Origin of the sequence: Bacteroides cellulosilyticus (assembly GCF_020091405.1) — a bacterium.
Lineage (GTDB): Bacteria > Bacteroidota > Bacteroidia > Bacteroidales > Bacteroidaceae > Bacteroides.
The window spans coordinates 3,692,953-3,808,295 of record NZ_CP081903.1; the positions used below are offsets into that span (position 1 = coordinate 3,692,953).

The 115,343-nt window shown below is 42.8% G+C and carries 97 protein-coding genes, 1 tRNA gene, 1 other RNA gene and 3 pseudogenes (1 of these 102 running past the window's edge); 72 read left to right on the top strand and 30 right to left on the bottom strand.

Annotated features, from left to right (window positions below; all coding sequences use genetic code 11):
* From K6V21_RS13380 to K6V21_RS13505, 26 genes and pseudogenes are all read left to right on the top strand, one after another.
* Window positions 1-261, top strand: the 3' end of a protein-coding gene (locus K6V21_RS13380) for a hypothetical protein (protein WP_224318918.1). It extends 1,644 nt beyond the left edge of the window; 261 of the gene's 1,905 nt are visible here — the last part of the coding sequence; its start codon lies off the left edge, out of view; it ends in the stop codon at window positions 259-261.
* Between the two features lie 248 nt (window positions 262-509).
* Complete coding sequence (locus tag K6V21_RS13385; RefSeq protein ID WP_217715971.1) at window positions 510-1,232, top strand: DUF6266 family protein; 723 nt, start codon at window positions 510-512, stop codon at window positions 1,230-1,232.
* Between the two features lie 83 nt (window positions 1,233-1,315).
* Window positions 1,316-1,759 (top strand): N-acetylmuramoyl-L-alanine amidase, encoded by a 444-nt coding sequence (locus K6V21_RS13390; protein ID WP_224318919.1) that lies wholly within the window; start codon window positions 1,316-1,318, stop codon window positions 1,757-1,759.
* A 54-nt stretch (window positions 1,760-1,813) separates the two neighbouring features.
* Window positions 1,814-1,915, top strand: a complete 102-nt coding sequence (locus K6V21_RS13395; protein ID WP_408912605.1) for a smalltalk protein — start codon at window positions 1,814-1,816, stop codon at window positions 1,913-1,915.
* An 86-nt stretch (window positions 1,916-2,001) separates the two neighbouring features.
* On the top strand, window positions 2,002-5,103 hold the full coding sequence (locus tag K6V21_RS13400) for a hypothetical protein (protein ID WP_224318920.1): 3,102 nt from the start codon (window positions 2,002-2,004) through the stop codon (window positions 5,101-5,103).
* A gap of 25 nt (window positions 5,104-5,128) precedes the next feature.
* On the top strand, window positions 5,129-9,025 hold the full coding sequence (locus K6V21_RS13405; RefSeq protein ID WP_224318921.1) for an RHS repeat-associated core domain-containing protein: 3,897 nt from the start codon (window positions 5,129-5,131) through the stop codon (window positions 9,023-9,025).
* A 3-nt stretch (window positions 9,026-9,028) separates the two neighbouring features.
* Entirely contained in the window at window positions 9,029-9,640 is a 612-nt protein-coding gene (locus K6V21_RS13410; protein WP_224318922.1) for a hypothetical protein, read from the top strand.
* 134 nt (window positions 9,641-9,774) lie between these two features.
* Window positions 9,775-10,503 (top strand): annotated as a pseudogene (locus K6V21_RS13415) (RHS repeat-associated core domain-containing protein); the annotation flags it as partial.
* Between the two features lie 611 nt (window positions 10,504-11,114).
* On the top strand, window positions 11,115-11,615 hold the full coding sequence (locus K6V21_RS13420; protein ID WP_224318923.1) for a hypothetical protein: 501 nt from the start codon (window positions 11,115-11,117) through the stop codon (window positions 11,613-11,615).
* A 339-nt stretch (window positions 11,616-11,954) separates the two neighbouring features.
* A complete protein-coding gene (locus K6V21_RS13425; protein WP_224318924.1) occupies window positions 11,955-13,070 on the top strand; it encodes a hypothetical protein in 1,116 nt (371 codons plus the stop codon).
* Window positions 13,071-13,167: 97 nt separating this feature from the next.
* Window positions 13,168-13,632 carry a nucleoside-diphosphate kinase gene (gene ndk / locus K6V21_RS13430; RefSeq protein WP_217714977.1) on the top strand — a complete coding sequence of 155 codons (465 nt, stop codon included), beginning with the start codon at window positions 13,168-13,170 and terminating at the stop codon, window positions 13,630-13,632.
* A gap of 121 nt (window positions 13,633-13,753) precedes the next feature.
* Window positions 13,754-14,485, top strand: coding sequence for a type III pantothenate kinase (locus K6V21_RS13435; RefSeq protein WP_224318925.1), 732 nt, complete (start codon window positions 13,754-13,756; stop codon window positions 14,483-14,485).
* A complete protein-coding gene (locus tag K6V21_RS13440) occupies window positions 14,472-15,734 on the top strand; it encodes a hypothetical protein (protein WP_224318926.1) in 1,263 nt (420 codons plus the stop codon). The genes K6V21_RS13435 and K6V21_RS13440 overlap by 14 nt, the downstream gene beginning before the upstream one ends.
* Window positions 15,735-15,772: 38 nt before the next feature.
* Window positions 15,773-17,089: a tetratricopeptide repeat protein gene (locus tag K6V21_RS13445; protein WP_217714983.1), complete on the top strand. Its 1,317-nt coding sequence runs from the start codon at window positions 15,773-15,775 to the stop codon at window positions 17,087-17,089.
* An 11-nt stretch (window positions 17,090-17,100) separates the two neighbouring features.
* Window positions 17,101-17,748 carry an LPS export ABC transporter periplasmic protein LptC gene (gene lptC, locus K6V21_RS13450; protein WP_217714985.1) on the top strand — a complete coding sequence of 216 codons (648 nt, stop codon included), beginning with the start codon at window positions 17,101-17,103 and terminating at the stop codon, window positions 17,746-17,748.
* Window positions 17,749-17,751: 3 nt separating this feature from the next.
* Entirely contained in the window at window positions 17,752-19,008 is a 1,257-nt protein-coding gene (locus tag K6V21_RS13455) for a hemolysin family protein (protein ID WP_217714986.1), read from the top strand.
* A 120-nt stretch (window positions 19,009-19,128) separates the two neighbouring features.
* Window positions 19,129-21,267 (top strand): SurA N-terminal domain-containing protein, encoded by a 2,139-nt coding sequence (locus tag K6V21_RS13460; RefSeq protein WP_224318927.1) that lies wholly within the window; start codon window positions 19,129-19,131, stop codon window positions 21,265-21,267.
* A gap of 154 nt (window positions 21,268-21,421) precedes the next feature.
* Window positions 21,422-22,462 carry a 23S rRNA (adenine(2503)-C(2))-methyltransferase RlmN gene (gene rlmN / locus K6V21_RS13465; protein WP_224318928.1) on the top strand — a complete coding sequence of 347 codons (1,041 nt, stop codon included), beginning with the start codon at window positions 21,422-21,424 and terminating at the stop codon, window positions 22,460-22,462.
* Between the two features lie 69 nt (window positions 22,463-22,531).
* Entirely contained in the window at window positions 22,532-23,593 is a 1,062-nt protein-coding gene (locus K6V21_RS13470; RefSeq protein ID WP_224318929.1) for a DUF4837 family protein, read from the top strand.
* 166 nt (window positions 23,594-23,759) lie between these two features.
* Window positions 23,760-24,857 (top strand): 4-hydroxythreonine-4-phosphate dehydrogenase PdxA, encoded by a 1,098-nt coding sequence (pdxA, locus tag K6V21_RS13475; protein WP_044264756.1) that lies wholly within the window; start codon window positions 23,760-23,762, stop codon window positions 24,855-24,857.
* Window position 24,858: 1 nt separating this feature from the next.
* The gene (locus K6V21_RS13480) at window positions 24,859-26,103 is read left to right on the top strand and encodes a sigma-54 interaction domain-containing protein (protein ID WP_224318930.1); all 1,245 of its coding nucleotides are present in this window, start codon (window positions 24,859-24,861) and stop codon (window positions 26,101-26,103) included.
* Complete coding sequence (locus K6V21_RS13485; protein ID WP_007212964.1) at window positions 26,090-26,617, top strand: LptE family protein; 528 nt, start codon at window positions 26,090-26,092, stop codon at window positions 26,615-26,617. Before K6V21_RS13480 ends, K6V21_RS13485 begins: the two co-directional genes overlap by 14 nt.
* Before the next feature lie 8 nt (window positions 26,618-26,625).
* Window positions 26,626-27,459, top strand: a complete 834-nt coding sequence (locus K6V21_RS13490) for a tetratricopeptide repeat protein (protein ID WP_217714994.1) — start codon at window positions 26,626-26,628, stop codon at window positions 27,457-27,459.
* Window positions 27,460-27,463: 4 nt separating this feature from the next.
* Window positions 27,464-27,841: a preprotein translocase subunit SecG gene (secG, locus tag K6V21_RS13495; RefSeq protein ID WP_044264763.1), complete on the top strand. Its 378-nt coding sequence runs from the start codon at window positions 27,464-27,466 to the stop codon at window positions 27,839-27,841.
* Between the two features lie 142 nt (window positions 27,842-27,983).
* Complete coding sequence (locus K6V21_RS13500; RefSeq protein ID WP_217714996.1) at window positions 27,984-29,375, top strand: MFS transporter; 1,392 nt, start codon at window positions 27,984-27,986, stop codon at window positions 29,373-29,375.
* 19 nt (window positions 29,376-29,394) lie between these two features.
* Window positions 29,395-29,778 carry a PqqD family protein gene (locus tag K6V21_RS13505; RefSeq protein WP_217714998.1) on the top strand — a complete coding sequence of 128 codons (384 nt, stop codon included), beginning with the start codon at window positions 29,395-29,397 and terminating at the stop codon, window positions 29,776-29,778.
* Here K6V21_RS13505 and K6V21_RS13510 read toward each other — a convergent pair.
* From K6V21_RS13510 to K6V21_RS13520, 3 genes are all read right to left on the bottom strand, one after another.
* Window positions 29,728-30,792, bottom strand: coding sequence for a DUF4831 family protein (locus K6V21_RS13510; RefSeq protein ID WP_217715000.1), 1,065 nt, complete (start codon window positions 30,790-30,792; stop codon window positions 29,728-29,730). The genes K6V21_RS13505 and K6V21_RS13510 overlap by 51 nt on opposite strands.
* Before the next feature lie 390 nt (window positions 30,793-31,182).
* Window positions 31,183-32,298, bottom strand: coding sequence for a lactonase family protein (locus K6V21_RS13515; protein ID WP_224318931.1), 1,116 nt, complete (start codon window positions 32,296-32,298; stop codon window positions 31,183-31,185).
* Between the two features lie 94 nt (window positions 32,299-32,392).
* Window positions 32,393-35,224, bottom strand: a complete 2,832-nt coding sequence (locus K6V21_RS13520) for a beta-glucosidase (protein WP_224318932.1) — start codon at window positions 35,222-35,224, stop codon at window positions 32,393-32,395.
* A 189-nt stretch (window positions 35,225-35,413) separates the two neighbouring features.
* Between K6V21_RS13520 and K6V21_RS13525 the strand changes: the two genes are divergently transcribed.
* From K6V21_RS13525 to ssrA, 3 genes are all read left to right on the top strand, one after another.
* Window positions 35,414-35,758 carry a type II toxin-antitoxin system RelE/ParE family toxin gene (locus K6V21_RS13525; RefSeq protein ID WP_217715108.1) on the top strand — a complete coding sequence of 115 codons (345 nt, stop codon included), beginning with the start codon at window positions 35,414-35,416 and terminating at the stop codon, window positions 35,756-35,758.
* An 8-nt stretch (window positions 35,759-35,766) separates the two neighbouring features.
* Complete coding sequence (locus K6V21_RS13530) at window positions 35,767-36,081, top strand: helix-turn-helix domain-containing protein (RefSeq protein WP_118462012.1); 315 nt, start codon at window positions 35,767-35,769, stop codon at window positions 36,079-36,081.
* 86 nt (window positions 36,082-36,167) lie between these two features.
* Window positions 36,168-36,565, top strand: a transfer-messenger RNA (tmRNA) gene (ssrA, locus tag K6V21_RS13535).
* Window positions 36,566-36,635: 70 nt separating this feature from the next.
* Here ssrA and K6V21_RS13540 read toward each other — a convergent pair.
* The 3 genes from K6V21_RS13540 to K6V21_RS13550 form a co-directional block, all read right to left on the bottom strand.
* Entirely contained in the window at window positions 36,636-39,659 is a 3,024-nt protein-coding gene (locus K6V21_RS13540) for a glycoside hydrolase family 2 protein (protein WP_224318933.1), read from the bottom strand.
* 70 nt (window positions 39,660-39,729) lie between these two features.
* The gene (locus tag K6V21_RS13545; RefSeq protein ID WP_309493905.1) at window positions 39,730-41,241 is read right to left on the bottom strand and encodes a pectinesterase family protein; all 1,512 of its coding nucleotides are present in this window, start codon (window positions 41,239-41,241) and stop codon (window positions 39,730-39,732) included.
* Window positions 41,242-41,357: 116 nt separating this feature from the next.
* Window positions 41,358-45,662: a hybrid sensor histidine kinase/response regulator transcription factor gene (locus K6V21_RS13550; protein ID WP_224318935.1), complete on the bottom strand. Its 4,305-nt coding sequence runs from the start codon at window positions 45,660-45,662 to the stop codon at window positions 41,358-41,360.
* A gap of 286 nt (window positions 45,663-45,948) precedes the next feature.
* On the opposite strand from K6V21_RS13550, the gene pelA reads away from it, so the two are divergent.
* The 7 genes from pelA to K6V21_RS13585 all read left to right on the top strand — a co-directional run bounded on the left by pelA (window position 45,949) and on the right by K6V21_RS13585 (window position 56,171).
* A complete protein-coding gene (gene pelA, locus K6V21_RS13555; RefSeq protein WP_224322043.1) occupies window positions 45,949-47,994 on the top strand; it encodes a pectate lyase in 2,046 nt (681 codons plus the stop codon).
* A 544-nt stretch (window positions 47,995-48,538) separates the two neighbouring features.
* Entirely contained in the window at window positions 48,539-49,540 is a 1,002-nt protein-coding gene (locus tag K6V21_RS13560) for an IS110 family transposase (RefSeq protein WP_224318936.1), read from the top strand.
* A gap of 306 nt (window positions 49,541-49,846) precedes the next feature.
* Window positions 49,847-51,508, top strand: coding sequence for a glycoside hydrolase family protein (locus K6V21_RS13565; protein ID WP_224318937.1), 1,662 nt, complete (start codon window positions 49,847-49,849; stop codon window positions 51,506-51,508).
* A gap of 290 nt (window positions 51,509-51,798) precedes the next feature.
* Window positions 51,799-52,836, top strand: coding sequence for a serine hydrolase domain-containing protein (locus K6V21_RS13570; RefSeq protein ID WP_224318938.1), 1,038 nt, complete (start codon window positions 51,799-51,801; stop codon window positions 52,834-52,836).
* 60 nt (window positions 52,837-52,896) lie between these two features.
* Complete coding sequence (locus K6V21_RS13575; RefSeq protein WP_224318939.1) at window positions 52,897-53,925, top strand: L,D-transpeptidase; 1,029 nt, start codon at window positions 52,897-52,899, stop codon at window positions 53,923-53,925.
* An 87-nt stretch (window positions 53,926-54,012) separates the two neighbouring features.
* A complete protein-coding gene (locus K6V21_RS13580; protein ID WP_224318940.1) occupies window positions 54,013-54,723 on the top strand; it encodes a murein L,D-transpeptidase catalytic domain family protein in 711 nt (236 codons plus the stop codon).
* 98 nt (window positions 54,724-54,821) lie between these two features.
* The gene (locus tag K6V21_RS13585) at window positions 54,822-56,171 is read left to right on the top strand and encodes an MATE family efflux transporter (protein ID WP_224318941.1); all 1,350 of its coding nucleotides are present in this window, start codon (window positions 54,822-54,824) and stop codon (window positions 56,169-56,171) included.
* Here the strand turns inward: K6V21_RS13585 and K6V21_RS13590 are convergent.
* The 7 genes from K6V21_RS13590 to K6V21_RS13620 all read right to left on the bottom strand — a co-directional run bounded on the left by K6V21_RS13590 (window position 56,125) and on the right by K6V21_RS13620 (window position 68,100).
* On the bottom strand, window positions 56,125-58,152 hold the full coding sequence (locus K6V21_RS13590; protein ID WP_224318942.1) for a glycoside hydrolase family 97 protein: 2,028 nt from the start codon (window positions 58,150-58,152) through the stop codon (window positions 56,125-56,127). The two genes, K6V21_RS13585 and K6V21_RS13590, sit on opposite strands and share 47 nt — an antisense overlap.
* The gene (locus tag K6V21_RS13595) at window positions 58,149-58,571 is read right to left on the bottom strand and encodes a CBM35 domain-containing protein (RefSeq protein ID WP_224318943.1); all 423 of its coding nucleotides are present in this window, start codon (window positions 58,569-58,571) and stop codon (window positions 58,149-58,151) included. Before K6V21_RS13595 ends, K6V21_RS13590 begins: the two co-directional genes overlap by 4 nt.
* Window positions 58,572-59,963, bottom strand: coding sequence for an alpha-galactosidase (locus tag K6V21_RS13600; protein WP_224318944.1), 1,392 nt, complete (start codon window positions 59,961-59,963; stop codon window positions 58,572-58,574).
* An 18-nt stretch (window positions 59,964-59,981) separates the two neighbouring features.
* The gene (locus K6V21_RS13605; RefSeq protein WP_224318945.1) at window positions 59,982-61,223 is read right to left on the bottom strand and encodes a DUF5116 domain-containing protein; all 1,242 of its coding nucleotides are present in this window, start codon (window positions 61,221-61,223) and stop codon (window positions 59,982-59,984) included.
* A 304-nt stretch (window positions 61,224-61,527) separates the two neighbouring features.
* Complete coding sequence (locus K6V21_RS13610) at window positions 61,528-63,258, bottom strand: RagB/SusD family nutrient uptake outer membrane protein (RefSeq protein ID WP_224318946.1); 1,731 nt, start codon at window positions 63,256-63,258, stop codon at window positions 61,528-61,530.
* 28 nt (window positions 63,259-63,286) lie between these two features.
* Window positions 63,287-66,301, bottom strand: coding sequence for a SusC/RagA family TonB-linked outer membrane protein (locus tag K6V21_RS13615; protein WP_224318947.1), 3,015 nt, complete (start codon window positions 66,299-66,301; stop codon window positions 63,287-63,289).
* 203 nt (window positions 66,302-66,504) lie between these two features.
* On the bottom strand, window positions 66,505-68,100 hold the full coding sequence (locus K6V21_RS13620; RefSeq protein ID WP_224318948.1) for a DUF6377 domain-containing protein: 1,596 nt from the start codon (window positions 68,098-68,100) through the stop codon (window positions 66,505-66,507).
* Window positions 68,101-68,368: 268 nt separating this feature from the next.
* Here K6V21_RS13620 and K6V21_RS13625 point away from each other — a divergent pair, with 268 nt between their 5' ends.
* From K6V21_RS13625 to K6V21_RS13640, 4 genes are all read left to right on the top strand, one after another.
* Window positions 68,369-68,698 (top strand): PAS domain-containing protein, encoded by a 330-nt coding sequence (locus K6V21_RS13625; RefSeq protein ID WP_224322044.1) that lies wholly within the window; start codon window positions 68,369-68,371, stop codon window positions 68,696-68,698.
* 26 nt (window positions 68,699-68,724) lie between these two features.
* Complete coding sequence (gene dinB / locus K6V21_RS13630) at window positions 68,725-69,828, top strand: DNA polymerase IV (RefSeq protein WP_217715838.1); 1,104 nt, start codon at window positions 68,725-68,727, stop codon at window positions 69,826-69,828.
* Window positions 69,829-69,958: 130 nt separating this feature from the next.
* Window positions 69,959-71,887: a heparinase II/III-family protein gene (locus K6V21_RS13635; RefSeq protein WP_224318949.1), complete on the top strand. Its 1,929-nt coding sequence runs from the start codon at window positions 69,959-69,961 to the stop codon at window positions 71,885-71,887.
* Between the two features lie 42 nt (window positions 71,888-71,929).
* Entirely contained in the window at window positions 71,930-72,304 is a 375-nt protein-coding gene (locus tag K6V21_RS13640) for a YccF domain-containing protein (RefSeq protein ID WP_118295162.1), read from the top strand.
* 64 nt (window positions 72,305-72,368) lie between these two features.
* Here the strand turns inward: K6V21_RS13640 and K6V21_RS26675 are convergent, their stop codons facing one another.
* Entirely contained in the window at window positions 72,369-72,503 is a 135-nt protein-coding gene (locus tag K6V21_RS26675; protein ID WP_007215668.1) for a hypothetical protein, read from the bottom strand.
* Between the two features lie 287 nt (window positions 72,504-72,790).
* Between K6V21_RS26675 and K6V21_RS13645 the strand changes: the two genes are divergently transcribed.
* The 4 genes from K6V21_RS13645 to K6V21_RS13660 all read left to right on the top strand — a co-directional run bounded on the left by K6V21_RS13645 (window position 72,791) and on the right by K6V21_RS13660 (window position 79,039).
* Window positions 72,791-73,735, top strand: a complete 945-nt coding sequence (locus K6V21_RS13645) for a LytTR family DNA-binding domain-containing protein (RefSeq protein WP_224318950.1) — start codon at window positions 72,791-72,793, stop codon at window positions 73,733-73,735.
* 149 nt (window positions 73,736-73,884) lie between these two features.
* On the top strand, window positions 73,885-75,825 hold the full coding sequence (locus tag K6V21_RS13650; protein WP_224318951.1) for a TonB-dependent receptor plug domain-containing protein: 1,941 nt from the start codon (window positions 73,885-73,887) through the stop codon (window positions 75,823-75,825).
* 83 nt (window positions 75,826-75,908) lie between these two features.
* Window positions 75,909-76,322, top strand: a complete 414-nt coding sequence (locus K6V21_RS13655; protein ID WP_044533012.1) for a DUF2141 domain-containing protein — start codon at window positions 75,909-75,911, stop codon at window positions 76,320-76,322.
* Between the two features lie 53 nt (window positions 76,323-76,375).
* Window positions 76,376-79,039 (top strand): transglutaminase-like domain-containing protein, encoded by a 2,664-nt coding sequence (locus K6V21_RS13660; RefSeq protein WP_224318952.1) that lies wholly within the window; start codon window positions 76,376-76,378, stop codon window positions 79,037-79,039.
* A gap of 27 nt (window positions 79,040-79,066) precedes the next feature.
* Here the strand turns inward: K6V21_RS13660 and K6V21_RS13665 are convergent, their stop codons facing one another.
* From K6V21_RS13665 to K6V21_RS13685, 5 genes are all read right to left on the bottom strand, one after another.
* Window positions 79,067-80,038, bottom strand: a complete 972-nt coding sequence (locus K6V21_RS13665) for a hypothetical protein (protein ID WP_224318953.1) — start codon at window positions 80,036-80,038, stop codon at window positions 79,067-79,069.
* A gap of 15 nt (window positions 80,039-80,053) precedes the next feature.
* Complete coding sequence (locus K6V21_RS13670; RefSeq protein ID WP_217715844.1) at window positions 80,054-80,815, bottom strand: copper homeostasis protein CutC; 762 nt, start codon at window positions 80,813-80,815, stop codon at window positions 80,054-80,056.
* 132 nt (window positions 80,816-80,947) lie between these two features.
* A complete protein-coding gene (rny, locus tag K6V21_RS13675; protein WP_217715845.1) occupies window positions 80,948-82,483 on the bottom strand; it encodes a ribonuclease Y in 1,536 nt (511 codons plus the stop codon).
* 138 nt (window positions 82,484-82,621) lie between these two features.
* Window positions 82,622-82,912, bottom strand: a complete 291-nt coding sequence (locus tag K6V21_RS13680; RefSeq protein WP_217715846.1) for a cell division protein ZapA — start codon at window positions 82,910-82,912, stop codon at window positions 82,622-82,624.
* Window positions 82,913-82,920: 8 nt separating this feature from the next.
* Window positions 82,921-83,214 carry a hypothetical protein gene (locus tag K6V21_RS13685; RefSeq protein WP_115502689.1) on the bottom strand — a complete coding sequence of 98 codons (294 nt, stop codon included), beginning with the start codon at window positions 83,212-83,214 and terminating at the stop codon, window positions 82,921-82,923.
* A gap of 805 nt (window positions 83,215-84,019) precedes the next feature.
* Here K6V21_RS13685 and K6V21_RS13690 point away from each other — a divergent pair.
* From K6V21_RS13690 to K6V21_RS13735, 10 genes are all read left to right on the top strand, one after another.
* Window positions 84,020-84,394, top strand: a complete 375-nt coding sequence (locus tag K6V21_RS13690) for a DUF2141 domain-containing protein (protein ID WP_224318954.1) — start codon at window positions 84,020-84,022, stop codon at window positions 84,392-84,394.
* 4 nt (window positions 84,395-84,398) lie between these two features.
* Window positions 84,399-85,025: a hypothetical protein gene (locus K6V21_RS13695; protein WP_224318955.1), complete on the top strand. Its 627-nt coding sequence runs from the start codon at window positions 84,399-84,401 to the stop codon at window positions 85,023-85,025.
* A complete protein-coding gene (locus K6V21_RS13700; protein WP_115502435.1) occupies window positions 85,022-85,579 on the top strand; it encodes a hypothetical protein in 558 nt (185 codons plus the stop codon). The genes K6V21_RS13695 and K6V21_RS13700 overlap by 4 nt, the downstream gene beginning before the upstream one ends.
* A 185-nt stretch (window positions 85,580-85,764) precedes the next feature.
* A complete protein-coding gene (locus tag K6V21_RS13705; RefSeq protein WP_115502688.1) occupies window positions 85,765-86,346 on the top strand; it encodes a hypothetical protein in 582 nt (193 codons plus the stop codon).
* Between the two features lie 38 nt (window positions 86,347-86,384).
* The gene (locus K6V21_RS13710) at window positions 86,385-86,669 is read left to right on the top strand and encodes a winged helix-turn-helix domain-containing protein (RefSeq protein ID WP_007213050.1); all 285 of its coding nucleotides are present in this window, start codon (window positions 86,385-86,387) and stop codon (window positions 86,667-86,669) included.
* Window positions 86,669-87,163, top strand: a complete 495-nt coding sequence (locus tag K6V21_RS13715) for a GNAT family N-acetyltransferase (RefSeq protein WP_117691581.1) — start codon at window positions 86,669-86,671, stop codon at window positions 87,161-87,163. Before K6V21_RS13710 ends, K6V21_RS13715 begins: the two co-directional genes overlap by 1 nt.
* Before the next feature lie 96 nt (window positions 87,164-87,259).
* On the top strand, window positions 87,260-88,102 hold the full coding sequence (locus K6V21_RS13720) for an alpha/beta fold hydrolase (protein WP_118295057.1): 843 nt from the start codon (window positions 87,260-87,262) through the stop codon (window positions 88,100-88,102).
* Complete coding sequence (locus tag K6V21_RS13725) at window positions 88,103-88,579, top strand: RNA polymerase sigma factor (RefSeq protein ID WP_217715850.1); 477 nt, start codon at window positions 88,103-88,105, stop codon at window positions 88,577-88,579. It begins immediately after the preceding gene.
* Window positions 88,563-89,156 (top strand): hypothetical protein, encoded by a 594-nt coding sequence (locus tag K6V21_RS13730; RefSeq protein WP_224318956.1) that lies wholly within the window; start codon window positions 88,563-88,565, stop codon window positions 89,154-89,156. The genes K6V21_RS13725 and K6V21_RS13730 overlap by 17 nt, the downstream gene beginning before the upstream one ends.
* Window positions 89,157-89,206: 50 nt before the next feature.
* Window positions 89,207-89,791: a nucleosidase gene (locus K6V21_RS13735; RefSeq protein WP_115502430.1), complete on the top strand. Its 585-nt coding sequence runs from the start codon at window positions 89,207-89,209 to the stop codon at window positions 89,789-89,791.
* Window positions 89,792-89,795: 4 nt separating this feature from the next.
* On the opposite strand, the gene K6V21_RS13740 is transcribed toward K6V21_RS13735, so the two are convergent.
* The gene (locus K6V21_RS13740) at window positions 89,796-90,155 is read right to left on the bottom strand and encodes a YbaN family protein (RefSeq protein ID WP_007666073.1); all 360 of its coding nucleotides are present in this window, start codon (window positions 90,153-90,155) and stop codon (window positions 89,796-89,798) included.
* Window positions 90,156-90,264: 109 nt separating this feature from the next.
* Between K6V21_RS13740 and K6V21_RS13745 the strand changes: the two genes are divergently transcribed.
* The 4 genes from K6V21_RS13745 to K6V21_RS13760 all read left to right on the top strand — a co-directional run bounded on the left by K6V21_RS13745 (window position 90,265) and on the right by K6V21_RS13760 (window position 93,697).
* Window positions 90,265-91,122: a phosphodiester glycosidase family protein gene (locus tag K6V21_RS13745; protein WP_224318957.1), complete on the top strand. Its 858-nt coding sequence runs from the start codon at window positions 90,265-90,267 to the stop codon at window positions 91,120-91,122.
* A gap of 115 nt (window positions 91,123-91,237) precedes the next feature.
* Window positions 91,238-91,570 carry a 6-carboxytetrahydropterin synthase QueD gene (gene queD, locus K6V21_RS13750; protein ID WP_224318958.1) on the top strand — a complete coding sequence of 111 codons (333 nt, stop codon included), beginning with the start codon at window positions 91,238-91,240 and terminating at the stop codon, window positions 91,568-91,570.
* A 30-nt stretch (window positions 91,571-91,600) separates the two neighbouring features.
* Window positions 91,601-92,146, top strand: coding sequence for a 7-carboxy-7-deazaguanine synthase QueE (locus K6V21_RS13755; protein ID WP_224318959.1), 546 nt, complete (start codon window positions 91,601-91,603; stop codon window positions 92,144-92,146).
* Between the two features lie 102 nt (window positions 92,147-92,248).
* Window positions 92,249-93,697: a calcineurin-like phosphoesterase C-terminal domain-containing protein gene (locus tag K6V21_RS13760; protein ID WP_224318960.1), complete on the top strand. Its 1,449-nt coding sequence runs from the start codon at window positions 92,249-92,251 to the stop codon at window positions 93,695-93,697.
* Window positions 93,698-93,776: 79 nt separating this feature from the next.
* Here K6V21_RS13760 and K6V21_RS13765 read toward each other — a convergent pair.
* The 6 genes from K6V21_RS13765 to K6V21_RS13790 all read right to left on the bottom strand — a co-directional run bounded on the left by K6V21_RS13765 (window position 93,777) and on the right by K6V21_RS13790 (window position 100,105).
* Window positions 93,777-93,849: transfer RNA gene (locus K6V21_RS13765), tRNA-Trp, on the bottom strand.
* Between the two features lie 75 nt (window positions 93,850-93,924).
* Window positions 93,925-94,500, bottom strand: coding sequence for a uracil-DNA glycosylase family protein (locus tag K6V21_RS13770; protein WP_224318961.1), 576 nt, complete (start codon window positions 94,498-94,500; stop codon window positions 93,925-93,927).
* The gene (locus K6V21_RS13775) at window positions 94,476-96,590 is read right to left on the bottom strand and encodes a KamA family radical SAM protein (protein WP_224318962.1); all 2,115 of its coding nucleotides are present in this window, start codon (window positions 96,588-96,590) and stop codon (window positions 94,476-94,478) included. Before K6V21_RS13775 ends, K6V21_RS13770 begins: the two co-directional genes overlap by 25 nt.
* 448 nt (window positions 96,591-97,038) lie before the next feature.
* Complete coding sequence (locus K6V21_RS13780; protein ID WP_217715858.1) at window positions 97,039-97,665, bottom strand: hypothetical protein; 627 nt, start codon at window positions 97,663-97,665, stop codon at window positions 97,039-97,041.
* Window positions 97,666-97,786: 121 nt separating this feature from the next.
* Window positions 97,787-99,178 carry an alanine/glycine:cation symporter family protein gene (locus tag K6V21_RS13785; protein ID WP_224318963.1) on the bottom strand — a complete coding sequence of 464 codons (1,392 nt, stop codon included), beginning with the start codon at window positions 99,176-99,178 and terminating at the stop codon, window positions 97,787-97,789.
* A 285-nt stretch (window positions 99,179-99,463) separates the two neighbouring features.
* Window positions 99,464-100,105, bottom strand: coding sequence for a helix-turn-helix domain-containing protein (locus tag K6V21_RS13790; RefSeq protein WP_044264935.1), 642 nt, complete (start codon window positions 100,103-100,105; stop codon window positions 99,464-99,466).
* A 155-nt stretch (window positions 100,106-100,260) separates the two neighbouring features.
* Between K6V21_RS13790 and K6V21_RS13795 the strand changes: the two genes are divergently transcribed.
* The 4 genes and pseudogenes from K6V21_RS13795 to K6V21_RS13810 all read left to right on the top strand — a co-directional run.
* The gene (locus K6V21_RS13795) at window positions 100,261-100,434 is read left to right on the top strand and encodes a histone H1 (RefSeq protein WP_007213067.1); all 174 of its coding nucleotides are present in this window, start codon (window positions 100,261-100,263) and stop codon (window positions 100,432-100,434) included.
* Window positions 100,435-100,663: 229 nt separating this feature from the next.
* Window positions 100,664-100,981 (top strand): hypothetical protein, encoded by a 318-nt coding sequence (locus K6V21_RS13800; protein ID WP_044532473.1) that lies wholly within the window; start codon window positions 100,664-100,666, stop codon window positions 100,979-100,981.
* A 1-nt stretch (window position 100,982) separates the two neighbouring features.
* Window positions 100,983-101,261, top strand: coding sequence for a Txe/YoeB family addiction module toxin (locus tag K6V21_RS13805; RefSeq protein WP_007215741.1), 279 nt, complete (start codon window positions 100,983-100,985; stop codon window positions 101,259-101,261).
* 17 nt (window positions 101,262-101,278) lie between these two features.
* Window positions 101,279-101,482 (top strand): annotated as a pseudogene (locus K6V21_RS13810) (radical SAM protein); the annotation flags it as partial.
* Between the two features lie 104 nt (window positions 101,483-101,586).
* Here the strand turns inward: K6V21_RS13810 and K6V21_RS13815 are convergent.
* Both K6V21_RS13815 and K6V21_RS13820 read right to left on the bottom strand, forming a co-directional pair.
* Window positions 101,587-102,168, bottom strand: a complete 582-nt coding sequence (locus K6V21_RS13815) for a hypothetical protein (protein WP_224318964.1) — start codon at window positions 102,166-102,168, stop codon at window positions 101,587-101,589.
* A gap of 49 nt (window positions 102,169-102,217) precedes the next feature.
* A complete protein-coding gene (locus K6V21_RS13820; protein ID WP_224318965.1) occupies window positions 102,218-102,523 on the bottom strand; it encodes a hypothetical protein in 306 nt (101 codons plus the stop codon).
* Window positions 102,524-103,259: 736 nt separating this feature from the next.
* On the opposite strand from K6V21_RS13820, the gene K6V21_RS13825 reads away from it, so the two are divergent.
* The 8 genes from K6V21_RS13825 (at window position 103,260) to K6V21_RS13860 (ending at window position 110,484) form a co-directional block, all read left to right on the top strand.
* Window positions 103,260-103,442 (top strand): hypothetical protein, encoded by a 183-nt coding sequence (locus K6V21_RS13825; protein ID WP_005837375.1) that lies wholly within the window; start codon window positions 103,260-103,262, stop codon window positions 103,440-103,442.
* A gap of 541 nt (window positions 103,443-103,983) precedes the next feature.
* On the top strand, window positions 103,984-104,790 hold the full coding sequence (locus K6V21_RS13830; protein ID WP_309493906.1) for a MarR family transcriptional regulator: 807 nt from the start codon (window positions 103,984-103,986) through the stop codon (window positions 104,788-104,790).
* A 201-nt stretch (window positions 104,791-104,991) separates the two neighbouring features.
* A complete protein-coding gene (locus K6V21_RS13835) occupies window positions 104,992-106,005 on the top strand; it encodes a DUF3871 family protein (RefSeq protein ID WP_224318967.1) in 1,014 nt (337 codons plus the stop codon).
* Window positions 106,006-106,313: 308 nt separating this feature from the next.
* Window positions 106,314-106,901: a tyrosine-type recombinase/integrase gene (locus K6V21_RS13840; RefSeq protein ID WP_224318968.1), complete on the top strand. Its 588-nt coding sequence runs from the start codon at window positions 106,314-106,316 to the stop codon at window positions 106,899-106,901.
* A 605-nt stretch (window positions 106,902-107,506) separates the two neighbouring features.
* Window positions 107,507-107,767 (top strand): hypothetical protein, encoded by a 261-nt coding sequence (locus K6V21_RS13845; RefSeq protein ID WP_224318969.1) that lies wholly within the window; start codon window positions 107,507-107,509, stop codon window positions 107,765-107,767.
* Window positions 107,768-107,876: 109 nt separating this feature from the next.
* Complete coding sequence (locus K6V21_RS13850; RefSeq protein ID WP_224318970.1) at window positions 107,877-108,776, top strand: hypothetical protein; 900 nt, start codon at window positions 107,877-107,879, stop codon at window positions 108,774-108,776.
* 35 nt (window positions 108,777-108,811) lie between these two features.
* Complete coding sequence (locus tag K6V21_RS13855; protein WP_224318971.1) at window positions 108,812-109,456, top strand: hypothetical protein; 645 nt, start codon at window positions 108,812-108,814, stop codon at window positions 109,454-109,456.
* A gap of 77 nt (window positions 109,457-109,533) precedes the next feature.
* The gene (locus tag K6V21_RS13860; protein ID WP_224318972.1) at window positions 109,534-110,484 is read left to right on the top strand and encodes a leucine-rich repeat domain-containing protein; all 951 of its coding nucleotides are present in this window, start codon (window positions 109,534-109,536) and stop codon (window positions 110,482-110,484) included.
* Window positions 110,485-110,904: 420 nt separating this feature from the next.
* Here the strand turns inward: K6V21_RS13860 and K6V21_RS13865 are convergent, their stop codons facing one another.
* Window positions 110,905-112,638 carry a recombinase family protein gene (locus K6V21_RS13865; RefSeq protein ID WP_224318973.1) on the bottom strand — a complete coding sequence of 578 codons (1,734 nt, stop codon included), beginning with the start codon at window positions 112,636-112,638 and terminating at the stop codon, window positions 110,905-110,907.
* A gap of 61 nt (window positions 112,639-112,699) precedes the next feature.
* Between K6V21_RS13865 and K6V21_RS13870 the strand changes: the two are divergent.
* A pseudogene (locus K6V21_RS13870) lies at window positions 112,700-113,770 on the top strand (putative DNA modification/repair radical SAM protein); the annotation flags it as partial.
* 60 nt (window positions 113,771-113,830) lie between these two features.
* On the top strand, window positions 113,831-114,601 hold the full coding sequence (locus tag K6V21_RS13875; protein ID WP_224318974.1) for a TIGR03915 family putative DNA repair protein: 771 nt from the start codon (window positions 113,831-113,833) through the stop codon (window positions 114,599-114,601).
* Window positions 114,602-114,626: 25 nt separating this feature from the next.
* On the opposite strand, the gene K6V21_RS13880 is transcribed toward K6V21_RS13875, so the two are convergent.
* Window positions 114,627-115,295, bottom strand: coding sequence for an MgtC/SapB family protein (locus K6V21_RS13880; RefSeq protein ID WP_025832905.1), 669 nt, complete (start codon window positions 115,293-115,295; stop codon window positions 114,627-114,629).
* Window positions 115,296-115,343: the final 48 nt, after the last annotated feature.

Sequence of the window (115,343 nt, forward strand, 5' to 3'; positions counted from 1 at the left end):
GCATCCGGTTCTTTACGTGCTTTTTATCCTTATCCGTTGGAGATCAGGCTCAACCACCTTTGTGCCGATGGCAGTCTTCAACCGTTGTCATCTGCCGAGGCGGACGGTGTGCTGGTGCAAGCCTTCCAGCTTGTCCGGGCCAATCCGGCGTGTGTGGACGGCAATCCTTTGCCCCTCGTACTGTCGCACACCGACCGCTTGTTGCGCTATCGTTGCCAGGAGTGGCAGCTTGAAATGGCGGACCGCATTGCCATGGACTAAAGTTCGTGGCAACGTGGCAACGTGGCAATTTGGCAACCAACTGTGCAAAACGACGCAAAACGACGCAAAAATCACACACTTTTAAAATCCCCTTTCTTTACAGCTTACCTTTGCTTCTGGCTGAACGGTAAAAGCTCCTGCATCGCCGTGCTGCTGCAGAGGCATCGTGCCTGTTTGCTGCTGCCTGCCTTCTTCAGCCCCTGAGACTTGGTCGCATTGACCGGTCCTGATCCCTAAAATATACGATAATGGGAGAAATTAAAAGAGGAATCCTCGGCGGATTCAGTGGAAAAGTGGGTACCGTAGTGGGTAGTACCTGGAAAGATGTGAGCTATATGCGTGCGCTGGCCATCAGTGTCAGTAACCCCCGCACTCCGAAACAACAGACGCAACGCGGCAAGTTTGCCATGAGCATGACTTTCCTGCGCGCCATCATTCCCTATGTTCGCATAGGCTATCATCCTTATGCCAAAGGGCGCACGGCTTTCAACGCGGCGATGTCCTACATCCTGCGCCATGCCATCACCGGTTCGGCGCCCCAGCTTGCTGTAGATTATGAACGTGTGCTGGTGGCCCGTGGCACCCTGATGCCCGTCTTCAATGCTTCGGCTGCCTTGACCGGCGGCAAACTTACCCTGACGTGGAAGGATAACAGCAAGATGGGAGATGCTCTCTCTACTGACCAGGCGATGCCGCTGGTTTACAACAAGGAACGCGGCGAGGCCTATTACGACCTGGAAGCTGCCACCCGTGCCGACGGCACTGTGCAGTTGACGTTGCCCGACGGCTGGGAGGACGAGGCGCTGGCCGTTTATCTTGCTTTTCGTAGCGAAGACGGCAGCCGTGTCACCAACAGCAGTTGCCTGAAAGATGACGCTTACGAAGGCAACGGTTCGGGCGGCAATGCCGGAGGCGATGACAAACCGGGTGGCGGCTCGGGCGGCGGTCTGGATGAGAATCCGTTGGGATAATCCCAAAAAGGGTAGGGTGCTGAATCCCGTCACTCTACCCCCTCATCATCCTATTACTTTATTACCCTATTATTTTTTTTATTATGCGAAAGATAAACTACATCGTGGTGCATTGCAGCGCCACCCGGGAGGACTGTCCTTTTTCGGTAGAAGCCCTTCGTGCGGAACACCTGCGCCGCGGTTTCCGCGATATCGGTTACCACTATTATATCCGCCGTGACGGTACAGTGGCAAATACCCGTCCCATCACCCTTGTAGGGACGCATGTCAAGGGAATGAACGCTCACAGCATCGGCATCTGCTATGAAGGCGGACTGGACGCGCAAGGCAATCCGAAGGATACCCGTACGCCGGAACAGCGCAGTGTACTGCGTCTGCTGGTGCATCAGTTGCTGCGCCGCTTTCGGGGCGATGTGCGCGTTTGCGGGCATCGTGACCTCAGTCCGGACCTGAACGGTGACGGGGTGGTGGAGCCTGCGGAGTGGATGAAGGAGTGTCCGTGCTTTGAAGTGAGCCGTGAACTGTGATTTTTCATTTTTCAACTATTAATTTAAAAATTACCGGAAAGGAGGTGTTTGATAATGGCAATCAAGAAATCTGTTTGGAGTATGATCCTGAAGGTGGCTGTGGCGGTGGTTACGGCGATAGCGGGTGTGCTGGGAGTTCATGCGATGACGATGTAATGCCATCCACGGGGTGCGTCAAGATTCACTTTTTTGGCGCACCTTTTTATTATTTGATTTTAGAAATCTAAAAAAACTAACACGATATGAATAAGAAAATTATAACTATGCTGGCTTTGCTGCTGGTTCCTTTCATCGGGACTTTCGGCCAGCACATGCCTTTGCTCAATGTTCCCAGTCCTGAAATTGCGGGGTTGGGGGAGTACGGCACGGTTCCTGTAGGGTTGTATACCGGAGTTCCCGACATATCCGTTCCGCTGCACGAAATGCAGGCGGGCGGACAGTCGTTTCCCATTACGGCCAATTATCATCTGTCATCGGTGAAGCCTCAGTTGCAGGAAGGCTGTCTGGCTTTGGGCTGGAGCCTGCAGACTGGCGGATATATCAGCCGTTCCGTCAACGGGATGTATGACGAGAAGATGCATGCCGATGGGTATGCTCCCGGCTATTATGCCAATGCGTATCGCCTGAAGGGAATGACGAATGAGCAGTTCACTGCCGCTACCAAGCGTATCCGGTCCGATGTCGGTAAGGAGGATTATTATGAACTGGCGGCGGATGAATTCTCTTTCAGCTTCTTCGGATACACGGGCACCTTTTATTATAATGAGGATGGCGGCTGGACGGTGATTTCCGACCAGGACATCCGGGTGGAGTTCAATCCGGCGGACGGAGAGGAATTTGTAAAACTGGATGGTTTGCGTCCCGAGATCGAACATGGTTCTTGGGGAGTGCAAGACTATAATGACCGCTTCTTCAACAAATTTACCTTGGTCACTCCCGACGGATGCTGTTACGAATTTGGTGGAATCAATGCCACGGAATACAGCATCTCGTACTACAACCGCAATAACAGCGACCTGATAGCCACTACTTGGCAGTTGTCGAAGATCGTAACCCCTGACAACCGCACCGTCACTTACCACTATGAGGCTACCGATCTGCTTTGCGACCTGAAATATGTGCCCCAGGCCAAGACTCTTTATAATGCGCCGTGCACTCCGCATAACCCGAGTAGAGGCAGGGATGCCATGACAGGTTTTCTTATCATGCCTGTCCGTCTGGCAGGGATCTCGACGCCCGACGAGGAGATCTCATTTGATTACTTTGAAGATCTGGCTTACAGCAGCCACTTCTGGGCCGCTGCCCTTGGCTGGAATGTGGACGAGTATTATCCGGAGGATATTTACCATCCCGCTCAGGAATTTGAAAGGAGGCAATTCTCCTTGTTCATGCACACCACCCTTGATTATACAACTTCCCCGCTATTGCAGCAAAGTATTCAGAAAAACCTGAAACACAGTACTCTGCATCGTATTGGCATCCGGAGCAAGAACAGTGCCGTCTGTGCCCGGAGCGTCTATTTCGACTACACTTTTAAGAATCGCAGGAAACTCGCGCTGGTTGCCTTGCGCGAGGGCGTTCCGGCATTGATTCCCGACTATGTGTCGGCACCCGGCAAGCTTGTCTTGCGCGGTTACAAGGTTCCGGTTTCACCTGCGCCCGGTAAAGATCCGGAGTATAAGTTTGCCTATAATACGGAAAGACCGATGCCGACCAGCTATACCAACCCTGAAACCGATTACTGGGGGTATTATGTGGGCAGCAATGTTTCTTTTTCCGCGATACCTCAATTTAAGAAACCGACTCCGAGCCTGATATTCAGTCAGTCGGATGTGCTGACGGAAATTACTTACCCCACAGGCGCGAAGAGCCGTTTTGAGTATGTACTGAACAACTACTCCAAGATAGTGGACATCACGCACACACGATTGGACAATCAGTTGGGCAATGCGGGTGGTCTGAGGGTGGCTGCCGTGAGTCGGCACGACCGCAACGGTGTTTTGCTGGATAAAAAGAAATACTATTATGCGGAGGATAGAAAAGCCGGAAGCGCAAGCAGCGGTATATTGAGGGAGGCTCCTGTCTATGAAATAATCTATACTGCTTCCGAAGACGTCATATTGAAACAACAATCGGAGGGAGGCTATTTTGCTTCGGTCACTAATCAGAATTCTCCGGTTGTGGGTTATTCGTGCGTCATCGAAGAAACGTTGGATTCCGTCGGGCACTCGAAAGGCTACATCAAACGTCGCTATAGCAATTATGGTACCGACCTCTATGGTATGACTCATTTTGACGAACCTGCTCTGTATTCCAATGCGGGAGGCGAATCGGTCGTGAAACCCTTCACCAGCCGCTCTGCAGAACGGGGGAAATTACTGTCGGAAGAATTTTACAATAATAGTGATAAGTTGCTGAAAAAGAAGGTACAGCATTATAAAACGGTGAACTCCGGCGAGTTCAGGAGTGCCCACCAGACTGTTGCTTTTTTTTGTACAGACCTTGACTACGAGAGTTTCTCTTATGCTTGCATAGGCACATTGACTCGCGTCTATACCCATAGTTATCTGCCGGACTCCATTGCCGAGACGGTGTACCCTTCGGAAGGAAACGTCCCGGGCTACAACGTTGAACGTACCTTCTCTTATAACAATCACAAATTGCTGAAACAAGAAAAAACTCTGACCAGCAAAGGAGGTAGCCACACGGTGGGTTACACGTATCCTGCCGACCATAGCAATTATCAGTGGATGGTGGATGCTCACCTGTTGTCTCCGGTGGTGGAAAAGACTACAGTGGAGGGTGGAAAGTCGCTGAAAGAAACCTATACATACGGTTACCGGAATCAGGGTTCCCGGTATATGCCTTATGTGAAAAGTACCGGTCACCGATTTGACGCTTTGAGCAGCCGCACCGACTATCTGGTAGATAAAACAGATGCGTATGCCAATCCGGTGGTTACCGTAAGCCGGGGAGTCAGCAGCGTCTTGCTCTGGAGCTATGAGGGCAGGCAACTCATTGCCCGGATAGAGAATGCCACCTACGGCAAGGTGATGTCGCTGCTGGGTAAATCTCCCGAAAGTTTCTCCACAGCAAGCAAGCCGGATAACACCGCTTACAGACTGATAGAAGATATCCGGCACCGGCTGCCTAAAGCCCTGGTGATAATTTATAAATATACCCCCGGAATGCAACTGGAATCAGTCACTTCACCTGCCGGGCAGACGGTATTTTATAAATATGATTATCTGGACCGGCTGCGCGAAGAGTATTTCTATGATCAGCCTTCCGGTTTGCTCCGGAGGAAACTCCTCAATGTATATGACTACCATTATCAGCACTGATTTACTAAAACATAGAATGAGAATTATGAAAACAAGATATTATTATTTGATTCTCCTGTTGCTATTGTGCCTGCCGCAGATGCTGCATGCGCAGAATACGCCGGTCAAGCCGGTAGAACCCAATGAAGAGTTGCATGCGGGCGCTTCCGTAACCAAACGGCTGGCGTATCATGATGCCGGGGAGAATACGACCAACTATTACCGTTTCCTGACCACGGAACCTCTGTTGTTTCAATTTGATTTTTCCAACTTTGCTTATAATCAGGGATGGGGCGATCCTTTGCCCCAGACTACGATAGCCCTTAGTTGCAATCTGGCGGGGGAGAGTTCGGATGTTCTTCCACATCTTTTCCTTTTGAATGTGGACGGAAAAACCGGGCAGTTCCTGACGTCTTCGGGAAGTAAGCCTATGGAGTTGCCGGCCGGCAGCTATCAGTTTACGTTTACCGGGCATAAGATAGGTGGCATACACCCTTTGCAATCCCAGACTGCCTCCCCTTTTACTTCTGAAATTCCTCCGGCCACTTATTTCTTCGATTTGCACATCACCACGGAAGTTCCGCCTGCCCCCGTTGTTCCGGAACCTGATCCTGATGATGCGGCTTTGCCGGCTATTCCATCCCCCAACTCTGAGGCGCTTGTCGCCTTGCCGGCATCTGCCGGAGTGAACAGCGTATGCTTGTTCGCCAGCAGGGATGGAAGTGGAACAAAGGGAGATCTCACCGTAAACTATGCTGATGACCTGGGGCGCAACATTGAGACTGCCCGGAGAGGCTGTATTGCGCAAGGCAGGAATCTGGTTAGTTTGCAGGAATACGACTCCTGGGGAAGAAAGGGCAACATCTGGCTTGAAGCGGCGAAGGATACCACGGCGGGAGCCTACCTATCGCCCGCACAGTGCAAGACGTTGGCTGCATGCACCAACGGCGGTGATTCGCGCCCCTATACGGAAACCGTCTACGAGGAGTCTCCGCTGGACCGTCCTATCCGCCAATATGGTCCCGGTCAGGACTGGAAATCCAAGGGGAAAGCGGTAAGCAGCGTATATACCTCGAACAGTGAATTTGCCGGTGAGCTGCATTGCATGAAGTTTGCCGCGGGTGAAAAAACAGATGCCGGAATGATGGTAACCGCTACCGGATATTATGACGGGGGTAGTCTGCAAGTAGTAAAGACCAGCGATGAGGACGGGAAAGCTCAAATTGAATTTACCGACCGGAGCGGGAACAGGGTTCTGTTGAGGCAGATGGAACTTAAAGCGGGCAAGCAGGTGTATTATGATACCTATTATATATATGACGCTACCGGGAACCTTCGCGCGGTGTTGCCTCCCGAACTTTCGGCAAAGGCTCCGGTGACGGGTGGCCTGGCGAAGGTGGAACTCGACAGGTATGCTTACCTCTACGCTTATGACAACTTCCGCCGGCTCTCGGACCGTAAGCTGCCCGGTGCGGACTGGGAACGTTTCATGTACGATGACGGTGACCGTCTGGTTGCTTCGCAGGACGGCAATCTCCGCAAGGCGGGGAAGTGGAAGTTTATGATTTCCGACAAGTTCGACAGGGTGTGTTTGGAAGGTGTGTGTACGAGTTGCCTGTTTGTGATAGACATGCAGCACCGGGATGTGCACGCTTCTTGTGAGTATATCGGGAAGAAGGGGGAATATCACGGCTATGACCTTATCGGTGTTGGCTTAGGTTCCCCTGTCTTTTGTAAAGTAAGCTATTATGATAATTACCGCTTCCTTGACGATGGTCTGCTGCCGGCGGGTGGAACGAAAGATCCTTTGGCTTATGCACCGGGAACGGGATATGGTGAGAAGTATGTCAGTGCCAAGGGGAGCCTGACGGGGACGCTTACGGCACGGATAGGGGCTTCGGACGTGCTTTCGGGTACGACTTCGGCTTTAGGCACGATTTCGGATATGCTTTCGGCCAGTGCTTTTTATTATGATGCCCGTGGCCGTTTGATTCAATCCCATTGCGGGAATCATCTGAGCGGCTTTGAATCGGACTACACGTCTTATAACTTCAGCGGCCAGCCTGTAAAACAGTTGCATGTGCATTCCGCACCTGGCAAGGCTTCTTTGAGCGAACAGTATGCTTATACGTATGATGAATCGGGCTTGCCTCTGTTGGTTAAACATCGGCTGGGGAATGGGGCGGAAATAACTCTGTCTAATAAGGGTTATGACTCGTTGGGGCGTTTGTATCAGGAGAAGCGCAACGGTCATTCTTCTTTGCAGTCTGAGTATGTCTATAATGTTCGTTCCTGGCTTACCGACATTGTGGGGCAGCGTTTCTCCCAAAACCTGTACTATAATACGGACGGGCTGAATGGCACGAAATGTTATAACGGGAATATCAGTAGCATGAGATGGAAATCCGGTACTGAAAGCAACCTCCGTGCCTATACTTTCACTTACGATCCTCTGAACCGTCTGCAGGCTGCGTTCTATGGTGAAGGCAATTCCGGTTTCGGTAATCTGAACGGTTTCACCGAAGAGGTGACGGGCTATGACAAGAACGGCAATATCCTGGGACTGAAGCGTTACGGGCAGACGGGTACGGACACTTACGGCTTGATTGACAACCTTACAATGACGCTGAGCGGCAACCAGCTGCTGTCTGTTAATGATGCCGCTACCGCTTCGGCCTACAATAACGTTTTTGAGTTCAAGGACGGTGCCAAAGTATCATCCGAGTATGCTTATGACCTGAATGGAAATTTAACGAAAGATTTAAATAAGAAAATCACTGGTATTCAATATAATTACTTAAATTTGCCCAGTCAGGTTACATTCACCGATGGCAACACGACAACCTATACTTATGATGCGGACGGAACGAAACTCCGCACTGTGCATAAGATAGGCGGCACTACCACCACGACTGATTACTGTGGCAATGTGATCTATGAAAACGGTACGGCTAAGTGTCTGTTGACCGAAGGCGGTTCTCTCTCCCTTAACGATAAAAAGTATCATTATTATTTGCAGGATCATCAGGGAAACAACCGTGTGGTTGCTTCTTCGGATGGGAGTGTGGAGGAAACGAATCATTACTATCCGTTCGGTGGGGTTTTTGCAGGTACGGGCAATGTGCAGGCTTATAAGTATAACGGCAAGGAACTGGATGCGAAGAAGGGACTGAACTGGTATGATTATGGGGCTAGGATGTATGATGCGGGGCTTGGAAGGTGGCATGTGGTGGATCCGATGGCTGAGAAGTATCGCGGCATGAGCCCTTATGCATATTGCAATAACAGCCCGACGATAAATGTGGATTTGGACGGTAAGGACTGGTATATGCATAGTGAAACGGGTGAGTTGTATTTCAGTAAAAATAGGAACCAATGGCATTTTAAACTGAATGATAGGATTTATTATCGAATCGGTGATAATGACATGCTGGGAGATATGAAAGATGTAACGGAACGTGCGTATAATTATGATGAATCTTTATCTTTAGCTCAGGATAATGGTTACTCAATTAATCCGATTCAAGAGATTTTATCTGAGGTCTCCAGAGAACAGCCTTACTCTACGGGAAAGAAATCTATTACTGTTACTACTGGTGAAATAGAAATTATAAATGAAAAGTATGGAATATTTCCTGCAGAGAAAAGTGAGAAGAAGAATTTTAAAACGAAAACATTGTATAATCCGGAATATACTATGCTCGATTATTTAGATGCTCTTGCAACAGGATCTAAAAAGACAGATGTGATTGAGAGGAATTACTTTACATACAATAAACCTACTTTACGAGATAAAACAGGAAGTGCTCTTGGAGCTGTTTACAATGTAATGGAGGTCATGACGGGTAAACATGATTATCGTAATGTGAGCGTTTATAAGAGCTGGAATGTTTATTTGAAAGCTACAGGAGGGAAAGGTCGAATTTTACCATATAGAAAGTAAAATATGAAAATTATATTTTTATTATTAAGTGGTCTGTTTTTATTTCAGATCAATGTTTTGTCTCAGAATGATTTTCCTGATGAGCGTACTAAAAGAGATTATAAAGAAATAATAAGTTTATATCCTGATTTTTTGGTTTCTCATTTACCAAAAAACTTGGATGATGTCAAGTTTGCTAATCCAGGATTATTATTTCCACGGGGTAAATATTTGAATTATATCCATTTGATGGTGCCTTATGAAGATGAAAAGATTGAAGAGCTGAAGATAGAGGCTGCTTCAAAGGCTAAAGGTATATATCATTTTGGAGATTCTCTTTTAATGCTTCCATATAATTATGAGAAGTTTGAGATAATCAAATCAGATTCAATCCAAAATATACCTTTTGTTAGTATGTTACCTTTGCCTAACTTTTATTCTTGGTTATACGATTTTCCACCAGCTTTTTATAAAGAAGCAGTTATTTATCTTTTTGATGCAGAAAAGGGTAATTTTTTGACGGATAATTCTCTCTCTAAGAATGGTGTCGGTTTACCAGAAGCATGGAAGCATGGTTATACAAAAGGAGCCGTTTTTTATAAAAACTTTATATTCTATTGGCTCGAAGTATGGTAAGAAAATGAAATAATGATTTCCCGTTCAGTCGGATATACCATCCGACTGCCTCTGGCATAAAGCTTTTTAATCTATGACCTTGAATTTTCCCTGTCTCCTGAATATGAACTATTCTTAGAGACGGGGATTTTTTATTCGCTCTGTTTGGCAATCTTATAATGACGCTGAACGGCAACCAGCTGCTGTCTGTCAATGATGCCGCTACCGCTTCGGCCTACAATAACGTTTTCGAGTTCAAGGACGTTGCCAAAGTATCATCCGAGTATGCTTACGACCTGAATGGAAATTTAACGAAAGATTTAAATAAGAAAATCACTGGTATTCAATATAATTACTTAAATTTGCCCAGTCAGGTTACATTCGCCGATGGCAACACGACAACCTATATTTATGATGCGGACGGAACGAAACTTCGCGCAGTACATAAGATAGGCGGCACTACCACCACGACTGATTACTGTGGCAATGTGATCTATGAAAACGGTACGGCTAAGTGTCTGTTGACCGAAGGCGGTTATCTCTCCCTTAACGATAAAAAGTATCATTATTATTTGCAGGATCATCAGGGGAACAACCGTGTGGTTGCTTCTTCGGATGGGAGTGTGGAGGAAACGAATCATTACTATCCGTTCGGTGGGGTTTTTGCAGGTACGGGCAATGTGCAGGCTTATAAGTATAACGGCAAGGAACTGGATGCGAAGAAGGGACTGAACTGGTATGATTATGGGGCGAGGATGTATGATGCGGGGCTGGGAAGGTTTACAACGGTGGATCCGTTTGCTGAAAATTATTACGCTACGAGTTCTTATGCGTACTGTGGGAATAATCCTGTTAATCGTATAGATCCTGATGGGAAAGACTGGCGCATACAAACTCAATATAACCGTGAAATAGATAAAATTGAATATATTATAACTGTGAATGCAGTTCTTTATAATAATTCAAGTAATCGAGATATTAATATAGAGCAATTAGCCACTACTATTATTAACCAAGTGACTAATGTATATAATATTTCTGAAAAAAGTTTTGTAGCAAAGATGAATTTCAATCTTAAAGTAGTCAAATCGGTAAGTGAAATAGGGGAGCGAGATCATGTTATTCAGATTGTTGACCAGAATCTTTTTAGAAAATCGGATTCAAAGAGTGAAGTCTCAGCCGAAGCGTCTTTATTTGGACTAAGTATTAGGATTGGAACTAATCTTGTTGAAAGTACTTTAAAGGGAGATAACATGAGGACCATCGCTCACGAATTGGGGCATACAGGTGGATTGAGGCATTTGAATGATAAAGAAAGTGTGAACAATTTAATGATGCAGTCTTATTATGTTGACTTGTATAAGGGGAATTATAACACTGCAACCCTTCTTTATCACAATCAAATAAAAGCGATAAGGGATAATTATATAAATAATAAGTTACATCAATATTCTTCTTTAAGTAGGAATTGGTTTGGCAAAAAAAGATTAGGAAAATGAAAAAAAACATATTGTTTGTAATAGGGGTATTCTTGTTACTTTCATGTAGTACAGGAAGTCAAAGACAACATGCTAATTTTTCTATTTTTGTTACTTGTACCAGTAAGAATTGGAATGGTCGAAATAATCAAGATTATATCAAACTTTGGATAAATGACAGTTTATTGTTTAGTGGTACTTATTACACACAATACAATGATACTATTCCTGATGAAATTGAGGATTTGGAAACTCCTTTTGGACCAGAAATAATAGTTGACCCTTTCGGTATGAGAGTTGCTGATTTAGATAAAAGTAATTATCAAGATAGTATCAAGATAAGAATTCGTTTAATTGCCTTAGATGATGTTTTGTTTAACAATAAGCAAGTAATGGACAGTACTTTTTTTTATAGAATAGATAATATTTCAGCTATTGGTATTACTGATGCAGGAAGAACAGGTTTTTTCTTGGTTATTGATTCTATTAAAAATCCGGAGTGTTGGCTTTACATATAGTTTGTTTTCCATTTATAAGGATATTTATCCGACTGTTTCGAACATAAGGATTTTAATTCGTAAATCAGAATCTTCCCTGTCTCCTGAATATGAACTATTCTTAGAGGCAGGGATTTTTTGTCCCTGTTGTTCTAGAATCTTATCTATTCTATAGAATGCTAGGGGATAGTGCATTATCAATTTCCCTTGTTTCTAAACTTTTTTGATATTTTCCTTCATTTACTTAATTTTTCTGTTTTATTATGTATACCTTTGGACTGTATCTATTTTTATATAAAAAACAACAACATGAAAAGACACTTATTTCAATTGCTATGTCTATGCTCTTTTTGTTCCTTTATGACAACAATACAAGCACAAAGAAATTATCGTCCGGGCTTTATCATTACCCTTCAAAAGGATACGATCTACGGACAAATAGACTTTCGTACGGAAGTAATGAATGAATTGCGTTGCGTGTTCCGGACAGACAGCACTCTTCAGGAAAAAACATATAACCCTTTTGATATATGGGGATATCGTTTTACGGATGATGGCAAGATGTATGTTTCAAAATCTGTAACCTTGAAGAGAGAGGAAGCTCCTTTGGATATCTTTCTTGAATATTTAGTGAAAGGGATAAAAAGTCTATATTACATGGAAACTGCTACCGGGATTCCCGTTTATTTTATAGAAGATGGCGATAGATTAATTAAAGTAGATGCTCCGAAATTGGCTGAAAAGGTCACCACTTTCCAGTTTAAAGGAGAAATTGACCGTTATATTCCAATCTTGCACTATGCCTTTAGTGATTGTCCTACTTTGAAATCTCAAATAGACCGTACGCAGTTTAATCATAAGAGCCTAATTAAGCTTACTAAAAAATATCATTATGCGATGTGTACCAGTAACGAAGATTGTGTTGAGTTTGTTGCTATAAAAGATAAAAACAGAGTGCAAATACGACTTATGCCTTATGGCGGAATCATGCAGTATACATTGCCTCAAGAAACTTTTTCCGGTAGTCTCAAGCGTCCTAAACTGTCTTATTTATTAGGAATAAATGTGGCGGTGAGCTCAAAACGCTGGATGAGCTCAATCAGTGGCATTGTGGATTTGTCTTTTTCAAGGTTGGCAACTACCGACGGGACTTTCAACTACTCGGGCACGTTGTTTTCACCCCAGTTCGGATTACGGTATACCCATCCTAAAGGGAATGTACACCCGTTTGTGGGATTTGGGGCGGATATGAGTGTCATGATAACGTCTGATTCGAATAATGAATATCAGAAATTACGAAGAGTCGGTTATCCCGGGTATTATGCTGAACTCGGTTTAGATATCCCGCTATCTAAGAAAAAGAAACAAGCTCTGAATATTCGCTTCCAATTTAAAAATATTAGAGATCTTGAGGAAAAGACTAATTTTGCTTATGGTTGGTCAGGGACAGTAGGGTATACACTTCAAGTCCATTAAATAAAAATAGTCTAAGAGGGGCTTTCTTTAAAGAAAAATCGTATTTTTGGAAAAATTATTGAAAGGAGTATTTCTATAACTAAAAGAACCGACTATTATGATGGAAAAAACACTGGTTATTTTGAAACCATGTACCCTCCAAAGAGGCTTGGTAGGTGAGATTACGAACAGATTCGAGCGTAAAGGCTTGCGTCTGGCCGGAATGAAAATGGTTCAGCTGACGGATGAAGTGCTCAGTGAGCATTACGCCCATTTAAGTGCGAAACCCTTCTTTCAGCGCGTAAAGGATTCGATGATGGCATGTCCGGTTATTGTGTGCTGCTTTGAAGGAGTAGATGCCATTGAAGCGGTGAGAGCTTTGACCGGCCCTACCAATGGCAGGAAGGCAGCTCCCGGAACCATCCGCGGAGATTACAGTATGAGTTTCCAGGAAAATATCGTTCATGCATCCGACTCACCTGAAGCGGCTGAAGTGGAATTGAAAAGATTTTTTAAACCGGAAGAAATATTTGACTATAAGCAGGCTACATTCGACTTCCTGTACGCTAATGACGAGTATTAGCGAGGAAAAAGAAAAATAAGTTTGCAATAAACTACGCTGATGTAGTAAGGAAAATGTCGACTACAGCTTTCTAATTCAATTAAAGTAGTATCTTTGTGCCCGGAAAATTAATCTTCATTCAGTGAATCTGGTTATTGATATAGGAAATACGGTGGCAAAAGTAGCTGTCTTTGATGGCGTTTCACTATTGGAAGTGGCGTATGACTCTAATCGAAATTTGGAGCATTTGTCGGACATCTATAGTAAATATCACTTTGAAAAAGCAATTGTTGCTACTGTTATCGACTTGAGTGAGCAGGTGCTGGCACAATTGGCATTACTTCCCATACCTGTGCTTTGGCTGAATGAAATGACTCCACTCCCGGTAGTGAATCTATATGAAACACCCCGAACGCTGGGGTATGATCGTATGGCTGCCGTGGTGGGTGCCAATGAGCAATTTCCCGGAAAAGACATACTGGTGATAGATGCCGGCACGTGCATTACGTACGAATTTGTGGATGCCGAAGGACGCTATCACGGTGGGAATATTTCTCCGGGTATGCAGATGCGTTTTCGGGCGCTTCACCAGTTTACCGGACGCTTGCCGCTGGTGCAACGCGAGGGACGTGAACTCCCGATGGGAAAAGATACTGAAACTGCCATCCGTGCGGGAGTTTTGAAAGGTATGGAATATGAGATTTCTGGTTACATAGTGGCTATGAAACATAAATATCCTGAACTTTTGGTTTTTTTAACGGGCGGGGATGATTTTTCTTTTGATACAAACTTAAAAAGTATCATCTTTGCAGACAGATTTTTAGTGTTGAAAGGATTAAATCGAATTTTAAACTATAATAATGACAAGATTTAGACAAACACTTTTGGTGCTTTTGCTCACGATATTATCTGGAGCGACGGTCGCTCAAAATAATACAAATTCTCCCTATACACGATACGGATACGGACAACTGGCAGATCATGGGTCAGGTAACAGTAAGGCAATGGGTGGCATTGCTTATGGTTTACGTGACAGATATCAGACCAATTTTGCGAATCCGGCATCTTATACGGCGGTCGACTCGTTAACTTTCATGTTCGACGGAGGTATTTCTATGCAAAACACCAACTTCAGTGATGGAGTAGTGAAGATGAATGCCAAGAACTCAAGTTTTGACTACATTACGATGCAGTTCCGTCTGTCAAAAAAAGGAGCCATGAGTATAGGATTGTTACCTTATTCTAATGTGGGATATAAAATGGGTAACTATCAGGAAAACACTGAAATACCGACTTCCTCAGCCAGTACGACTTATTCCGGTGAAGGAGGTTTACATCAACTTTATATAGGTGCAGGTTTTAAAATTATTAAAAATCTTTCCGTTGGTGCGAATATTTCGTATCTTTGGGGAGATATAACGCATACGCGGCAACAGTCATTTACATCTAACTCAAACATCATGCCCTTGACAACGCTTACCGGGATGGAGGTTACGAGTTATAAACTTGACTTTGGAGCGCAGTATACACAGCAATTCGGTAAGAAACATGCGGCTACTTTGGGAGTCGTTTTCTCACCGGGACATAATTTGGGAAATGATGCGTATGTACAAACCCAGCTGGGCAATAGCACAACGGGATATACTACAACGCAGAAGGATACTATATTGACAATGGGTATTCCTATGACGCTGGGCGCAGGTGTGACGTATGTGTACGATGATCGTCTGACAGTGGGTGCGGATGTGATGTTCCAGAAATGGAACAGCGTGACATTCATGAATGAGCCGGATGCGTTCTGTAATAAAGTGAAGGTTGCTTTAGGTGCGGAATATATTCCTAACATGATGGGTAGAAGTTATCTTTCACACATCAAATATCGTTTGGGAGCTTATTATTCTAAACCTTATTATAAGATAGATGGCGTACGTGCCGCAAATGAATATGGAGTAACTGCCGGTTTCGGTTTGCCTCTTCCACGTAGCCGTTCCGTATTGAGTGTCTCGGCACAGTATGTGAGAACGCAAGGCACGGAAAGCCAATTCTTGAACGAGAATACATTGCGTCTTTGCATTGGCGTGACATTCAATGAACGTTGGTTCTGGAAGCGTAAAGTTGAATAGTGAAGAATAGACAATATAACAACTAAAATTTAAATACAATGAAGATTAAAACGCTTGTAGCTGTCTTGCTCCTTTCGGGTGGAGTAACCAGTGTCCTGGCACAGGAAGATTGTAACAAGAACAGTAGTATTTCTCATGAAGCGGTAAGAGCTAATAACTTTAAAGATGCTTATTTGCCGTGGAAAGAAGTTCTGAAGGATTGCCCTACGTTGCGGTATTATACATACACGGATGGTATTAAAATATTATCATCCTTCTTGAATGATATAAAGGACCGTAATTCGGCTGATTACAAAAAGTATTTTGATGAGTTGATGGAGGTTTTTGACTTGAGAATGAAATATACTCCGGATTTTATGCATTTGAAAGGTACTCCTTCTGTGGGTGAGGTTTTGGGTAATAAAGCCATCAATTACATTGCTTATGCTCCTAATATAGATGTAAATCAAGCTTATGCTTGGTTGAAAGAATCTCTGGACACTGAAAAGGGGGGCTCTAAAGGTCCTATCCTCCACTATTTCCTGGATATGTCTTTGAATAAATTGAAAGGTGATCCTAATCATAAAGAACAATTTATTCAGGATTATCTGACTGATTCCGAATATGCCGATGCTGCTATTGCCGCAGAAGATGACGCAAAAAAGAAAGCTGCTTTACAACAAGTGAAAGAAAACCTTGTAGCCATGTTTATCAATAGTGGTACCGCTGATTGTGAATCTTTGCAGGGTATTTATGGTCCTAAAATTGAAGCGAACCAATCTGACTCTACTTACCTGAAGAAAGCTATCTCTATCTTGAAGATGATGAAGTGTACGGAAAGCGAAGCATACTTCCAGGCTTCTTATTATATGTATAAGATTGACCCGACTGCTGATGCCGCTACCGGATGCGGATATATGGCATACAAGAAGGGTGACTATGATACGGCTATCAAATACTTTGATGAAGCACTGAATTTGGAGAGTGATAATGAAAAGAAAGCTCAGATTGCTTATGCTGTTGCTGCCACATTATTCAATGTGAAGAAACTTTCACAAGCCAGAGGTTATTTGCAAAAAGCTATCAGTTTCAAAGAGAATTATGGTGATGCTTATATCTTGCTTGCACAACTTTATGCTTCCAGCCCGAACTGGAATGATGAGGCTGCCTTGAATAAATGTACATATTTTGTTGTTATTGATAAACTGCAACGCGCTAAAGCTGTAGATCCCACAGTAGCGGATAAAGCAAACGAATTGATTTCAACGTATGCACGTTATACACCGAAGGCTGAAGACCTCTTTATGTTGGGCATTAAAGCCGGTGACCGCGTTACAGTAGGCGGTTGGATCGGTGAAAGCACAACGGTTCGATAAGAAATATAAATATGTTACCACAACGAAGTAACGTTCTATTTTGTAGAAGTTTGAGCATAACCATTGCCTTTGGGGCAGTGGTTATGCTTCTTTTATTTTCCGCCTGTTCCGGACGGCATAAGGATCTGGGAAATGCCATAACCGAGCGTGATTCATTGCCTGTGATGGATACGAAAGGGGTAATGACTTTGATCTCTGACTCCGGTGTCACCCGCTATCGAATCAATACGGAAGAGTGGTTGGTTTTTGACCGGAAAAATCCACCTTATTGGGCATTCGAGAAAGGTATATATCTGGAGAAGTTCGATTCTATATTTAATGTAGATGCAAGTATCCAGGCAGATACGGCATATTATTATGAGAAGCAAAAGTTGTGGAAGCTGATGAGTAATGTGCATATTCAAAATCTCAAAGGTGAGAAGTTTGATACAGACTTGTTATATTGGGACCAGAATAAGCATAGGGTTTATTCTGATCAGCGGATTCGTATAGAACAACCTGATCAAATTATTTATGCCATTGGTTTTGAATCTGATGAACAATTGAATAAGTACACGTTTTTTAAGCCAGAAGGTGAATTTTATGTGGATGATGATGCCACAGCTCCTGCAGACAGCGTGCAAACTGGTAGTCTGCCAAAAGATAGTATCAAACCATAAATTATGGATACCTATATTTATTTATTGATTACTATGGCTTTCTCCGCTTTCTTTTCGGGTATGGAGATTGCTTTTGTTTCCGTAGACAAACTGCGTTTTGAAATGGAACGTAAGGAAGGGTTGACTTCACGCATTCTTTCTTATTTCTTCCGTAATTCCAATAGCTTCATATCTACCATGTTGGTAGGTAATAATATTGCGCTGGTTATTTATGGTATTCTCATGGCGCAAGTTATCAAAGTCCATCTCCTGGGCGATTTGATCTCCAATGATTTCGTGGAAGTGTTGTTACAGACAATCATTTCTACGCTTATTATCTTGGTAACAGGTGAATTCCTTCCTAAAACCTTATTCAAGATTAACCCCAATCTTGTATTAAAAGTATGCGCTTTTCCGCTACTGATCTGTTATATCGTTTTGTATCCGGTGTCTCAGCTGGCTTCCGGATTATCTTACCTATTCTTGCGTCTGTTCGGGATGAAGATCAATAAAGAAGCTTCGGACAAGGCTTTTGGAAAAGTAGACCTGGATTATTTTGTCCAGTCCAGTATCGATAATGCCGAAGATGAAGAAGAACTGGATGCCGAGGTGAAGATATTTCAGAATGCGCTCGACTTCTCCAGTATTAAAATACGCGATTGCATCGTACCCCGCACGGAAATTGTAGCTGTTGACCTGACTGCCACTCTGGAAGATTTGAAAAGTCTTTTTGTTGAATCCGGCATCTCCAAGATTATAGTGTATGATGGCAATATAGATAATGTGGTAGGGTATATCCATTCGTCCGAAATGTTCCGCAATCCTGCCGACTGGCGGAATAATGTAAAAGAAGTACCCATTGTGCCCGAAACTATGGCAGCGCATAAACTGATGAAACTCTTCATGCAGCAAAAGAAAACGATTGCTGTAGTGGTGGATGAGTTTGGCGGTACGTCCGGCATTGTTTCACTGGAGGACTTGGTAGAAGAAATATTCGGTGATATTGAGGATGAACATGATAATACTTCGTATGTATGCAAACAGATTGGCGAAGACGAATATGTGCTTTCCGGTCGTTTGGAAATAGAAAAAGTTAATGAGACATTTGATCTGGATCTGCCGGAAGAAGATGATTATATGACGGTGGGTGGATTGATCCTGAACCGTTATCAGAGTTTCCCGAAATTGCATGAAGTAGTGACGATTGATAAATTCCAGTTCAAAATTATTAAGGTTACAGCCACTAAAATAGAGTTGGTACGTCTTAAAGTGGTGGAATAATAACAGAATGGCGTAATTTTTTAAAGAATAAATAGATGCGTATTAGCATTTTTTGTATCTTCGTGCGCTAAAATGAAGTTTGGAGAAAATATAATAAACAAATAAATCATATTAACTAAAATGGCAACATTACAAAACATTCGGTCTAAAGGACCCTTATTGGTGATTGTTATTGGTTTGGCGCTGTTCGCTTTCATTGCGGGAGACGCATGGAAGGTATTGCAGCCACACCAGTCACATGATGTAGGAGAGGTTAACGGAGAGTCACTTTCCGCTCAGGATTATCAGAGCTTGGTAGAAGAATATACTGAAGTTGTGAAATTTTCCAGAGGAACAAGTGCACTCACAGATGAAGAAAACAATCAGATTAAAGATGAAGTTTGGAGAAACTACGTTAACAATAAGTTGATTGAAAACGAAGCAAAAAAACTTGGTTTGTCAGTTTCTAAAGCAGAACTCCAGTCAATCATTGATGCAGGTGTACACCCGATGTTGCAGCAGACCCCGTTCCGTAATCCGCAAACTGGTGCTTTCGACAAAGATATGTTGAAGAAGTTCCTCGTAGATTACTCTAAGATGAACACAGCGCAGATGCCGGCACAGTATGCAGAATATTATCAGTCTATGTACAAGTTCTGGTCTTTCCTTGAAAAACAATTGGTTCAGACTCGTCTGGCTGAGAAATATCAGGCTTTGGTTTCAAAGTCTCTTTTCTCTAATCCGGTAGAAGCTCAGGATGCTTTCAATGCAAGAGTGGATCAGTCTGATATGTTGCTGGCTGCCATTCCTTATTCTTCAATCGTAGATTCTACAGTGACCATCACAGATGCAGACCTGAAAGCAGCTTATGACAAGAAGAAAGAGCAATTCAAACAATATGTGGAAACTCGTAACATCAAGTTTATTGATGTACAAGTAACTGCAAGCCCTGAAGACAGAAATGCTATCCAACAGGAAGTAGTGGAATATACTGAACAACTTGCAGGTACTCCGGGTGATTATTCTACACTCGTTCGTGCTGCCGGTTCTGAAGTTCCTTACATTGATCTATATTATACTTCTAAGGCGTTGCCTACCGATGTAGCTGCTCGTCTGGACTCTGTTTCAGTAGGTGGTGTATATGGTCCTTACTACAATGCGACTGACAATACGATCAACTCGTTCAAGAAGTTGGCTATTGCTTCAATGGCAGACTCTATTCAGTATCGTCAGATACAGGTGGTTGCTGAAGATGCTGCGAAGACAAAAACTTTGGCTGACAGTATCTATACTGCCATCAAAGGTGGTGCAGACTTTGCTGAAATCGCTAAGAAGTATGGTCAGACCGGTGAGGCCACCTGGATTTCTTCTGCTAACTACGAAGGCGCACAGTTGGATGGTGACAACCTGAAGTATGTGAATACAATCACTACTCTTGGCAAGAACGAAATGACCAACCTGAACCTGGCACAGGCAAATATCATTGTACAGGTGATGGATAAGAAGGCTGTTAAAGATAAATATAAAGTAGCCGTTATCAAACGTCCGGTAGAGTTCAGCAAAGAAACTTACAGCAAGGCGTACAATGAATTCAGCCAGTTTATCGCTTCTAACCCGACACTGGAGAAGATGGTAGCTAATGCTGAAGATGCTGGTTATAAGCTTTTGGATAGAAACGATTTGTATAGTTCTGAACATGGTATCGGTGGTATCAGAGGTACTAAAGAAGCTTTGAGATGGGCATTCTCTGCAAAAACCGGTGAAGTATCCGGTTTGTATGAGTGTGGCGAAAGTGACCGTATGTTGGTAGTGGGCGTTTCTGCTATTGTTCCGGCTGGTTACCGTCCGTTGGCTTTGGTGAAAGACCAACTGAGACTTGAATTGCTTCGCGACAAGAAGGCTGAGAAGATTATGGCTGACATGAAGGCTGCCGGCGCTACTTCATTCGATCAATTTAAAGCTATGCCTGAAGCAGTAAGCGATTCTGTGAAACACGTAACTTTTGCAGCTCCCGCTTATGTTCCGGTATTGCGTGCAAGTGAACCGTTGGTAGGCGCTTATGCATCGATTGCCGAACTGAACCAACTGAGTGCTCCGATAAAGGGTAATGGTGGTGTATTTGTTCTTCAACCGTATGCAAAAGATAAACTGAACGAAACTTTCAACCAGGAAACAGAAGAAACTACGTTGCAGAATATGCATGCCCGTATGGCAAGCCAGTTCCTCAACGACTTGTATCTGAAAGCTGATGTGAAAGATAGCCGTTATCTGTTCTTCTAAGAAATAACGATAATTGAGATATGAAAAGCCGTCTGATAGAATATCAGGCGGCTTTTTCTTTATCCCTGTGTCTCATTTTCTGCGCCTGCAATTGCCTTTGTGCAACTTTATTCCTACCTTTGCAAAGATAAAATGGAAAGATTGATAGATAATTATGCCGAAACAAACTCTTTTAGGACTGACACTCACTGAATTGCAGGAGGCGGTGAAAAGACTGGGAATGCCCGGGTTTTCCGCCAAACAGATTGCTTCATGGATGTATGACAAGAAAGTGAACTCCATAGACGATATGACCAACTTGTCGCTGAAACATCGGGATCTCCTGAAAGATGTCTACGAAGTAGGAGCGGAGGCACCTGTGGAAGCTATGCGTTCCACAGACGGTACAGTGAAATACTTGTATCGGGCAGGTGATAAGAACTTTGTAGAGGCGGTTTATATTCCCGATGAAGATCGTGCCACACTTTGTGTATCTTCTCAGGTGGGATGTAAGATGAACTGTAAGTTTTGTATGACGGGTAAGCAAGGCTTCAGTGCCAACCTGACTGCCAACCAGATAATCAATCAGATAAATTCTCTTCCCGAGCGGGATAAATTGACCAATGTGGTGATGATGGGCATGGGCGAGCCTTTGGATAATCTGGACGAGGTGCTGAAAGCTCTGGAAATTATGACTGCTTCTTATGGATATGGATGGAGCCCCAAGCGGATCACACTCTCTACCGTTGGTTTACGCAAAGGATTTCAGCGCTTTATAGAAGAGTCGGAATGTCATCTGGCTGTCAGCTTACACTCTCCGGTAGCCTTGCAACGTCGCGAACTGATGCCTGCTGAGAAATCTTTCTCTATCACTGAAATGGTAGACATGTTAAAAAACTATGATTTTAGTAAACAGCGTAGACTATCTTTTGAATATATTGTTTTTAAGGGTGTGAATGATTCGTTGCTCTATGCTAAGGAATTGTTGAAACTCTTGCGTGGACTGGACTGCCGTATCAACCTCATTCGCTTTCATGCCATTCCCGGTGTAGACCTGGAGGGAGCGGATATGGAAACAATGACTAAACTCCGTGATTACCTGACTTCCCGCGGTTTGTTTACTACGATACGTGCTTCCCGCGGTGAAGATATATTTGCCGCTTGCGGCATGCTTTCCACTGCCAAACAGGAAGAGAATAAACAAGAATTAATATAAATTATTAACTTTGGCTCGGATGATATACGTATTCTTCGTAGTTTTGTAAAAACATTAACTGGTAAGTATATGAGAAAGCAGCTGTTTTATTTAAGTCTGACTATTGTAGCAATTGCCCTTTCCGCATGTAGTGGCGGTAAGAAAGGCGTGTTTGGTGCGACTTCAAGTGGTCGTGCGTATGAAATTCTGGTAGTGGTTGATCCCGCTATGTGGGAACGTCCTGCCGGTAGGGCGCTTTATGATGTACTTGATACGGATGTACCGGGGCTCCCCCAGTCCGAACGTTCTTTCCGTATGATGTACACTTCTCCTGCCAATTATGATGCTACGTTAAAGTTGATTCGTAACATTATTATCGCTGATGTACAGGATATTTATACCCAGCCTAAGTTTAAATATGCGAAGGATGTATATGCTGCTCCGCAAACTATCCTGACTATACAGGCTCCTGATGAAGCTTCTTTCGAGCAGTTTGTGACGGAAAACAAACAGACTATCATTGATTTCTTTACCCGTGCGGAAATGAACCGACAGATTACGTTCTTGGAAAAGAAGCATAATGATTATGTGACGACAAAAGTAAAGAGTATGTTTGATTGTGATATCTGGGTGCCTGCTGAACTTTCTTCTACCAAGCAAGGAGAGAACTTCTTCTGGGCTGGTACGAATGCAGCTACCGGTGATCAGAACTTTGTCATTTACTCTTTCCCGTACAAAGATAAGAATACATTTACCAAGGAATATTTTGTGCAGATGCGTGACTCTGTCATGAAGGCTAACATTCCGGGAGCGAAGGAAGGCATGTATATGGCAACTGACTCCTTAATGACCGATGTTCGTCCTCTTAATGTACAAGGAGAGTATGCGCTGGAAGCTCGTGGTCTGTGGCGTATGAAGGGAGATTTTATGGGTGGTCCGTTTGTTTCGCACATGCGCTTGGATCCGGTGAACCAACGTATTATTGTTGTGGAAGCCTTTATCTATTCACCTGATAAGTTGAAACGTAATCTGATGCGCCAGATGGAAGCCTCTCTTTACACTTTGAGAGTGCCGGGTGATAAACAGACAGGAGCTGAGATTCCATTGGGCGTGACGAAAGAGCAGAGTAAAGCTACTGATCAAGGAAAATAATATTGAGAATGTATACGAATTAAAGAGATAACTTTCATCCTCAGATTACGCGGATTGCACAGATTTGTTTAAATCCCAATCTGCGTTATCCGCGTAATCTGCGGATGAAGATTTATCGTTGGAACTTCTGGCACATTCTTATCTAAAATGATATATATATTGAAAAATGGAAGATAATAAAATAAAAGTCGGCATTACACAAGGAGACATAAACGGTGTGGGTTATGAAGTTATTCTGAAAGCATTCTCCGACCCCGTTATGCTGGAACTGTGTACACCTGTTATTTATGGCTCCCCTAAGGTGGCAGCTTATCATCGCAAGTCACTTGATTTGCCGACAAACTTCAGTATCGTGAACTCTGCTGCGGAAGCGGCTTACAACCGTTTGAGTGTAGTGAACTGTACGGATGATGAAGTGAAAGTAGAATTCTCAAAGGCAGATCCTGAAGCCGGAAAGGCTGCACTCGGTGCATTGGAAAGAGCTATCGAGGAATATAAAGAGGGATTGATTGACGTGATTGTCACAGCTCCCATCAACAAGCATACCATTCAGTCGGAAACTTTTGCATTTCCCGGTCATACGGAATATATAGAAGAGAGACTGGGCAATGGTGCCAAGTCATTGATGATTCTGATGAAAGATGATTTCCGGGTGGCATTGGTTACCGGACATATCCCTGTCAGCCAGATTGCTTCGACTATAACGAAGGAACTGATAGAGGAGAAACTGGCTATCTTCAACCAGTCGTTGAAGCAGGACTTCGCTATCGATGCACCGCGTATTGCCGTACTTTCTCTGAATCCGCATGCGGGAGATGAAGGTCTGCTGGGAAAAGAAGAAGAAGAAATTATCATTCCGGCATTGAAAGAGATGTCTGCCAGAGGTATCTTGTGCTATGGACCGTATCCGGCTGACGGCTTTATGGGTTCAGGCAATTTCACTCATTTTGACGGTGTGCTTGCCATGTATCACGATCAGGGACTGGCACCGTTCAAAGCACTGGCGATGGACGAAGGTGTGAATTATACTGCCGGATTGCCTGTGATACGTACTTCACCGGCTCATGGCACTGCATACGATATTGCAGGAAAAGGTTTGGCGAGTGAAGACTCTTTCCGTCAGGCTATTTATGTGGCTATCGACGTGTTCCGTAATCGCCTGCGTGATAAAGCAGCACATGCCAACCCTTTGCGAAAACAATATTACGAAAAGCGTGATGACAGCGATAAGCTGAAACTCGATAGTGTGGAAGAAGATTTGTAGAATGACGAAAGCGGAAATACAACAAGTAAAGTTACGATTCGGCATCATTGGCAACAATGAAGCATTGATGCGTGCGATAGACGTTGCTATACAGGTGGCGCCTACCGATCTGTCTGTACTGATAACCGGAGAAAGTGGTGTGGGTAAGGAAAGTTTTCCCCAGATCATTCACCAGTACAGTCGGCGTAAGCATGGTCAGTATATTGCGGTGAACTGTGGTGCCATTCCCGAAGGAACTATTGACTCGGAATTGTTCGGTCATGAGAAAGGGGCTTTCACCGGTGCCATCGGTGAACGGAAAGGATATTTTGGTGAGGCGGATGGTGGAACGATTTTTCTGGATGAAGTGGGAGAGTTGCCTTTGCCTACGCAAGCACGCCTGCTCCGTGTGCTGGAAAGCGGAGAGTTCATAAAAGTCGGTTCATCCAAAGTGCAGAAGACCGATGTACGCATTGTGGCAGCTACCAATGTAAACTTGACACAGGCTATTTCCGAAGGACGTTTACGTGAAGACTTGTATTACCGCCTGAACACTGTGCCTATCCAGATACCCCCTTTGCGTGAGCGTGGAGAGGATGCATTTCTATTATTCCGTAAGTTTGCTTCGGATTTCGCCGAGAAATATCGTATGCCTGCCATCCAGTTGACGGAAGATGCCAAGCAGCTATTGATTTCCTACTCGTGGCCCGGCAATGTGCGGCAATTGAAGAATATAACGGAACAGATTTCCATCATTGAAACCAACCGTGAAATCAATGCTTCTATATTGAAAGGATATTTGCCGGAACAGAATACGATGCAGCGGCTGCCCGCTTTGTTCGGCGTCAAAGAAACCAAGAGCTTTGAGAGTGAACGGGAAATCTTATATCAGGTTCTTTTCGATATGCGTCAGGATGTGACGGAGCTGAAAAAACTGGTACATGAGATTATGACCGAACGTGGAAAAACTGCCGCTCCGGCTGTGCCTGCTACTTATTATGCCCAACCGCCTGCCGTAGTGACTCCTGTTTCTCCGAGCGTGCCTACCATTATTCATCCTTCCATAAAGCCGTCCCACAACATTGATGAAGATATACAGGACACGGAGGAGTATGTAGAAGAGTCTCTCTCGCTGGATGAGGTGGAGAAAGAAATGATACGGAAAGCCTTGGAAAAACATCATGGTAAACGCAAGAGTGCGGCAAAGGATCTGAATATTTCCGAGCGTACCTTATACAGAAAGATTAAAGAATATGGATTGGATTAAAAAAATAGCCTCGACAGCTTTGTTGTTGAGCATCTTACTGGTAGTAAATTCGTGTAGCATTAAGATAGGACTTGCCCCGATCAGTTCGATTGACTACTCTAAAGTAAAAACTATTTCGATAGCGGATTTTCAAAATCGTGCAGAGTATGTATATGCGCCGTTGGCTACTGAATTTAACCAGAGCCTGAAAGACTTGTTCATGCGTCAGACACGCTTGTCACTGGTCAATAGTAACGCCGATCTTGAAATTGATGGTGAGATTACCGGTTATAATCAATATAACGAAGCGGTGGATGCCAGTGGATATTCTTCAAAGGTAAAAGTTACTTTGACTGTGAAAGTTACTTTTGTGAATAATACGGATCATAAGGATGATTTCACGGATCAGCAATTCTCTGCTTTCCAAACTTATGATTCTTCTAAGCTGCTGACCGAAGTGCAAGATGAATTGATAAGCCTGATGGTGAAAGACATAACAGAACAAATCTTTAACGCAACCGTAGCTAACTGGTAATAAAAGGAATGACGCCTGTACATTTGCAACAATGGATACAGCATCCCGAGGCGTTGAATCGGGATACCTTGTACGAACTTCGTACGCTGGTAGCCCGTTATCCTTATTTTCAGTCCCTGCGATTGCTCTATCTCAAGAATCTCTATGTGCTGCACGATATCAACTTCGGTGCAGAATTGCGTAAAGCGGTATTGTATGTATCAGACCGCCGTGTATTGTTTTATCTGATTGAAGGTGACCGCTATGCACTCCATCCTCATACTTCCGCACATGCTGTGGGAAAGGAGTTGGAAAAGGAGCCGAGTATTGACCGTACCCTTTCGTTAATAGACGCTTTCCTTGCCACTGTTCCGGAAGAACATTCACAGACAACGGGATTGGATTATGCAATGGACTATACCGCTTACCTGATACGGGATGATGAAGAAACGAACGAAACAGATACCTCATCAACTACCCCGACGGAAGTACCGAAATTGCGTGGGCAGGATCTGATAGATGGTTTCATTCGTCAAAGCGAAACGGAGGAAGGTATCAGCCTGAAGTTACCCAAAGAAGACAACCCGCTTTTATTGCCGTTGATTGAAGAAGAAACGGATGAGGCAGAAGAGGAAACGGTGGCTGTTGCCGACGAAACTTCCCGGTCGGCAGTAGAGGAAACAGAGCAGGATGATAGCTGTTTTACCGAAACTTTGGCTAAAATCTATATCAAACAGCGCCGATATGACAAGGCTCTTGAAATTATTAAAAAATTAAGTTTGAATTATCCAAAAAAAAATGCTTACTTTGCAGACCAAATCAGATTTTTGGAGAAATTGATTATTAACGCTAAATCAAAATAACAAAATGTACTTATTCTTAGTTATCTTAATGGTGGTTGCATCCTTGTTGATGTGCTTCATTGTATTGATTCAAAATTCCAAAGGAGGCGGTTTAGCATCCGGCTTTTCTTCTTCCAATCAGATTATGGGCGTACGCAAGACTACTGACTTTTTGGAAAAAGGAACATGGTTCCTGGCAGGATTTATGGTCGTAATGAGTATTGCTACTGCCTATGTTGTTCCCTCTTCTTCCGGTAAAGGCGGTGATGTGATTCTGGAACAGGCACAGAAAGAAGAGAAAACCAATCCGTACAACATGCCTACTGGTACAGCTGCTCCGCAGACAGAAGCTCCAGCAGCTCCTGCAACTACTGCTCCGGCCGCTGAAGATTCAGCTAACTAAAGTTATGTGCGGATGAACCGCAAAAAGAAATAAGAGAGAGGTTGACGCCGAAAAGGTGTCAGCCTCTTTTCTTTTTATGCCAGATTTAATTACCTTTGTCGGGATTATGCAATCTGATTAATAATTAATCTAATATAGTACAATGACAGAACAATTAAAACTTAAAATGAATGACTCTAAGGCTACCCGCTGGGGAGCATTGGTGATTGTTGCCTTTACGATGATGGCAGCTTACTATGTAAACGACGTGGTAGCACCGCTGAAAACGATGTTGGAGTCGGATCTTGCCTGGACAAGTAGTGATTTTGGATTCTTCACGGGTGGATACAGTTTCCTGAATGTATTCTTCTTGATGTTGATCTGGGGAGGATTAATTCTCGACCGTTTTGGAATCCGTTTTACCGGTAAATTGTCAACCATCCTGATGGTGGGAGGTACGGCACTTGAGTATTATGCCATGACAGGACTTGCCGGTCCGGATGCACAGATCTTCGGTCTGAATGAGATTTTCGGTTATAAAGCAGGGGTATTTGTCGCGTTTGCCGGTTATTCTATTTTCGGTGTAGGTGCGGAAGTTGCAGGTATCACAGTCTCTAAAATTATAGCCAAATGGTTTAGAGGTAAAGAGTTGGCTACGGCTATGGGCGTGCAGGTAGCATTGGCACGTATCGGTTCGCAAGCAGGTTATGCAGTGGCTATTCCTTTGGCACGTGCTTTCGGCATTACGACTCCGGTATTGGTAGGTTTGATTTTGCTGTTGGGAGGTTTGGTTGCTTTCTTTATCTTCTCAGTGATGGATAAGAAGCTGGACAAGCAGATGGAAGCGGCAGCCATAGCGGCAGGTACCGAGGGGGAGGAAGAGAAATTCTCCTTTAAGGATGTGAAGAATATCCTCGTTAATCCGGGCTTTTGGTTGATAGCTTTGCTGTGCGTATTGTTCTACTCTTGTGTATTCCCTTTCCAGAAGTTTGCTTCCGAACTGATGATTATCAAATATGGCATCAATGAAAACGTAGCAGGAACTTTTGCCGGACTACCGGCGTTGGGAGCACTGATCCTGACTCCTATATTCGGCGGATTTATAGATAAGCGTGGTAAGTCGGCTTCTATTATGATATTGGGAGCTGCCATGCTGATAGGTGTGCACTTTATTTATGCTATTCCTGCCATTAACTATTGGTTGGTAGCTATTGGTTTGATGATTATTCTGGGTATTGCTTTCTCTTTGGTGCCGTCTGCTATGTGGCCTGCAGTTGCCAAGATATTCCCGGTGAGCCAGTTGGGTACAGCTTATGCATTGATCTTCTTCATCCAGAATATTGGTTTGTGGGGGATTCCTACGCTGATTGGTAAAGTACTTGATGTCTATTGTATCGTAGGCAAGAAGGCAGATGGAACAAATCTGTACGATTATACGATACCGATGTGCATCTTTACCGGTATTGCCTGCTTATCTCTTGTGGTAGCCTTTATGTTGAAGAGAGCAGATAAGAAGTATGGCTATCAACTGGAGGAACCTAATATTCAAGGATAAGTAAAAACAACTCATGGATATGGAAACACCTGAAGGAAAAGTCAGTCTGCTGGATGCTATTCCGGTTCGTTGCGACCACATCCTGACCGAATGGGAAGGAGATTACGCTGTAATCTCCTATCCTCGGTTCAAGTATGAGTGGATGCGCAGGCTTTTGTTGCCGAAGAGTATGTCTCCTGATATTCATGTCCGCCTTGAAGAACACGGCAGCGCTGTGTGGCGGCTGATAGACGGACGGCGTACGGTGCAGGAGATTGTCTCACTGCTTGCCGATCACTTCCATCCTGATGAGAATTACGCTTCACGGGTCACGACCTATGTGATGCAACTACGGAAAGATGGATTTATAAAATTACTCTCCTCTGTCTACTTTAACCAAACCTCCCGTATTGGTATCGAATAATACTTTTATCACAGAATTCTTGTTGAACAGGACAGGGGCGAGGTATTCTACTACACCGAATTGCGTAACAGGAATTTCTGCATTATACAGTTCCTCATTGTGATAGTCTAATGTAACACGTGCTCTGCCCGGTACGTTGTAGGCAATGCCGTCCACTTGTTTCTTGGGATCGGCTTCGGGTATATTAATGCTTTTAAGATCGGCTATTGTAATGTAGACCGGTTCACCTGCCAAGTCGTTGTTGGCCACGATACCCAGTTTCTTAGAGAAGCGGAAGGCAACTTCATGCTTCATCTCTTTGGGGACGATGCGAATGGTGTATATCTTCTCTTCTGTGGTCACTTTACCTGCAAACATTTCCGTCATGGCACGTTCCTGTAAAGTCAGGTTGTCCAGCATGAGCTTCAGCTGCGCACCGTCTTTGGGCATATTGTCTGCTTCACCGCGCAACAGGGCATTCTTACTTTCGCGGATACTGTAGATTTCTTTGGCTACCAGTTCCGCCATTTTAGCCGTTGAGTTTGCCATCAGGATTTCTTCTGTGAGGAAGTCTCGGGGATTGACGTTCGGAGTGTTACCTGTAACTTTGGGTTGAATGGTCGGAGTTGTCTTACGTTGTCCGCTACCCAGCGGCATGTTGATGGAGTAGACAATACCATCCTTACCCAACTCGATAAGCGGGGCTACGGTTTTGTCTTTCATCTTCACGAAATATACGTTTTCTTTATCGGGTACACCGATTACTTCTGTCTGCATCTTGTCCAGTGTCCAATAAGTTTCCGGTTCGGAAGAGACGTTGTTCAGCCGCAGATAGCGTTCGGCATACTTGGAGAATTCTCCGGGAGTGTAGGTATGTTTGGTGGCTTGTACGGTAAGTTCGATTTCCGTTTTCGGAAGTACGTAAGTTACGCCGTAATCCTTGCCACGCGTGACACCTGCCGTCACTTCTGTTTGCGCTATGGCAGAAACGGAGAACAACAGGGCTGAGAGTAATACTATATTCTTTTTCTTCATAAGTCGCGTTATTTAAACGATTTCGGTTGAGGGACAAAGTTAATGAAGTTATTTTTGTCAAGAGTAGAATTACGGAATATTAACAGAATCGACCATCTAAGGGAGGTATCGGTGCTTTTCGCTTCATAAGATGGTATGTTTTATCTCATTAGATAGTATGTTTTACCTCGTTAGATAGTATGTTTTGTATCATTAGATAGTTTGTTTTGCCTCAATAGATGATGTAATTTGCCTTAAAGAAGTATGTTTTTGCTCTGAAAAGGTATCGGATATAAAAAAACAGGGAGAAGCAAATGCTTTTCCCTGTTACTATCTGTGACCCTAAATCTAAATCAGGATTACGATGACAAATATACGAAATTAAAAACCGGAAGTCAAGCTTTTACCCGGTTATTTTACGAATTGGATGCAAACAGGTTTATCAATACTGATGTCTTGATGCGTATCTGATAACAGACCTGTTACGGGATCTCGTTGGAATACCTGAATGACATGACTGTCGCGGCAGGCGGCCAACAGATATTTCCCGTTCGGGGTGATAATAAAGTTACGCGGATGAATCCCCGTCAACTGATAGCCGACCTTTGCCAACATACCGGTTTCCGGATTTACTTCGAAGATGGCAAGACCGTCACCTTTCAGGCGATTGCTGGCATACAGGTATTTCCCGTCGGGACTGAGATGTATATCGGCACTGCCACGTGCACGAAGTGTGTCGGCTGCAATGGTCTGTATCTTTTCCAGTTTGCCATCCAAGTAGCTGAAAGCGGTGATATTACCGGATAATTCGCTGATAAGATACGCGTACTTGCCGTTCGGGCTGAAAGTGAGATGACGCGGACCGGAATTAGGATCTACGTCAATGGCTTCGGCAGAAGGGTGGGGGATAATACTCTTCGGATGTATGACAAAGCGCAGGATACGGTCGGCACTGAAGTCAGTGGCAAAGATATATTTTCCATCCGGAGAGAAGACAGTGCAATGCACGTGGGGTGTTGCCTGTCTTTCAGTGTCCGGTCCGCCGGTACTACCTTCAAAAAGCGTATCGACAGGCTCTAATGAACCGTTCTTTTTCAGCGGGAAGACAGACATGCTACCTCCGCTATAGTTGGCTGTGAGTACTTCTTTTCCATTGGTGGCAACGTAGCAGGGATCGGCTCCCATAGTGGGCTGGCGGTTCAACAAACTGAGTTTCCCTGTTTCCTTATCGAAGGAGAAAGCATTGAGAGCAGCTGTTGTGTCATTCATTTCGCTGACGGCATAGACAAACTTTCCATCTTCCGAAGGGATGAGATAAGACGGGTTGAGCACTTCGATAGAACTGAGTGAGGTGGCAAGTCCCGTTTCCTGGTTGAAGCGGAAGGTGTAAATACCTTTGCTGTTTCCATCGGTGTACGTACCTACCAGCATGGCGAGTTCGTCACTTCCGTTGTTTACGTTTCCCGCTTTGCGGGGTGCGCAGGCTGTCATTGCTAATCCAAGCATACAGAAAAGAAGTTTTCTCATGATACTATAATTTTTATTTGATGAAGAATGAGGAATGAAGAATGACCTTGCGGCATATTCAAATAACTCAGCAAAATTCTTCATTCCTTATTCCTCATTCTTCATTAAAATCCACTTCCGCCACTCCTACACGATCGTCATTCAGTACAATGCGCAAGTCGCTGGCAGTAGTTCCTTTGAACGTATATGAAATCAACTTTCCGTATTCGCTGACTGTACCCGAATAAACTGTCAGGAATTGTCCGCCGCCACTTGAAAGCTGGATTTCAAACTCCGCCGGCAGACCGTTGCCTCTGCTGAATGCAATGGAAACGCCATCTACCTTGGAGCCGTTCTCCAAGGCAAAGGTAATATAATCTCCTTTATTTCCTTCCCAAACAGTATTCATTTTTTTATCGAGCACGTTCATTACACTTTCCGGATTGGTGCTGGCAGTTACGGGAGCATCCGTTTTTGCCTGTGCTTGCATGGGGGCGTTTGGATCTTCTACTGTTAATTTTCCACTCAGGCGGATGTCTTCGGAAGAAGCACCTACCATAATGCTGAAGTCTCCCGGTTCCACCACCCATTCCATGTGCTTATCCAGTAATTCCAGCTGTTTGCGGTCGAGGGTGAAAACTACCTCTTTCGTTTCTCCCGGTTGCAGGTGGATACGCTCAAAGCCTGCCAGATTCTTTTCGTAAGTGGTAACGCTGCTCAGGATATCGCGAACATACAGCTGAACCACTTCATCGCCTGCACGTTTTCCGGTATTTGTTACTTTGCAGCGTACGGTTGCCTTTTGGTTCGGTGTAATTACTTTCGGACTAATTTCGATGTCGGAATACTCAAAGGTGGTGTAACTCAGACCGTATCCGAATGAATAGAGTGCACCGTTGACGCGTGACATGTTTCCATCCGGCCCCGGATTCTTTCCACCGTCAATCTGTGAAGAAGGTTTGCAGGGGAAGTTGAAAGGAATTTGTCCGACACTTTTCGGGAAAGTGACTGTCAGTTTTCCGCCCGGATTATAATCTCCGAAGAGCACATCGGCTACTGCTGTTCCACCTTTGGAACCCGGATACCATGCTTCTAAAATAGCGGGAACGAACTTGTCTGCCCAATTGATGGATAGCGGGCGACCGTTAATCAGCACCAGTACGACGGGCTTTCCGGTTGCTTGTACAGCTTGAAGTAGTTTCAGTTGTCGTCCCGGAAGATCGAGGCTGCTGCGAGATTTGTTTTCACCGCAGGTACGCTGTCCGCCTCCTAATACGACTACGGCTACATCTGCCTGACGTGCATTTTCTACTGCTTTATCGATTTCAGCTTGTTCGCTATCTGTCATCGGATAGTCGATAAGTTCACTTTCCGGCCAGTTGGCGTCTACAAGGTCACAGCCTTTGGTATAGAGCACTTCTGCTTTGCCTTCAGTTTTTTGGCGAATGCCTTCCAGCACTGTGTTTACTTCTACTGCCAAAGGACCGTAGTGTGTCAGTGCGTATCCCTCTTCGTCCGCATTGGGGCCGCAAACTGCTATCTTCTTCACGTTGTTGATATCCAATGGCAACACGTTGTTTTCATTCTTCAATAAGACGAGGCTTTCGCGTGAGGCTTGCAGTGCAAGAGATTCATTTTCAGCTTTCTCTACTTCTCTATCGGCTCCTGCAAGGTCAGTCTGATAGGGAGCATCGAACAGCCCTACGAGGAATTTTACACGCAGAATGTCACGTACACGGTCGTTAATCACTTCTTCGCTTAGTCCGCCCTCTTTTACCAATTCGCGCAAAGGCAATACATATGAATCCGGTGACCGGAAGGTGCAACGTACATTCAGACCGGCTTCTACACTTTGACGCACGGCTTCTTTCATATCTTTGGCGGTGCTGTGTTTGGTATAAAGATATTCAACGGCATCACTGTCCGAAACCACATACCCCCGGAATCCCATCTCGCCACGCAGGCGTGTAGTCAGCCAATAATAACTGCCTTGTATGGGGACACCATCGTAATCATTGTACGAACTCATCACTCCCAATAGTCCCGCTTCCTTTATCACCCGTTTGAAGGGGTAGACATGTATCATTTCCACTTCGCGTGGTGACATTTGCGGGTCTACACGTGCCATACCTTCGCGGGCGCCCTTGTTGTTACTGTAAGCAACGAAATGTTTTCCGGTTGCTGCTACCTGATGGTTATGTTGCATGCCGCGTACCATTTCAATACCCAGTTCGGCAACGAGGTAAGGAGATTCCCCATATACCTCCTCATAGCGTCCCCAACGCTGGTCACGACCGACATCGAGAATGGGAGCATACACATTGGTATATCCCAGCATACGGGCTTCCCGTCCGGTGATTAATCCTACCTGGCGTATCAGTTCGCGGTTCCAGGTATGTCCCAATCCTAGTTGTGTGGGGAAATTGGTTGCACGGTAACTTTCTACTCCGCGGATACCTTCGTTCGTAAAATCTACGGGGATGCCGAGACGCGTTTCTTCTATGAAGAAGCGTTGTACTTCATTCAGTGCCCAGGCATGGCGGGATGCCGGCCATACATAGGGATTATCCGATGGGGGAAGTCCCCATTGTTGGAAACCGTTCAAGTGTTCGTCGATGGCACCGATACCGTCTTTCCAAAGCATTTGTTTCCATTCAGGGGTGGGGAGGTCGTCCTTTAGTACACGTTTGTAACCGTAGAGGGTTACCATCTGGCATGTCTTTTCTTCCAGTGTCATCTGGCTGAGTAGATCTTCGATACGTGCATCCAGTGAGGCATTTGGATCTTCGTATACATCCTTCACTCCGTTTTTGTTGAAATCAATCCAGCCTTTTTTGTACATTTCGCTTTTGACGGGTTTGTACACAGCCGGTATCTTCACGGCCTTTTGTGCGCAGAGCAGAGTACTGCCTCCGAGCAGTAGTGTCATTGCAATTAGTTTCTTCATGATATTTATATTTTCGTGTATATTATCTTCTGTTGCCAAAGGTACAGGTTTTAGTCTAAGGAGTGAGGATAATATCGTTCATTACAATAGTCCTTATTGTCCGGACGACTTGTTTTATTCTAAAAAAGACTTGTGAAGTTTCTATTTATGGAAACATTTGCTACCTTTGCAGTGTTCAATCATAAACACATGGAGGCAAAAGAAAGATTTAAAGTTGTTTACTCGGCTGGTGCCAAAGAATTTCTGCAAAGGATAACTTCAAAAGCAAGGGAAAAGATTATTAGTAATGCACGTAAAGCAAGTTATACAATTGATCCCAAACTGTTCAAAAAGTTAACAGGCACTGATCTTTGGGAGTTTAGAACATTATATGATGGTAAGCAATATCGTCTATTGGCTTTCTGGGATAAAACGAAAGAGGTGGATACATTAGTAATTGCTTCTCATGGGTTTATTAAGAAAACAGATAAAACGCCTATCAAGGAAATAGAGCGAGCAAGTAAGATAATGAAAGAATATTTTGAACTCAAATAAGTGTAGTTATGAAAGAAATGAAATTTTATACGCAAGAGGAGATTGAGGATGAGTTGATAGGTAAAAGAGGTACTCCGGAGCGTGACAGGTATGAGGAACAGTTAGATCTATTTCTCATAGGAGAAGCTATTAAGCAAGCGAGGCAAGCCAAAAACTTAACTCAAGAAGACTTAGGTAAACTTGTTGGCGTACAGAAAGCTCAAATATCAAGGATTGAAAACGGTAAGAACTTAACCTTTGCTACAGTGATAAAGCTTTTCAAGGCAATGGGATTGAGTGCCAGGTTAGAAGTAGATAGCTTGGGAAAGATAGCCTTGTGTTAAGGTTTTAATATTTGCAAAGAAAAAGCATTCGATAAAAAAAGAATTCTTATCTTTGCCCCACGATTTCTAAAAACCGTATGTATTCTGGGCTTGACTGGATTTGACAGCGGGTAGAAATAGTAAGTAAGCATGCAGTGCGTCGTTGATTTGCACTTTAATCTCAGTCTTCAAAATTTTATCTGGCGAAAGACAATACGCTCTTGCTGCTTAATCGAATCATAGTAGATCGAGCTTAATCCCGGTACCAGGTGCTGGGACGAGACATCACTCGGAAGCTGTTGCTCCGAAGCATTCCGATCCAGTGGTGCAGTTACATCGGGGATAGTTCTTGTCGGCCTTGAGGCGAGAATGAAACTTTAAAGGATAAGGCAATGGTTGATGGCTTTGGTTCTGCCGTTGCTCGAAAATCTAAGCAAAGATAAGCATGTAGAAAGCTTATGATTTCCTCGTTTGGACGAGGGTTCGATTCCCTCCAGGTCCACCAAAAGAATGAAAGCTCTGAAATAATCAGAGCTTTCATTCTTTTTATCCAGTTTTTTGTCTTCTGAATACTCTTATCTATAAACTTCCTTCAATAGATTCAGTAGCAACTGTTGTCCTACCACATTAGCCCGGTTTTCACTTTTCGTATTGAATGTATTCATAGATTCATTCATACCATCCAAATCGACAGGTGCGGTATACTCCTTGATTCCTTTGATACAGGCAGGGATATCCAGCGTAGTGATAATTACTTTTCCACTTCCTGCCGGTATCACCTGTAAGGCTGAATATACCTCTTTCTTATGGTCGGAAACACAGCCTACAAGTGTCTCACCATTGAAACACCGCAAACCGATACGACGCCGGTTGTACGTGGCAAAGCATTGATATTCCCAGTTGAAAGCACTATTTGCCGGCAGGTTCATAAAGATAGGATGCTCCCGGTTGAAGAAATTACCTCCATACCATGATTTACCCAGAATCTTCGAACCACGATAGTCCAGTACCTCTTTATCTGCCAGGAATTCTGCCCAACGTTCCGGATTGTCTACAATAATCAGAGTATGTCCTTTATATACCCATTCCATGATGTCGCTCATGCCACTGCCCCATTGCGTAGGTTCATAAGCGCCGACCAGCAGATAATCTCCTTCAGGGGTGCCACCTTTGTAAACCGGAACCTCCATGCCGACACCACGTAAGAAGTTTACCAGAGCTCCCGTCGTATCGGCTACACTGCCCCGTGTTGTGATGCCTTTCGTATTCAGTTCAACCGCAAACAACAGATCATCTCCCTTTACCAATTCTGTTTTACCTTTCAGTAAGGAAGCTTCTATACGGGTATAACCTTTACTCTTCGGTATAAATGCCCAACCGCTTTGCAGGCATTGACCGTAGTTATTTCCACCTTTCACTGTCACCCGTTCCTTATGACTGGCCACTACGTTTCCACTTTCATCTTTGGCTACCAGATTCAGTATATAAGAACCTTTCAGATTCTTTTCGTTCACAATGTAAGTGTCTACCAACGTTGTATCTCCTGTACTCACTACCTTGCGGTTCATTTTGACAGCCAGATAAAGAGGAGCATTGTAGCGGGCCATGACTTCCGGATCTCCTTTCGGGAAACGATAATTGTCGACGATGCCCGAATGATTCTCAAGTTTCATACTTTCCCAACCATTTACGGCATACGCATCTACTGTATTACTGATCCGTATATTCTCTATGATCCTTCCCTGATAATAGAAAGAAACATTTCCCATGGAACGCGTCAGGTCATCCACTGTGGGGAAAGCTTTGTCGAACCCTTTCTCTTTCAGAAAACGGTCGTAGGCGTCATACCATTGCAGATAATCGTCCGCTTCCCAACTATTCATCTTGCCGCTTTTCAGGATATCTTCGCGGATGAGTTGCAGGCGTGGAGGAGTACCGATTGCCCCGTCTTCACCCCAGTATACAATTTCTTTCTTATGATCGGAGAAACGGTGATAGTTATCTTTACTCAGATATAAGTTGTCATGATAACATCCGGGACCGCCTGCGTGATGCCGGTCATACCATCCATAGTCGTAGAAGGTAGTGTCATAAGGCATCAGATGCAGTTTGAAACGCGTGTTGTGTTCCTCTGCCGGATTTTCTCCGTTGCTTGAATTATAAGTCAGGATGCGGGTAGGGTCCAAAGCATGTGCCATGCGCATCTGGTCATAATCTTGAGTCTGGGGATAAGCGCCACGTTCATTATGCAGATTGTAGATGATGAGTGACGGATGGTTACGGTCCCGCTTTATCATGCGTGCCAGTTTCTCGTTGCGGTAGGCAAAATAGAAATTACTCTGCTTGTCGTTGTCATTGAAGTTTTTGATGGGGTACTGATTACCTCCGGGTTCTTCAAAATAGAGTAATCCCAATTCATCAGCATAGTCCAGAATGTTGGTTTGCCCGATATTCCGGTGAAAGTTCAGCATGTTTAATCCCAGTTCTTTGGCAATCGTAATTTGCCGTTTGGCCAGTTCATCGGAAGGAGTGATACCATTATAAGGCCAGAATCCCCACGAGATAGCTGTCCGTAATACGATTCGTTTGCCGTTCAGGAAGAATTGCCGGTCTCCTTTTATATCTTTTATTTCGAACCAACGGAAACCGAAACGCTCAGTTACGGCATCGTCGTTCAGAGAAATTCTCAGGTCATAGAGACGGGGCGAGTCTACACTCCATAAGTGCGCATTGGGCACTTTGATTTGATAAGTTTGCAGGTTCTCACCTTCTTTCAGCGATTCCAGGCGGATATTCTTGCGGTATACGGTCTGTCCGTTGGGATGTTCTTTGATTTCCAGACATAGTTCCTTGTTTGTGACAGAAGCTCCGGTTTCATTGGCTGCCCTGACTTCTACTTCAATGGTATGCGGTTCCGGTTGGTTTTTGATAAATACATCTTTCACATAAAGCTTTCCGGTAGCTTCCAGTTCCACTTTTCCCGTAATACCACCGAAGCCGTGTGAGGGATTGGTGCGATATACTCCCCAGGTATAAACCTGTGAGTCTTTCCAATTGAAGTTCCCGTTAGGATCTGTAATCCGGAAAGTGATTACATTCTTCTTGCCCGGTTCTATAAAAGGAGTGATGTCGATGGAGAAAGGAGTACTGTTCACTAAATCATATCCTGCCAGTTGATGGTTGACAAATATTTCAGCGCGGAACCTCACGGAGCCGATCTTCATTGCAATCCGCCTGTCTTTCCATTCGGCAGGAATGTCTACTTCAGTTTCAAACCAGGAAACTCCCGTATAGTTTCCTGTCACTCCGAATGTCTGTCCGTTCCATCCCCACAGGTGCTCTTCTACTGTGGCAGGCAGATTGATACCTGTTTTATCGGGATGTTTCAATAATTGCCAGCCCCCTGTCGGAGTGTTTGCAGGCAATGCTTTGATATCTACCGGTGGAAGATATAACTCATCATTCTGCCAGGCAGCTGCACGGTCTAAGGTGATGTTCCACGGGTGGGAGGACAAGTCGAGGTTTACTCTTTCCTGAGAGGAGCCGATGAAAATGTTCAGGGCTGCTCCCGCAATGAATAACAGGGATTTTCGGTTCATATTATATAATAGGTGTAAGTGATTCGTCTTTTTGAGAAGGCTTCTGCCTTACTATCGCGCGATGCGCTCGCTATTTCAAATAACTGAAAGGTTTCCATCCTTTCAATACGAACGTCGGATTCATATAATCCGCAATGAGGGCTGCGTCTTTTTGCGCATCCAGTTGGCGTGAATAGGCATGGCGTTGTGATACATCCACCGGTTTGCCTGTTTCCATATCGCAAGTGTTGAACTCATACATCTGGGAACTTTTCTCACCAATAGCACTCCACCCTTGTGGGATAATATTTTTCACCTTACAGTTGATTACCACAAACTCTGCGTCCGGGTAAGCGGTTCCGTGATTACTCTTGGTGCGTCCGTAGTCGGCCTTCTTTCCGTCGGGGGCGGCAAAAGTACATTCTACAAAGATATTACCATGATTTCCCGCTGTGTTTCTTACCCAGGAGAATGCTCCTCCGTTGTTGCGGAAGTTACTGCGGTAGGCAAACAGACTGCCACGTCCCAGGATGGTGTCACCACCTCCGTCCAGCTCACACGACTCCATATAGATTGTTCCGTTTGCCTGTAGTGCATCTCCGGAACCGATGATGTGTACACTGTAGAGGGCAATACGTTCACCGTTCAGTAGCAGACCTTCAGCTTGTCCATGCAGATCGGTAGCTATGGTCAGGTCTTCCAGCTGGATGTCGCTGCAATTATCCAGCATGAAAGCGGCTCTTCTGGACGGGAATGTGCCCGGCCATTCGTTGGTTTTCACTGTCAGGGGATGAGGATTGAAAACTTCGTTATTGGCATAGTGTACCCGGGTCCGCTCCATTCCTGCACCTTTAATCTTTACATTTGTTTTGTTCCGGGCATATACCAGTTCTTCGTAGTCACCGGCTTGTATCAGAATTACGGTTTGTTTCTGACTGAAATCGGGAATAAAGTCGAGTGCTCCTTGTACGGTGTTGAAATCACCTTGTCCGGTTGCATCTACAATCAGTGTGTCTGTAGAAGCGGGAGCGGAGTCTTTAGTTTTGAAACTCCAGTTATGCTCTTTACTGATACCGTGGAAACTGTGGTCGGGTAAAGTCAGAACACCTTCGTCTATGGTGACATAATAACTATGGTTATAGTCGAGCATATTGTTGTGCAGATAGATGGTTGCCGTCGAATCGCGCACGATGATGGGATGGAAATGAAACGCATCTGTAAATCCACCGATGATGTTCAGCTGGTAATCGGGTGGGGTAGGCTCTGCCGTACCTGAAGGGGTACCGGGGCGGGTATCTCTGTTGGTAGGCATGTGGGTGCGTGTATAGTCGTAAGGTATCTTGGTGTAATCACATTCCGGTCCATACGTACGGCTTTCGGTAGGTCCGGGAGGAATACTCAGATCCAGGCTGTCTACTATCTGGTGTGACATCGCATCATAAATGCGTATCATTCCGGAGTCACCTACTATGGGGGTGTCCGCGAAAGCCAGTACCAGATGGGTATCCGGATTTACATTTTTTGCACCGGCAGCCGGAAACAGTTCGGCGTTTGGTGATACAGGTTGGTTGCAGGCCGACAGAAAAGGCAGTACAGCCAGCATAACAAACAAAGGTTTCATCATTGTTATCTCTTAATTTAGTAGTTCTTTGGGAAATTATATAGAGTGCAAATATAGGCCATCCTCCCAATTTCGTTTTATAATATCTGTGCGATTCATTACAATTTCAGTTCATCAGGATGTTTTTTCAGTTTATATTCTTTGGGAGTACAATTCATGGTCTCTTTAAACACTTTGCTGAAATACTGGGGAGTTGCAAATCCACTCATATATCCCACTTCGGAAACTGTATATTGATCTTGTTCCAATAACTGAACGGCCCGTTTTATGCGCATACTTTTCATGAAGTCTACAGGTGAAACTCCCATCAGGGATTTCATTTTCCGATAGAATACTGTACGGCTCATTCCCATAGCTTCAGCCAGGTCGTCTATCTTGAAGTCCGGATTATGAATGTTTTCTTCTATACTCTGAAGTATATTCCGGATAAAGTCATCATCAAAATGAGTTACCTGAGGAGTGGCAGATTCTATCTGGTCTGTTATATTCGTTATTTTTTCTCTCTTTATTTTAGAGGTGTAATAATCATATAGCATTTGCCGCTGCTTGAGCAGGGAGTCTACTTTCGCTTTCAGATAGGTGGAACTGAAAGGTTTGGTAATATATTCGTCCGCACCATACTCCAATCCCTGAATCTGATCGCTTAATGAAGACTTGGCTGATAATAGAATAACGGGGATATGACAGATGTTGCTGTTTGCTTTTACTCTTTTCAAGAACTCTATTCCATCCATTTCGGGCATCATAATATCACTGATCACGATATCCGGCATTTCAGCCAGGGCTTTATCTAATCCTTGCTTTCCATTTTCCGCTTCAAAAACCACATAATCTTTGCTTAGCACATTGCATATAAAATGACGTAGTTCTTCATTATCTTCAATAATCAGAATCCGGGTTTCTTTATCTTCATCTTCCATGAGGTTTCCGTCATTCTCTCTCTGCAATTCAGAATTCTCACTGTCATTCAGGATAAATTCTACATTGCTGTCTGCACTGAAGGTCTCATAGTTTCCTGGCAACCTGACGGAAAAGGTACTGCCTTCGCCTAATTTACTGTCTACTTTTATGGTGCCATGCAGCAGGTTCAGCAATTCTTTCACCAGAGACAGTCCAATGCCTGTCGAGAGGTTCGGATCAGCCTCGTCTAAAGTTTCAAAACGAGTGAACAGTTGATTGATCTTTTGGGCATTAATACCACGTCCTTCATCTTTTACCTGTAAGTACAGGTGATCTTGTTCGCCGGTTACGGATAAGATTATCCTTTTCTCATTGGATGTATATTTGAATGCATTGGATAACAGATTAAAGAGAATCTTCTCCAGTTTATCCACATCTGTGTACATCACGAAAGAATTGAGATTGCAGTGTAACTGGAATTCTATATGTCGTTTGTGGGCCATGGAAGTGAAATTCTCATAGATTTTCATTATCAAAGGAATCACATCCAACTGTTCTACCATCACTTTCATCTTATCATTCTGTATCTTACGAAAATCCAGTATCTGATTGATTAGCCGTAGCATTCTGTCTGTATTTCTTTTGGCAACCTGCATGTTCTCCAGGCCTGCGTCAGATAGTTTCTCATTACTGATGACTTCATCTATCGGACTGGCTATCAGTGTAAGTGGAGTGCGAAGCTCGTGAGAAATATCAGTGAAAAAGCGTAGCTTCAGATTGGAAAGCTGTTGTTCGAAATCTACTCTGCGCTGCAAATTAGTGATGCGGATTACGATATATATTACGATGAGCAGTACAGCAATACCTATGGCAATATAGAGCAATATCGCCCAGATTGTTTCGAAAAAGGTGGGTTCGATATGTATGGGTAAAGAAGTTACGTTATCTACCCATACTCCATCCCCGTTAGTCGATTTTACCTGAAACAGATAATCGCCTGCCGGTATATTTACCAGACTGGCTGAATGACTGTTTCCCAATTCAATCCACTGGTCATTCAATCCCTGAATGCGGTATGCATATTTTATGGCCGGAGAGTTTACGTAATCCAGAGCGGCGAATGTAATGGTGAAGTTCCGTTCGTCTGCCTTTAAGGATTGTATTTCTGTACTATTGAATACTTCTTGCCGGCGGGATGTATTATTTAGATAAATATCCAAATGCGAGAATACGATGGGAGGTACAAAATCGCTCTTATACAAGTCTTTGGGAGTAACACATAATGCACCGAATTCCGAACCGAATATTAACTTCCCGGAAGAACATAAAACGGGCTTTGTCTCAGCCATTTGTATCTGATCGTTGTACTCTTCCAGCAGATTCATATCGGCATCCAATTTTGATAATTTATTCTCTGAAGCAATCCATAGATTGCCTTCGGAGTCTTCGATTGCTGAAAGGGATAAATCGGGTACTTGCCCATTCGTCGCGTTATAATGTTTGAAAGCCAGCTTTTCGGATAGTCTGCTACTGTCATCCAACAGATTAATTCCTCCGCTCAGTGTTATGACCAATAATTTGCCATTATGGGTTTGGGTAATATTCAGTACGTCATTGTTGCTCAAACTGGAATAGCGTTCCTCACAAACGTTATGGTAAAAGCGAATGGCTTCCGGTCTTGCAAAATCAGAGGAGCAAGAGAGCAGCCCTCCTGTGGTCCCAATCAGGATAACTCCATTATCTGCCTCGTACAGGCAACGTACTTTCTCACATACATGAATCGGGTAGTTATTGAGAATATTTCCGGAGTGAATGAAACGCAGACCGGCACTTTCCGGTAAATGCTCTATCAGGTTGAGGCCTCCTCCAAAAGTTCCTATCCATATACGTCCTGCTGAGTCTTGCAAAATGGAGTAGATGGAATTGGAAGATATACTATACGGATTGTTTTTATCCGATAGGTGATGGGTAATCCGGTAACTGTTGTCTCTTTCGGGACGCAATAGATAAAGCCCGTTGTCTTTGGTTCCCAACCAGATGTTATGTTCTTTATCTTCGTAGATGCAATATACATCTATATTGAAGGTAACGGTAGGATCAGGTACTATTTTGCCTTCCCTTGAAAGATTTCCAATCCATTGTCCCGACGGATCGTAGAGACATACGTTGCTCGATTGCTTTTTGTGATTGCGTTTCCACCCCACCCACAAGCGCTTCTGATGATCTTCCATCAAAGCACGTGCTTCTTTATGGCTGTCGAATCTATATTCGAATTTCTTCCGGTGGAATGATAGGTATCCAAACCCATCTCCTTTGGTATACCACAGATTCTGATGACGGTCGATAACATAACTGAAGGCCTGGAATGAAACAGGCTTCCGCATTCCCATTTCATAAGTAGATGCCTGCTCTAAGCAACGGTTTACCGGATTGTAAAAGCATAACTCACCTCCTGCGGGTTTGAGCCAGATACAACCATATTCGTCTTCATGCACAAAAGTACAAGGTTTATAGAAAGGGACTTCCGAGTATCTGGGATAATTCAATAAAGTGGCGGTTTCATTCTTCTTATCTAATAGGATTACTCCATCGTTGGCACCCAGTAGCCATAGATTCCCCTTTTTGTCCTCAAATACGTCTGAATCTATTTCTATGGGCATTTCATGGACTGTGAATTTTTCATTTGCCGGATCGTAAAGTATAATGCTCCTATTCTGCAGAATTACAATTTTATTATCCGCTAAACTTTTTAATCCTGTGATCTCTGATATCGGTTGTTCGGGAACACATGGCAATACATCCTGGCTTTGAGTATCATACCGGGTGAAGAAGCCTTTGGAAGTGGCCAGATAAATTCCACCGGGAACTTCCACCATAAATTCGAAAGGCATTAGATTAGATATGCTTTTCTGACCTACAATAAGAGCGCCTTTGTTAGTCAGAATCCATTCATCCCCCTCCTTATCTTGGGTAATGCCATAGATCGTGTCTCTTTCATTTCTTCCGGAATATAACTCGACGGACTCTGTCGCCGGAAACTTATTTTCATCTATGCGATACAGTTCATTCTGCATACCGACGGCCCAGGTAATCCCATTTCCCAATGCATACAATTTGTTAACTGAATTGGTGAGACTTTTGTTGAAAAGGAAAGGGTCCTGGTATTCGTATGTCCGGGTATTGAATAAGTAACAGCGTTTATCATAAGTCAGGCACCAGATGTTATTCAACGAACTCTTTTTAATTTTGGTAAAGCGATGATTGCTTATGCGGATAGGACTTTCCGGGTAAGTTTTATAATTATAGAATGAGTATCCGTCGAAACGTTCCAATCCGTTCCAGGTAGACATCCATATATAGCCATTATCATCCTGGATAAAATTATGGACGCTTTTTTGAGACAATCCGTCTTGCACTGAATAGTGCTTCATATTGATCAGACTTTGTCCGAACAACATAGGGGCGAATAAATAGAGTAGTATGGTGATGACCTGCTTTAACATAGTATCTGTATTTTTCTGTCATACAAATATCGGGAAAAGATATCAGATACCAATAAACTGATGATTTATTGCAATGATTAAACCTGAAATTATAAAAAGAATACCCTATGTTCAGAATTTATAAAGGAAAAGCTGAATATTATAATTCGATGTTTTATGAAATGCCTTCTTTTGCAAAGAATTATCTAACAAAATAAAAACAGGAATCATGAAACGGATTTTTATTTTCAGAAAGGCGCATGCCGCCGTTATTCTGCTGTGTTGTCTGATGGCATTCTCTTCGGCAATGGCACAGCAAATGCCGAGACGCAATGTTTTACGCGAAACAAACAATGAATTTTTCAAGACTGAAGAAGCACGTCGCATAGGCAATCAGGTGCTGGCGTTTCAGCGTTGTACCGGTGGTTGGCCGAAGAATATCGATATGACTCAGAAGATGAGCAATGAGGAATTAGCGCAAATCTTAAAGGAGAAGTCACGCCGTGACGATTCGACAATTGATAATAATGCGACCACTATGCAGATGATTTATCTGGCTCGTTTATACAGGCAAACAAAGGATGTGCGCTACCGTGACGCCTTCCGTCTGGCGGTGGAGTATCTTCTGAGCGGTCAGTATGAAAATGGCGGATGGTCACAATTCTGGCCGGAAATGCGCGGATACCAGGTACATATTACTTTTAATGATGATGCGATAGTGAATACACTGGAAATACTGCATGACATTATGACTGCTGAATTTCCTTATGATGGTGACCTCACCGACAAGGCAATGCGTCAACGGCTGTCGAAAGCTTTTGATAAGGGAATTGAATGTATTCTGGCAACACAGATCGTAACTGATGGACAGCTTACGGTATGGTGTCAGCAGCACGACCGGGAAACCTTGAAACCGGCATCGGCACGTGCCTACGAGTTGCCCTCGTATTGCTCGTCAGAGAGTGCTGCCATCGTGCGCTTGCTTATGACGTTGCCTAAACCCGATGCACGTGTTAAGCGGGCTGTCCACGGAGCTATGAAATGGTTTGATACGTATAAACTCACCGGTTTGCGATGTGAACGGTCGGCAGGAGAGCATGGTGTACGGGATACCCGTCTTGTGGAAGATTCGCAAGCCGGACCGATATGGGCACGTTATTATGATTTGAAGTATTGCGAACCTTATGTTTGCGACCGTGATGGTTTGCCACGACGTCGATTGGAGGAAATCGGAGTGGAACGCCGCAATGGTTACAGCTGGTATAACAGTCGTCCGGCCGAGCTTTTCAATCTGTATGATACCTGGGCTGCCAAATATGATCCGAAGCACAAAGTAAATGTTAGTCTGAATTCCAAAGGAGCTAATGAAAAGGGAATTATCGAAATGTATCGTCGTCCGGTGATGGATCGTACAGCTTTCGATGTGGTGGTGAATCCGGGACAAAGTATTCAGGATGCCATTGAGAAAGCACCTGAGACACCGGTAAGTCCTTTCAAGATTCTTATATTAAAAGGTAACTATAATCAAAAGGTCATCATAGACCGTCCGAACATTGTATTGGTAGGTGAGAACCGTGACAGTACAGTGATTGTTTTAGCCGAGACAGCTAAGACAAGGACCATCACTCAATATCATGGAAAACCTGTAGGCAATGGTGTGATTGTGCTGCAAGAGGGGGCCGATGACTGTGTAATTAGCGGTCTGACGGTATATAACAATTATGGAACTACTGTTGAGAACACTACCACCCACCAGATGTCTATCTTTGGACGTGCTACACGTACCATTGTTATTAATTGCAATGTATGGGCTGATGGTAATGATGCACTTTCACTTTGGGCGCCGAAAGGCAATGGAATGTATTATCATGCCGATCTTTATCTGCGTTGTCCCGGAGTGGATTTTCTTTGTCCGCGCGGATGGTGTTATGCCACTCGCTGCCGGTTTTACGGCGATGGCCGTGCACTGATCTGGCATGACGGTCGGGGTGATAAGAGTAAGAAACTGGTAATCACTAATTCGTCCTTTGATGCTGAATCGCCCACTATTCTCGGACGTTGGCATCATGATTCGCAGTTCTTTATTATCAATTGTCAGATGTCGGAACAGATTCTGGACTGCAATATTGGTTATGCTTATTCGGACAAAGTGCTCGATCCTTGTCCGTGGGGACAGCGTGTTTATTACTATGGTTGTCATCGTCAGGGAGGTCATAGCGGTTGGTTGGACAATAATCTGCAACAGGCGGAGAGTGCACCGGCATTTTACGGCATCACTGCCCGATGGACGTTCGACGGTAAGTGGGATCCCGAGCAGCGAATACGCGATTTGTGGTCTGTGCTGGCCTATTGACAAATAGAATAAACCTCTTGGCAAGAGAAAAGGGAGATACTGATGCTTTGTCGTGCCTCTGTTAGTTTCATTTAGTTTCTTCATTTTGAAACAAAAGTGCCTTGCCTGTGGAACAGAGGTTTCTCAAGCAAGAAATAAAAGTGTCTTACCTAAGAAACAAATGTCTCACAATAAGGAAACAAATGTTCCTATGAAGTGGAACGAAAGCTTTCTCGTAACTGTGCAGAAATGAGTTTTCACCACAGAGTAACACAGAGTCTCACGGAGTTCTATTTTTTTGATTTCAAATTGATTAAACTCTGTGAGACTCCTTTAGATTTGCATTACTAAAACTTAGGGTTGAAATATTACCTTTGTAGTTAATAAGAGTTAACCAAGGGAAGCGGGTGACCTATTGTGAGATCTAGGCAGAAGCCCTATACACAGAACTAGTCCTGCCTCCCTTTTCAGTTGAATCGTCCCAATTAGAATTTTAGGTCGTTGGCCTATTAAAGGATTTAGTGAGTTCAACCTATGGTTAACTTCAAATAAGTAATGCGAAGTTATGAAAAAGAAATGGTTTATTGGCATTGACATCAGTAAAAAAACACTTGATGTTGTTATTTACGATCCCGCAAAGAAACATGCGGATGAGACAAACTACAAGCAAGTCTCGAATAATAAAACGGGTTATCAAGCATTGTTTGCCTGGATGAAGCAGAAGCGTATTTCTCCTAAACAGACTGTCATCTGCTTGGAGAATACAGGCATTTACAGCTATGATTTATGTCTGTTTTTAGAGTCATGTAAACAAGATTACAGTTCTTTCACTCCTCTGGATTTAAAGCGTTCTCTGGGGCTTGTCCGTGGAAAGAATGACCGTGTGGATGCCGAGCGGATAGCTTACTACGGTTACTTGCATCGGGATGAATTGACCTATTCCAAACTTTCCGGCAGTGCTGTCCTTATCTTGCGTGACTTGTCGTCCGAAAGGAAACGCCTGGTTAAGCATCTGACTGAAAACAAGGGATTTATCACGGACAGAAAAGACCGGGAGTCCACCTCTACGAGCAGGCGGGCAGAAGAAATGGTTAAGATTCTGGAAAAACAAATTCAAAGCGTAGAAGATGAGATGCACGGGATTGTCAGCTCTGATCCGACTATGAACTTAAACTATCAGCTTCTTAACAGCATTAAAGGGATTGGTAGTGTTAATGCCATCAATACAATCATACATACTAATAATTTCAAGGCATTTGAAACCGCACGGCAATATGCCTGTTATCTGGGTATTGCCCCTTTTGAACATTCTTCAGGAACCAGTGTGAAAGGGAAAACAAGGGTATGTGCTACGGGAGCCAGACTATTGAAAGCGGATCTATCGCAGGCTGCAAGATCGGCCGTTGTATGGGATAAGGAACTCAAAGAGTATTATGAAAGGAAAAGAAAAGAGGGAAAAGAACATGGAGTAGTGCTGAATGCGGTAAAGTTTAAACTTGTGTGCAGAATGTTTGCAGTAGTCAGAAGAGGGACACCCTTTGTTGATTTAATCACGTATAAAGAATAAACGAGCAGGGAAGCATTACGCTCCACTACTCGTTTGGTTTTATTAACAGTGTTTTTAGACCGAATTATTTGCTCAGGTCTTAGAATTCTGTGTTACTCTGTGGTGAATTAATTCATTCATAACCTTACAGAAAGGAATTATGCCTATATGTTTTGCTACAGGACAATCAATAGAATTGAAACTTTGTAATCTCTGTTTACGTAAAGGTTTACGTGCCTTTTTACTTTCTTTCCTTTTCCTTTTACATGCAATTCTCCTACTTTTGACCACGTAAATCTGTTTAAAACCAATTCTAATATTATATTTATGGAAAGAAGCCTCTTTAAATTTGCTCTACTGGGAGTCATGCTCTTGATCAGTCATTCCTCTTTTTCACAAATAACGGAACGGGAACGTCCTGCGGAATGGAAACAATTAGTGAAAGGCGCCCGCTTTATGGATCGCTTCCTGCCGATGAAGGGAAATGTACTTTCATCCGATACATGGGGTGCTGACTGTGTGCTTCCACGTTATGTAGATAATGGCATTGAAGACGGTATCTGGTCCTATTGGGGTGGAAATATTCGAAAAGGCGAAGACGGTAAATATCATCTATTTGCCTGCGGCTGGCTGGAATGTTCACCTAAAGGACACATGGAATGGCCTAACTCATACGTATTTCATACCGTAAGCGATAATCTGACAGGGCCTTTCAAGCCTGTTCGTATCATAGGTAAAGGGCATAATCCTGAAATATTCCGTGCTAAAGATGGCCGGTATGTTGTCTATGTAATTGATGGACGTTATGTATCCGATGATCTGAATGGAAAATGGGAATATGGAAAGTTTGATTTCAATGCACGCGACCGCCGTATTATCGAAGGCCTGTCTAATCTTTCATTTGCCCAGCGTGAAGACAGCTCTTATGTGATGGTTTGTCGTGGTGGTGGTATCTGGGTCAGCAGAGATGGACTATCGGAATACAATCAACTGACCGACAAACGGGTTTATCCGGATGTAGACGGTCGGTTTGAAGATCCCGTAATCTGGCGCGATCATATTCAGTATCACCTGATTGTTAATGATTGGCTGGGACGTATTGCTTTCTATCTTCGTTCGAAGAATGGAGTGAACTGGGTGGTCGATCCGGGTGAAGCTTATATGCCGGGAATTGCTGTACATGCAGACGGACAGGTGGAAGACTGGTTCAAATATGAACGCCTTAAAGTGTATCAGGATAAATACGGACGTGCTGTTCAGGCTAATTTCGCGGTAATCGATACGCTTAAAAACGAAGATAAACCTTTTGATCACCATAGTTCAAAGAATATCAGTATTCCCTTGAATCCTGGACTGTTGCTTACCATACTGGACGAGAAACCTATCACCTCGGGTACAAAAACAATTCGTGTGAAGGTACAGGCGGAAGAAGGCTTCAATCCCCAGACGGATATAGATGTGAATTCCTTGCGTTTCGGTGCTTCTGAAGAAGTGAATTATGGCAGAGGCTGTCAAGTATTGACCACAGAAAGTGCGGGCAAGGATTTGATTGTAACTTTCAATGGCAAAGGAAATGGCATCACTAAAGATGAGTTTGCCCCGAAATTAATTGGAAAATACAAAGATGGAAGAATGCTTTATGGGTATGCGCGTTTGCCATACATTGATTATATAGAACCGATCCTTTCAGCTCGTGCCCCAGTCTTTACCAAATCCGGGAAGGGACTGGAATGTACAGTGGAAGTACAGAATTTCGGTCAGGTCGGCTCGAAGAAAGCGATGGTGGAAGTAGGGTATAAAAGGGAAGGAAAAACAATAAAAGTAGCTTCCGGTATGGTTTCGGCATTGAAGCCTTATGAAAAAACAGACATATTGCTTTCTGCTAAAGATAGGTTTGAGGAGGGAAAGGAATATGATTTGATAGTGACACTCTATTCCGGCAAAAAAGTATTGTCAACATTTAATCTGAAAAAGAAAGTGTTGGAGTAATCTGAGAAAGCTATCGGTCCCGATGATTTGATAAGGGGATAAATATTCCGCTTACAAGGTATTAACTTCCTGTCGACAAGGTCTCAACTTCTTGTCAACAGGAAGTTAACTTTTTGTATGCAAGGAGTTGAGACCTTGTAATGTATTGATAAATAAAGCCTTTCTTAACATAGGTCTCTTAGTAAAGAAGGCTTTATTCATAAGTGAAGAATCAAAATTATATCGTCAATATCTTTCGGAAACTTTCATTAAATTCCTATCTTTGCAGAAATCCGTATTACCTAAATAAGATGAAACGATACCTGCTGTTACTTTTCTTTAGTCTGGCTTTGGTTTACCTGAAAGCCCAATCAAATATAGATACTCTGCGGCTGTCCGATTATCTTTCTAAAATAGAGCAGAATGGGCAATGTATAGGTTCCCTTGCTATAATGAAAGATGGAAAAAATATTTATACCCGTAGGCTGGGGAAAGATCTTCTCCGGAATAAACAGGAGATCGAATATCCGCTTTACCGGGTGGGATCGATCACCAAGATGTTTACGGCAGTTCTTATCTATCAGGAGATTGAAAAGGGACGATTGAAACTGGAAGATAAATTATCTGATTATTTTCCGGAAATACCACGTGCCGGGGATATTACGATTTACCAGTTGCTGGAACATACGGCTGGACTGGGAAACTATGTTATGAGGAACGGTACATATAGCTGGATGCTTTCATATATTCCGAACTCTGACATTATGGAAGAGATTATCCGTCAAGGTATCTTGTATGAACCGGGAACGGATTTCAAATATTCCAATAGCGGTTACTATCTGTTGGCTAACATTCTCAGAAAGATTCATAAAAAGGCTTATTGTAAAATTCTGGATGAGGAAATTATCCGTCCTTTAGGATTGCTTGTTTCTGCTTCCGGAATAATCAGTGATAGCGATGAAGCCCTTCCTTATGAGAAGAATGCTGCCGAAGAATGGGTGGAAGTACCGGACTTTTATTTTCTGAATGTCATGGGAGTAGGGGATATTCTTTCGCCACTGGAAAATATCAATCTTTTCTTGCATGCATTATTTACCGGAAAACTGATTTCAAAAGAACACCTGCAAATCATGAAACCTTATGGAGATGACCGACATGGAAGGGGAATGATGTATATGCCTTATCATGATCATAAATACTATGGACATACCGGGGACACTTTTGGAGTTCATTCCATTGGCGTATATAATGAACAGGAAGATATATCGATAGCTGTGAGTGTCAATGGAAGTACTATTCCTTTCAGTGAATTCTTATTGGGGATATTTGATTCTATTTATGGAAAGTAGATAAAGAGTCAACAATAACAGGGAGGTAGTCGTTATTAGGTTATAGTTAAATTTCATTTTATGAAACATTCCGTTCTTTTTGTCTGCGTGGCTGTTGGTTTGATTTTTGCCGGATGTCGTAACCGGCAGGAACCACCTGTGCCGGTAGTTGTGCAGGAGGCTGAACCTAAAGATACGGCTGTGCTGGAATTTCCTCATCCTAAAGAGAAACAGTTGACCGCTGCTGATATTTCTCTTACCAAAGAATTGCTCTATGACCAGCATACCCTCGAAGATACCTATCCATATAAGGATACGGTACGCTCTTTCAAATGGGATGTCATCCGGAACTGTCTGGCTTATATCGAGAATATGCAGCGCGATACTACTGCAAGGTGGGTGGTGTTGCAGAATTATAAGAATCTGAATAAAGAAGCTCCCCTGGTACGTAAGTTCGTGCGGAATGTGTATCGCCGTGTATCTGATACATTGGGCGTGGAGCGCTATCAATCGGTGCCGCTGTATCTGCCCGCTGATACTTTGGTGCCCGAACGTTATGGTAGAGACGGTACTATCGCTTATCTGAAAGGCGAGGAGGGAAGTTTTTACCGGATATTACCCGCCACTTTTGAAGAAGAATGGCTGGCACCACGCAGTTATCTGAAACAATTGCCGGATAGCACCGTCTTTAATCATGTGATTTTTGTCGACCGCCTGGATCAGAATATTACTACTTTGGAACATGTCTCGGAAGGTGAGTGGAAGATACGTAGCATGAATCCCGCCACTACCGGAATGCATGCTCCACCCTATGCTCAGGAAACCCCATTGGGAATGTATCTGCTTCAACAGAAGAAAACGCGTATGGTGTTCCTGAAAGATGGTTCGGCGGAGACAGGAGGCTATGCCCCCTATGCCAGTCGTTTTACGAACGGAGCTTATATTCACGGAGTGCCGGTGAATGCGCCGCGTACAAGTATGATTGAGTATAGCTGGTCGTTGGGAACCACTCCACGTTCGCATATGTGTGTGCGCAATGCTACTTCACATTCCAAGTTCGTTTTCGATTGGGCGCCTACCGAACGATCTTTGGTTGTGGTGATTGAATAGTGAATCCTCATTTTTAACTATCTGTGTGATAGGTGTCTGGAGAAAAAATTGTAATTTAGCAGCCGTTATTTCTCTGGCTAAAGTTTTATGTTGCGATTTATTGTATTCATTTTATTCTTATTTCTTCCTTGTACCTTGTTTCTGGGCGGCAAGTCGTCAGATAACATTCCAGACTCTGCTGAAAGGACTGCTGCATCTGATGTTGAGGCTTATGCGAGCTTATACCGTTCCATGCAGTTGGAAGGAGTTGTCAACTGGAAAGCTTTCCGGCAGGCTGTAGCAGGTTATTATAAAATAGACAATCGCAAACGGGAGGTGTTGACATTGATAGACTTTTCCCGTCCTTCTACCGTAAAACGTCTTTTTGTATTTGACATGAGGGAACGTAAAGTACTTTTCTCATCGGTTGTTTCCCACGGAAAGAATAGCGGTGATAATTATGCCACTTCCTTTTCCAACGAATATGGTTCCTACAAAAGTTCACTGGGGTTCTATCTTACAGAATCTACTTATCAGGGAAAGAATGGGTATTCGCTTATTTTGAATGGTTTGGAAAAAGGAATCAACGACCGGGCCCGTGAGCGTGCCATTGTGATGCATGGGGCGGCTTATGCCGATCCTTCGGTAGTCAGCAGAGGAGGACGTTTGGGAAGAAGCTTTGGCTGTCCGGCTGTTCCGCAAAAACTTTCCCGTCCTATCATTGATGCCATTAAAGGAGGAAGTGTGATGTATATCTATGCTGAAACTCCTGATTATCTGGCACACAGTTCAGTCTTAAAAGATGCAGACGGACTGTAGTTTAATTCTTTTCATTACGAAGCATATTTTTGACGTTTGTCAATTCCTGTAATCTTATCTTTTCATACCTTTGCGTGCAATTTTCAGAGGATTAATTTATGGCAACATCAAGAGAAATGACGGCAGGACGCGCATTGCCGTTGATATTCAATTTCACTATGCCTCTGTTGATGGGAAACCTGCTACAACAGACATACTCTCTGGTCGACGCGGCAATCGTAGGAAAATTCTTGGGTATTAATGCACTGGCCTCGGTAGGAGCAAGTACTTCGGTAGTTTTCCTTATTCTTGGTTTCTGCAATGGATGTTGTGGAGGTTTCGGTATTCCTGTGGCGCAGAAATTCGGAGCGCGGGATTATAGTACGATGCGTCGTTATATATCGGTCAGTTTGCAACTGGCGGCGGTGATGTCGGTAATGATTGCAGTGGTTACGAGTATTCTGTGTGGGGATATCCTGCTGATGATGCGTACACCGGATATCATATTCCAGGATGCCTACTATTATTTATTGATAACGTTTATCGGAGTTCCCTGTACTTTCTTTTATAATTTGTTGTCCAGCATTATTCGTGCTTTGGGCGATAGTAAGACGCCTTTCTGGTTTCTGCTGTTCTCAGCTGTACTTAATATTTTGCTTGATTTGTTCTGTATCTTGGTGCTGGATTGGAGAGTGGCGGGAGCTGCCATCGCTACGGTCTTTTCACAAGGCGTATCGGCTGTGTTGTGCTATGGATACATGATGCGCCGTTTCGATATATTGCGGGGAACACCGGATGAGCGGAAGTTCAACGGTGCTCTGGCACGGAGATTGATGTATATCGGTGTACCTATGGGATTACAATTCTCGATTACCGCTATCGGAAGTATCATGTTGCAAAGCGCCAACAATGCATTGGGAACTGCTTGTGTAGCAGCTTTTACGGCTGCCATGCGCATCAAGATGTTCTTTATGTGCCCGCTTGAAAGTCTGGGCATTGCTATGGCTACTTATACTGGACAGAATTATGGTGCGGGCAAGCCCGAACGTATTTGGATGGGAGTAAAGGTAAGTGCGTTAATGATGATTATTTACTGGGCATTTACGTTCTGCGTATTGATGCTGGGTGCACGTACGTTTGCCTTGCTTTTTGTGGAAGCGTCTGAACTGGAAATCTTAAAGGACACGGAGTTGTTCCTGCATATTTCCGTGTCCTTCTTCCCGGTTTTGGGACTGCTTTGTATTCTGCGATATACCATCCAGGGAGCGGGATATACCAATCTTGCTATGCTTTCCGGAGTTTCCGAAATGATAGCGCGTGTGCTGGTCAGTCTTTATGCAGTGCCCGCTTTCGGCTATCTCGCGGTCTGCTTCGGTGATCCGACGGCATGGATTGCGGCTGTCCTGTTCCTGGTGCCGGCATTTATTTTTGTATATCGGAGGTTGCTCCGGATGAGGAGAGAACAGTGAGTATAATTCCCGTACCTCCTCCCGGTGCCTGTGCTATTTGCAGGGTCGATTCACCGGTTACTTCCTGTTCTTCTATTATCATCGGATACGGGTTGGTACGATAATCAGCCTTATCTCCATCTCTGTAGATAACAGCCTTATATCGTTTTCCTTTATCCAGAAAGGAGAGGGGGAGTTGCATCTCCCGAGGTTGTTCATTAGTGATGCTTCCTATGAACCAACGTCCGCTGCTTCCGCGTTCTTTACGGGCAATTGTCACATATTCGCCTATTTTAGCTTCGGGTACTATGGTTTGTTCCCAAGTAGTAGGGCAGGCGGTGATAAATGAAAACGGTTCAGGGTTCCGTTCGTAGTTTTCTATTTCATCGGAGGCCATTTGCAGGGGACTGTATAACACAACGGATAAAGCCAATTGTTTGGCAAGCGTTGTTTGTACACGCGTCTGAGGCAACACCGGATTTTCGAAGCGGAAAGTGCCGGGGGTGAAATCCATGGGACCTGCCAGCCCACGGGTGAAGGGAATGATGGTAGTGTGTACGGGAGGATTGCCGCCATCTTTGTCCCAGGCATCCCATTCCTGCCCTCGTACACCTTCTTGTGTCATCAGATTTGGGAAGGTGCGTTGCAGTCCGGTGGGCATCACGGGTTCGTGATTGTCAATCATAATATGCTTGTCGGCTGCCAGTTCAATAACTTTCCGGTAGTGACGTACACCAAACTGGCTGCTGTGTCGCTCTTTGCCATCCAACAGTTTGCCTACATAGCCTGTTTTGACTATTTGCACGCCGTGATCTTTATATAAATTGAAGGCTGCTTCTATTTGGTTTTCATAATCAGATACCCAGCCGTCCGTTTCATGATGGCCGATAAGCGTTACGCCTTTGGAAGCGGCATAGTCGGTGATCTGTTTCAGGTCAAAGTCAGGATACGGTTCGGTAAAGTTGAAATGATAAGTATCCCAACCTTTGTTCCAACCTTCAATAAGTACTCCCTGAAAACCGTGTCGGGCGGCAAAGTCTATATGCCGCAGTGCATTGGCAGTGGTAGCGCCGTGGCGTGGGCCTGTGTGCCAGGTGTGTTTATGCATGTGGTAAGTCCACCAGATTCCAATGTATCTTCCGGGTTGTATCCAGGATGTATCTTGAATGCGGCAAGGCTCGTTCAGATTCAGCATAAGGCGCGACAGGAGTAAATCACCTGCGCTTTCAGCAACAATCATCGTACGCCAGGGAGTGACACCGGGAGCTTTCATAAAAACTTTTTCTCCCGTAGACCATGGAGTGAGATTGGCTTTCAGGGTCATACTACCTTCTTTAGGGATAAGATTCATGGCTGCATAATCTGTCAGATTGGCTTCATGGATACTCAGGAAAAGTCCGTCATTGGTTTCCATAGTGAGCGGTGTGCTTACCCAACCGAGTTTACTGACAGGAGCTGCCTCGTAGAGTGCTTCATAAAAATGTGCTTCATGAGGTATGGACCAGGCTTTATGATCACCGGTCAATGCAAACTCTGTAAGTTCATCCATGATCACAAAGTCTTTTAATGCTTCCTGTTCCGGAAATTCGTAGCGGAAGCCGAACCCGTCATTGAACAGCCGGAACACAACATTGAATTTTCGTTTGTGTGCGGATGTTTCCTGTACATGAATGGTCATCTCATGATAGTTGTTTTCTACAATCCGGTCTTCTCCCCAGATTTGTTCCCATGTCCCGCTGAATGAATGATGAAGAGCTTCTGTTATTTCCAGATGGTCAGCAAGTGTATCTTCTTTCAGGATAAATCCGAGGCGTGACTTATCGAGTATGGGCTTTCCATTTCGTGAGAGTTCATAATAGAGTTTTCCGTTTTCTGTTTCTACATGCAGGCAGAGATTACCATCGGGAGAACCTACAGAGAGTTGCGATGCCGGATTGCAACCTGTGCAGAGGAAAACGATAAAGCTTACCCATAGCAGAGAATAATTAGGAAGTCTTTTCATGATTTCTTTCTTATTTTTATATAGTCCAGTTCAAAGCATCCGCCTTTGGACGTACTGTTCTGAATGATTATATAATTAATACCGTTTTGCAGGGATATTTCTGTCTCCGCAGTTTGCCAGGCTGTTTTGTCAGCCTGTGCAGGAAGTTGCAACCATTTCTCTATCGCCACATCATTGACGGTGATCAAAGCCACTGCGTCTGCTACTCCTGTATTTCGATATCTGATTTCCAGCGGATAGTCCCCCGTTTGGGGAACTTCCACTGCAAAGAGTACATTGGCGCCGGGGTTTTCCAGTCCTGTGACGTAGCCGGCACCACTGTAAGTATTCTCTTGTTTGCCATCGTTATCCTGTCTGGAATCGGATTCCTTGCAGGATAACAGGAGACAAGCCATTAGTAATAGATTGTAGTACTTCATTTACTTGATTGATTTTGCTCCACCCCTTACGGAAGCTGTTTCTGCTTCTATTTTCAGGGTGTTGTGTTGAATACGGATTACTTTACATTCATGGGGTCGCAATTCTACGATGTATGTTCCCGACATACCTCCCAAGTCTTTGCGTTCCCATAAATCCCGTACATTGACGGCTTGCCCGTCTTCAATGCCCAGTTCACGATGGAAGTCAATGCTGCGTGTCTGTGGAGTACTTTCACGGTTGAATAATCCTACCACCCAATCTCCGTTAGGCAACTGGCCGATCCAGCGGGAACTGTTCGCAGCATCCCGAAAGTCGTAACTCAATGGTTTGGCGGCAAAACCGAGACTGTTCAACTCGTTCATTTCCGGATTCTGGTAAACCCAGGCGTGATCTCCAATCGTATCATACTGGTCGGCAATGGCAAGTGCAGAACCTCCCATAATCATCAGCGAGAAAAGGAAGCGGCGCTCGTTGTCATTTGCCAGTTTATTCATACGCATAAAGTCACCGTCCAGTATCATTTGCCCTCGTGCACCGACATCGGCAAAACCAATGAATCCGTCGAAAGCATTGCCGAATTGCGGCCAGTGGTCTTTCTGCTGCCCGCGGCGGCGGTTGCTGACAAAGTCCCAGTCACCGTCGAAGCAGTCATCGTCAATGCGTATCATATCCCCGTATTTCAATTCCGTCTTGGCATGATTATAACAATGAGGCATCACAAGACTGAGGAAAAGATCATCTCCGGCAGCTTCGGCAATCCATGCCAATGCTTGTTCGTAGCGGCGGGTGCCATAGTTGGTTTCATAGTTTTCCAGGAAATCTATGCGAAGATAGGTGACGCCCATTTCCTTGAAATAGCGGACATAATTCTGAATCCATTCTTTGGCTCCCGGCTTATCCACATCCACCCAATACAGAGGATCGTTGAACGATTTGTATCCCACAATGTCTCGGGTACGGTAAGAAGTTCCTTTTACAGGCAGGTTCTGTTCATAGGCGGCACGGGTCAGCCACATGGGGTTGTAATAGACTCCCATCTTCATGTCCCGTTCTTGCAGGTATCGGGCCCAGTAGCTGAAACCGTTTTTCCAGTCACTGTTGTACTTGGTGATATAGCCGTTCTCATTGACGGTTTGTGCAGCTTCTATCCATCCGTCATTGCAGATCATGTCGTAACCGTAGGGCTTGAAAGTCTTCTCCATCCAGTCGATGTTTGCTTTCCAGCGCTCCTCACTGAGAGGAACGTTGGTTACAAAACACTCTTCGTAGGCAATCCAGTATCTGGGTCCCGTGCCGTGACGGGTGAAGGGACTGTCACGGGCTACGGAGGAGTGAGGACAAAATGACAAGAAGATGGTTGCGAGTCCGAGTATCCATTTTGTATAGTTCATGGCAATCATGTTTTGAGGTTAATTGATTTTTTCAACTTTGAGTTTCAGGGTCTTTGTATTGACTGTCAGTTTGTACTTTCCGTCGCTTCCTTCGGGGATGCCCCAGAAGTGGTCGCGCAGGTTGCCTTCCATTTCTGAACATTTAAACATGGGGTATTCTCCGGGTGTCACAATCTTGACATTTCCGTTGTAATCCACGCTTTCGGGTACCAGATAATTGACTTTATCCCAGTCTCCCTTTTCAAGGATGAACTTGAACTGCTTGTTTTCGTCACTGTAATTCAAGTCGACTTCCGCTGTATAGATATCCTCTTCATCCGGGGAAGGTATAAGTCCGGTCGGATTACCCGAATCCCAGCCGAAAGCGGTACCCAAGCCGTAGATGGTTTTTACAACCTTTTCAACTTTCAGAATCATGGTTTCGGTGTTTACGGTTAGTATATACTTCCCGTCCGCTCCTTCGGGGATGCCCCAGAAGTGGTCGCGCAGGTTGCCTTCCATTTCTGAACATTTAAACATGGGGTATTCGCCGGGTGTCACAATCTTGACATTTCCGTTGTAATCCACGCTTTCGGGTACCAGATAATTGACTTTATCCCAGTCTCCCTTTTCAAGGATGAACTTGAATTGTTTGTTTTCTTCACTATAAACCAGGTTTACTTCTGCCTTATATACATTGGCATACAGTGGGTCGGGTACTAATCCGGTTGCACTGCCCGAATCCCATCCGAAAGCACTTCCCAAGCCATAAATCGTCTTTATCTCCGGTTCCGGCTCTTCGGTTTCGTCACTGATTTTTTCGAGGGTTAGTTTCAGCTTCTTTACGTTCACTGTAATCCGGTAGGTACCGTCGCTTCCTTCGGGTATTCCCCAGAAGTGGTCGCGCAGGTCGCCTGTCATTTCGGAACACATCAGCATGTCGTATTCTCCGGGAGTGATGACTTTTACGGCGGTGCCGTCATCTGTCGAGGTGGGTACCAGGTAACGTACTTTGTCCCAATCGCCTTTTTCAAGGATGAACTTGAATTGCTTGTTCTCTTCGGAGTATTTGATAACTTTATCTATGGTGAATGTATTCGGTTCAGTCAGCTTCAGTTCGGTGGGAGCATTGGAATCCCAACTGAAGATGGTGCCGAGTCCGTACAATTGTGTGTAGTTCTCTACGGGTTCCACTACAACGATTTCTTTATCTTTCTCACATCCGGTCAGCAGGGGGAGGAGGAGGAAGATGAAAATGAGTTTATTTATTACTTTCTTCATGATAATCTTATTATTTGTTATGTGATTAAATAACTTCGGTGATAGACTTTGCACGGAAAACAGCGTAACTAAACTATGCTGTTCCTATAGGTTGTCATATCATCATCCGTATTGATGATAGTCATCATCCGTATTGATGGTAGCCATCATCCGTATTGATGGTAGTCATCATCCGTATTGATGGTAGGAATCATTGGCATTGATTGTGGGAATCATTGGCATTGATTCTAGGAATCATTGGCATTGATTGTAGGAATCATTGGCATTGATTCTATGCCGAGTCATATACTGAGGCATGCTCATTCTAATTGTAACCCGGGTTCTGCTCAAGTGTATGATCCGCTCCCATCATATCCCGTGGGATAGGGAAGATATCCCAGTGTGAATCTGCATCGGGTTTCTTGTCCCACCATTCTTCCGTACAGTACAGTCCCCAGCGGATAAGATCGGTCCGGCGGCGTCCTTCGGCAAGGAATTCACGTCCCCATTCATCGTAAAGCTCGTCTTGCGTCAGGGTTACTGCACCTTCGGGCTTGTACAGGTATTCTGCCCATGTATCTTGCGGATAGTTACGTTTACGTACCGTATTCAGCAGCCGGGCAGCTCCGTCCACATCGTTTGCTTTGAACTTACATTCCGCCAATGAGTAGTAGATTTCCGCCAGACGAATTTCATTGTAATCGGCTTCGCGCTTCCCTGCGTCTTCGTCGCTGTAGATGGGATACTTCACAAAATGCCATCCGGAGTTATGGTCGCCGGTATTCATGTTTGAAGTGCGGTCGGCGGGAAGTTGATCCGGAGCGAGTTCGTGAAATACTCCTACCTGGTCGCGGATGTAGATTTCATATCCTCCTACGGGAGAAGTCACTTTCTTTTGGGTGCCGTCATCGGCGATATAAGGCAGGTAGCCATAAAGGAACATACCTTCACGGGTACTGTTGCCCAGATTCCGGTACATGGTCAGGCGATAATCTTTCGGATATTTCTTGAATTTGCTGACAAACTTGCCGAGTTTGAAGTTATATTCATTATTATTCAGGTCGAGACTGGGTTGCAAGGCATATTTGGTATTGAAGTCTCCTTGCTTGAAAGCGCCGAAGTAGAAACGTGCATTGACAGGGACAGCCCACCAGTATGTATCGCCCGTATAGTGCCAGTAACTACGCCCGTAGGACGACGGGAAAGCAAAGATGGTTTCGTTGCATCGGTCGTTTGTCCAGTCGAATACTTCGTCCCAGGTCTTTCCCAGTTCGTAGAAGCCATAGTCACCGTCCAGAATGTTTTGGGCGTATGTGGCGCATTCCGTATATTTAGAAGTTCCGATCCATTTCTCCGCGTTCAGATAGAGGCGCACTAACAATGCGGCTGCACCGGCTTTGGTCCACTGTCCTTGTGCTATCCCGTTGCCGGCATTACCGTTCTTGGCTGGTAGTGCTTCGATAGATGTTTTCAGTTCCGTTTCGATAAAGTTGAACAGTTCCTGCGGTGTCACTTGTCCGACGGAGTTCTTGCTCTGGTCCAGGCTGACAGCTAACGGTACATTGCGGAAAGCATCCAGCAGACGGATGTAGAACCATGCGCGTAAAGCCTTGTTCTGTGCGATGAAGTTATCCATCTCCGACTGTGACATGTTGAATTTGGCAGGGTCCAGCTTTTGCAGGTCATCTATGACGGAATTGGCCTGCATGATTCCGGTGAAACAGTTTTCCCATTCACTTTTGATGGATTCATTGTCGGCAGCCCAGGTATGGTAGTGCAGGTATTGCCATTTGGCATTGTCATACCACCAGCCATCGCGTGCCCAGGTACCCAGTTGATCGGCACAACACTCCTGCAACACCTGGCGCGGCCCGATGCTGTAGAATCCATGTTCGAAGGGGCGGAATGTGGCTTTGATAATATCATCCTTTGTATTGTAATAGTTGGTAGACATGATTTGGTCGTATACCGTTTCCGTAAGGTCGGTGCATGCGCTGAGGGAGCCGAGAAGCAATACTCCTGCCAGCGAACCGGTTAATATATTCTTGAGTTTCATATTTCTATTGTTTTTTAAGGTTATACATTTAGAAGTCTAATTGGACACCGAACATGACCTGTGTAGTGGAAGGATAGTACCGGCGGGTACCTTCCGTACCGTTCAGGTTCACACCCGGAGTCAATCCGTTGGTCTGGTAAGTCGAAGGATCTACGCCATTGAAACCTGTAATGGTAGCAAGATTCTTTCCGGTGACGTAGAGGCGGGCACTGTCCAGCCACTTGTTGTTGATTTGGAAAGTGTAGCTCAGGGTTACCATATCGAGCTTCACATAGTCGCCGCGTTCTATGAAATAGTCGGTCAGCACATTCTTACCTTTCTTAATGGCCGCATTCTTGGTATATGCTTTTTTCAGCACATTGCTTTGCATACTGGGAATGCCCCAGTAGAAGTCGTGTACATTGAAGAGGTCGAAGCCGAAAGCACCGCGAAGGAAGATGGTTAATCCCCAGTTCTTATACGTCAAGGTATTGGTCATGGAGGCTGTGAATTTGGGAAGTCCGTTACCGGTTACCCGCTTGTCTTCTTCTTTGGCATCGGATATTTTAATCATCTCCGTATTGTCTTTGTTCCATACTACCCAGTCGCCATCGGCATCGATACCGGCATACTTCCAGGTGTAATAATTACCCAGGCGTTGTCCTTCTTCTATACGTTGCAACTTGCCCGGTTGATTCGGGCTTTCCATATTCGCCAGGTCGTAATAATTCTGTCCGGTGAACTCGTTGTTGGAGAACTTGAGGAACTTGTTCTCATTGGTGGCGCCTACCAGATTGACGGTATAGGTGAAATCTTTCATCTTCACGGCCTGAATATTCAGGTCGACTTCGATACCGGTGTTGCGCATGGTACCTACATTGACAAAAGTGGTAGAGAACAAGTAGGGAGGAACGGGCACATTGTAGTCGCCCAGCAAATCTTGTTGCTTACGGTTGTAGTAATTGACCGAACCGCTCAATATTCCTTTAAACAGACTGAAGTCCACGCCGATGTTCCAGTTTTTACCTTTTTCCCACTTCAGTCCCGGATTAGGATTCTTACCTGCACCCCATACGGTGAAGTATTGGCCGTTGTAGTAGTAACTGCCGAAACTGCTCATGGTAGACAAGGACAGGTAATTGCCGAAATCCTGATTACCGGTTACACCGTAGTCACCACGTATTTTCAAGTCGTCAATCCATATGATGTCTTTCATGAAAGCCTCTTCACTGATACGCCAGCCGGCAGATACGGCGGGGAAGTAACCCCATTTATTGTCATCTCCGAAACGGGAGGAACCTTCGTATCTCAGAGAAGCGGTCATCAGGTAGCGGTTCTTGTAGTCATAACTCAGGCGGCCGAAGAAAGCAATCAGTTTGGAGTCGCTTTTGTTGGTGCCCATTTCGTTGCGTCCTTCTTCCTTGGCCCATTCACCGGAACCGAGGTTGTTGTACAGAAGCCCGTCGGAAGAGAAATCTTTATTGGCGGCATTCAGACCTGAATTCTGGAAGTATTGATACGAGTAGCCTACCATGGCGCGGGCACGGTGTCCCTTCAATTCCATAGCGTAGTTGCCCAGCCATTCAAGACTATGCTGGCGGTATTTGCTGTAAGTGCGGCTGGCTTCTCCTTTATAGTCGTTCTTCATTGCCAGGCGGCTTGTGGAAGGACGGAACCAGTAGTCGAAATTATCCGATTGCTGGTCGGCAAAAGTCAGTTGCGTACTGAGGGAATGAATGGAATGACCGTCTTTGGCGAGTAGAGGAAGTAAGTTTAGCTTTACAGTGGCATCCCAATCCAATAGTTTGGTTTCACCACCGTTTTGTTCCAGCTTCAGTTCTTCTACAGGATTCCATAAGGCTTCCTGTCCGGTGAAGTCAGAGTAAAGATTCGGGTTTTCCGGATCAAACAGTGGGGTAGTGGGGTTGGCGTCCATAGCTATCTTGAAGGCATCCCAGGAGGAATTTTCACGGTAAGCGATACGCGGTGCGATATTTACGGAGAAATCTAACAGCCCGTTTTTTGTGGTATGGTTGATAGAGGCGCGTGCACCATACTCTTCGCGACTGGAACGTATATCGATACCGGTCGCATTGCGGTAATCCACACTGACACGGTAATTACTCTGGCTGGTACCTCCTGACAGTGTGACGGTGTGCTGATGGGTGAAACCGGTGCGGGTAATCTCGTCAATCCAGTTGGTAGCTCCACCCAGGTCACTGGTCGGATTGTTGGGAACACGGTATTCGCGGAACTCTTCGGCAGTCAGTTGGTCGAGTTCATGCAGAGGAATACTGGCGGTCAGCATACCATTATAGGTGGCATGGAATTTACCGTCGCGTGATCCCTTCTTGGTGGTGATGACGATTACGCCGTTGCTACCCCGTGTACCGTAGATGGCGGAGGCTGCACCGTCTTTTAGAATATCCATGGAGGCGATATCGTTGGGATTGATATTGGTCAGGTTGCCGCCGGGAATGCCGTCGATTACGATCAGCGGGCCCAATCCGGCAGCACGTGAGGAAATGCCGCGAATCTGGATACTTGCCTGGTTGTTAGGGTCGGCGGCAGCTGTGTTGGTTACGGATACACCGGCCACTTTTCCCTGTATCATCATGGAAGGGTCCAGACTGCTGATATGGAGAAAGTCCTTGCTGGAGATGTGTGATACGGCAGAGGTAAGTTCTTTCTTATCCAGCGTTCCGTATCCGATAACGACTACTTCGTTCAGAGCTTGTACATCGTCTTCCATACGAATATTGATAGTCTTACGCCCGTCTACTTTCACTTCCTGCGTTTTGTAGCTGATGAAGGAGAAGCGTAGGGTACTTGTGGGGCGGACGGTCAGCGAATATTTACCGTCGACATCGGTTATGGCTCCGTTGGTGGTTCCTTTTTCTGCAACAGATACACCGATCAGAGGTTCATTGTTAGTGTCCGTCACTATTCCCGATACTTTGATGGTTGTGTTTTGGGCATTCAGTAATGCAGGGAGCAGGAAGAACATTCCAAGGAGTACATGAAAGTACATTTTCCAAGGATAAATCTTAGTTTTCTTTTTCATGGTACAGTGATTTAAATGAGTTAATAGGTTCAATGAATTTTTTCCTTGGGACAAATGTATTTCGGATAGGCGGGAGAAAAAAGCAATGAAGACGGGATATAGAATGATAAAAGGAGAAATGCTCTGATATTCAAATCAATGCATTCCTCCTTTCAACGGAAAATTAAGGTCTGTTTTAGAGCCTTTTTAGAGATATTGCGTGGCTAAATTCCTTTCTTTATTTGCATAATGTATTCTTCGAACTCTTCTTTCGGCACAATTGTTTTTCCTTTTACTCGTGCCTTATATACATATATAGTATTAATAGATAGGTTGAGGAACTTAGCAATCCGCTCGTTCTCGGTCACTCCCATACGAATCAGGGCAAAGATGCGCAACTCTGGTGGCAAGTTGCCTGCCTCATCCAGAATCACCTGGTCTTCCGGGCGGAAGAATTTATTGTATTCCGTCAGGAAATTCGGGAAGAGCTTCAGGAAGGTCTGGTCGAAGGATGAGAACATATTCTCCCGTTCAGACTTTATATCGAACTCCTTATGCGTGATTTGCAGATCATTGAATTGGCGTGCCTTCAATTTACGATCCTGTTTTTTCAGCAGATTCTCTACTTTGTCCAGATAATCGGATTTACCATAAAGAGATTGGAAGATATATTGGTCCTTGATCTCGTTGGACTCTTGTAGTTTTCCATTCACTTCTGATATTTCATTGAATTGCTGCTGAATGGATTGTTTAGCAGTTCTCAGCTTTTTCATTTGTTTATAAATGATGGACAGGGTGACTAAAAGTGAGATGACCAGCAGGCTCATTACTGCCAATGATATTGTCACTTCCCTTTTCCGCTCTTCTATCATTGTCAGGCGCTGCTTTTCAATGATGGGGAGTATAGTGTTTATTTCCATCTTACGGTGTCGGGCATTGTAGAAGTTCGTTTCTTCCAGTGCAATCTGAATGTATTTGCTGGCACGCAGAACGTCTCCCTTTCCGTACAGATAACTTGCCAGTTCCTTCTTTGCCGTCGTTTCCCGTGTAGCCGACCGTATATCCTGTATAGCTGATAGTGCCATGTAGTAAATGGCATGTTCAAAATCTCCCATCCCTATGTACATACGTCCCAGCATGGAGTAGATGATTGCTTTTTCATGTGGACAAACGTCGTAATCATTTAGCATTTGCTTGTACATCTGTATTTTCTTCTCATTGTCGCCCACACTGAATTTGAAAGCCTCTATCTTCTGGTGATAGAAGGAATTCTCGGGAGTATAGAGCAGGGCGGAATCACAATAGAGTGTTATCTTCTGGTTATAGTCTGCATTGAAAGGCGTTCCTTCATTGTAACTACTCATGTCGGAGTATAATCTCATGCATAGTTGATAGTAATCGGACTTGATAGAATCCGTAACATCTCCCACATGGATGGATTTCATCATGTCGTATGCTTCTTTGAATAGTCCGGTGGAAAGATAGCAATAAAGTAAGTTACAATCCGCCTCAGCCGACAGGTTCTTATCTACTAACTGGCGTGATATTTCTTCCGTTTGTATGGCATAAGAGTAAGCTGAATCGTATTGATAAGTGATGTATTCATTGAACAGACGGTTGCAGAGATTATACTTTTCCTGCTGGTTCTTGACGTATCGGAATTGCTGTTTTATGTCTTCTAACTTCTTTTCTTTCTGTTGGTAGTAGATTTCACGGTGTTCTATCTCGCTATCAAGGACAGAGAGTATAGAATCCACACGTTCTTTGGCGGACAGTCCAATAATCTGGCAGAGGAGCAAGAGGCTGAATAGGTATTTCATAATATGTATGTGGGTTAAGAAAGTACTGCAAATTTAGAGATTTATTTTAAATATTGCCTGTGAGTAAGAGAAAATAGTCGTTAACTTATTTATAGGAACTGATATTAATTAAGAGCATATCTGTAAAGTTCAGTATAATATCAGAGAATTGAGTGATTTCAGTCTTTCAAAGATTTTGTTGATAGGCAATAAGAGTGTCATTGGGAAAAACATTATCTTTGGGGGCATAAAAGTAAAAGGTATGAACCGTAACTTTATAACAAAAACTATGTACGAATGGGCTAATGAAATGAACTGTGCCGTAACCGTATGTGACACAGAAGGAGTCATCCTTTATATGAATGAGAAAGCATGCTGCACGTTTACCAAACATGGCAATCTGATAGGCAAGAATCTATTTGATTGTCATAACCCGCAATCGCAGGACAAGATACGCGAACTGCTTGAAACGGGAGGTATCAATGCTTATACCATTGAGAAGAACGGAGTCAGGAAAATGATTTATCAGACGGCATGGAAACAGGATGGTGTGGTGGGAGGCCTGGTAGAGATTTCCATGGAGATACCCGGAGAGATGCCACACTATGTGAGGAAATGAATCGTAAAATGGAAAGGTGATTATGCATGATGTGTTGCGAAGGCACTGAACGAAAAATCATACATATAGATATGGATGCGTTTTACGCATCTGTAGAACAGCGTGACAATCCAGAGTTGCGCGGAAAACCTATTGCAGTGGGTTATGCCGAAGAACGTGGTGTAGTGGCAGCTGCCAGTTATGAGGCGCGTCGCTTTGGAGTTCGTTCGGCTATGCCATCCACGAAAGCAAAGCGGCTTTGTCCGCAACTTATCTTTGTGCCCGGACGGATGGAGGTGTATAAGGATGTTTCCCGCCAGATACATGAAATTTTTCATGAATATACGGATATCATTGAGCCGCTTTCGTTGGATGAGGCTTTCCTGGATGTGACAGAGAATAAATCCGGCATTCCATTGGCTGTGGACATTGCCAAGGAAATCAAACAGAAGATACAGAGAGAACTTAATCTTGTAGCATCCGCCGGTATATCTTATAATAAGTTCCTGGCAAAGATTGCTTCGGACTATCGCAAGCCGGATGGACTGTGTACCATCCACCCTGACCAGGCGCTGGATTTTATAGCCCGTCTTCCCATCGAGAGTTTCTGGGGCGTAGGCCCGGTGACGGCAAAGAAGATGCATTCATTAGGGATTCACAATGGAGAACAGTTGCGAGCCTGTTCACAGGCCATGTTACTGCGTGAGTTCGGAAAAGTCGGTTCATCGTATTATGATTGTGCAAGAGGTATTGATCTTCGTCCGGTGGAGTCGGTGCGTATTCGTAAATCTATCGGCTGTGAACATACATTGGAGAAAGATATCTCGCAACGTTCATCGGTTATCATCGAGTTATATCATACTGCGGTGGAACTGGTTGGGCGTCTGGAACATAAAGATTTTAGAGGAAACACACTGACGCTGAAAATCAAATTTCATGATTTCAACCAGATAACCCGTAGTATTACGCAATCCAAAGAATTAATAACTCTTGATGTGATTCTTCCCTTGGCGAAACAATTACTGAAAGAAGTGGATTATGAACACCATCCTATCCGGCTGATAGGCCTCTCTGTTTCTAATCCGCGGGAGGAGACAGAGGAGAAGGGCGTTTGGGAACAGTTGAGTTTTGAGTTTAGTGATTGGAAATGAACTTGATTTATTAAACCGATATACAAATGGATGATTTTGTACCCAACTACGGATAATCAGGTACACTGTTCTGGCGGAACTTGTGTACTTTTGCCTCATCATATAACAGATAATCTAACTTTTAAATATCATGAAGAAGAACACGCTTTTCCGTATTTTCCTTTCTTTCTGCCTGCTTGTTGTAGCAGGTGTCTCTGCACATGCATATACTGAACGGAATCTTTTGCAAAAAGCTGCCGGTAGTGAAGAACAACTGAAAGAGGTATTGGTGATGAATCAGAAATGGGTACCTTATCCTGCTTATACCGACCGTGCCGGTTGGGATGCTTTGCTGGGTACCAATAAAGAAAATCTGATTCGTGCCGGAGAGAAAATGCTTAATTACGGATGGAAAGTAATCCGCGCCACCGATTATCTGGAATATGAACGTAGCGGCGAACGGAACATTATGCAAAATCCCTATGAGGCCAACCGGAAAGCAATCAACGTCCTGATGCTTGCCGAACTTGCCGAAGGAAAAGGACGGTTTATCGACCAACTGATAAATGGAGCTTTTTATAGTTGCGAGATGACTTCCTGGGTACTTTCTGCCCATCTGGTACGCCAGAGCACCAAACGCTCTTTGCCCGATTATCGCGAACAGGTGATTGATCTGGGTTCGGGAAACTTCGGTTCCATGTTGTCGTGGGTATATTACTTCTTCCATGATTCTTTCGATAAAATAGATCCTGTAATCTCTCAGCGCTTGCGTCATACTTTGCAGGAACGCATTCTCGATCCTTATATGAACAATGACCGGGAATGGTGGATGGCTTTCCAATGGAAACCGGGAATGATTATCAATAACTGGAATCCTTGGTGTAACTCCAATGTATTGCAATGCTATCTTTTATTAGAGAATGACCGTGACCGCCTGGCAAAGGCTGTTTGGCGCAGCATGCAGTCGGTAGACAAGTTCATCAATTTTGTAAAGGCTGACGGTGCTTGTGAAGAAGGACCGTCTTATTGGGGACATGCAGCCGGGAAAATGTATGACTATCTTCAGATACTTTCGGATGGAACAGCTGGAAAAGTATCTCTTTTCAATGAACCAATGATTCGCCGGATGGGAGAATATATCAGTCGTACGTATGTAGGAAACGGTTGGGTAGTGAACTTTGCGGATGCTTCTGCCAAGGGTGGAGGCGATGCACAGTTGATTTACCGTTATGGCCGTGCGGTCGGCAGTGAGGAAATGATGCAGTTTGCTGCCTATCTGTTGGATGGTAAGCGTCCTTCTGTGCCTTTGGGCAATGACACTTTCCGCTCCTTGCAGTCCATATTATGGAATGGAGAACTGGAAAAGACGACTGCTGCCCATACCATACCTGCTTGTACCTGGTATCCTGAAACGGAATTCTGCTATCTGACCAATAAGTCCGGCTGGTTCCTGGCTACGAAAGGCGGATTCAATAATGAAAGTCATAATCATAATGATGTAGGCACATTTTCATTGTATGTCAATACGATACCTGTGCTGATTGATGCGGGGGTAGGAACTTATACACGTCAGACATTCAGTAACGAACGTTATACCATCTGGACCATGCAAAGTAATTACCATAACCTGCCGATGATAAACGGAGTACCCCAGAGTTTCGGACAGAATTATAAGGCTACGGATGTTGTCTGCCAACCGAAAAAACGTTTCTTCTCAGCGAACATTGCGACTGCTTATCCGGAGGAAGCCGAGGTAAATAACTGGACACGTGCCTATTCATTGGGTGATAAGCAACTGACGATTACCGATAATTTCTCCTTGAAATCAGCGAAAGAACCTAATCAGGTGAACTTCCTTACTTGGGGAAAGGTGGATATTTCCGTGCCCGGAAAGGTGACGATAGATGTACAGGGACAGAAAGTAACTTTGGAATATCCCGGTGAATTCATAGCAACCGTTGAAACGATCAATTTGCCTGATACACGTCTTTCTAATGTTTGGGGAACGGAGATTTACCGTATTGCCTTGAAAGATAAAGATGCGCGATTAACAGGTAAGTATAAGTTTGTTATTAAATAAAAAAACTATATTTGCGTATTAGAATATAAGAAACGCAAAATTATGGGATGTTTTATGAATTTATTATGGCTGGTGTTCGGAGGTATTTTTACCGCTATAGAATATCTTGTTGCCAGTTTATTGATGATGATTACCATTATCGGTATTCCGTTCGGTATGCAAACTCTGAAAATGGCTTCACTTGCATTATGGCCTTTTGGCAAAACGGTGCGGAGCGGTGAACGTTCGGGTGGTTGTCTGTATATACTGATGAACGTGTTGTGGATACTTCTGGGCGGTATCTGGATTTGCCTTTCTCATCTGGCATTCGGTGTGGTGCTGTGCATCACCATTATTGGTATCCCCTTCGGACTACAGCATTTCAAACTGGCAGGATTGGCTTTGACGCCTTTTGGAAAAGACATTGTAAGCGACTGATAAAAGAAAAGGGCGAAAAACCTTTCGGTTTTCCGCCCTCATTCATTTTATTTAAAGGTGTTATTTACATGGTAGCCTGCTTTGCGAGCAGTTTTTGAAGTTTGCCATTCAAAGCCTGGCACATAGTTCCGTTTCCCATTGCTTGATAGCGTTTAATACGGTACTGTAACATAAAAATTTCATTTGCATTCTTTTTCATAATTGTCATCTTTTTGTGCTTTCCGCGTTTCGGAAAGCGGGTTTTACATCTTTTTCTTTTCTCTTATTAACGCTGCAAAGATACGAATTGTTCACGAGAAATATGTTTTAAAACATAAAATAATGCGCTTTTTATTCGCTTTTCTTTAGAAATCCCTAGTTTTGCTATGTGCATATTACAAAAATATGACTAAAAATGGAATAAATGATCTTTGTACGATCTATTAATAATTTGTATACCTTTGCAGCATCTTACACATAATCAACCCTTACAAACAGGAAGTCATAATGATAAATAAACTGTTGACACTTTTACGAAGCCCTTATCCATCATTGGTGAAGAGATGGAAAAGCGTGATAATACCTTCACTTATAGTGTTTCTGATCCTTTTTGTGTTGCAGCCTTTTGGCATTTCTATGATGGGAGGCTATAAATTCTGGGTAGTGTTAGGTTATGGAGTGGTTTCTTCATTGGCACTGAGTATCTCCACGTATTTGTTTCCAGCTTTGTTTCCCCGTTATCATAGTGAGAAGAACTGGACATTAGGCCGCGAATTGTTAGGGACCTTGGGAGCTTGTTTGCTGATTGCGATAGGTAACTGTTTCTATACGGCTTGGGTATTTGGTTCATTCATACTGAGCTGGAAAGGATTTCTGATAAGTTTGGCTTGGGTGGCGGTTCTTGCTCCTTTCCCTATTGTCTTCTTTTTGATGTGGAATCGTAATTTGCAGCTGGTACGTAATCTGAAGGAGGCAACGGAGATTAACTACGCTCTTGCGAAAAGAGAGAATACCCAGAAGGAGAAGATTCGGACAAGGAATGAGGAACAGATAGGAGAAGGTAGGGCAGTAGAAGAAGTAGCAGAAGAAGAAACTCCTATGCAGTTGGTTTTCTCCGGCGGAACGAAAGAAATGCTGGAAGTGGATGCCCATACCTTATTTTATGTAGAAGCAGAAGGAAATTATATTAGAGTAGCTTACAGTAGTGCGGATAAGATGCAGCAAAAGCTGGTGCGGGCTACTATGAAGCAGGCGGAAGAAGCAGTTGCTGCCTGTCCGTTTATTGTCCGTTGTCATCGGGCCTTTCTGGTGAACATACACACTGTGGTAAAAGTAGATGGAAACTCACAAGGATACCGTTTGAGACTGGAAGGATGTACGGAAGAAGTTCCGGTTTCCAGAGGCTATGCAAAAGAGATAAAAACGCTGATAGAAGGGGATACGGAAGGGTAGTCATTCGTCACAGAATAAAGAAAAATACAGCCATTCGTCACAGGAGGAGTGCTGTTTGTCACATATCCGGGTAGTCTGTCCCGGATATTTTTTTGCCTGAAATTCTTAGTCTATGTTTGCTGACGGAAATCGTAAAGAACATAGATAAAATGAAAAGATTGATTCTACTTTTTAGTGTAAGTGTATTGCTGATGGTGCAGCACTTGGAGGCGCAGACAGCTGTGACGGATACCGTTTTCTTGCAACTATACAATGATAGTGTAGATTTGAAGGAAGTGGTAGTGAAAGGTAAAAGAACGCCTGTTGCCAACAGTCGTTGGAGTGATATGAGGCCGGTGGAACTGGTGACCGTGGGAGGTGCAAACGGTGATTTGTATCAGGCATTGCAGACACTGCCGGGCACGCAGGTACAAGGAGAAAGTGGCCGGCTGCTGGTGCGCGGCGGAAGTAGTGATGAAACACAGACATACATTGACGGAATGCACGTCTTGAATCCTTATACGGCTACAGGTATAAACTCACCGGCGCGCGGGCGTTATTCCACTTTTATGTTCAGTGGTGTCAATCTGGAATCGGGCGGGGCTCCGTTGGAATACGGGGATGCACTCTCGGCTGTGTTACCATTGGAGACAAAGGATAAGAGCCCTATCAATAAGTTAGGCATCAATGCCTCTACGGTAGGCTTCGGTGGAGGAGGTACACGGGCTTTCGATAAAGGTTCACTTTCGGTGAACCTGGATTATCAGGACTTATGTGTCTATGATCATATCTATTCAGGACGTACGGATTTTGAAGATCCCTACCGGATGATGACCGGATCGGCACAATTCCGCTATCATCCCGATGATGCTACGCTTTTCAAGATTTATGGCGGCTATGATCATACTGACTTTTCCAATTATGAAGGCGCTGAACGTAGACTGTTCGATCTGAATGAGAATAATTTCTATCTTAATACAACTTTCCGTAAGCGTACTTCCGGTGGATGGAACTGGTTTGCAGGTGCAGCATTCTCTTTCTTTGAACAGAAGATAGGTAATGTATCACTTTCGGCAGATCATTGGATGGAACAACAACAGGAACTTCATGCAAAGGCAAAAGTGTTCAAGCGTATTTCTCCGGCTTTTCGTCTGGATATGGGAGTGGAGAGCTTTATCCGCCGGTATGAGAATCGTTATCAATATCAGATGAAAGAGGCGGAGGGAATAGATAGCCATCATGAAATCAATCCGACGATCAGTGCAGGCTTTCTTTCGGCAACTTACTATCCGGTGGAGCAATTGAAGGCGGAACTTTCTGTCCGCACAGAATATACTTCATTGAATGAAAAGGTGAATTTCTCACCCCGTCTGGCTGTTAATTACTATTTGGGAGATGTAGTGCTCTCAGCTACGGCGGGACGATATACACAGTTGCCGGTTAGCAGATTACTGGCTCAGGAAAACAAGTTGAAATCGGAATCATGCATTCAGTATAATCTGGGTGCGCAGTATGAGGGTGATGGACGTTTCTACAAGGCTGAACTTTATTATAAGAAATATGACCGTCTGGCATTGGTGGAAAAGGGAACGGTAAATGCAGCGGAAATGCTGACTTCCGGTGGTCATGGTTACAGTAAAGGTTTCGACTTATTCTTTAATGACCGTGTTCTGTTGAAGAATCTGGAATACCAGCTTTCCTATACGTATAATATTGCTAAGCGGAAGTTTCAGGAATATACGGAACTGACTACTCCGCAATATGCCACTCGGCACAATGCATCCGTAGTGCTGAAGTATTCCATTCCGCGAATCGGCACGATAGTCGGTCTGACGAACCGTTTCAGCAGTGGGCGTCCCTATCATAATCCGGATTTACCGGGCTTGATGAATGATCATGTGAAGCCTTATAACAGTCTTGATCTCGGACTGACATTCCTGCCTAGTAAGAAGGTGATTATCCATGCTTCTGCTACCAATATCCTTTGTCGGAAAAATGAGTTTGGGCGGGTGAATAATAAAGCTATTCTGGCTTCAAACGATCATTTCTTCTATATCGGGGTGTTTATCACACTTGGGAAGAAGGCGGCTTATGATGTTTCTAATTTCTAATTTAATTAAAAAAAGGTCCGTGTTCGTCCGCCTAATCCGTGTCGTCCGCGTATCTATTTATAAACTCTTTAAAAACAATTCAAATGAAAGCAATGATTATTAGTTTCGTATGTGTTTTGACTTTTGCAACTCAAAGTCTGTCTGCACAAAATCTTACTCTGGAAGTACGTGGTATTGAAAATGTGGCTGGTAAACTCTATGTTGCCATCTACAACTCTCAGGAGACATTCATGAAGAAGCCGCTTGCCGGTTTTGCAGTAGAGGTGAAGGATAAAGTTGTGTCTATCCCCTGTAAAGGACTCCCGACAGGAACTTATGCCTTCTCTATGTATCAGGATGAGAATGGAAATGGTAAATTGGATACCGGTGCTTTCGGTATTCCTGTGGAGAAGTTTGGTTTCAGCAATGATGCCGAAGGCGTTATGGGCCCCCCTTCTTACGAAAAATGCAGTTTTACCTTCTCTGAGGATACAACTTTAGTGGTACATCTGAAATAAACTTCAGATAATTCTTTAACTTTGTAGCTCACACCTTAATTAATGTAAGTATTATGAGACGAGCTACACAACTTTTCGGAATATGCTGGCTACTTTGTCTGCTTGCTGCCTGTGGAGAATCCCATTTCATGACCGATGCCTCGTATCGTTCGCGCGTGGAGCAGGACTTTCAGCAAAAGAAGGCTCTGATGCCGCAGGGAGAACTATTTACGATACTGGATGATGCTTCGCTGAGCACTTATGAGCAGGAAGCCTTGGAATTCCTTTATGCCTATATGCCACTGGCGGATATTACTGATTATCCCGGTGAATTTCACTTAATGAATATCCGCGCATCCCAGCGTGCCGCAGAGGAAATGCCTTGGGGAAAGACCATTCCCGAAGATTTGTTCCGCCATTTTGTACTTCCGGTGCGGGTGAACAACGAACAACTGGATAGTGCGCGGGTAGTGTTCTATAAGGAGTTGAAAGACCGTGTGAAATCCCTTTCTTTGTATGATGCCATCCTGGAAGTGAACCATTGGTGTCATGAGAAAGCCGTCTATATGCCTTCCGATGCCCGTACCAGTTCACCACTGGCAACAGTGAGTACTGCTTACGGGCGTTGTGGCGAAGAATCTACCTTGCTGGTGGCGGCACTTCGCTCGGTAGGTATTCCGGCACGGCAGGTTTATACACCACGATGGGCACATACGGACGATAACCATGCATGGGTGGAAGCCTGGGCAGATGGTAAATGGCATTTCTTGGGTGCCTGCGAACCGGAACCGGTACTGGATCTTGGTTGGTTCAATGCCCCTGCCAGTCGCGGAATGTTGATGCATACAAAGGTTTTCGGACGTTATGAAGGAAAAGAAGAAGTAATGTCCGTTAACCCCACGTATACGGAAATCAATGTGATTGATAATTATGCGCCTACAGCGCAAGCCAAGGTTATGGTGAAAGATGAAGCGGGAAATCCGGTTCCTGACGCCTGCGTGGAGTTCAAACTCTACAATTATGCGGAATTCTATACCGTAGCAACGAAACATACCGACGATGGTGGTGTGTGCGGACTGACTGCCGGAAAAGGGGATATGCTTGTCTGGGCCTCCAAAGATGGCCGTTTCGGTTTCTCTAAACTTTCCTTTGGCAAGCAAGCGGAGCTGACCGTAACCCTTGATAAGGAAGCGGGTGACAGTTTCACGGTAGATATTGATATCGTGCCTCCCGCAGAAAGTGCCAACTTACCCGACGTGACGCCGGAACAGCGGGCGGAAAATGACCGCAGACTGGCAATAGAAGACTCTATTCGTAATGCTTATGTGGGTAAGTTCATCTCGGAAGAGGCAGCACGCAATTTTGCGAGAGATTATAAGTTAGATCGGGATGCAGTAGCCAAAATTCTGATTGCAGCCCGTGGAAATTACAGAGTGATTCGTGAGTTCATGACTCGTCTGCGTTCTGATAACTCCAGGAAAGGAGGGATAGACCTTTTGCAGCAGATTTCGGCAAAAGACCTTCGTGATGTTCGTCTGGATGTGTTGATAGATCACATGCAGTCTCGTGTGCGTACGACGAATGCCGGATATTTCCGTAAATATGTGCGTAACCCGCGCGTAAGCAATGAAATGTTGACTCCGTATAAGACTTTCTTTGGCAAGGTGATCTCGAAAGAAGATGTTGAGGCTTATGTGGCAGAGCCTATGAAGATGGTTGCATGGGTGGCAAAGAACATCCAGGTGAACAAGGTATGTAATCTGGGGGCACCTCCTGTATCTCCCGAAGGTGTGTGGAAAGCACGTTTGGCCGATGCCCACAGTCGTGATATCTTCTTCGTGTCCATGGCGCGCAGCATGGGAGTTCCCGCACGCATTGATGAGGTGACGGGTAAAGTACAGCTGATAACTGACGACGGAGCCATAGATGTGAACTTCGAAGTAGCCGGACAGGCACCTGCGCAGAGGGGCAGGCTTGCAGCTAAATATACACCGATTCAGTCATTGGATAATCCGAAATATTATTCTCATTTCACTATTTCCAAAGTAACTCCGCAAGGTAATTTACAGTTGTTGTCTTATGATGAGGGTGACACAGACATGGGTGGCGGCGTTACATGGAGCAGTTTGCTGAAGGAGGGAACATCTCTGGATGCCGGAGATTATATTCTGGTAACCGGTACCCGCCTGGCAAGTGGTGGTGTATTGGCGCAAATGACATCATTGAATGTGAAAGCAGGTGGACGTACAGAAACGAAACTGGTGATGCGTGAAAATAAAGATGAAGTACAGGTTATCGGAAACTTCAATTCGGAGAGCTTGTTCACAACATTGGAAGGCGGCAACAAGCAAAGTCTGCTTCAAGCCTGTGGCCGTGGATACTTCGTTGTCGGTATTCTTGGGGTGAACCAGGAGCCTACAAACCATGCCTTACGGGATATCTCTGCTTTGAAAGCCGATCTGGAGAAATGGGGTAGAAAGCTTGTATTACTCTTCCCGAATCAGGAACAGGCCGGCAAATATCGTGCTGCTGACTTCTCCGGTTTACCCAATACTGTGATTTATGGAATCGACACAGAAGACATAGCTCAGCAGATTGTGAAGAATATGAAGCTGAAACGTAAAGATACATTGCCCATATTTATCATTGCCGATACCTTCAATCGCGTGGTATTTGTTTCACAGGGTTATACCATCGGCTTGGGTGAGCAGTTAATGAAAACGGTGAAAGGACTATAAGAAAAGCAACAATAGAGTGGGAGAGGCTTATTTGCAAGCCTCTTCCATTTTTTGTATCACTTCCGGTGAGGGTAACCCCTCTGTCATTCCTGTCAGCAATAAACTGAAGTTATCGGCTAACACTTCTTCCGGGTCAATGATGTACTGAGTATTACGTCCCATTTTGTCATAAAAATCAGAGGCTTCGTTAATAGAGTAAACCACTGTCTTACCTTCTTTCTCAATCGCTTTGCAGGTATTCTTGTCGATGGGAACGAGGCCAATGTTGAGGTATTGGAAGAAGCTACCTCTCTCATAAGGGCTGGTTGAATAAATAACCATGCAGCAATCTTTCTTTTCACCGTTGATGGTAAAAGTAGCATAGCTGTCGTGGCGGATAACATCCGGATTGGAGATAAACCGTTCTTTCAACTCTTCGGGAAATTCTATTTCCTTCGGAAGAATATTAAAACCGATGATGCTGTACATTTTCTTGCGGAAATCCGGATTGTTCCGGGTAAGGACGTGAAATGCTTCATGTGCCAGCAATTTGATTGCATATTCGGGATGTTCGAGCAACCTGTCAATAAGTACGATGTAAGTATCTCGGGTGTATCCTCCCGCGCCACCTTCTTCTTTTATCGTTGATTTTATTAATCTGACTTCTTCAGGGAAAGGGAGTCTCAGGCTTTTTTCACGGATAATCTGATTGATGGATTGAGACGATTTCCGAAGCAAAGCCGTTTCCTCGTCATTCCAATTACGGGTCTGTGCGCCGGCAAACTGCAAATATCCCTGTTTTCCGCCTTCGATACCAACAGTGTGTGAAGCCAAATCAAATGAGCTCCATCTGCGGATATGCTCATCTTCTTTCTGAAGTAGGAGTGCGGCTTCTTCCTGTTTCAGGAAAGCAGGCGCAATGGTGTCGGAAGTAGAGTTTAGGGAACTTTGTTTTTTAGCTTCATGCGCACATGAAATGCTGAGGAGAGTAAATAAAGTGATTACACTTAATGCCTTCATATTGACTGTTTTAAATTAATTCTTAATAGGATCGGTCAACGTCTTGATTGTCTTTTTTACACGTTCTACAGTAGTGATAGGGCGTTGATATTCTTCTATGTTCACAGTACCCCCCATCGAAACAGTTCCGTTCCTATGCAGCATTTTGCTTTCGATGGTCTCTCTTGCTGAGAAGTGGAACTCCCGGATACCGGTTTCCATGGCGATGTGAGCGATATTATTTTCATTTATTCCGCAACCTGCCAATAGGATAATACGCCCGTCTGCCTGCTGCTGCAATTTCTTTAATAAAGGGATACCCTGTTCGGCCGTGGCCTGTGCACCGGAAGTAAGAATACGGTTACAACCTAACTCTATGATTTGCTCCAGCGCTTCCTGCGGATTGCGGCATACGTCGAAAGCACGATGGAACGTTATGGACATGCCTTGTGATACTTCGATCAACTGCCTCATTAAGGACAGGTCTACATCTCCTTTAGCGGTAAGACAACCGAATACAACTCCGTCTGCTCCCAATCGACGGGCGTTGTCGATATCCTTCAGCATAATGCGTTGCTCGATAGGGGAGTACAGAAAATCTCCGCCACGGGGACGGATGATGACGTGCAAAAGAGTCTTTGTTAAGGCTTCCCGGGCAATGACGATATCTCCGTAGGATGGGGTAGTACCTCCTTCCGGTATTCCGGCACATAGCTCCACCCGGTTTGCTCCCCCTGCCTGTGCGGCAAGGCAACTCTCTACGGAGTTGGCACAAACTTCAAATTGATATGGCTCCATAATTGACAATCAGGATTACTTGGTTTGTGGATGCAAAAATAAGAAACAGTTTCGTGAATAACAAAGAAAACAAAAAGAGGCAGGGATTTTTTGTTTCCCCACCTCTTTATCACTAATTTCAATCTTTACAATTTATTTCGCATAACTTACTGCGCGTGTCTCACGGATTACCGTGATCTTCACTTGTCCCGGATACGTCATCTCATCCTGTATCTTCTTCGCGATTTCACCGGAAAGGTTTTCAGTCTGCTTGTCGTCAATCTTATCGGCACCAACAATTACGCGCAACTCACGACCTGCCTGGATAGCATACGTCTTCGTCACACCCGGATAGGCCATTGCCAACTGTTCCAGATCGTTCAGTCGCTTGATGTAAGCTTCAACAATTTCGCGGCGTGCTCCCGGACGGGCACCTGAGATAGCATCACATACCTGTACGATGGGTGCCAGAAGGCTCGTCATCTCCACTTCATCGTGGTGGGCACCGATAGCGTTGCAGATATCCGGTTTTTCCTTGAATTTCTCAGCCAGCTTCATACCATAGAGTGCATGCGGCAATTCCGGTTCTTCATCGGGCACTTTACCGATATCATGCAGCAATCCGGCACGTTTTGCTTTCTTGGGGTTCAGACCCAGTTCCGATGCCATCACAGCGCAGAGGTTGGCTGTTTCGCGGGCATGCTGCAACAGGTTCTGACCATAAGAAGAACGATATTTCATCTTACCGATAATACGGATCAGTTCAGGATGCAAACCATGGATACCGAGGTCAATCGTAGTACGTTTACCGGTTTCGATGATTTCTTCTTCCACTTGCTTGCGTACCTTAGATACAACTTCTTCGATACGTGCCGGGTGGATACGTCCGTCAGTCACCAACTGATGCAGTGCCAGGCGGGCAATTTCACGACGTACAGGGTCGAAAGCCGATAATACGATAGCTTCCGGCGTATCATCTACTACAATTTCCACACCTGTTGCGGCTTCAAGTGCACGGATATTGCGGCCTTCGCGACCGATAATGCGTCCCTTGATTTCGTCTGATTCAATGTGGAATACGGTCACTGAATTTTCAATGGCAGTTTCCGTAGCTACACGCTGTATGGATTGTATTACGATACGTTTTGCTTCTTTGCTGGCAGTCAGCTTGGCATCGTCCATGATGTCGTTGATGAAGGACTGTGCCTGCGTCTTGGCCTCTTCTTTCAAAGATTCGATCATGCGTTCTTTAGCTTCTTCGGCCGAGAGTCCGGAAATGGTTTCCAGTTTTTCGATCTCTTGCTGTTGCAGTTTATCCAGTTCGTCTTTCTTCTTGTCGATAATAACCAACTGGGCTTCCAGGTTTTCTTTCACCGCTTCAGCTTCCGACTTCTTACGCTGTATCTCTTCCTGGCGTTGGTTCAGCACCAACTCACGTTGTTTCAACTTGTTCTCCGCTTGCTGAATTTTCTGGTTGCGGATCGCTACTTCTTTCTCCAAGTCTGCTTTTTTGTTCAGGAACTTCTCCTTCACTTCGAGCAGCTTATTCTTCTTAATCACTTCCGCTTCAGTCTCGGCTTCTTTCAGGATGTTGTCATATTTGGACCTCAAGCCGTGCTTGAAGAACATGTACGACAGAAATCCACCGATAATGAAACAGGCAATGGATACTAGTATTGTTACTGTCATTTCAATTTGTTTTAAGTATATATAAATAAAAACGCACTGCAGAAAAGTCGCCTCCGTTCTCTGAAGGTCACTTTTACACAGTGCGCGGTTTTTTTATCTTTTGCTGGCTCTGGTGCTATTGAAAAGTCTTCCGGACGTTTACAGTCCTTTAAAGTATGTTTCCAACACCTCGGTCAGTTCTTCTATCTTGTCGGCATACGGGCGGGTGTCGTTTCGGTTTTTCATTTTCAGGTTCTCCAAGGCAAATTGATAGGCCACCATGGCTATAATCTTCTCAGGAGTCACATTCTGGTAATGTTCTCGATACGCATTGAGCCGTATATCCACCTGTTTGGCGGCTTCTCTCACCATTTCTTCCTCTTCACGCGGTATGGTGAGGGGATAGGTGGTGCCAGCCATCTGTAGGTTTATCTTTATCTTATCGTTCATACATCTCGTTATTCGTTCAACAAAGCGATGCATTTATCGACTTCACGCACTAATTTGGACAATCGCAGTTTCGTCTCTTTTACGTCGCTGCCGTTAAGGCTGATTGTCATTGCTGTTTTTAGGTTCGTATAGTCATCTTCCAAAGCTTCATATTCAGCATGTACCTGTTCGCATTCTTCTTGTTTGTTTTTTAGAAGTTGCTTTAGTTCAGCATTTTCGCGCCTCAATTCGTCATGTAAAAAGACTAAATGACGCAGTCTCGCTTCAAAGGTACTTAATCGCTTCTTTTCTTCGTCAGTCATTACTATACCAAAATTGTACACAAAAATACAATTAACTTGGAGATTACAAAAACTTTTCAGGAAAAAATGTTGCCTGTGTGTCGAAATAACATGAAAACGGTACTTATGCGGACTGAAAAGGGCTTGTCGGGCGGTGCCTAAAAACTAATCTCTGTCTTGCAAGAAACTAATCCCGGCACTGCGATAAACTAATATTTTCCTTGCATATTATTATTCATACAATAATTATTATAGTTTCTTACAATAATTGTTGTAAGAAAGAAATATAACTATTGTAGGAAACTTTTATATCTGTTGTACGAATAATAATATGCAAGGAAAATATTAGTTTATCGCAGTGCCGGGATTAGTTTCCTGCAAGGTCGGGATTAGTTGGTTATAGTTGCGGAATTAATTCTTTTTGGAGCGAATTTTAATCAAAGTCAGGAGAACCGATACGCGGACTATCACCATTCCCCTCCTCCAGTTGGAGAAGGGGTGCCCAGAGGGCGGGGTGGTAGGTGAGAAAAAAGTCCCTTATTTCTATTAATAATCAGGTACTCGGTTGTTTCCTACCACCTCCCCCTTTCAGGGTACTCCGCCTTCCGGAAGGAGGAGAATGGAGATAGTACTGTTGATTATTTGATTCTTTTTTCTCTCCTATAAATTAATTCCAAAGTATTTGCGCATCTCTGAAAACTTTCTTTCTGTTGTTTATAAATTAATTTATTAAATAATTTGGTTTATAAAATAAACTACTTATATTTGCATCGGAGTTCGAACCCGAAATGTATGATTATTGTAGAATTTTAATTGATGTACAGTTATGAAAACAATTGGTTTTAAATGGGTTGCATTATTTGTTGCATGCGTATGTGCTGTCTCGGTATCAGCACAGAGCGACTTGACAGTGAAAGTGAAGAACATTCGTTCTGCAAAAGGAAAGGTGATGATTGCTGCCGATAAGGGGCAATATGCAATGGTGGATGCTACGGGTGATACAGTAACACTTGTATTGAAAGAAGTACCTGAAGGAAAATGCAAATTGTATGTATACCACGATGAAAACGGTAATTATCAATTGGACAGAGTAGACGGTGTACCGACAGAGAATTGTGCGATTGTGGATTTAGACATGACAGTTGAAGCAAAAACAATTGATGTCGAGTTGGCCGATCTGCGGAATAAAGCTAAAAAATAATTTTATGGAAGAGAAAGACATTATTATGGAAGACAAAGAATTGAACGAGCAAGAGAGTTTGAAACTTATCACTCAAATGATACAGAATACCCGACGTAATTTAGATACGGGTAGTGGAAATATGTTTTTGTTATGGGGATATGTTTCTGCAATAGTTACGTTGGTAGTTTTTGCAGGAATCTATTGGACGCGAAATCCTGTTTGGATGTGGGGCTTTTGGGGAATTCCGGTTTTAGGTTATCTCTTTAGCTTCATACTGGTACGTAAGCAACGTAAGCTCGCAAAGTCGTATGGCGATAAGGTATTGAATGAAATGTGGCAAATCATGGGGCTGCTTTGTATTGCGATTGTACTTGGAGCAACGTTTACCAATCATTATGAGATAATTCTGCCGATATGCGCAATCCTTATTTCTCTAAGTAGCATTATAACCGGGAGCATAATTCGCTATACACTCTTTTCCGGCTTCCCTGCTTTTGGGATTGCATTGGGACTGAATATGTTATTCAGCATTCTGGATAAGACTTCTTCCTATTTGTCATTGTTAGAATTTGTATTGGTGATTGTTTTTGCATTGATTATTCCCGGGCATATTCTGAATTATTGTGCAAGAAAGGATAATAAACGATGAGTACCGGATCATTAACAGCAGAAAAAGCTGATATATTTGAAGAGGGTAATATAGAGGCTATTACCCGAATGATGCAAAATCGCAAGAAGAATCAACTTTGGCTGGCAGTTACCTCACTAATGGTATTTTGCCTGTATTGGCTTTCTAATGTGGTGTTATGGGTACCTTGGAGTCATAGCACGCAATTGGGTATCATTTTGATGTTAACTGTAAATCCCGTCTTTTGGGGAGTAGGCATATATGTTTGTCTGGCTTGCGAAAGTGGAGTAAGGAATCTGATGAAGAAAGCTCTTCTGTTAGCCTTGATTGCGGTAGGAATATCTTTGCTTTCCGACTATCTGTTTTTTGCAGTATATATGAAGTCGAAGGACGTATGGCACATTACTACATTCTATGGTTATGCCTGGTTAGCCATACTGGCTTTGGGTGAAGCGTGCTTATTAAAGAAAAAATTGATGACTAAACAATATCCCGTAACGAAAAGGTTGTTTCTTGTGTTGGGCGTTGTCTTATTATTGTTGTTATTTTCTTTATTTTATCTATTAACAGAATGAAAAAATGGGAGCTTGGGTGATATATATGCTTGCGGGAAATTGGGCTTTAATGCTCTATTTGATATTAAATGTATATGATTGGGAAAAGTGATATATTAAAGAAAGGGAATCTTTGTGCTTTGGTAGGTAGCAGACAGAAGAGAAAGAATCCGGAATGTATATGATTAAAATAATTTGTATTGAATATGGACAATAAGAAATTGAATGAGCAAGAGAGTTTAGAACTCATCACTCAAATGATACAGAATACAAAGTTCAAGATGGTGAAAAACGCCGGAACTCCTTTTTTAGTATGGGGCTACATGACTGTGGTGACCTCTTTGCTGGTTTGGTATCTCCTGAAAGAAACCGGCAATTATAACTGGCAGTTTTTATGGTTTCTGATGCCGGCTGTTTCTTACCCGGTCACTATCTACAGTCAGAGGAAAAAGCAAAGGATGGCAAAAACATATATCGACCGGATAGTAGGATATGTATGGGTAGTCTTCGGGCTATGCGGATTGCTGATTTCATGTGTATCTATGATCTATTGGAGTCTGCCTATACTCTTTGTAATCCTGTTGATGATGGGGATGGGAACTACTTTAACCGGGCTGATTATAAACATGAGGCTGGTTACGGTAAGCGGTGTGCTGGGTATATTTGCATCATTGGGTTGTTTGTATATAGACAAGTTTGACCAGATTTTGCTTTTTGCTTTAGCCTTTGTCTTCATGATGGTTATCCCGGGACACTATTTGAACATAATGTCAAAACGAGGAGTTTAATGTATTATCTTTGCACTATAAAAAAATAGAAAGAAAGCATGTTTAAAGAACTGAACCCCTTACTGCATTCCGAACTGCGCTTGGCGGTGATGTCGTTGCTTATTGGTGTCGAAGAGGCAGACTTTGTCTTTATCCGGCAACAGACGGGAGCAACGGCGGGCAACCTCAGCGTGCAGATTGATAAACTCAATAAAGCGGGGTATGTGGAGGTGACGAAGACGTTCAAGGGAAAGATGCCTTGCACTATCTGTAAGATTACGCCACAGGGAGTAGACGCTTTTGAAGAGTATGTGGAAGCACTGAAAACATATATTATAAAATAATGAAAGCAGACTTTATGATCAGAGTAGCTCTGCAGTCGGATACTGTTGAGCTGAAACAATTATTTCAGAATACCGTTCTCGCGATAAATAGACGCGATTACTCACAGGCGGAAGTTGAAGACTGGGCATCGTGCGGAGATAACCTTGCTAATATAAAAGATATGATAAAGACCCACTATTTTATTGTAGCTGTTAATCAACAGTCGGAAATCGTAGGTTTTTCATCTATCACTCCGCAAGGTTATTTACACTCTATGTTTGTGCACAAGGATTTTCAAGGCAAAGGCATTGCTATAATGCTTTTGAATGAAATAGAACAGTATGCAATTACAAATGGGATTATGCGGATTACATCAGAAGTGAGTTTAACAGCCCGCCCTTTCTTTGAAAAAAGAGGTTATATAGTGGAGGAAGAGCAAAAGCGCAAGGCTAATCAGCTTTCTCTTACTAATTTCTGGATGGCTAAACAAATGATATATCCGGAAAACTTATAGAATAGACAGAAATCAGATTGAAGTTTTCCGATACTATTCTCTTTTTCTTGTAACATTCTGGAGTGGCCCGTATCTAAAGGAAAAACTTTAGAATATATGGCGATGAAAAGATTACTTTTGACCCTGATGTTATTGGGAACTTCTCTTTTGATTTTTGCACAGGATTATCCTTTTTCGGTAGTAAAATCGGGAACAGGAAAACAAGCGGTTATATTTATACCCGGTTTTGCATGCTCGGGTGATGTCTGGGCAGAAACAGTCAGCGTACTGAAAGACAGTTATACCTGCTATGTGCTGACTATGGCGGGCTTCTCGGGCGTTGCACCTGAAGAGTGTCCATCATTCGAAAGATGGAAAATGCAGATTGCAAAGTTTATCAAAGAGGAGCGGATAGAGAAACCTATTCTTGTGGGGCATAGTATGGGAGGTGGTTTGACACTTGCAATTGCGGCTGAATTCCCGGAGCTTACAGGAAAAATTGTGATTGTAGATGCCTTGCCTTGTCTGATGGCTTTGACAGTTCCTGATTTTAAATCTGCTCCTGATAATGACTGCACTGATCTGATTGACAGGATTACAGCTATGGATGAGGAGCAATTTGTGCAAATGCAAAGAATGAGTGCGGCAACGCTTACCACTGATTCATTGAGATTTGCCGAAATAGTAAACTGGGGATTGGCATCTGACAGAAAGACGTATGCTAAACTCTTCTGTGATTTCTCGAATACAGATTTAAGGGAATGTATAAAGAATATAGTTGTTCCTTCTCTCGTACTTTTGGAGCCTTATTTCAAACATATAGATACGGTCATTAAGAATCAATATAAGAATTTGTCAGTAGCACAAATCAGATATGCAGATAAAGGCTTGCATTTTGTGATGTTTGATGATAGGGAATGGTTCATTCATCAAATTTGTGAATTTATAAAAGAGCGTTAAGTGGAATTTGAAGATATATATAGGAGGTACTGGAATAAAATATTCCGCTTATGCATGGGGTATGTAAATGACTGCAGCTTAGCTCAGGACATGGCTCAGGAAACTTTTATTAAAGTCTGGCAATATCTGCCTACCTTCAGGAATGAAGCCAATATTGATACTTGGATATTTCGTATTGCAACCAATAACTGTCTGCGTCAGCTGGAACGGAAGAAGCAAATCTTATCTACGCAGTTTCCTGCCGATTTATTTGAAGATGAAAAGACGGATATTGAGCCGCAGATTCAGTTACTATACAAGTTTATTGCAGAACTTTCGGAGATAGACCGCATTATCATTTCGCTGGAACTGGAAGATGTCAGGCAAGCGGATATAGCGCAAATCATTGGATTGTCGGAGAGTAATGTCCGTGTAAGAATTCATCGTATAAAAGCCCAGTTAACAAGAAAATTCAAAGAATATGGAGAGCAATATTGATATAAAAGAATTGTGGAACAGGCAGGCTGTTCCGGCTGCCGATCAATCTGAAATATTGAATAAGATCAGCCGTTTCAGAAAGAGCGGTCTTAAAAAGGGGATATTTCTTGATGTTATCTTAGTGTTGACTATCCTTTTTATGATATTTATCTGGATCTATTTCAAACCGCAATTCTTGAGTACTAAGATTGGAATCATTGTGGGAATCTTGCCGATGTGTATTGTGGTGGTAGTCAATCGGAAGATAACTTCTTTGTATAGGTCATTGGACGAGAAACAGTCGAATATCGATTATCTGAATAATTTGCTTATGCTGAAAGGGAAAGAAACTTTCATGCAGACTAAGGTAATGAGTTTATATTTCATTTTGCTATCCTCCGGTATCTTTCTTTATATGTATGAATATACTCTTAATTCATCTTTTACATTCAGACTGATAGTGTATTCTGTTTTGTTTTTATGGATTGCCCTTAATTGGTTTGTTCTGCGTCCTGTAATGATTAAAAAGAATAGGTGGAAGATGGATTGCTTGATCAGACAGATCGAAAAGATTAAGTCGCAAGTGGATGAATTTTAGTTTCTAAAAAAAAGTTGTACATTTACTCGCTCAAAATAAAAAGATGCAGTATGAAAATTTTAGTTACTTACGCCGTACAGGGTGAGTTTACGGAGTTAAAGTTTCCCGGATTGATAGGAGAGGAAGAAGTTCACATCGGTTATATTCGTACAGGAGTAGGCAAAGTGAAGTCAGCTTATTATGTTTCTGAAGTGCTCAATCAGGCTAAGCCGGACTTGGTGATCAATGTAGGTACGGCGGGAAGCATTGATTGCCAGGTAGGAGATATTCTGGTGTGCCGTCATTTTATAGACCGTGATATGCAGAAGTTAGCCGATATGGGCTTGGAATATGAGATTGATTCTTCTACTTTGCTGGCAGAGAAGGGATACTGTATGCATTGGGCAGGAGAAGGCATTTGTAATACAGGTGATACTTTTCTGACGGAACTTTCGGATGTGAAAGGCGATGTGGTCGATATGGAAGCTTTTGCGCAAGCCTTTGTTTGCCGTGCCAAGAATGTGCCTTTTATTGCTGTGAAGTATGTGACGGATATCATAGGACAGAACTCCGTGAAGCATTGGGAGGATAAACTGGCTGATGCTCGTAAGGGGTTGGGGGAATTCTTTGAACAGATAGGTGGAGCGGTAAAATAAGCATCTACTTCAGCGTCTTAAACGAAAGGATATGATAGGTTACTCCTGCTGCAATAATCAGGAGTATTACTTTTACCCATATATACGGTATGATAAAAAACACGCAGTAGAGCATGGTGATCCACATCAGCGAGATGGAAATTATCTTTGCACGTAGAGGGATGGCTTTGTTTTCACGAAAGTTGCGGATATAAGGGCCGAGATGCTTATGATTTAATAACCAGTTATACAGGCGAGGCGAACTTTTAAAGTAGAGTGCAGCCGTGAGTAGCAGAAATGGAGTAGTGGGTAGCAACGGCAGAAAAATGCCGAGGATACCAAGTGCCAAAGAGAGTGTACCAAGTGCTATATAAAGGGTTTTCATGCCGCAAAAGTACTCTTTTTTTGTTTACGGAGAAAGTTCTGTTTGCTTTGTTATCTGACATTCACTTTAAATGCTTATGTTTGCGAAGAATTTTCAATAAAGTCAAAACATGTATTTGAGAAAGTCCGTCTTCACGCTATTGCTGATACTGTGTAATGTATTTGTTGTGGTGGCACAGACCACTGCAGATTCTTTAGCACTTGTTACTGCTCGTTGGAATGTAACTTCTATGGGAAAAGATGTACTTTGTCGCGAAGCGGAGTTCGTTTCTTTGTATGGTGTTCCGCAGCATGTTGCTATTCTTGAAATCAAACCGGAACAACATCGGTTTGACATTTTAATTCATTCTCCTAAAGAAGAAACCAGTAATGCTGCCCGTCGTTCCGGTGCAGTGGCGGCTATTAACGGTTCTTATTTCAATATCAAGCAAGGAACTTCTATCTGCTATTTGCGGAAAGACGGGGTGGTGGTGGATACTACTGCGACCGGTGTACTCAGTACTGTATCCAATGGTGCCGTGAAAATAGATAAAGGGAAACTGGACATCATAGCTTGGAAGAAACAGGATGAGAAAACTTGCGAACAGAAAGAAGGGAGTATTCTCGTTTCCGGTCCGTTGATGCTGCTGGATGGAAAAGCTTGTGATTTGTCTGCTTGTAACCGGTCATTCGTTCAGACTAAACATCCACGGAGTGCCGTAGCTCTGATGAAGGATGGAACGGTATTTCTGATTGCGGTTGCGGGCCGTTTCGAAGGTAAGGCGGAAGGTATCAATATCCCTGAGTTGACACATCTTCTTCGTGTATTGGGTGCAAGGAAAGCTTTGAACCTGGATGGTGGTGGTTCTACTACACTCTGGAGTGCTTCCGCACCGGATAATGGAATTGTAAACAAGCTTACTGACAATAAACTTTATGATAATAAAGGGGAGCGTAAGGTTGCCAATTCACTTTGTGTTTATGAATAAAAGCGGAAGATTTAAACTGTAATCCTTAGAATTTTTGTACTTTTGTGCCGTGCCGAGGTGACATTAGGTGCGACAACAGACAAAGTATTTTCTTAATTAGCGTATTAACAAGAATATGTATACAGTTATCAAACGCATGGAAATATCAGCTGCCCATAGCCTGAAACTTTCCTATCGCAGCAAATGTGAGGATCTGCATGGTCACAATTGGATTATCACAGTCTACTGCCGTTCCCGGAAACTCAATGCCGATGGAATGGTAGTTGATTTCAGTCACATCAAAGAAACGGTGAAAGGAAAGCTCGATCACCGTAATTTGAATGAAGTTCTTCCATTCAATCCTACCGCAGAGAATATAGCCCGCTGGATATGTGAGCAGATATCTACTTGCTTTAAAGTCGAGGTGCAGGAATCTGAATCCAATGTAGCCATTTATGAGAAAGAATAACCCTACTGAAAGCCGGCACAAATATTTTTTATGAGAAAGATTAATGAGATTTTTTATAGCTTGCAAGGTGAAGGCTATCACACCGGCACGCCTGCTGTCTTTATCCGCTTTTCCGGTTGCAACCTGAAATGTTCTTTTTGCGATACACGGCATGAAGAAGGTGTGCTGATGTCCGATGATGAAATAATTGCCGAAGTAGGAAAGTATCCGGCTGTTACGGTTATCCTGACGGGTGGAGAACCTTCTCTCTGGATTGATGAGGTTTTTATCGACCGTTTGCACCAGGCGGGAAAGTATGTCTGTATCGAAACGAATGGAACGACCCCATTAGCCCAAAATATTGATTGGGTGACCTGTTCTCCCAAGCAAGGGGTGAAGTTGGGGATCACCCGTATGGATGAGGTGAAGGTAGTTTACGAAGGTCAGGACATTGGGGTCTACGAGTTGCTTCCTGCTGAATATTTCTTTCTGCAACCCTGTTCATGTAGCAATACTGCGGAAACAGTGGCGTGCGTCATGCAACATCCTAAATGGCGGTTAAGTCTGCAAACACATAAACTGATTGACATTCGTTAATGAATCGGGTAGTGTTATAGGAATGTAATGTGAATGACATCTTTCTTTTGCTTTTTAGGGCTTACTTTGCCGTGAAATTAAAATTCTAAAAAGAGAAGAAACATGAAATCAATTCGTTTTTTATCCTTGCTGCTTTTGCTGAATTTATTTGCAGCAGGAGGGTATGCAGCAGACCAGCCCGTTAAAAAAGAGATTGTCGTAAGTGGTGTGGTGACAGATACGCAGAAACAACCTGTTACAGGTGTTGTTGTGACAGATGGCGTTAATTTTACGCAGACTGATGATAAAGGGCGTTATCAGTTGGTATCTGATCCCGCACAGTCTAAATTCGTTTATCTTTCTGTTCCGGCGGACTACAAAACTAATGTAGAGAATGCATTGCCTGTTGGCTATTATGCCCGGATTGATGCAAAAAAGAAAAAGAATCGTTGTGATTTCAGCTTGGTGAAGAGAGAACAGCCGGTTCAGGATTTTACCTTTATAGCTATCTCTGATCCGCAGGCAAGAAATGAGGAACAGTTGGATCGCTTTGCTTCGGAAACTGTGGTTGATTTGGAGGAAACATTGAAGCAATTATCTTCGCAGGAAGTTTACGGAATGGTTCTGGGAGATATCGTCTGGGATGTTATGCCTTTGTATGATTCGTATAAGAAGGTTATCTCTGATTTGGACTTAACTATGTATCATGTGATTGGTAATCACGACTTTGATCAGCAATATACGGCACTGAGCCTCGCTACGAATAAGGAAGAATACGGGGAATTGGTATTTGGTGAGCATTTTGGACCGACGGATTATTCTCTTAATGTAGGGAAAGTGCATATTATTTCGATGAAAGACATAGATTATAAAGGTAAGAAGAAATATACGGAGCAGTTTACCCCTGAACAATTGGAATGGTTGAAAAAGGATCTGAGCTATGTGAAGCCGGGTACTACCGTACTGTTGAATCTTCATGCTCCTACGGCTAACAGTACGGGTAGAGGAGGAGCCAATGCCCGTAATGCCGAACAACTTTTTGAGATACTAAAAGATTATAAGACGCATATCTTTGTCGGTCATACTCATTTTTATGAAAACCGCATTGTGACTCCTGTTATCTATGAACATAATATTGGTGCAGCTTGTGGTGCCTGGTGGGCAGGACATGTAAATCGTTGCGGTGCTCCCAATGGTTATCTGGTGGTAAATGTGACCGGTGATGACATCTCCTGGCAGTATAAGGCTACCGGTCGTCCATTCGATTATCAGTTTCGTGTGTATAAGCCGGGTGAGTTTCAGAGCCAACCTAAGTATCTGGTGGTTAATGTCTGGGATTATGATCCGGCATGGAAGTTATCCTACTATGAAGACGGTGTTGAGAAACCGGGCGTAATGGAGGCTTTTGACGATGAGGATCAGGATTATATTACAATGAAAGAAGGAAAGGCTACAGGATATCATACATCACACTTATTCCGGGTACATCCTACGGATAAGGCTAAATCAGTGAAGATCGTAGCAACAAATCGTTTCGGTCAGAGCTTTACTCAGACTGTAGATTTGAAATGACAGGCTTTGAATACTCGTTTATGACGGGTTTATAAACAAAAATAGCTGCAAGTTTTTACTTGCAGCTATTTTCATCTTGCACGGGAGGAGAGGCTCGAACTCCCGACACCTGGTTTTGGAGACCAGTGCTCTACCAACTGAGCTACTCCCGTGTTTGCGGCTGCAAAGGTAATGTAAACTTTCAAATATGCAAGAGGGATGAGCGATTATTTTAACGCTCTCTCGTCTTATAACATCTGTAAGTCCTGATACATAATGCGGTAGGCTGCTGCTTTTTTTTCTAAAGCAAGCGGATAAGCGCGCGAAGAAGAGGGCATCCGATAGAGTCGCATAGGTCTGCCATCAAAAACAAACTCTGTAAAATCTCCCACTTTCGGTTTTTCAAGAGAGAACTGTTCGCATAAAGTTTCCGTTGCTTTCTCACCTGTAGTAACTATGGCTTTACATTCCGGTAAGCGGCGGAGCATGCCCTCGATATCCGTAGGCTCTACAACTTCCAGAAATTTGTCGGATGCATTGTCCTGCAACCGTCGTATGGCGGTAGCTGTATCAAATAGGGCAATGCCTTTTTCTTGCAGGAAAGGGACAATGCGATCTTTGTCGAAAGCTTTTGCCGCTTCGTTCAGAAAATGGTTCTTATCATTGAAGAATAGGAATCCTACAATCCGCCACATATCATTGTTCCAGTTCGGATAGTAAAACTCCATCGACCACCTTTTCTTTTGAGGTGGAAAACTTCCCAGCATCAGCAAACGGGCGTTAGCAGGAAGAAAGGGTTCTAAAGGGTGTCGTTCGATTTGCATACTGCTATTTCCAGATTACTCATTTTTTCTGTGATGCGGAAAGGGAAGTCCGGATATTCGTACAGGCTGAACCGTGATTCGGTTTTGCCTTCCGTATAATTCCAGATACTTGCGTAGTCTTCCACATCTTCTCCCATGGCACGCAGTTGTCGCAGGTAGGCGGCTATGGACTTATTCTCTACGATATAGACCTGTCCGAGTTGATTGATTATCGGGCTGTGGCTACGTGTTCCGTCGTGGTCGAAACGAAGGATGCGCTTTCCGTCTTCGGTCATTCCCACCAGATTGAACGTCATGCTCTTGCCAATGGCGGGCAGGTTCAACACGCTGCGGTCCGTGGCAAGGAACGGAAGATGATGTATTTTCAGGAACTGGCGGATACAGGATGCAGGATCAAGTGCGGTTTCGAGCGATGCAGACAGGTTGAAGGCATCTTCTTTATTCAGTTTGCCGAAACGCTTTTCTTCTTGCTGTTCCTGCATGGAACGGCTGTTTGGTGTAAAGACTGCGTTGTTTTCTTCGAAACCTTTTACGGAGAATGTATAGTAGCAGACAACTCCCAGTTCGTTAAGTACCTGGCGTAGGCGAGTGGTATGTCCCCGACGTGAGGCAGCTACGTTATACACAAGTTGGTTGGTAATCAGCCAGCCTGCCGATAATAATTTGCGAATACCTTCCTTTGCCTCGGGAGTAACCTCCAGTGGCGTTTGGAAATGCGTTTGAATAATGAACTGACGGATACCGATGACGGATGCTTTCTCCTTGAAAGTTCGCAGAATTTCTACCAATTCATTGTTGATACGCATTGGCAGATAAGCTGGCAAACGCGATCCGAGGCGAATACGCTGTAACTCGGCATACTTTTCTCCTTCCGGGCGTTCCTGATTGGCTTTCCGTTTACGGGCAGCCATGCGGTAAACGGCTTCCAGAATTGTGTTTAGCGTCTTGTTCTGACTCATGAGGGCATCTCCACCTGTGATGAGGATGTCACGCAATTGGGTATCTTCCTCGAAGTAAGTCATCAGACGGCGTAATTTCTTCTCCCATGTTTCTTTAGGACGCAGGGAGTCAAACTCAAAATTGAGTCGTTTGCTCTGGAAGTCATACATGCGCTGGCAGGAAGCACAAAGCCCGCCACAAGCGCGTCCCATGGTGTCGGGAATGAGGATGGCTACTTCCGGATAACGACGGTGGATATTGTGCCCGTCGGGCAGGAGCCAGCCGGCCGCATTGGGTTTTCCAACTTCTACTATGTCTTCACGTTCCCAAGCGCGGATTTGCCCGTAAGTTTCCACCAGTTGCGGGGAGTAGAGGATGTAGCTGCGCAGAGATTCATCGTTGTATCCTGTACTGCCGGGATTTAACAAGTGCAGATAGTAAGGCGTAACGAAGAAAGGCATTCCTTTCTTGCGGGCACGAGATAACAGATACATGGTTTCAGCAGAAAGTGAATTGCCCAGAAAGCGATTCAGTTCCGTAGGGCTTTTGGCAGCCATGGCCAGATGGAAACGGAAGTCATTCCACCATTCGCTGACGAGATGGTATTTCTCTTCGTAGCTGACGCCCTCTTCAAAGTGGTAGCGGGAAACAGCGGTACGGTGCTCTATCTTCTGTATCAATGCGTGCAGAATACGCTCTTTATTTTTGGCATGGATTAGTTGTACGTCTTCGTCCAGTCCGCTGGGCCAGCGCTCGGTCCATGCTTTGACTCGTTGGGGTGCGGGGAGTGGGGCAGCAGGATGCTGTAAGCGTTTGAATTGCTGGAAAATATCCAGGAACACGTCTGTTTCCACATCTTCTTCCAGGTTTCCGGAAAGAAACGCGTATAGAAGTGACAGGGTAGAAACAATCATTTGTTCATCGGTAGAAAGTTCATGGACTTCCTGGCCGTCATATTCAATCAGAAGTCGAATTTGCCTGACAACTTCACTTTCCGTATCAGCCTGATTGGTAATGAATTCCGAAATGCCTTGCTTGAAGCTTTCCGTACCGTCGCTCTGTTCGGCGATGCGTACAATTTCGGGAAGTTCATTTCGATAAAGTTGCTTCAACTGGGATAAAGTGAGTGCAAGCATTTTCTTTTGTTTCATAAGCGGTTGTTTTTTAATGATTAATATTGAATGTTAGCTACAAGTTACGAGCTACAGCTTGAGAGTTCTGTTGATACAGAAACTCTAATAGCCTGTGAAAGGCTGCCTGACTTATTGAGCCTAAATCAAGCTATTTGAATTATCGGATCTTCTGAATAATCAGATTACTTGAACTAATAGGTTTTGAACTATCAACTTATCAGAGTTTTTTAACTTACCCAGTGCAATAGTTTGTCACTGATAGCTTGTAGCCTGTAGCTTAGCGGGCAAAGCCCGCTATATCTTACAACAATCTCTTTGCATAAAGTGTTGTTGCTCCTTTGAGCAAAAAAGTTGCATAAAAATAACAAAAAAAGGCGAGTATATCACTTCTCGCCCTTTCTATTGATTATTTCTTTAGAAAACTTTTTCTTTTGATAACAGTTTTTGCCTGATAGATATTTCAAGCTTATTTCTCTTCCGTGGCTTTGCTTTTCGGTTCTTTTTTAGCCAGTAGCACAACGTTGTACACGTATTCTGTCATCCACTGCTCCGAATACCCCAGACGCTCTTTATACTGGCGGACTGCCATAGCCGTCTTGTGTACATCGTCCTTTTTCCATACGGTCTTGGTACAGACGTCATGTACGGTCTTTTCGGTCATACTGCGCAGTGCGCCTTTAAAAACAGAGGGAACGCGGAACTTCCACTGCATCAAGTTGCCCATCAACATCATCAGGTCTTGTGAGAAGCCTTGATACATAAACAAGTATGTCTGCACATCATTCTGCGTGCGGCAATGTTTTTTTACGGAGGCATCGATTTCCTTGAAGAAGTTTTCACTCAGTCCATAGTCCTGCATCAGCATTTTGCGTGAAGCAGTCTTTTCGGCTTGTCCCAGTCGTCCGCCCTGAGTCGGTATTTTGAACAGGCGTTTGAAGTTGGCTACATCCGGTACGAAACGAATGTTCGTAATGCCTAGATTAGCGGCAATCACGGACTGGAAATAAACGCGTGTCAGTGACACGAAATCTTCCACGTTTTTGGAGGAAGTACCCTCGGAATTCTTTTTAAATAGTTTGGCAAATATACCCATCTGATTTATGTTTTATGATTTATGATTTATAATTGCCGGGGCAATTGCGGTTGCAAAAGTACGAAATAAGTTGATTTACACCAACAATTGTATAAATCATAATTTATAAATCATAAATCTCTTACCAGCACTCTATGTCATTTTCCACCTCTTCGAGGCGGTCTTTTGTGAAAACAGGGTCTTTGATACCCGCGCGTTTCTGTGCACGGTAGTCTTCCAGCAGTTTGAAAGCGTATTTACCGAGCAGGCTGATGGCAATCAGGTTACAGAGCGCCATCAATCCCATGGTGACATCTGCCAGACTCCAGGCCACATCCAGTGCAGCGAGTGCACCAAATAGCACCATGCCACCTACCAGAATACGGTAAATGTTCAATATCCATTTCTTACGGGTAAGATAACGTACATTGGCTTCTCCATAATAATAATTACCCAGAATGCTGCTGAAGGCGAAGAAGAACAAAGCAATAGCAACAAAAATGCTTCCTGCTGAACCTATCTCATTCGTTAGTGCCTGTTGCGTAAGTTGTACCCCGTTGGTAGAGCCGTCCAGTGGCGCACCACTGAAAAGTATAATGAACGCGGTGCAGGTACATATAATTAATGTATCGGTGAAAACGCCCAAGGTCTGTATCAGCCCCTGCTTTACGGGATGTGTGACGTGTGCGGTAGCTGCCACATTGGGAGCGGAACCCATACCTGCTTCATTGCTGAACAATCCCCGCTTGATGCCTTGCATCAATGCAATACCTACGCCACCGCCCAATGCCTGTTGCCAGCCGAAGGCATGGCTGACGATGAGTTTGATAACGGCAGGAAGTTCAGTGATATTGATAGCTACAATAATCAATGCCAAAGCAATATATCCCAATGCCATAATGGGGACAATGATACTGCTCACTTTAGCAATGCGCTGTACACCACCAAAGATAATAAGCAGCGTAGCTATGGTAATAACCCCTCCTACAATGACGTGATCGAAGCCGAACGCATGTTCGAAAGCTGCACACAGTGTATTGCTTTGCACGGAGTTGAAGGCGAAGCCGAAAGTTATCGTAATGAGTACGGCAAACACAGTACCCATCCACGGTTGTTTCAATCCTTTCCGCATATAATAGGCGGGACCGCCGATGAAAGAGTCTTTGCCTCTCACCTTATATAATTGTGCCAATGTGGACTCTACGAATGAACTGGCAGCACCAAACAAGGCAATGACCCACATCCAGAACACTGCTCCCGGTCCGCCTACAGCGATGGCGGTGGCTACACCCGCCAGATTGCCCGTACCTACGCGGCTGGCAATGGAGATGGCAAATGCCTGAAATGAAGAGATATGCTTTTCACCTGGCTTACCGTTTGTTCCTGCTGAGTCACCCAGTAAACGTACCATTTCACCTATCATGCGGAACTGTACGAAGCGGGTTTTCAGCGTGAACCAAAGGGCACATCCCAAAAGCAGAGCGATAAGGATATAGGTCCAGAGAATATCGTTGATTGAATTGATTATATTCATGCTATATTGTTTTATATTTACTTGTTTAATGATAAACTGTCGGTTCTTCTGTCTGAATTTATGATTCTAAGGATTACAAAAGATGTGCTTATAACTGGTTGATTGTGAATATGTTATACTGAGGCTATCTCAAGTAACGACTGAGGTACCCTAAGGTAACGACAGAGGCACCCTCAAGTAACGACAGAGATACCCTAAGGTAACGACTGTGTCCGGCTCCTCTTTTCTGTAAATAACTTTCTGCTCATCCCCAAGAAATAAAAGTCAGGATTGAGGAATAATCATTTACTTTAGCCTGAAGTGAAACTTATGACCTTCAAATACCGGTTCTACAATATCAAACCGGATGAACTTGGCAAGTAAATGTTCCGCTGCACGTCGGGAAAGGCGTGCCAGCCTGCAATACCTGTTCAGCGATAGACTGTCATTTTCTTCCAACAAGTCAAGCAATAACTGTTCGCGCTCTGTATAAGTTATTAGTTCTCCCCGCGGACTACCACTTTGCTGCCATACACGCAGATGCACCGGTGTGGCGAGTATATTCTCATCCTTGATGCGCAGATAAGCCAGCGGTTTTCCTGTTTCATCCTTGGCATATACGGGTTTTTGCAGACTTTCCTCAATCTGCACTACCAGCACGCTGCGTCCTTCCGCCTGAAAGGTCTGCATGGTATAGTTCACTTCCGGCTGACAGTACATTTGCGCTGCCGCCTCTATCATATATTGTTCCTCGTCAGAGCGAACTCCGGCGATCTTTCCGTTATCTTTAACTCCGATCAGCAACCGCCCGCCGTCTGTATTGGCAAAGGCGGAGAGCGTTTTTGCGATCTTACGGGCATCGGAAATCTCAAACTTAAAGTCCTGCCTTTGGTGTTCGCCTTCGGCTATGAGCATGTGTATGTATTCCGTATCTGTAAGGGTTTTCATGCCTGCAAAAGTAGGCAAAAAACGCCAGAGGACGCCTTTTTGCGCAATTTTTGCGGATTATTTCAAAAAAAATATTGTTTTTCTGCATTTATTTCAAGAAAGAGTGTATTTTTGCCAGACATTATTAACGAAGTAATATTAATAAGAAAAGGATTATGAAAGAATTAGTTGAAAAAGTTGCTGAATTGTATGCAGCATTCGAGAAAGATGCAAAAGCTCAGATTGAAAATGGTAACAAAGCTGCCGGTACTCGTGCACGTAAGGCTTCTTTGGAAATCGAAAAATCAATGAAAGCATTCCGCAAAGCATCTTTGGAAGCTGCTAAATAATAAGCACGCTTACTGAAAGAATTGAAAGACCGTCTCAATGAGAGCGGTCTTTTTTGTTTATCCGGCACAAACATAGGACCACCTGATATTTTCGGTGTACCCATCAAATAATAAGCAATTTGTTCAGCCGTTGGGTAACGCGGATCTCTTTATTAATTCTTTTTCAAACTATATACATTGTGTATATGATATATCTTTTATATCTTTGTAAAAAAAGAAAGGAGTTATTATGGCGACAATGACATTAGAGAAAAAAAGAAAAAATATAGATTTGCCTGTTGACGTATTACAGCGTTTATCGGTTTTGGCTGCTTCACAAGGTAAGAGTTTGAAAGCTTTCATAGAGCACCTCTTGGTGGTAAAAGCAAATTCTATTTCTGTGGAAGTTTTAGAAAATCCCAGTCCAAGTGGCGATTCCTTTTTCGAAGATACAGAAAATATGGCTGAGATCTCAGCACGAGTGAAAGCACATAAAGCAGGAAAGACAAAATCTGCTATAAAGCTTAAATCAGCCGAGGAAATCAAGAGCTTTATAGATAATCTCTGAGATGAAATATATCATAGAGTTTGAAGCCAAGGCTATAGAAGATTTAGCTAAACTGAAGAAATCGGGAAATAAAGCATTAATTACTAAAATTGAAAGATTACTTTTGGAAATAGCAGAACACCCTACTGTGGGAACTGGACAAGTGGAAGCATTGAAAGGCACTCTATCCGGTTATTGGAGCAGGAGAATTGATAAGTTTAATCGTATTATTTATACCATTGAAGAAGAAATTGTGACAGTTACAATAATTTCGGCTAAAGGGCACTATGGTGATAAGTGATAAGTTGTGTAGTGGATATGAACGAAAACGTCCTTAATAAACTGAAGATACTGGCGGAATCAGCGAAATACGATGTTTCGTGTGCGTCCAGTGGTACTGTGCGTTCCAACAAGCCCGGCATGTTGGGGAATACTGTCGGTGGCTGGGGCATTTGCCACAGTTTTGCTGAGGACGGGCGTTGCATTTCACTATTGAAGGTGATGCTGACAAACTATTGCCTATAAGTAACTATTGTACTTATTAGTAATATATTGATTATCAATGTTTTATGTTTTTTTATTGCGACAGCTCATAAAATGCAGGGGCGGCAATAATACTAAAACAACTACCCTTTCAATAAGTCTTGTTCTAGTAGTTTGGAATGAACACTATCCCATAACTCTTTTTGCTTCTCATTCAACATATCTACAGATATGAACGTAGTACCACAAAACACAATATCGCTATATCTTATTACTGGTATTAGTCCGAATTTAGTCCAAGCAAAATAGTTATCGTTATATTTATCTGATATGCCAGTGTTGCATAGGTATATTTCTTCATTGATATTAATAAGTGTCTGTATGGAGTGTTCCAGTATATCAAACATCCGACCTCTTAAATCATACTTTATGCCATCCGCTATTACCCTTTTGCGGAATCTGGATAGCAAATGCTGCGATAAGATAAAGGCATTATTCAAATTGATATAAACAAAGTCAGTAGTATTATTACCTCTTCTCATATATCCTACTATGAAGAACTGGTTAATACTCTTATAGAATACAAAGAAGTAATACCCTTGTATGGCAGTAACTTTCATACGCCATTCATCACTACTAGCACCATCTAGACTAGTAATGAAATCTATCATTTCTTGGCTATATGCCAGATTAAATAATTGTTCTGCGTATTCTGCTATATTCATGCCTTACAAATTAAAAAAGGCTACCACCGAAGTAGTAGCCCAATTTTTGTTAGTCATCAATCTCCGACAAAACTTGTTTCCTCAACTCTGGAGAAGCATTTTTCAATGTTTCCGTTATCTTGGACAGATTCAGTTGCAAATCTATATCGCTAGGCTCTATCTTTACAACTTGCTCCAAAAAGCTGACATATTCTTGATATTTATCAAGTTGCTGTCTAGCTTTTCTAACGAGTTCTTTCCCAGATGCTTTGGACGAGAACCAGCCACCAAGTCTTTCAAATTGTGTGGCACGGTCAGAGTTAATCACTTGTACAAAAACTTGCGCATTTACAGTTTCAATAGTTGAAGTATTCATAATAATTATATTTTTTGAACACGGCAAAATTACCGCTAAAGTAAATGCCTCTGTAAATGCGCTGCAAAGGTATGTAATATATCCGTAATATAAAAAACTTCTTGGAATATTTTTTTAATAAGTACTTTATATAGGCATCTTATTAATCAGTATATCCAGTACTATTAGTTAATGTACTAGTGAGAAACTACTAGTAATACCGTTACTACTATACCCCACAGTCTTATCACTATTAGCTATACTATTTTTTAACTAATGTACTAGTTCCGAAAAATAACGGCTGTCATTACTAGTACTACCATCACTTATTTGGGCACACAAAAAGTCGGCAGGATAACTAACAACTTCTATCATCACTGTTTTTTACTTACTAATAAGTTATATAGCCGCTACTTCGATAAATTGATTAATCGCTAATACATAACAATTTAGCTATCTGTTCCGAATATCGATTATCCGTAAATAGCCATAAATATAAACCATTGTCAAAAGAACTACATAAAATCACTATTCTTGTCTGTTAGCTTGCTGACAGAAGAAAATAACGGTAATATAGCGATATAGATAAACCGCCTATAGAAAGTGTTCCTTTGATTAGGTACACACCCGTAAAATGAATATAATCGTATAGAGATAAAAAGATAGGAACTACCACGAGCAGAGGTATAACCAGAACTGCCCGTAGTAATTCAAACACTATAGATTTTACAGTATATAATGAAACTAACATTGAATCATGGAGTATTACACATTTGAACAATTAAAAGAAATGGCTTTCAAGGATGGCATTACCGGCAATAAGGTAGCTGTTGGTATATGGGCTAAGATGAACGGTTTTCTAAAGAAAAAGAAGCAGATAAACAAGCGTAGAATTACATTCTACTTTAAACTGGATGATTGGCAACCTCATAATGTATGATTGCCAAAGCCTTTCTATAAGACACCATCAAAAACAGCACATAATACCTATTTCGGCATACATAGTTAGCCAGACAACACAAGGAAGTGAATTACAGATATTTTTTAAAGATAGTCTTGGTAAAGTGGTACTAAGGAAAAATGAACCGTAGTCCATGGGAAATTTGACACCAAGTATAGGGGAAAAATGATACTCTATACATTACTACAATACTAACATTACAACATAGATAATTCAGTGCTGCGCACTTCATTATCAGATTTTTAGCTTTCGTAGATAAGTAACTAATGACAAAAACGTAACATTATGATGATATACAACAACAGACTGTTCAATACAAGGAAGGAATTGAAACGGTATCTAGGTGGAACACGTAAATATAACAAGGCTCTGAAAAGCGGAGAAATTCATAACATATACCAAGAAGAATCAAATAACCAACCGTTTGCGCACAATGGAACAACAATATACGACACTGACAAAAGACATTAATAATCTAGATAATAAGGATGCTATGGTATATGCCTATATAAAATCAAGGATGAATTATAAAACTTCCATTGCAGATAATGTTACAGAAAAGGAGATTTCCGAAAAATTAGGCATACCATTAAGCACTGTAAAAAGAAGCGTTTCAAGGATAAAGAATAATAAGAATCTTATTGATAAAGTGATAAGTAACAATGTAATAGCAGAGAGAAGCTACAAAACGTACAACAAATATTATATGGCAAAATGTAATGAGAACTTCTTCTATATTTATAACAGTTTCTTTAATAATGATATGAACATTGCAGAAGCCAGTGAGAGAATCAACGTAAAGAACTTCTTACTTAAAATAAAGGCAATATGTAAAAAGGAAACGAACAAGTATATAAGTGAAAGTCCGTATCTGGACGGACTTAACAAAACGGAACTGTCTAAGAAACTGGGCATTGATGCAAAGACATTAAATAACTATCTGGAAATGGCAGTCAATGCAGGACAGATAAAATATATAACTAATGGTTTGCTGATACTGAACAAGTCCATTATTCCAGATTTTAAGAAAGATGATACAGATACAAGAATCTATCATATTATTTATGACTGGTGTATTGATAACGGTGTTGTTCCACCAGACAGAAATGATGAAACAACAGTAATGGCAAATGGCAGTATCAGAAGAAGAAACAGCTTACTTGTTGAAATAGCTGGAAAGCTAGGTTATATGAAAGATGAAGATATTAGGAGTTTACTAACTAATAGAATAACTTCCGAAGAAATAACATTGGAATATATAGCTAAAGTACTGAATATAAATAACAAGAAGAAAGAAGAGATAGAGTATTCCGTCATACTTGACTAAACTAACTAATCACCTACATTCAGTTTAGCTGAAAGTCAAGAGAACAGATATATAAGGTACTTAATACAGAAATCCCCCTCCCCATGCAGCCAGTGACCTAAAATATATAAGAGTGGCTGTCTTTACGGTTGGCAAACCCCTTTAGTCCCCCTCTGTACATTGATATAAAAAGAATTATTAATCATTTAAACTTTTATCAATATGAGAAATTTAGTTATCATGCCAACAGAGAAAAGAACTTTGAATTTAGGTGAGTTTGCAGAAGAAGCAACTATAATTGTGGAAGAAACTGCAAAACCAAGCATTACTTTCTTGGAAGCAAATACAGATTCTATCACACTGGAAGAACTTGCAAACAAATGTGTTGTGCCTACTTGGGCAAACCAAGAATTAACCATTGCACACCAAGACTTTATTTCTTGTGTGCATGAAGCTGCAAGTACATTCTATGCAGGTGAAAAGGTGAGCTTTCCAGAAATAAGAGTTTCACATATAGTACGTGGTAGAATACCGTCTGCACTAGGCAAGAAAGCAAGTGAACTGTTAGAATGTGAAAAGACACAATTCTATCAAAGACTTGCATTTGCTTTTACTGTTCCAACCATTTTTGAAACAATAAGAGGGCAAAAACTTGAATTGTGCATAGGTGGGGTAAGAAATTACAGTGACTTGAATCTGTACCGTTCTTCCAAAGGCTTAGAAAAGTTCTCTATCTTTACTGGTTGGAGAATGAAAATTTGTTCTAATCAGATTCTTACTGGTGAGGGTGTGAGGTTCAACATGGAAGTAACCAATATCAATGAGCTTTACAGAAATGTACTGGAATTGCTTAACAGCTTCAATGCAGCCAAAGAAATACATTTGATGCAAACACTATCAGATACTTATCTGTCTGAAACACAGTTTGCACAAGTGGTAGGCAGAATGAGAATGTATCAAGCACTTTCACCAGCAAGACAGAAAGCAATACCAAGACTTCTAATCACTGACAGCCAAATAAATAGTGTGTGCCGTGATTATTACACAAATGAAGTGTTCGGAGTGAAAGACAATGCCATATCTCTTTTTGATTTTCACAATTTACTCACACAGTCAAACAAAAATAGCTACATAGACAGCTATTTACAACGTGGGGTAAATGCTACAGAGGTAAGTGTTGGATTAAACAATGTATTACAAGGACTGGATAATAAATATTCTTGGTTCTTGGGCTAAACTAACTAATAGGGCATCTATTTATTAGGTGTCCTTTTTTTATTCACTTAAAAATACTACAAAATGAATGATAATGAAAAACTAGTACTATGGAGCATACTAGTAGTACTGTTACTAATAATAATTGGTATTATCAATCCCTTTTTGCTGATACTGATTTTATCCATCTTTATTTATATACAATCATAAATACTCACTAATATACAAAGTGAATGTTTTACTAGAAATCAATACATTAGCTAATTGGCTAGTATGTTGGTAATGGTGAAACATTCACTTTTATTTATTTACATATAAAACAGAACATTATGAGTTTAAAATATTCAAGCACTACAGCAGATTATCTAGTTTGGTCTGATGCAATGAACTTAATAAGAAAATTGGCTAAAGATGGGAATTATAAAATTTCACTTCTTATAGCTTTGGGGTGTTTCACTGGTTTAAGAATATCTGATATTTTAGCTTTGAGATGGAAACAGATATTAAATACCAGTGAATTTACAGTAATAGAGAAAAAGACAAATAAGGTGAGAACTATTAGAATAAATGCCCAACTTGGGCAGCACATTAAAGAATGTTATGAACAGATAAAGCCTATAGGAACTAATGCACCTATTTTAGTGAGCCAAAAAGGAACTGTTTTCACTATCCAAAGAATCAATGTGATACTAAAAGAGGTGAAAAAGAAGTATAAATTAAAGATTAAGAACTTTAGCTGTCATTCCCTTAGAAAGACTTTTGGCAGACAAGTTTATAATATGAACAGTGATAATTCAGAACTTGCCTTAGTTAAACTGATGGAGCTGTTTAATCATAGTTCTGTAACCATAACTAAAAGATACTTAGGGCTTAGGCAGGAAGAACTACTAAATACTTATGACTGTCTAAGTTTCTAATCTGTTGGAATGTGACAAAGTTTGAAATTTCTGAACCATTTACAGAAATAGAAAGTTTTGTCACATTCTGATAGTCTTATGTAAGCCAGTTCCGAAATGATGTGAAAACTGTTTTTTAAAAAGGCATGGTACGGCTTGTAGTTTATGGAATGTGCGATTTTTGGAAACTAATAGTTGGTATGATTACCTAATACCTTACTACAGATATGTTTTGGAACACTTAGAACTGCATTTATCAGCGTTTTGTCTTTAGCCATTCAAAACCTTTCATTAACTTTGCAACAATTTCAGTGGGCTTAATGTGTTAAGACACTGGAAGGACATATTTAACGAAAGGTGTTATTGAGATTATCTTCTGAAATCAAATCTCGCAAATTTGAAAGACTGTGAAGATGATAGCAATAGCACCCCACCATTTGATATATACCTACCTTATATCTATAAGGCTCTTAGATATTGTCAAAATTGGTGTGGGTTGCTATTGTTTTATCCACAGTCAAAAGGCAATGCGAGAGCCGGATTTCAGGATAAAGCAAATATAGTTCCCACACCTTATTTTTTATCCGCTTTTGTCTGGGAATTGGAAGGCATAGGGCATAGTTATTATGGAAAACAATAAGATGAACATTTTAGTGGAATTTGAACTTGGTGGAGAATCTATCAGTTTGCCTTATTACACATCCGACAAATTTAAAAATGGGGATGAAGAATCTGCTTTTACGGCTATTTGCACAACACTTAGTGCTATGAAACAGAAGGCTGGAAGTGTTACCATTCATAATTTAAAAATCTATTTTAACGGTCAGACTGTATTTGAAAAATCGGAATACTGCATACCTAATTACACTCCTGCATTTCAGTCTTAGACGTTAAAAAAGGAAAACAGATTACTTGTTACTATAGTAGGTGTAATTCTCCCATCTCGTTTTTATAATCCGCTTTCTTTGGAGAATAGGAAAGCATAAAATCTGTAATATGACCAATAAATTACTAATACTCAGTTTGCTATTTCTAGGATTTAATGAAGTGCGTGCGCAAGAATCCATCAATTTGATATTCAAGTATAATGGATTTTCATATGACCCATATAAAGTTAGTTTTATAGCGTCTAATTTATCATCAAATGGTAGTAAAGAGGAAATTGATAAACTTTCAGAATATTATGCACAGAATGAGAAAGAAATTCTTCATTCATTTGATTGCAATAACTTTTTGCGGTATATCACTGATATAGCCAAAGCAAAAGAAGAACGTAAACAGCAGATGGCAGCAGGCTGGAATATATTAATGAATGCAACTGCAATGGGGATTGCGGCAGGGAAACAAAGACAAGCAGAGATTGATAATCAAAAAATGATGCAGCAAGCGGAACTGGAAACTCAAATGGATAGATTGCAAGCTCAAAACAAGCAGAAAGCAGAGGTTTTTAATAAGATGCAAAATTCCCAAAATGGCACTTCTGGCAAGCAGCAAGCATATAATACCCAAGGTGGTTATAGTGATTTATTAACGTCAGACCCCAATTGGAATAAGCAAGTTCAAATGTCTATTCAGCAATATGGAGTTGAAAAAACACGCCAAATGATTAAAGAGGGCAAAATCAAGAATACACAAATGAATGCCACAACGGGAGGATATGGTGGAAAAATCATATCAGCAGTTACAGAAAGTAGGCAAGCGATAAGGATTCAACTAAAAGGTAATAACATTGGAGATAGGGTTGTCGCATATAGTTTAAAAGCAAAAGTTGGTGGGCAACAAGACTGGATTGCTACAGATGGTATTATCAGTAAATGTTCTTCTACGCTTGAGTTCTCGTATGAAACAAGTATTAGAATAGGACAAGATATAGTTAAAGTTTATTTCGATATGTAATAAGTAAAAATAACAAACTAGTCAGTAGTCAAAAAATGAAAGCAATAAATATATTACTGATACTATTATTGGCAATGGTATCATTGAAAGCTAATGCAGGTGATATTGATTATATCAAAAATGCTAATGGCATTATCCTTATTGGAAGTAAAAGTAATATGGGAAGCATTAACAGTATCAATGCAAGTTATATCGCAGGTTATACATCAGCAAGAGATACTCCACCCATATATAGTTTGGAGTTTTATTCAGATGGAGAAAAAACACAATATGCAATCAGAGTCTTTTTGTGGTCAACACCTAAAAAATCTCACATATTTCCTTCTCACTCAAAAATGCTTCTAAAATTAGCTGATAATTCTGTAATAGAACTAACTTCTGTATTTAATGATTTTGATATAGAAAAATCATTTACATCGGCATATTTCCCAATTTCAGAATCTGAACTAGAAAGAACATTTGCGGGAATAACGAAAACAAGAATAGAGGTATTATCCATAAACAAAGACGATGGTTCCATTTTTACAGATTATCAAGACTATGAATATAAAAAAGATAAAATGGGTAAGCAAATGGAGAAATGGCATGATGCTATTAGCGAAGAATATAGCAAAAAAGGCGCGGAGCTATTGAAGCAAAATCAAAAAAATGAATTAAAAGACATTAATGAAGGATTCTGATATATTGAACGGTCATTAATCGTTTCAAAATTATTGCAGCAATAAATAAATTTAAACAAATTAAATATCAAATAGACATGAAAACATTTAGATTAATCGGAATGGCTTTAATAGCTATCCTTGTTAGCGTAAACTTTGCTTCTTGCAGTAGTGATGATGAAGAAGATGAAGAATATACTCAATGGAATCCAGAAGATTATGATGTTATTACAAATAATATGGCATTTACCATAACCAATGAAGGGGCTATATTAGAGAGTGCCAATCCGAATTTAGCAGGACATATAGAAATACCAAAAGAAGTGTACTATGAAGGAACTAAGACCTCATACCCAGTAATCGCTATTTACTACGCAATGAATAACTGTACTAAAATAACTTCTGTCTCAATTCCAAATACAGTAGAAACTATTGGTGATGATGCGTTTAGAGACTGTACAAATCTCAACAATGTAGTTATACCTAATAGTGTACTATATATAAGAAGCGGAGCCTTTGGCAATTGCAGCAGTCTTACTTCTGTTAATATTCCTAATAGTGTAATAAGCATAGCAGGAGCTTTTTCTGGCTGTACCAATCTTACTAAGATTAACATTTCCAACGGTGTAAAATATATGCAGGCAGCCTTTGCTGGTTGCACTAGCCTCACTTCATTTACAGTACCTAATTCTGTTGAGGATATTGGAAATTGTTTTGAAGGTTGCACAAATTTGACTTCTGTGGTCTTACCTCAAAACGAAAAATTTACGGCATTACTTGGAGGGGCTTTTGCTAATTGTAAATCATTATCAACTATCACAATACCAAGTAGCATAAAACGCATATATAAAGGAGCATTTGAGGGGTGTGAAAAATTATCTTCTGTGCGTTGTTTAGCCACTACAGCTCCAGAACCACGTGAGCAAGACTATAATTTTTATAATTACTTTTTTACGGTTACTGATATACTTTATATACCCAAAGGAAGCATGGATAGTTATAAAAACACATACCCATGGAGTGAATTTAAAAAAATAGTAGAAGAGTAGATTGATAACTTAGGATAAACAAAAAAGCGATACTTGGCACAATACCAAATATCGCTTTTTTCAGTTCTGAACACTTAATTATTAACATCATCTTTTAGACTTTACCGTAGGAGTAAGTCCGATAGTAGAGAAATAGTTCCGCATTATTTCTCTGTTACCAATAGGTTTCTTTATTAATTTTTTCATAGCTATAAAATTTAAAGTTTCACATATACAATGATATATGCTTTCTGAAACATTACCAAAATATAGGTACTACTTCTGTTATAAATTTAAAATAGGTGTACTTCTATAACTAATACTAGTAATGAAGTAGTAGCAGTAATATAGTATTCACTACTATACTGCCATATAATGTACTACTTATACCAGTAATACTTTACTAGGTACTATAATAATACTAAGTATATTATAGGGTTATTATTTTTGCTTATACTTATCTTCTTCTTTTAATTCAGGAAGTGGTTTTAGTAACTTATAGCTTTTGCAGATATTCCAAAGTTCATCAAAGCTATATCCTCCAAAAACTTCTTCACCAAACATTTCATTGTTATTACTTGTTACAGTAAAATCAGATATTCTGTCAGCTAATGAATTAGGTAATATTCTTATATTTTTTTTATTAAAAGTAGCTATATTATCATCTATAACAGCATAGCTACTAATAGCATGATTGCTATTGTATAAAATATTAAATGACAATCCCATTTTTAAATCTAGTTTTATTGTTCTCTTATACATTCCATAAGAGTAAATTCTTATAATTTCTATCAAATCTTTTACTATAGCTAACTTTTCTTCATAAATGGGTTGCTTATCTACTATTTTATAATGCTCTAGGCTTTGATTTATTTTGTTCTTTAATAATTCATTTTCTCCGTCTATCTTCTTTATAAACGATTTATTTTGTTCAATTTCCATTGTTAATATGCTAATATCTTTTGCGGCAGAAACATCATCATATATTCCTTTTCTATATCCTTCTCGTACTCTGTCCTTTTGTTTTTCAAGTTTAAATATATTATCTATATAGTTTTTGATTTGAGCGTTATTTTCATCTAATAAAGCTATGTTTTTAGCTTTCTCTTCTTGAAACTTTTGTCTAAAATTTTGGTATAAATAGATGCCTTTTATAGTTTCCCAACAAATATAGTCTAAGTAACCAGCACTAATACCGCCATTAGTACAACCTACTTTAGTATTAATCGAAGCTCTATTATCGCTACAAGCATAATTAATAAAGCCTGCACCAGTTAATACTACATTATAAGGCTTTTCGCAATTTCCACAGACTAATAAACCTCTTAATAAGGCTTTTCTAGTACGACCTTTATCTGCATACGTTTTATTCTTTTCTTTCTGAATTTGAGCAAGTTCCCATTTGGCAGGCTCTATAATTATAGGTGCATTAAAAGTTCTTTCTTTGATTACCTCACCATCTTTATTTCTATTCTTATAAATTGGTTCACCTTTATAAACTGGATTTTTAATCATTTTTATAATCATAGCCTTACTCCATAATTCACCTTTTCTAGTAGGTATATTCTTGGAATTAAGTAATGATTCTATTTCTCTTAATGGTTTGCCTTCAAGATACCAATCGAAGAATGTCCTTACTATTGTGGCTTCTTTTTCATTTATATACAGTTTCTTATTTTCTAGTTTATATCCATAAGGGGCATTAGCAGTATAGGCATTACCTATAGCTAAACTCCTCTCTTTTCCAGACTTAAATTTGGCTTTTAGATTTTCCGCATCCATTTGTGCAAATACACCTAGTATATATAACTGTAATTTAGCCATTGGGTGCATTTCTCCATTATCTTGTAAAGTAGTTAATCTTTCGTTCTTAAAATGTAAACATATACCCTTATTGCTAAATTCTTCCACTAGCGTAATGAAATCTATAGACTTTCTACTAAGTCTAGTTACATCCCAAAAGAATATGGCATCTACGTCAGCTTTACTTAATTGACGCATTTTAGTTAATTCTTCTCTAGTATCCATATCAAGAACAGCCGATTTTTTTTCTTCATATACCTTTACGAGTCTATAGCCTTCATACTTTACCGTAGCCTCTAATTCATCACGTTGGCGTTCATAATTTTGGTCTGTAGTAGATACCCTTAAATAAATAGCTGCTTTTCGTTCCATATAGTATAATATTTTGATGCAAATATAATGTATTTAATCAATAAATACAATAGTTATTGATATTTGCATTTATGATTGTGCCTATTGCATCAACCGTCGCTCCAACGATTTGCCCCGTGCCACGCTTACGGTGAGTGAGCTTGTCGATTTGACGATGGAGTTCTATCGCCGTAACTATATAGAGGGATTGTTCCTCAGCAGCGGAGTGGTGCGAAATCCTGATTATACAATGGAACGCTTGGTGCGCGTGGCAAAAGACTTGCGTACCATCCATCGTTTCAATGGCTATATCCATCTGAAAAGTATTCCCGGCGCCAGCCGTGAACTGGTGAATGAAGCGGGGCTATACGCCGACCGCCTCAGCGTCAATGTAGAAATACCGAAAGAAGAGAATCTGAAACTTCTTGCTCCGGAGAAGGACCATAAGAGTGTATATGCGCCGATGCGCTATATTCAGCAAGGTGTTCTGGAGAGTTCGGAAGAACGGAAGAAACACCGCCATGCACCACGTTTTGCCCCTGCCGGACAGAGCACGCAGATGATTGTAGGGGCTACGGCAGAGTCGGACAAGGATATTCTGTATCTCTCATCCGCTCTTTACAAAGGACCTACAATGAGACGTGTTTATTATTCCGGTTATATCTCTGTGAATACATATGATACGCGTTTACCGGCTTTGAAGCAGCCACCGCTGGTGCGCGAAAACCGCCTTTATCAGGCAGATTGGCTGATGCGCTTTTATCAGTTCAAAGTGGAGGAAATTGTGGATGATGCATATCCTGACCTGGATTTGGAGATTGACCCTAAGTTGTCATGGGCTTTGCGCCACCCGGAGCAGTTTCCGGTAGATATTAATCGGGCGGATTATGAGATGCTGTTGCGTATTCCGGGTGTCGGAGTAAAGTCGGCAAGGCTGATTGTGGCATCCCGCCGTTTTTCTAAGTTAGGTTTCTATGAGTTGAAGAAGATAGGGGTGGTCATGAAGAAAGCGCAGTACTTTATTACTTGCCATGAACTCCCCATGAAAACGGTGAACGAAATGACCCCGCAGGCCGTGCGCAGTTTGCTGATTACAAAACCGAACAAGAAGAAAGTGGATGAAAGGCAGTTGTTGCTCGACTTTCAGGATTAATGATATGTGATTTGAACACAGAGTAGAGGTACAGAGATACGGTTCAAATAAAGAACAGCCATGATTATATTTGTTTTTGATAATACTTTCGAAGGCTTGCTGACTTCCGTTTTTGAAGCCTATTCCCGTCGTGTTTTTCCTGACGCATTGTTTCCGGAAGGAGAGCCGTTGCCCCTGTTTCACGATGAAGTCTTCACAGTAATCACCGAAGAAGAAAAGGCGAAGCGCGTGTGGCGCGGCCTGCAAAAGAAACTTTCTTCCGGTGCTTTGTCGTGCCTTGCCCAGTGTTGGCTGGCGGAAGAAGCCGAAACGCCGATGTTGCTGTTCCGCTATATCCGCAAGGCGGTAGATGCTCCCCGTTCCATTGAGACGAACTTTGCCGACCCTGATGTGCTGGAATTTTCACGTATGTGGAAGCGGGTGGATTGGGAACGTCTTCGTATGCTCCAGTTTATCCGTTTTCAGAAAGCTGCCGACGGCACTTTCTTTGCTGCCGTGGAACCGGAAAAGAATGCCCTCCCTTTGGCCATCGACCACTTTAAAGACCGTTTTGCCGACCAGCCCTGGCTGATATATGACATCAAGCGGGCTTACGGATTCTATTATGATTTGAAAGAAGTACGTCAGGTTACATTTGAAGAAGGTTCGCGTGAGGGGCATCTCGTTACCGGTATGCTGGACGAAAGCCTGATGGACAAGGACGAAAAACTCTTTCAGCAACTCTGGAAGACGTACTTTAAAGCCATCTGCATCAAAGAACGGCTAAATCCGCGGAAACATAAACAAGATATGCCAGTACGTTATTGGAAACACATGACGGAGAAGCAATAACGGCAGCAGCTATCCTATGCGGCAGCTATTCTATCTGTTCCACCGTCACGTCCGGCCATTCCTGCATCAGCGACAGCATGTGTCCTTCGTCATTGCTCCGCTTGGATTTGATGACCATAGTCACGATATATCTCTCCGTTTCTCCGAAGCCGAGCCTTTCCATTTTGTAGGAGACCAGCATATAATTCCGGGATTTGAACCGGTCGGAAACTTCTTTGAGGATGTCCTTGTTTGGAGTGGAGAAGGTTATCATGGAACTTTTCATTCCTACACTTTTGAACAGGATGCTGAGAAGCTCCAATCCCGCCAGAGTGAGCAGGGTAGCGGCTATACCTATTACATACATTCCGGCACCGACGGCCAGACCGATGCCCGCGGTGGCCCATATTCCTGCCGCAGTGGTCAGTCCACGTACAATCTGTTTTTGCAGGATGATGGTGCCTGCACCGATAAAACCGATGCCGCTGACTACCTGTGCCGCCACACGGCTTGGGTCCAGCGATACGCTGTTTTCCTTGATGATGTCCTGAAAGCCGTATTGGGAAACAATCATGATGAGGGCACTGCCCAATGATACCAGGAAATGAGTGCGATATCCCGCTTCTTTGGCACGGTATTCACGGTCCAGCCCGATGATGGCACCCAGAATGCCGGCAACTAATAGTCTGAGTACGAAATCAAAATTTAATGCCATATTCTTTCTTTGTTATTTTTGTTTACAGTCGTTGATTCCGGATATGCT

Bases quoted from the DNA above. Each gene is read 5' to 3' on its own strand.
- K6V21_RS13385 (WP_217715971.1), top strand. From the start codon at position 510: ATGGGAGAAATTAAAAGAGGAATCCTCGGCGGATTCAGTGGAAAAGTG.
- K6V21_RS13390 (WP_224318919.1), top strand. From the start codon at position 1,316: ATGCGAAAGATAAACTACATCGTGGTGCATTGCAGCGCCACCCGGGAG.
- K6V21_RS13395 (WP_408912605.1), top strand. From the start codon at position 1,814: ATGGCAATCAAGAAATCTGTTTGGAGTATGATCCTGAAGGTGGCTGTG.
- K6V21_RS13400 (WP_224318920.1), top strand. From the start codon at position 2,002: ATGAATAAGAAAATTATAACTATGCTGGCTTTGCTGCTGGTTCCTTTC.
- K6V21_RS13405 (WP_224318921.1), top strand. From the start codon at position 5,129: ATGAAAACAAGATATTATTATTTGATTCTCCTGTTGCTATTGTGCCTG.
- K6V21_RS13410 (WP_224318922.1), top strand. From the start codon at position 9,029: ATGAAAATTATATTTTTATTATTAAGTGGTCTGTTTTTATTTCAGATC.
- K6V21_RS13420 (WP_224318923.1), top strand. From the start codon at position 11,115: ATGAAAAAAAACATATTGTTTGTAATAGGGGTATTCTTGTTACTTTCA.
- K6V21_RS13425 (WP_224318924.1), top strand. From the start codon at position 11,955: ATGACAACAATACAAGCACAAAGAAATTATCGTCCGGGCTTTATCATT.
- ndk (WP_217714977.1), top strand. From the start codon at position 13,168: ATGATGGAAAAAACACTGGTTATTTTGAAACCATGTACCCTCCAAAGA.
- K6V21_RS13440 (WP_224318926.1), top strand. From the start codon at position 14,472: ATGACAAGATTTAGACAAACACTTTTGGTGCTTTTGCTCACGATATTA.
- K6V21_RS13445 (WP_217714983.1), top strand. From the start codon at position 15,773: ATGAAGATTAAAACGCTTGTAGCTGTCTTGCTCCTTTCGGGTGGAGTA.
- lptC (WP_217714985.1), top strand. From the start codon at position 17,101: ATGTTACCACAACGAAGTAACGTTCTATTTTGTAGAAGTTTGAGCATA.
- K6V21_RS13455 (WP_217714986.1), top strand. From the start codon at position 17,752: ATGGATACCTATATTTATTTATTGATTACTATGGCTTTCTCCGCTTTC.
- K6V21_RS13460 (WP_224318927.1), top strand. From the start codon at position 19,129: ATGGCAACATTACAAAACATTCGGTCTAAAGGACCCTTATTGGTGATT.
- rlmN (WP_224318928.1), top strand. From the start codon at position 21,422: ATGCCGAAACAAACTCTTTTAGGACTGACACTCACTGAATTGCAGGAG.
- K6V21_RS13470 (WP_224318929.1), top strand. From the start codon at position 22,532: ATGAGAAAGCAGCTGTTTTATTTAAGTCTGACTATTGTAGCAATTGCC.
- pdxA (WP_044264756.1), top strand. From the start codon at position 23,760: ATGGAAGATAATAAAATAAAAGTCGGCATTACACAAGGAGACATAAAC.
- K6V21_RS13480 (WP_224318930.1), top strand. From the start codon at position 24,859: ATGACGAAAGCGGAAATACAACAAGTAAAGTTACGATTCGGCATCATT.
- K6V21_RS13485 (WP_007212964.1), top strand. From the start codon at position 26,090: ATGGATTGGATTAAAAAAATAGCCTCGACAGCTTTGTTGTTGAGCATC.
- K6V21_RS13490 (WP_217714994.1), top strand. From the start codon at position 26,626: ATGACGCCTGTACATTTGCAACAATGGATACAGCATCCCGAGGCGTTG.
- secG (WP_044264763.1), top strand. From the start codon at position 27,464: ATGTACTTATTCTTAGTTATCTTAATGGTGGTTGCATCCTTGTTGATG.
- K6V21_RS13500 (WP_217714996.1), top strand. From the start codon at position 27,984: ATGACAGAACAATTAAAACTTAAAATGAATGACTCTAAGGCTACCCGC.
- K6V21_RS13505 (WP_217714998.1), top strand. From the start codon at position 29,395: ATGGAAACACCTGAAGGAAAAGTCAGTCTGCTGGATGCTATTCCGGTT.
- K6V21_RS13510 (WP_217715000.1), bottom strand. From the start codon at position 30,792: ATGAAGAAAAAGAATATAGTATTACTCTCAGCCCTGTTGTTCTCCGTT.
- K6V21_RS13515 (WP_224318931.1), bottom strand. From the start codon at position 32,298: ATGAGAAAACTTCTTTTCTGTATGCTTGGATTAGCAATGACAGCCTGC.
- K6V21_RS13520 (WP_224318932.1), bottom strand. From the start codon at position 35,224: ATGAAGAAACTAATTGCAATGACACTACTGCTCGGAGGCAGTACTCTG.
- K6V21_RS13525 (WP_217715108.1), top strand. From the start codon at position 35,414: ATGGAGGCAAAAGAAAGATTTAAAGTTGTTTACTCGGCTGGTGCCAAA.
- K6V21_RS13530 (WP_118462012.1), top strand. From the start codon at position 35,767: ATGAAAGAAATGAAATTTTATACGCAAGAGGAGATTGAGGATGAGTTG.
- K6V21_RS13540 (WP_224318933.1), bottom strand. From the start codon at position 39,659: ATGAACCGAAAATCCCTGTTATTCATTGCGGGAGCAGCCCTGAACATT.
- K6V21_RS13545 (WP_309493905.1), bottom strand. From the start codon at position 41,241: ATGCTGGCTGTACTGCCTTTTCTGTCGGCCTGCAACCAACCTGTATCA.
- K6V21_RS13550 (WP_224318935.1), bottom strand. From the start codon at position 45,662: ATGTTAAAGCAGGTCATCACCATACTACTCTATTTATTCGCCCCTATG.
- pelA (WP_224322043.1), top strand. From the start codon at position 45,949: ATGGCACAGCAAATGCCGAGACGCAATGTTTTACGCGAAACAAACAAT.
- K6V21_RS13560 (WP_224318936.1), top strand. From the start codon at position 48,539: ATGAAAAAGAAATGGTTTATTGGCATTGACATCAGTAAAAAAACACTT.
- K6V21_RS13565 (WP_224318937.1), top strand. From the start codon at position 49,847: ATGGAAAGAAGCCTCTTTAAATTTGCTCTACTGGGAGTCATGCTCTTG.
- K6V21_RS13570 (WP_224318938.1), top strand. From the start codon at position 51,799: ATGAAACGATACCTGCTGTTACTTTTCTTTAGTCTGGCTTTGGTTTAC.
- K6V21_RS13575 (WP_224318939.1), top strand. From the start codon at position 52,897: ATGAAACATTCCGTTCTTTTTGTCTGCGTGGCTGTTGGTTTGATTTTT.
- K6V21_RS13580 (WP_224318940.1), top strand. From the start codon at position 54,013: ATGTTGCGATTTATTGTATTCATTTTATTCTTATTTCTTCCTTGTACC.
- K6V21_RS13585 (WP_224318941.1), top strand. From the start codon at position 54,822: ATGGCAACATCAAGAGAAATGACGGCAGGACGCGCATTGCCGTTGATA.
- K6V21_RS13590 (WP_224318942.1), bottom strand. From the start codon at position 58,152: ATGAAAAGACTTCCTAATTATTCTCTGCTATGGGTAAGCTTTATCGTT.
- K6V21_RS13595 (WP_224318943.1), bottom strand. From the start codon at position 58,571: ATGAAGTACTACAATCTATTACTAATGGCTTGTCTCCTGTTATCCTGC.
- K6V21_RS13600 (WP_224318944.1), bottom strand. From the start codon at position 59,963: ATGAACTATACAAAATGGATACTCGGACTCGCAACCATCTTCTTGTCA.
- K6V21_RS13605 (WP_224318945.1), bottom strand. From the start codon at position 61,223: ATGAAGAAAGTAATAAATAAACTCATTTTCATCTTCCTCCTCCTCCCC.
- K6V21_RS13610 (WP_224318946.1), bottom strand. From the start codon at position 63,258: ATGAAACTCAAGAATATATTAACCGGTTCGCTGGCAGGAGTATTGCTT.
- K6V21_RS13615 (WP_224318947.1), bottom strand. From the start codon at position 66,301: ATGAAAAAGAAAACTAAGATTTATCCTTGGAAAATGTACTTTCATGTA.
- K6V21_RS13620 (WP_224318948.1), bottom strand. From the start codon at position 68,100: ATGAAATACCTATTCAGCCTCTTGCTCCTCTGCCAGATTATTGGACTG.
- K6V21_RS13625 (WP_224322044.1), top strand. From the start codon at position 68,369: ATGTACGAATGGGCTAATGAAATGAACTGTGCCGTAACCGTATGTGAC.
- dinB (WP_217715838.1), top strand. From the start codon at position 68,725: ATGATGTGTTGCGAAGGCACTGAACGAAAAATCATACATATAGATATG.
- K6V21_RS13635 (WP_224318949.1), top strand. From the start codon at position 69,959: ATGAAGAAGAACACGCTTTTCCGTATTTTCCTTTCTTTCTGCCTGCTT.
- K6V21_RS13640 (WP_118295162.1), top strand. From the start codon at position 71,930: ATGGGATGTTTTATGAATTTATTATGGCTGGTGTTCGGAGGTATTTTT.
- K6V21_RS26675 (WP_007215668.1), bottom strand. From the start codon at position 72,503: ATGAAAAAGAATGCAAATGAAATTTTTATGTTACAGTACCGTATTAAA.
- K6V21_RS13645 (WP_224318950.1), top strand. From the start codon at position 72,791: ATGATAAATAAACTGTTGACACTTTTACGAAGCCCTTATCCATCATTG.
- K6V21_RS13650 (WP_224318951.1), top strand. From the start codon at position 73,885: ATGAAAAGATTGATTCTACTTTTTAGTGTAAGTGTATTGCTGATGGTG.
- K6V21_RS13655 (WP_044533012.1), top strand. From the start codon at position 75,909: ATGAAAGCAATGATTATTAGTTTCGTATGTGTTTTGACTTTTGCAACT.
- K6V21_RS13660 (WP_224318952.1), top strand. From the start codon at position 76,376: ATGAGACGAGCTACACAACTTTTCGGAATATGCTGGCTACTTTGTCTG.
- K6V21_RS13665 (WP_224318953.1), bottom strand. From the start codon at position 80,038: ATGAAGGCATTAAGTGTAATCACTTTATTTACTCTCCTCAGCATTTCA.
- K6V21_RS13670 (WP_217715844.1), bottom strand. From the start codon at position 80,815: ATGGAGCCATATCAATTTGAAGTTTGTGCCAACTCCGTAGAGAGTTGC.
- rny (WP_217715845.1), bottom strand. From the start codon at position 82,483: ATGACAGTAACAATACTAGTATCCATTGCCTGTTTCATTATCGGTGGA.
- K6V21_RS13680 (WP_217715846.1), bottom strand. From the start codon at position 82,912: ATGAACGATAAGATAAAGATAAACCTACAGATGGCTGGCACCACCTAT.
- K6V21_RS13685 (WP_115502689.1), bottom strand. From the start codon at position 83,214: ATGACTGACGAAGAAAAGAAGCGATTAAGTACCTTTGAAGCGAGACTG.
- K6V21_RS13690 (WP_224318954.1), top strand. From the start codon at position 84,020: ATGAAAACAATTGGTTTTAAATGGGTTGCATTATTTGTTGCATGCGTA.
- K6V21_RS13695 (WP_224318955.1), top strand. From the start codon at position 84,399: ATGGAAGAGAAAGACATTATTATGGAAGACAAAGAATTGAACGAGCAA.
- K6V21_RS13700 (WP_115502435.1), top strand. From the start codon at position 85,022: ATGAGTACCGGATCATTAACAGCAGAAAAAGCTGATATATTTGAAGAG.
- K6V21_RS13705 (WP_115502688.1), top strand. From the start codon at position 85,765: ATGGACAATAAGAAATTGAATGAGCAAGAGAGTTTAGAACTCATCACT.
- K6V21_RS13710 (WP_007213050.1), top strand. From the start codon at position 86,385: ATGTTTAAAGAACTGAACCCCTTACTGCATTCCGAACTGCGCTTGGCG.
- K6V21_RS13715 (WP_117691581.1), top strand. From the start codon at position 86,669: ATGAAAGCAGACTTTATGATCAGAGTAGCTCTGCAGTCGGATACTGTT.
- K6V21_RS13720 (WP_118295057.1), top strand. From the start codon at position 87,260: ATGGCGATGAAAAGATTACTTTTGACCCTGATGTTATTGGGAACTTCT.
- K6V21_RS13730 (WP_224318956.1), top strand. From the start codon at position 88,563: ATGGAGAGCAATATTGATATAAAAGAATTGTGGAACAGGCAGGCTGTT.
- K6V21_RS13735 (WP_115502430.1), top strand. From the start codon at position 89,207: ATGAAAATTTTAGTTACTTACGCCGTACAGGGTGAGTTTACGGAGTTA.
- K6V21_RS13740 (WP_007666073.1), bottom strand. From the start codon at position 90,155: ATGAAAACCCTTTATATAGCACTTGGTACACTCTCTTTGGCACTTGGT.
- K6V21_RS13745 (WP_224318957.1), top strand. From the start codon at position 90,265: ATGTATTTGAGAAAGTCCGTCTTCACGCTATTGCTGATACTGTGTAAT.
- queD (WP_224318958.1), top strand. From the start codon at position 91,238: ATGTATACAGTTATCAAACGCATGGAAATATCAGCTGCCCATAGCCTG.
- K6V21_RS13755 (WP_224318959.1), top strand. From the start codon at position 91,601: ATGAGAAAGATTAATGAGATTTTTTATAGCTTGCAAGGTGAAGGCTAT.
- K6V21_RS13760 (WP_224318960.1), top strand. From the start codon at position 92,249: ATGAAATCAATTCGTTTTTTATCCTTGCTGCTTTTGCTGAATTTATTT.
- K6V21_RS13770 (WP_224318961.1), bottom strand. From the start codon at position 94,500: ATGCAAATCGAACGACACCCTTTAGAACCCTTTCTTCCTGCTAACGCC.
- K6V21_RS13775 (WP_224318962.1), bottom strand. From the start codon at position 96,590: ATGAAACAAAAGAAAATGCTTGCACTCACTTTATCCCAGTTGAAGCAA.
- K6V21_RS13780 (WP_217715858.1), bottom strand. From the start codon at position 97,665: ATGGGTATATTTGCCAAACTATTTAAAAAGAATTCCGAGGGTACTTCC.
- K6V21_RS13785 (WP_224318963.1), bottom strand. From the start codon at position 99,178: ATGAATATAATCAATTCAATCAACGATATTCTCTGGACCTATATCCTT.
- K6V21_RS13790 (WP_044264935.1), bottom strand. From the start codon at position 100,105: ATGAAAACCCTTACAGATACGGAATACATACACATGCTCATAGCCGAA.
- K6V21_RS13795 (WP_007213067.1), top strand. From the start codon at position 100,261: ATGAAAGAATTAGTTGAAAAAGTTGCTGAATTGTATGCAGCATTCGAG.
- K6V21_RS13800 (WP_044532473.1), top strand. From the start codon at position 100,664: ATGGCGACAATGACATTAGAGAAAAAAAGAAAAAATATAGATTTGCCT.
- K6V21_RS13805 (WP_007215741.1), top strand. From the start codon at position 100,983: ATGAAATATATCATAGAGTTTGAAGCCAAGGCTATAGAAGATTTAGCT.
- K6V21_RS13815 (WP_224318964.1), bottom strand. From the start codon at position 102,168: ATGAATATAGCAGAATACGCAGAACAATTATTTAATCTGGCATATAGC.
- K6V21_RS13820 (WP_224318965.1), bottom strand. From the start codon at position 102,523: ATGAATACTTCAACTATTGAAACTGTAAATGCGCAAGTTTTTGTACAA.
- K6V21_RS13825 (WP_005837375.1), top strand. From the start codon at position 103,260: ATGGAGTATTACACATTTGAACAATTAAAAGAAATGGCTTTCAAGGAT.
- K6V21_RS13830 (WP_309493906.1), top strand. From the start codon at position 103,984: ATGAATTATAAAACTTCCATTGCAGATAATGTTACAGAAAAGGAGATT.
- K6V21_RS13835 (WP_224318967.1), top strand. From the start codon at position 104,992: ATGAGAAATTTAGTTATCATGCCAACAGAGAAAAGAACTTTGAATTTA.
- K6V21_RS13840 (WP_224318968.1), top strand. From the start codon at position 106,314: ATGAGTTTAAAATATTCAAGCACTACAGCAGATTATCTAGTTTGGTCT.
- K6V21_RS13845 (WP_224318969.1), top strand. From the start codon at position 107,507: ATGGAAAACAATAAGATGAACATTTTAGTGGAATTTGAACTTGGTGGA.
- K6V21_RS13850 (WP_224318970.1), top strand. From the start codon at position 107,877: ATGACCAATAAATTACTAATACTCAGTTTGCTATTTCTAGGATTTAAT.
- K6V21_RS13855 (WP_224318971.1), top strand. From the start codon at position 108,812: ATGAAAGCAATAAATATATTACTGATACTATTATTGGCAATGGTATCA.
- K6V21_RS13860 (WP_224318972.1), top strand. From the start codon at position 109,534: ATGAAAACATTTAGATTAATCGGAATGGCTTTAATAGCTATCCTTGTT.
- K6V21_RS13865 (WP_224318973.1), bottom strand. From the start codon at position 112,638: ATGGAACGAAAAGCAGCTATTTATTTAAGGGTATCTACTACAGACCAA.
- K6V21_RS13875 (WP_224318974.1), top strand. From the start codon at position 113,831: ATGATTATATTTGTTTTTGATAATACTTTCGAAGGCTTGCTGACTTCC.
- K6V21_RS13880 (WP_025832905.1), bottom strand. From the start codon at position 115,295: ATGGCATTAAATTTTGATTTCGTACTCAGACTATTAGTTGCCGGCATT.